The sequence below is a fragment of the uncultured Paenibacillus sp. genome, from assembly GCF_963515335.1.
Lineage (GTDB): Bacteria > Bacillota > Bacilli > Paenibacillales > Paenibacillaceae > Paenibacillus_I.
This window is the reverse complement of sequence record NZ_CAUPYC010000011.1, coordinates 1-81,064: the sequence shown is the minus strand read 5'-3', so window position 1 is coordinate 81,064 and position 81,064 is coordinate 1. Positions and strand designations below refer to the sequence as shown.

At 59.5% G+C, this 81,064-nt stretch carries 77 protein-coding genes, 1 other RNA gene and 1 other annotated feature; of the genes, 70 read left to right on the top strand and 8 right to left on the bottom strand.

The genetic code is table 11. The annotated features are described in order from the left end of the window. Window positions 1-63: 63 nt before the first annotated feature. Window positions 64-1,059 carry a flotillin-like protein FloA gene (gene floA / locus RWM61_RS06320; protein WP_313998615.1) on the top strand — a complete coding sequence of 332 codons (996 nt, stop codon included), beginning with the start codon at window positions 64-66 and terminating at the stop codon, window positions 1,057-1,059. Between the two features lie 39 nt (window positions 1,060-1,098). Continuing rightward, window positions 1,099-1,755 carry a hypothetical protein gene (locus RWM61_RS06315; protein WP_313998613.1) on the top strand — a complete coding sequence of 219 codons (657 nt, stop codon included), beginning with the start codon at window positions 1,099-1,101 and terminating at the stop codon, window positions 1,753-1,755. Window positions 1,756-1,936: 181 nt separating this feature from the next. Here RWM61_RS06315 and RWM61_RS06310 read toward each other — a convergent pair whose 3' ends face one another. Together RWM61_RS06310 and RWM61_RS06305 are read right to left on the bottom strand one after the other, a co-directional pair. Then, on the bottom strand, window positions 1,937-2,599 hold the full coding sequence (locus tag RWM61_RS06310) for a hypothetical protein (protein ID WP_313998611.1): 663 nt from the start codon (window positions 2,597-2,599) through the stop codon (window positions 1,937-1,939). Window positions 2,600-2,744: 145 nt separating this feature from the next. After that, entirely contained in the window at window positions 2,745-4,364 is a 1,620-nt protein-coding gene (locus RWM61_RS06305; protein ID WP_313998608.1) for a transposase, read from the bottom strand. 741 nt (window positions 4,365-5,105) lie between these two features. On the opposite strand from RWM61_RS06305, the gene yqfC reads away from it, so the two are divergent. The 20 genes from yqfC to rnpB all read left to right on the top strand — a co-directional run bounded on the left by yqfC (window position 5,106) and on the right by rnpB (window position 24,465). After that, window positions 5,106-5,384: a sporulation protein YqfC gene (gene yqfC, locus RWM61_RS06300; protein WP_313998606.1), complete on the top strand. Its 279-nt coding sequence runs from the start codon at window positions 5,106-5,108 to the stop codon at window positions 5,382-5,384. 14 nt (window positions 5,385-5,398) lie between these two features. Then, the gene (yqfD, locus tag RWM61_RS06295) at window positions 5,399-6,592 is read left to right on the top strand and encodes a sporulation protein YqfD (protein WP_313998604.1); all 1,194 of its coding nucleotides are present in this window, start codon (window positions 5,399-5,401) and stop codon (window positions 6,590-6,592) included. Between the two features lie 4 nt (window positions 6,593-6,596). Next, a complete protein-coding gene (locus RWM61_RS06290; protein ID WP_313998602.1) occupies window positions 6,597-7,664 on the top strand; it encodes a PhoH family protein in 1,068 nt (355 codons plus the stop codon). After that, window positions 7,651-9,900 (top strand): HDIG domain-containing metalloprotein, encoded by a 2,250-nt coding sequence (locus RWM61_RS06285; protein WP_313998599.1) that lies wholly within the window; start codon window positions 7,651-7,653, stop codon window positions 9,898-9,900. The genes RWM61_RS06290 and RWM61_RS06285 overlap by 14 nt, the downstream gene beginning before the upstream one ends. Beyond that, window positions 9,897-10,394, top strand: a complete 498-nt coding sequence (gene ybeY / locus RWM61_RS06280) for an rRNA maturation RNase YbeY (RefSeq protein ID WP_313998597.1) — start codon at window positions 9,897-9,899, stop codon at window positions 10,392-10,394. The genes RWM61_RS06285 and ybeY overlap by 4 nt, the downstream gene beginning before the upstream one ends. Next, window positions 10,394-10,765: a diacylglycerol kinase family protein gene (locus RWM61_RS06275; RefSeq protein ID WP_313998595.1), complete on the top strand. Its 372-nt coding sequence runs from the start codon at window positions 10,394-10,396 to the stop codon at window positions 10,763-10,765. Before ybeY ends, RWM61_RS06275 begins: the two co-directional genes overlap by 1 nt. A gap of 30 nt (window positions 10,766-10,795) precedes the next feature. Next, entirely contained in the window at window positions 10,796-11,254 is a 459-nt protein-coding gene (gene cdd / locus RWM61_RS06270; RefSeq protein ID WP_313998593.1) for a cytidine deaminase, read from the top strand. Then, window positions 11,251-12,177 carry a GTPase Era gene (era, locus tag RWM61_RS06265; protein ID WP_313998591.1) on the top strand — a complete coding sequence of 309 codons (927 nt, stop codon included), beginning with the start codon at window positions 11,251-11,253 and terminating at the stop codon, window positions 12,175-12,177. Before cdd ends, era begins: the two co-directional genes overlap by 4 nt. Before the next feature lie 77 nt (window positions 12,178-12,254). Beyond that, window positions 12,255-12,410 carry a YqzL family protein gene (locus tag RWM61_RS06260; protein ID WP_313998589.1) on the top strand — a complete coding sequence of 52 codons (156 nt, stop codon included), beginning with the start codon at window positions 12,255-12,257 and terminating at the stop codon, window positions 12,408-12,410. 34 nt (window positions 12,411-12,444) lie between these two features. Beyond that, on the top strand, window positions 12,445-13,218 hold the full coding sequence (gene recO / locus RWM61_RS06255) for a DNA repair protein RecO (protein WP_313998587.1): 774 nt from the start codon (window positions 12,445-12,447) through the stop codon (window positions 13,216-13,218). Window positions 13,219-13,564: 346 nt separating this feature from the next. Further along, window positions 13,565-14,452 carry a glycine--tRNA ligase subunit alpha gene (gene glyQ / locus RWM61_RS06250; protein WP_313998621.1) on the top strand — a complete coding sequence of 296 codons (888 nt, stop codon included), beginning with the start codon at window positions 13,565-13,567 and terminating at the stop codon, window positions 14,450-14,452. Further along, entirely contained in the window at window positions 14,445-16,529 is a 2,085-nt protein-coding gene (gene glyS, locus RWM61_RS06245; protein WP_313998585.1) for a glycine--tRNA ligase subunit beta, read from the top strand. Before glyQ ends, glyS begins: the two co-directional genes overlap by 8 nt. A 76-nt stretch (window positions 16,530-16,605) precedes the next feature. After that, window positions 16,606-17,457, top strand: coding sequence for a pyruvate, water dikinase regulatory protein (locus tag RWM61_RS06240; RefSeq protein WP_313998583.1), 852 nt, complete (start codon window positions 16,606-16,608; stop codon window positions 17,455-17,457). Between the two features lie 99 nt (window positions 17,458-17,556). After that, window positions 17,557-18,027 (top strand): YaiI/YqxD family protein, encoded by a 471-nt coding sequence (locus RWM61_RS06235; protein ID WP_313998582.1) that lies wholly within the window; start codon window positions 17,557-17,559, stop codon window positions 18,025-18,027. Window positions 18,028-18,066: 39 nt separating this feature from the next. Further along, complete coding sequence (gene dnaG / locus RWM61_RS06230) at window positions 18,067-19,902, top strand: DNA primase (RefSeq protein WP_313998580.1); 1,836 nt, start codon at window positions 18,067-18,069, stop codon at window positions 19,900-19,902. Between the two features lie 37 nt (window positions 19,903-19,939). After that, on the top strand, window positions 19,940-21,070 hold the full coding sequence (gene rpoD, locus RWM61_RS06225; RefSeq protein ID WP_313998577.1) for an RNA polymerase sigma factor RpoD: 1,131 nt from the start codon (window positions 19,940-19,942) through the stop codon (window positions 21,068-21,070). A gap of 100 nt (window positions 21,071-21,170) precedes the next feature. Next, window positions 21,171-21,998 carry a hypothetical protein gene (locus RWM61_RS06220; protein WP_313998575.1) on the top strand — a complete coding sequence of 276 codons (828 nt, stop codon included), beginning with the start codon at window positions 21,171-21,173 and terminating at the stop codon, window positions 21,996-21,998. A 1-nt stretch (window position 21,999) separates the two neighbouring features. Continuing rightward, entirely contained in the window at window positions 22,000-22,782 is a 783-nt protein-coding gene (locus RWM61_RS06215; protein WP_313998573.1) for a class I SAM-dependent methyltransferase, read from the top strand. Next, window positions 22,749-23,864 carry a Nif3-like dinuclear metal center hexameric protein gene (locus RWM61_RS06210; RefSeq protein ID WP_313998571.1) on the top strand — a complete coding sequence of 372 codons (1,116 nt, stop codon included), beginning with the start codon at window positions 22,749-22,751 and terminating at the stop codon, window positions 23,862-23,864. The genes RWM61_RS06215 and RWM61_RS06210 overlap by 34 nt, the downstream gene beginning before the upstream one ends. A 194-nt stretch (window positions 23,865-24,058) precedes the next feature. Then, window positions 24,059-24,465: RNase P RNA component class A (rnpB, locus tag RWM61_RS06205), an RNA gene on the top strand. A gap of 373 nt (window positions 24,466-24,838) precedes the next feature. Here the strand turns inward: rnpB and RWM61_RS06200 are convergent. After that, window positions 24,839-26,710 (bottom strand): S8 family peptidase, encoded by a 1,872-nt coding sequence (locus RWM61_RS06200; protein ID WP_313998568.1) that lies wholly within the window; start codon window positions 26,708-26,710, stop codon window positions 24,839-24,841. 181 nt (window positions 26,711-26,891) lie between these two features. Here RWM61_RS06200 and RWM61_RS06195 point away from each other — a divergent pair, with 181 nt between their 5' ends. From RWM61_RS06195 to thiI, 6 genes are all read left to right on the top strand, one after another. Further along, window positions 26,892-27,392, top strand: a complete 501-nt coding sequence (locus RWM61_RS06195) for a YpuI family protein (RefSeq protein ID WP_313998566.1) — start codon at window positions 26,892-26,894, stop codon at window positions 27,390-27,392. Window positions 27,393-27,446: 54 nt separating this feature from the next. Next, window positions 27,447-27,680: a DUF1540 domain-containing protein gene (locus tag RWM61_RS06190; RefSeq protein WP_313998563.1), complete on the top strand. Its 234-nt coding sequence runs from the start codon at window positions 27,447-27,449 to the stop codon at window positions 27,678-27,680. Further along, complete coding sequence (locus RWM61_RS06185) at window positions 27,664-28,113, top strand: hypothetical protein (protein ID WP_313998561.1); 450 nt, start codon at window positions 27,664-27,666, stop codon at window positions 28,111-28,113. Before RWM61_RS06190 ends, RWM61_RS06185 begins: the two co-directional genes overlap by 17 nt. A gap of 186 nt (window positions 28,114-28,299) precedes the next feature. After that, window positions 28,300-29,085 carry a lytic transglycosylase domain-containing protein gene (locus RWM61_RS06180; RefSeq protein ID WP_313998559.1) on the top strand — a complete coding sequence of 262 codons (786 nt, stop codon included), beginning with the start codon at window positions 28,300-28,302 and terminating at the stop codon, window positions 29,083-29,085. Window positions 29,086-29,226: 141 nt separating this feature from the next. Continuing rightward, entirely contained in the window at window positions 29,227-30,426 is a 1,200-nt protein-coding gene (locus RWM61_RS06175; RefSeq protein WP_313998557.1) for a cysteine desulfurase family protein, read from the top strand. Continuing rightward, window positions 30,419-31,639 carry a tRNA uracil 4-sulfurtransferase ThiI gene (gene thiI / locus RWM61_RS06170; RefSeq protein ID WP_313998619.1) on the top strand — a complete coding sequence of 407 codons (1,221 nt, stop codon included), beginning with the start codon at window positions 30,419-30,421 and terminating at the stop codon, window positions 31,637-31,639. Before RWM61_RS06175 ends, thiI begins: the two co-directional genes overlap by 8 nt. A gap of 38 nt (window positions 31,640-31,677) precedes the next feature. On the opposite strand, the gene RWM61_RS06165 is transcribed toward thiI, so the two are convergent. Continuing rightward, entirely contained in the window at window positions 31,678-32,376 is a 699-nt protein-coding gene (locus tag RWM61_RS06165; RefSeq protein ID WP_313998554.1) for a TerC family protein, read from the bottom strand. Window positions 32,377-32,526: 150 nt separating this feature from the next. Between RWM61_RS06165 and RWM61_RS06160 the strand changes: the two genes are divergently transcribed. From RWM61_RS06160 to RWM61_RS06130, 7 genes are all read left to right on the top strand, one after another. Then, window positions 32,527-33,180, top strand: coding sequence for a TerC family protein (locus RWM61_RS06160; RefSeq protein ID WP_313998552.1), 654 nt, complete (start codon window positions 32,527-32,529; stop codon window positions 33,178-33,180). A gap of 171 nt (window positions 33,181-33,351) precedes the next feature. Next, window positions 33,352-33,834, top strand: a complete 483-nt coding sequence (locus tag RWM61_RS06155; RefSeq protein ID WP_313998550.1) for a hypothetical protein — start codon at window positions 33,352-33,354, stop codon at window positions 33,832-33,834. A 93-nt stretch (window positions 33,835-33,927) separates the two neighbouring features. Beyond that, on the top strand, window positions 33,928-35,769 hold the full coding sequence (gene typA, locus RWM61_RS06150) for a translational GTPase TypA (protein WP_313998548.1): 1,842 nt from the start codon (window positions 33,928-33,930) through the stop codon (window positions 35,767-35,769). 18 nt (window positions 35,770-35,787) lie between these two features. After that, window positions 35,788-36,111 (top strand): YlaH-like family protein, encoded by a 324-nt coding sequence (locus tag RWM61_RS06145; protein WP_313998546.1) that lies wholly within the window; start codon window positions 35,788-35,790, stop codon window positions 36,109-36,111. Between the two features lie 11 nt (window positions 36,112-36,122). After that, window positions 36,123-36,401, top strand: a complete 279-nt coding sequence (locus tag RWM61_RS06140; RefSeq protein WP_313998543.1) for a hypothetical protein — start codon at window positions 36,123-36,125, stop codon at window positions 36,399-36,401. A 10-nt stretch (window positions 36,402-36,411) separates the two neighbouring features. Next, on the top strand, window positions 36,412-37,458 hold the full coding sequence (locus tag RWM61_RS06135) for an LCP family protein (protein WP_313998541.1): 1,047 nt from the start codon (window positions 36,412-36,414) through the stop codon (window positions 37,456-37,458). A 76-nt stretch (window positions 37,459-37,534) separates the two neighbouring features. Beyond that, window positions 37,535-37,987 carry a pyridoxamine 5'-phosphate oxidase family protein gene (locus RWM61_RS06130; RefSeq protein WP_313998539.1) on the top strand — a complete coding sequence of 151 codons (453 nt, stop codon included), beginning with the start codon at window positions 37,535-37,537 and terminating at the stop codon, window positions 37,985-37,987. 39 nt (window positions 37,988-38,026) lie between these two features. On the opposite strand, the gene RWM61_RS06125 is transcribed toward RWM61_RS06130, so the two are convergent. Continuing rightward, window positions 38,027-38,545: a YhcN/YlaJ family sporulation lipoprotein gene (locus tag RWM61_RS06125; RefSeq protein WP_313998537.1), complete on the bottom strand. Its 519-nt coding sequence runs from the start codon at window positions 38,543-38,545 to the stop codon at window positions 38,027-38,029. Between the two features lie 113 nt (window positions 38,546-38,658). Between RWM61_RS06125 and RWM61_RS06120 the strand changes: the two genes are divergently transcribed. Beyond that, window positions 38,659-39,990 carry a PhoH family protein gene (locus RWM61_RS06120; protein WP_313998535.1) on the top strand — a complete coding sequence of 444 codons (1,332 nt, stop codon included), beginning with the start codon at window positions 38,659-38,661 and terminating at the stop codon, window positions 39,988-39,990. 40 nt (window positions 39,991-40,030) lie between these two features. Here the strand turns inward: RWM61_RS06120 and RWM61_RS06115 are convergent, their stop codons facing one another. Further along, window positions 40,031-40,543, bottom strand: a complete 513-nt coding sequence (locus RWM61_RS06115; RefSeq protein WP_313998533.1) for a hypothetical protein — start codon at window positions 40,541-40,543, stop codon at window positions 40,031-40,033. A gap of 150 nt (window positions 40,544-40,693) precedes the next feature. Further along, window positions 40,694-41,794 carry a hypothetical protein gene (locus RWM61_RS06110; protein WP_313998531.1) on the bottom strand — a complete coding sequence of 367 codons (1,101 nt, stop codon included), beginning with the start codon at window positions 41,792-41,794 and terminating at the stop codon, window positions 40,694-40,696. A gap of 126 nt (window positions 41,795-41,920) precedes the next feature. Here RWM61_RS06110 and RWM61_RS06105 point away from each other — a divergent pair, with 126 nt between their 5' ends. Further along, entirely contained in the window at window positions 41,921-43,072 is a 1,152-nt protein-coding gene (locus tag RWM61_RS06105) for an SAM-dependent methyltransferase (protein ID WP_313998529.1), read from the top strand. Window positions 43,073-43,123: 51 nt separating this feature from the next. Here the strand turns inward: RWM61_RS06105 and RWM61_RS06100 are convergent, their stop codons facing one another. Then, window positions 43,124-43,360, bottom strand: coding sequence for a DUF2626 family protein (locus RWM61_RS06100; protein WP_313998527.1), 237 nt, complete (start codon window positions 43,358-43,360; stop codon window positions 43,124-43,126). Between the two features lie 272 nt (window positions 43,361-43,632). Between RWM61_RS06100 and RWM61_RS06095 the strand changes: the two genes are divergently transcribed. From RWM61_RS06095 to ileS, 33 genes are all read left to right on the top strand, one after another. Continuing rightward, window positions 43,633-44,271, top strand: a complete 639-nt coding sequence (locus tag RWM61_RS06095) for an RsfA family transcriptional regulator (protein WP_313998525.1) — start codon at window positions 43,633-43,635, stop codon at window positions 44,269-44,271. A 43-nt stretch (window positions 44,272-44,314) separates the two neighbouring features. Continuing rightward, window positions 44,315-45,364 (top strand): 2-dehydropantoate 2-reductase, encoded by a 1,050-nt coding sequence (locus tag RWM61_RS06090; protein ID WP_313998523.1) that lies wholly within the window; start codon window positions 44,315-44,317, stop codon window positions 45,362-45,364. Between the two features lie 19 nt (window positions 45,365-45,383). After that, window positions 45,384-45,779: a DUF3397 domain-containing protein gene (locus RWM61_RS06085; RefSeq protein WP_313998521.1), complete on the top strand. Its 396-nt coding sequence runs from the start codon at window positions 45,384-45,386 to the stop codon at window positions 45,777-45,779. Window positions 45,780-45,996: 217 nt separating this feature from the next. Then, complete coding sequence (gene bshC, locus RWM61_RS06080) at window positions 45,997-47,664, top strand: bacillithiol biosynthesis cysteine-adding enzyme BshC (protein ID WP_313998519.1); 1,668 nt, start codon at window positions 45,997-45,999, stop codon at window positions 47,662-47,664. Between the two features lie 18 nt (window positions 47,665-47,682). Beyond that, window positions 47,683-48,945: an adenosylhomocysteinase gene (locus tag RWM61_RS06075; RefSeq protein ID WP_313998517.1), complete on the top strand. Its 1,263-nt coding sequence runs from the start codon at window positions 47,683-47,685 to the stop codon at window positions 48,943-48,945. Window positions 48,946-49,260: 315 nt separating this feature from the next. Next, window positions 49,261-49,614 carry a DUF3243 domain-containing protein gene (locus RWM61_RS06070; RefSeq protein WP_313998514.1) on the top strand — a complete coding sequence of 118 codons (354 nt, stop codon included), beginning with the start codon at window positions 49,261-49,263 and terminating at the stop codon, window positions 49,612-49,614. 173 nt (window positions 49,615-49,787) lie between these two features. Further along, complete coding sequence (mraZ, locus tag RWM61_RS06065) at window positions 49,788-50,225, top strand: division/cell wall cluster transcriptional repressor MraZ (protein ID WP_313998512.1); 438 nt, start codon at window positions 49,788-49,790, stop codon at window positions 50,223-50,225. A 44-nt stretch (window positions 50,226-50,269) separates the two neighbouring features. Continuing rightward, window positions 50,270-51,220, top strand: coding sequence for a 16S rRNA (cytosine(1402)-N(4))-methyltransferase RsmH (rsmH, locus tag RWM61_RS06060; protein WP_313998510.1), 951 nt, complete (start codon window positions 50,270-50,272; stop codon window positions 51,218-51,220). A gap of 95 nt (window positions 51,221-51,315) precedes the next feature. Further along, window positions 51,316-51,717: a septum formation initiator family protein gene (locus RWM61_RS06055; RefSeq protein WP_313998508.1), complete on the top strand. Its 402-nt coding sequence runs from the start codon at window positions 51,316-51,318 to the stop codon at window positions 51,715-51,717. Window positions 51,718-51,726: 9 nt separating this feature from the next. Further along, on the top strand, window positions 51,727-53,946 hold the full coding sequence (locus RWM61_RS06050; RefSeq protein ID WP_313998506.1) for a penicillin-binding transpeptidase domain-containing protein: 2,220 nt from the start codon (window positions 51,727-51,729) through the stop codon (window positions 53,944-53,946). 161 nt (window positions 53,947-54,107) lie between these two features. After that, window positions 54,108-56,054, top strand: a complete 1,947-nt coding sequence (locus RWM61_RS06045) for a stage V sporulation protein D (protein ID WP_313998504.1) — start codon at window positions 54,108-54,110, stop codon at window positions 56,052-56,054. A 184-nt stretch (window positions 56,055-56,238) separates the two neighbouring features. After that, on the top strand, window positions 56,239-57,723 hold the full coding sequence (locus RWM61_RS06040) for a UDP-N-acetylmuramoyl-L-alanyl-D-glutamate--2,6-diaminopimelate ligase (protein WP_313998502.1): 1,485 nt from the start codon (window positions 56,239-56,241) through the stop codon (window positions 57,721-57,723). Beyond that, window positions 57,720-59,132, top strand: a complete 1,413-nt coding sequence (murF, locus tag RWM61_RS06035) for a UDP-N-acetylmuramoyl-tripeptide--D-alanyl-D-alanine ligase (RefSeq protein WP_313998500.1) — start codon at window positions 57,720-57,722, stop codon at window positions 59,130-59,132. Before RWM61_RS06040 ends, murF begins: the two co-directional genes overlap by 4 nt. Window positions 59,133-59,146: 14 nt before the next feature. After that, window positions 59,147-60,109, top strand: coding sequence for a phospho-N-acetylmuramoyl-pentapeptide-transferase (gene mraY, locus RWM61_RS06030; protein WP_313998498.1), 963 nt, complete (start codon window positions 59,147-59,149; stop codon window positions 60,107-60,109). A gap of 97 nt (window positions 60,110-60,206) precedes the next feature. After that, complete coding sequence (gene murD / locus RWM61_RS06025) at window positions 60,207-61,631, top strand: UDP-N-acetylmuramoyl-L-alanine--D-glutamate ligase (RefSeq protein ID WP_313998496.1); 1,425 nt, start codon at window positions 60,207-60,209, stop codon at window positions 61,629-61,631. Between the two features lie 45 nt (window positions 61,632-61,676). After that, a complete protein-coding gene (gene spoVE / locus RWM61_RS06020) occupies window positions 61,677-62,774 on the top strand; it encodes a stage V sporulation protein E (RefSeq protein ID WP_313998494.1) in 1,098 nt (365 codons plus the stop codon). Between the two features lie 4 nt (window positions 62,775-62,778). After that, window positions 62,779-63,885 (top strand): undecaprenyldiphospho-muramoylpentapeptide beta-N-acetylglucosaminyltransferase, encoded by a 1,107-nt coding sequence (murG, locus tag RWM61_RS06015; RefSeq protein ID WP_313998490.1) that lies wholly within the window; start codon window positions 62,779-62,781, stop codon window positions 63,883-63,885. Between the two features lie 166 nt (window positions 63,886-64,051). Next, complete coding sequence (murB, locus tag RWM61_RS06010; protein ID WP_313998488.1) at window positions 64,052-64,957, top strand: UDP-N-acetylmuramate dehydrogenase; 906 nt, start codon at window positions 64,052-64,054, stop codon at window positions 64,955-64,957. A 15-nt stretch (window positions 64,958-64,972) separates the two neighbouring features. Continuing rightward, window positions 64,973-66,256, top strand: a complete 1,284-nt coding sequence (gene murA / locus RWM61_RS06005; RefSeq protein ID WP_313998486.1) for a UDP-N-acetylglucosamine 1-carboxyvinyltransferase — start codon at window positions 64,973-64,975, stop codon at window positions 66,254-66,256. Window positions 66,257-66,331: 75 nt separating this feature from the next. Continuing rightward, a complete protein-coding gene (locus RWM61_RS06000; RefSeq protein WP_313998484.1) occupies window positions 66,332-67,078 on the top strand; it encodes an FtsQ-type POTRA domain-containing protein in 747 nt (248 codons plus the stop codon). 277 nt (window positions 67,079-67,355) lie between these two features. Beyond that, window positions 67,356-68,603, top strand: coding sequence for a cell division protein FtsA (ftsA, locus tag RWM61_RS05995; protein ID WP_313998482.1), 1,248 nt, complete (start codon window positions 67,356-67,358; stop codon window positions 68,601-68,603). A 16-nt stretch (window positions 68,604-68,619) separates the two neighbouring features. Further along, window positions 68,620-69,732 (top strand): cell division protein FtsZ, encoded by a 1,113-nt coding sequence (gene ftsZ / locus RWM61_RS05990; RefSeq protein ID WP_313998480.1) that lies wholly within the window; start codon window positions 68,620-68,622, stop codon window positions 69,730-69,732. 470 nt (window positions 69,733-70,202) lie between these two features. Continuing rightward, window positions 70,203-71,141, top strand: coding sequence for a sigma-E processing peptidase SpoIIGA (gene spoIIGA, locus RWM61_RS05985; RefSeq protein ID WP_313998477.1), 939 nt, complete (start codon window positions 70,203-70,205; stop codon window positions 71,139-71,141). A 35-nt stretch (window positions 71,142-71,176) separates the two neighbouring features. Next, window positions 71,177-71,899: an RNA polymerase sporulation sigma factor SigE gene (gene sigE, locus RWM61_RS05980; RefSeq protein ID WP_313998475.1), complete on the top strand. Its 723-nt coding sequence runs from the start codon at window positions 71,177-71,179 to the stop codon at window positions 71,897-71,899. A 207-nt stretch (window positions 71,900-72,106) separates the two neighbouring features. Continuing rightward, window positions 72,107-72,889 carry an RNA polymerase sporulation sigma factor SigG gene (gene sigG, locus RWM61_RS05975; protein ID WP_313998473.1) on the top strand — a complete coding sequence of 261 codons (783 nt, stop codon included), beginning with the start codon at window positions 72,107-72,109 and terminating at the stop codon, window positions 72,887-72,889. A gap of 126 nt (window positions 72,890-73,015) precedes the next feature. Further along, window positions 73,016-73,288 carry a YlmC/YmxH family sporulation protein gene (locus RWM61_RS05970; RefSeq protein ID WP_313998470.1) on the top strand — a complete coding sequence of 91 codons (273 nt, stop codon included), beginning with the start codon at window positions 73,016-73,018 and terminating at the stop codon, window positions 73,286-73,288. Window positions 73,289-73,347: 59 nt separating this feature from the next. Next, a complete protein-coding gene (gene pgeF / locus RWM61_RS05965) occupies window positions 73,348-74,208 on the top strand; it encodes a peptidoglycan editing factor PgeF (protein WP_313998468.1) in 861 nt (286 codons plus the stop codon). A gap of 8 nt (window positions 74,209-74,216) precedes the next feature. Then, window positions 74,217-74,939, top strand: a complete 723-nt coding sequence (locus tag RWM61_RS05960; RefSeq protein WP_313998466.1) for a YggS family pyridoxal phosphate-dependent enzyme — start codon at window positions 74,217-74,219, stop codon at window positions 74,937-74,939. Next, window positions 74,936-75,385, top strand: a complete 450-nt coding sequence (locus RWM61_RS05955; protein ID WP_313998464.1) for a cell division protein SepF — start codon at window positions 74,936-74,938, stop codon at window positions 75,383-75,385. The genes RWM61_RS05960 and RWM61_RS05955 overlap by 4 nt, the downstream gene beginning before the upstream one ends. A 1-nt stretch (window position 75,386) precedes the next feature. Continuing rightward, the gene (locus RWM61_RS05950; protein ID WP_313998617.1) at window positions 75,387-75,659 is read left to right on the top strand and encodes a YggT family protein; all 273 of its coding nucleotides are present in this window, start codon (window positions 75,387-75,389) and stop codon (window positions 75,657-75,659) included. An 11-nt stretch (window positions 75,660-75,670) separates the two neighbouring features. Continuing rightward, a complete protein-coding gene (locus tag RWM61_RS05945) occupies window positions 75,671-76,453 on the top strand; it encodes a YlmH/Sll1252 family protein (protein WP_313998462.1) in 783 nt (260 codons plus the stop codon). A 78-nt stretch (window positions 76,454-76,531) separates the two neighbouring features. Continuing rightward, the gene (locus RWM61_RS05940; RefSeq protein ID WP_313998459.1) at window positions 76,532-77,107 is read left to right on the top strand and encodes a DivIVA domain-containing protein; all 576 of its coding nucleotides are present in this window, start codon (window positions 76,532-76,534) and stop codon (window positions 77,105-77,107) included. A 62-nt stretch (window positions 77,108-77,169) separates the two neighbouring features. Further along, window positions 77,170-77,448: a binding site (T-box leader), on the top strand. 331 nt (window positions 77,449-77,779) lie between these two features. Further along, entirely contained in the window at window positions 77,780-80,899 is a 3,120-nt protein-coding gene (ileS, locus tag RWM61_RS05935; protein ID WP_313998457.1) for an isoleucine--tRNA ligase, read from the top strand. Window positions 80,900-81,064 lie beyond the last annotated feature (165 nt).

The window sequence follows — 81,064 nt, the reverse complement described above, 5'->3', positions numbered from 1 at the left end:
AATACTGAGAATGAGCGAGAAAACAGGAGAAAACATTACTTTATAGTGGGAGGTTTTCGTTACATGGAAGGTTTGGATCCGGCAATCGCTTATTTACTGATCGGCGTCGTCGCTTTTATCGTGTTAGTCGTATTTCTCAGCTTTTTCCCGGTCATGCTGTGGATTTCGGCGCTCGCTTCGGGCGTCCGGATCGGCATTATTACGCTGGTGGCCATGCGGCTCCGCCGCGTTGTGCCGAGCAGAATCGTCAACCCGATGATCAAGGCGACGAAAGCCGGTCTGGGCCTCACGATCAATCAGTTGGAAAGCCATTTCCTGGCGGGCGGCAACGTCGACCGGGTCGTCAATGCTCTGATCGCCGCGCAGCGGGCGAACATTCCGCTTGAATTTTCGCGGGCGGCCGCGATCGATCTGGCCGGACGCGACGTGCTGCAGGCGGTCCAGATGAGCGTCAACCCGCGTGTTATTGAGACGCCGATTGTCGCGGCGGTGGCCAAAGACGGCATTGAAGTGAAGGTAAAGGCGCGCGTCACGGTGAGGGCGAACATCGACCGTCTGGTCGGCGGCGCCGGGGAGGAAACGATTATTGCGCGCGTCGGCGAGGGGATCGTCACGACCGTCGGTTCATCGGCTTCGCATAAGGATGTATTGGAAAATCCGGATCTCATCTCCCGAACCGTTCTGGGCAAAGGGCTCGATGCGGGCACGGCTTTCGAGATTCTGTCGATCGATATCGCGGACGTGGATGTAGGCAAAAATATCGGCGCCCATTTGCAGACCGAGCAGGCCGAAGCCGACAAGCAGATCGCCCAAGCGAAAGCCGAGGAGCGCCGTGCGATGGCCGTCGCTCTCGAGCAGGAGATGAAAGCGCGGGTCGTCGAGATGCGGGCGCGCGTCGTCGAATCCGAGTCGCAGGTTCCGCTTGCCATGGCGGATGCGCTGAAGAGCGGCAAGCTGGGCGTCATGGATTATATGAATATGAAAAATATCGAGGCGGATACGCAGATGCGCGGTTCGATCGGCAAGCCGTCGGATTCCGGCCGCGGGGATAAGGAGTAAGGATGGAAGCATTCTTGCTTTTGCTTCGGAGGTGAGAGCATGGAGAGGCTGATCGCATTTTTGCTGGACAATTTCTTTATCGTCATCGTCATAATCGGCTTCCTGCTGTCGATGTTCGGCAAGTTGGGCAAGCCGGGAACGGGCCGCATGCCCGATTTCGGCGGAGGCGGGCAGCCGCCGACCCGCGGAGCGACGCGGCCAGCGAGACCGATCCCGGGGCCTGAGCAGCCGACGCGGCCGGCATCGGATCCGCAGCGGCAAGCGTCGCGGCCGGTGAGCCCGGTCCCGGGGGCTGCGCAGCCGGGGAGGCCCGTATCGGCGCCGCCGCAGCCGCAAGCGCGGGAGGCGCGGCCTTTGGGGGAGCGGCCGGCGTGGCCCGCACAATCGGAGGAGCCGGTGCGGCGAATGCGGCCGGCCGAAGCGGGTACAGCTTACGCAGCGATGACGGCGGAGGCACCCGGTGAAGGCGAATGGGGCGGAGAAGGCGGAGACTCGGGCCGGCATTCCAAGCTGACCCGCACGCCGTCGGTCAAGCCGCGTACTGCGTCCCTCCCGTCGGCCTCGCCGGCGCTTTCCTCCATTCACGATGCATTGGAGAACGCCGACGTGAACGAGCTGCGCAAAGGGTTGATCTGGGCCGAGGTTCTGGGCCCGCCGCGCGCCAAGCGGCCGTTCGTGCGCGGGAGAAACGGATAGCGATAGAGCGGTGGGCGGCGGCAAACGGCTATAGGCGCTATGTCGATGGCGTACTTCGAGGGGCGTATAGCAAGAGGCATATCGCAAAATAGATATCGCAACAGGCATAGCGCGGGCAGGCATACCGTGGGCAGGCATACCGCAGAACCGGCCGAACGGGCAGCGCCCGTCCGGCCGGTTCTCATTCTAAGTAGCCGCGCAGACGATAATGGCGCGTCCGGAGTTGTTCTTTTTGGCTTTCAAACACGCCCTCTTCCGATAGCCGCTTCATCCACATGGCAGCCGACCGGTTGCTGACCCCGAAATCGGCGGCCACCTCCGCAGGCTTGACCGTACCGTTCCGTTGTGCCGCGATTTGGACAATTCTCCGCGTGCGCAGGCTCCATTTTTCCCGTTCGTTCAGCGAGTGGTTGCCTTGCGTAAGCGACCACCAATGTCCCACGGCCTGTTTAAGCTGACGCTGGCAAATTTGCGGGCGTTTCTCGACCTGGCGCCCGGAGAACCGCAGAACAAGCCAGCCGGAAAGAATCATGTCGTTCTGCCTGGAAAGATGGTCGTCGAAGTCGCCGGGCGAGATCTCGCGCGCATGGGATGTGAAGTCGTCGATTTCAATCAACAAACGAATGCCGTTTCGAACATACACGAAATCGGCGAAACGCTGCCCGCCCTTCGCGTCCTTAAAAGGATACTCCGCCTTGAGTCCCTCGAAATTGTATTGGAAGGCGGGTCCCCATACCTTTTCCAGGAAGGAAATTTCCGCCTTTCCGAGTTTGCGCCTGTACGAGCCGTTTAACAGTGCCTCCCTCTCGAATTGTTCGATAAAAGCCTGCAATTGATGATGCATGTTTTGTGCCTCCTTTTAGAATAAAAAAACCCGATGACAGAAAAAGCCTGTCATCGGGTATGCTTTACGCCGAAACATTTCACCTTGATTATAGCCCATCGGCTTCCTTTTGGCAACCTTTACCTTCACATTCTGAAAAGATAACTTAAGGCGAACGGTGAAGTGTTCGTCGAAAAGACGGTGATTTTGTGGCGGATTGAACCTTCATTTGGCCACCCATTAGTTGTACAAAGTCCATGAGGTGGACAATGCCGTAGTAGATGCCGCAAAAGACAATGACCTGATCTTGGTTTTCTTGAACGAGCCGACGACGCCAATTTCGAATGCCTATTGTTGGTGAAAGAGAAGAAGGCCGGTCCTGCGCTTCGCCCTCGTCCTCTTCTTGGGAACGGTAAGCGGTCGTGAGCGCCATGGTTAAAAACGTCATGTACACATGTGAAATCACACCATTTTCCGTTCGCGTTGGTGCGTGCTGAAGATTCCAGCCTTGTTTGCCTTCGCGGAAAAGCAAGTTTTCAATCAGGCTGCGGTCATCGTAATCATCATACGCCTCAAAAGGATGCTCGACCGATCCATTGGTGAGGAAGACGGGCCATTGTTCCGGCTTGATGAACTCATTACGGTACTGCCTGACCACAACCGCGTTGATCTTGCTTCCGACATCGTTCTTTCGGTTTACCTTGACCGGTTTTTCCGGATCCCGGTAGGCGTTATAACTCGTCAAGTCAGTGACACCCGTGATTTGGGTGACTTGTAACGATTCCGTTTTGTGCTTACCTCGCCCGGTTGTCTTTGCCTCTTCGCGTATCTCGGTGATGCCCATATCAGCCAACGCTAAACGGCGGGCATCCTCCGTAATATCCATGTTCGATTTAGCAGGAACCACAAACGTGATCTTTTGCCCAGTCAGCCAGTATAACGTAGCGCCATCCAGAAAGCCTCGATCCATCAGGATTTTTGTCAACTGACTGTATGTTCCCAAATTGCGCTGAGCCTGCTCGATCAGCGTACGGGCATAGGAAGACTCGTGTTCGTGGATCGGAACAACTTTAACTGCAATTGGAATTTCCGTATGTCGATCAAACAACGCGATGGCTTTCCAACCATAAAGGATGCATTCAACTTCCTTGATTCCGGTCTTCTTCTGTTCCTTCTTTTTACGCCTTACCATCCCGGCACCTTTATAAGTCGGTGTCGTTTCGATGTCGGTACCATCCACGATGCCTGTCACTTTTTTGTGAAACACGCCGCTTGCGGCCAAGAGCGCGATATCGGTATTGAAGAGCTGTTCCATCTCTTGTGGTGTCGCCATCGTCATAAATTCGGCTAGTGTTTGATGGGTAAATGGGCTGGCGGGCTTTGTTCCTTCCTTGCGTTTGCCTGCGCCGCGGTCACAGTAGCCTTCTTCCAGGACAAACGCCGAGAAGCCCAGCGTTCGCATGATGCCCTGATCGCTGAAAAGCAGCGCGGGTAGGCTTCTCATTGATGTGACGGCCAATAAGGTTTTCGCCATGTAGGTCACCAGAAAGTAATAAAAGGGAATCATCACTCGCTGATATTGGCTCGCTCGGAAATCGGAAAACGACTTCAAGACGCCGATTTCGGACAAATACGCCATAAAGTGATCCAGAACCGCTTCATCTTCTAAGTTATGGATGCTATCCATGGTCTTGGTGGTTCTTACGATTTGAGCAACCTGCTCATCGTCTCGAATTGCCGGAGCAAATGTAAAACGATCTTTTAGTGCTTCTGTAAATGAGCTCATGGACATCCCTCATTCCAAAGTGTTTGGAATGAACACTTTCGCTCATCTTTGTTTGTTTCCTTTTTCCAAAGGCTTTTTCGACCAAAGTTCTCATCATTCTCCGGCAAGTTCGCTATGTTATCTTTTCAGTTTACATTTTCAGCAGCCTCCCTTCCGGGAGGCCCTTTTGATCGATTTGCCGCTTCGATAATGGAAGTCCACAAATCGGTATCATTGAACTATATGCGCTAATAAGGAAATATGTTCGCTATTTTAAAGCGCCTGCACCGGAAAGGGTAGCGTTAGTGAAATCTTTTCTCTATTAATGACTTTAAGTTCGTTATTAGGGAAGAAAGTTCACTATAATGTGCAGTCAGTGAAGATCTCTATTATTGAGAGAAGCAAGTTCACAAATAGCGAAGATATTTCCTTAAATTTGAGAGTGGGGGCGGATGTGAGCCAGAAGCCGGGAGTGTAATGCAACGCGGGCTGAGGTGAACCAGCAGCATGGAGTGATCCCGCTGGGCGGACAGAGGTGAGCCAGAAGCGGAGAGTGTAATGCAACGCGCCAGCAGCGGGGTGTTGCTTCCGCGCGGGCGGACGCGCCAGCAACGGGGAGGCTTCCGCGCGGGCGGAGACGCCAGCAGCGGGGAGGCTTCCGCTGCGCGGGCGCGCTGGCGACGAGGAGTTCTCCCCGCCCCTCATAAAAACGCACGGCCGCGCATATTTTGGTAAGGTACGGGGGGAGGGGTGGCATTCGCCATGCGTCGACTGAGCTTACGGATACGCAAATGGACCGCCGACATGCTCGATCTTCCCCAGGATGTCGTGTTTGACCTGCCCCGCCTGACGATGATCGGCGACAGGCAGCTGTATATCGAAAACCACCGCGGCGTTATTCATTTCTCACCGGATAGGCTGCGGCTCGCGCTGCCCAAAGGCGAGCTTGAGGTGTTCGGCTCCGGCCTCGTCATTCGGGGCATATGGACGGAGGAAGTGTTTGTGGAAGGCGTTATTACGCAAGTTCATATAAACGGGTAGGAGGCATGGAACGGATGAAGGTGACGTGGCTCGATTCAATGCGCGGCGCAGTGACGGTTCGGATCCGGGGGAAGGCGGTTGAGGGGTTCGTCAACCTGGCGGCCGCCGAAGGCGTGCGGCTGCTTTCGCTGCGCAGGACAAGCATGGGCGAGGCGGAATGCGAGGTGACGCTGCGCGACTTTTTCCGCCTCCGGCCGCTGCTTCGGCAGACCGGCTGCCGGCTGCGCGTACTCCGTCGCCATGGGCTGCCTTTTGCGCTGGCCAAGCTGGAGCGGAGAAAATTTTTCGCGCTGGGGCTGGCTTTTTTTATCGTCGGCATGTACATGCTCTCCTCGCTTGTCTGGTCGGTCGAGGTGCGGGGCAACGCCGCCATCCCGTCCGAGCGCGTGCTGGAAGCGGCCAAGCGGGAAGGGATATACCCTTTTCAGTGGTCGTTCCGGCTGAAGGAGGCGGATGTCGTCTCCAAGCGGCTGATGGCCGCCCTTCCCGGAACCGCCTGGATCGGCGTCGAGAAGCGCGGCACGAAAATTACGATCCGAGTCGTGGAATCGACCGTGCCCGACGCACGGCCGCTCATGAATCCCCGCCATCTCGTCTCGACCAACGATGCCGTTGTCACGCGCATTATGGCGGAACGGGGGCGACCGGTCGTCAAGGAGAACACCCGTGTGAAAAAAGGGGATGTGCTCATCTCCGGCATTCTCGGAGATGAGCAAAACACCGAAACGGTGGTCGCGGAAGGCGTCGTCAGAGGGCTTGTCTGGCACGAGTACGAAATCGTATCGCCGCTTATCCGCAAGGTTAAGACCTATACCGGGGCCCGCCAGGTGCAGTGGTACGGCGTGGCGTTCGGGCGGGCGCTGCAGGTGAGCGGATACGGCAAGACGCCGTTCGCCAAATATGAGACGTTGCGCAGGGAAGAGCGGATGACCTGGCGGGGCATCGAGCTGCCGCTGGGCAGGATGAAACAATCGCAGCTCGAAGTTCGTTATGAAGAAAGAGCGGTATCCGAAGCCGAAGCGAAGGCCGAGGGACTGCTGCAGGCGAGGGCCGATATTCTTGCGAAAGCAGGCCCGGATGCGGTCATCGTGGGCCAAAACCTTTTGCATGAAAAGGCCGACAATGGTAAAGTTTATATGAAAGTGCTTTTCGAAGTGGAGCAGTCCATCGTCGAAGAATGGCCTTTAGTCCATATACAAGGAGAATGAAGATTTGCAGGAAAAGACGGGAATCGTCAAAATTCCGCTGGGGAGCGCCGCGGAGGGGCTGGCGGTATTCGGCCCGCAGGACAAATATTTGCGTCTAGTAGAGAGCCGGACCGACGCGGAAATCCGCTCGCGTGAGGCGGAAATCGTAATATCGGGCACCGAGAGCGAGCTTGCCGTGCTGGAGCAGCTTTACACGGTGCTGCTGCAGCTTGCAAGAGGCGGCTACAATCTTTCGGAACGCGACATCATGTATGCGCTTGAGCTTGCCCGCGAGCTTCAGGCCGAAGAACTGCTCGATTTGTTCAAATCCGTCATTACGACGACCAGCAAAGGAAAGCCGATTCAGGTCAAAACGCTCGGCCAACGTCATTATGTATCCGAAATCCGCAAGAAGGACATCGTGTTCGGCATCGGCCCGGCGGGCACCGGCAAAACGTACCTCGCCGTCGTGCTGGCCGTCGTGGCCCTTAAGGAAAACAAAGTGAAACGGATCATTCTGACGCGGCCGGCGGTCGAAGCCGGCGAAAGCCTGGGCTTCCTGCCGGGCGACTTGCAGGAGAAGGTCGATCCTTATTTGCGCCCGCTCTACGACGCGCTGCACGACGTGCTCGGACCGGAGCAGTCGGCCAAGGCGTTCGAACGCGGCATTATCGAGGTCGCGCCGCTTGCCTACATGCGCGGGCGGACGCTTGACGATTCGTTCATCATTTTGGACGAAGCGCAGAACACGACCCCCGAGCAGATGAAAATGTTTCTGACGCGGCTCGGCTTCGGCTCCAAAATGGTCATTACCGGAGACGTCACCCAAATCGACCTGCCGCGCGGCAAAAATTCGGGATTGATCGAGGCCAAACGCATTTTGCAGGGTATCCAGGAAATCGGATTCATCTCCTTCTCGGAATCGGATGTCGTCCGCCATTCCCTGGTCCAGAAAATCATTACGGCCTACGAACGGGAAACGGAGCATCGGCCGCAACGAGCCCGAGCCCGTCCCGCGCCGGCCGCCGGCGGCCCGTACCCGGTTGACGGCGTTTCGTTTGGAGAGGGAGGAAAGCCGTATGAACCGCAATAGAATCTCCAATCGGGCGGCGGCGCTGTCGTCCAGAGCGGCGGGATGGAAGCAAGGCCCCGGCATTCGCTGGGTGCTGCTGTTTTTGTTCATGCTGCTCTTTTATTTCGTACTCGCGCCGCACCTGATTCCGAAAACTTACGACATTCAATTGAATACGGTGGCGAGCCGCGACATCGTAGCGCCCAAGCAATGGGAGGATATGTCCGCGACGCTCAAGGCGCAGGAGCAGGCGGCCGAGAACGTCGAACCCAAATATTCGATCGTCGCGCTGCGCAATGAAGGGCTGATCGACCAGATTTTTACGCGGATGGAGCAGCTCAACGCCGAGGACAAGGTGACGTTCCAGAACAAGGTGGATATTTACCGCCGGGAAATACCGGACCGCTATAACGCCTTCGTCGACAGCTTCGTCCGCGCCAACGCCGGCTCCGATGCGTATAATCCAACGCTGCTGCAGGAAATGGCGGCGCGCGTGAAGGAACAGGCTTATCCGATCACGGAGGAAACGTACTACAAGCTTCCGCTGCTCAGCGCGGCCCAGATTGCCGAGATGCGCACGGTCGCCTACGAGACGGTCCGCAAGCTGATGGCGGAGCAGCTGCCGGATGCCGAGACGGCCCGCACGAAGGTGGCCGAGCTCGTCAATACGAGTCCCTTGTCGGAGCGGACGACCCGCGAGATCGTCGCGGAGCTGTCCCGCTATGCGATCATGCCGAACCGCTTCTACGACAAGGTGGCGACGGAAGAGGCGAAGGTGAAGGCGAAGGAAGATACGCCGCCCGTCGTGATCAAGGAAGGCGATGTCGTCGTGCAAAGCGGCCAGCTGATCACGCCGGAAATATATGAGCGGCTGGACGCGCTGGGCTTGCTGAAGGACGAGAAAAATTACTGGCCGAACCTGGGCCTGCTGACGGTTTCGCTGCTCTCCGTGCTTGTCTTGTACGGTTATCTGGCCCAGTGGGGCATCATGAACGGCGGACCGAACCGGTCGTACCATAATGCGCAGCTGCTGATGCTGTGGCTGATTTTTGCCCTGAACCTGCTGACGATGGCGGTCATCGCGCTCATTCAAACGAATGACATGCCCTATATCGGGTTTCTCGCGCCGGCGGCCATGGGTACCATATTGATTGCGCTGCTGCTGGATACGCATCTCGCCATAATCAGCTCGTTCCTGTTTGCGGTGTTCGGGAGTGTCATGTTCAACCAGGACAATGACCACATTTTCGATTTCAACTTCGGGTTTGTGATCGCCGCCGCTTCGTTTGCCGCGATTTTTGCGGTCCACCGGGCGAGCCAGCGATCTACGCTGCTCAAAGCGGGCATTATGGCCAGCCTGTTCGGAGCCGTCGCGGTGCTGGCGCTCCTGACCTTCGGCGAATCGCCGGCGCGGACCGAAATTTTGCCGGCGGCCGGATTCGCTTTTGCCGGAGGACTGCTCACGGCCATTCTGGTGATCGGCTTGATGCCGTTTTTCGAGATCACGTTCGGCATTCTGTCGGCGCTCAAGCTGGTCGAGCTGTCCAATCCGAATCATCCGCTGCTGCGGAAGCTGCTGACCGAGACGCCGGGCACGTATCATCACAGCGTCATGGTGGGCAACCTGTCGGAAGCCGCGGCGGAGGCGGTCGGGGCGAACGGCCTGCTGTGCCGGGTCGGTTCGTTCTACCACGATATCGGCAAAACGAAGCGGCCGAGCTATTTTATCGAAAACCAGACGGCCATCGAGAATCCGCATGATTCCATCGACCCGAAGCTGAGCAAGTCGATCATCATCGCGCACGCGCGCGACGGGGTGGACATGCTGAAGGCGCACAACATTCCGAAGCCGCTCCGCGACATTGCCGAGCAGCATCACGGCACGACCTGCCTGAAGTATTTTTACCACAAGGCGGTTAAGCAAGCGGAGGCCGACGGTGTGGAACCGGATTTCAGCGAGGATGATTTCCGCTATCCGGGACCGAAAGCGCAGTCGAAGGAGGCGGCGATCGTCGGCATCGCCGATTGTGTCGAAGCGGCGGTGCGAAGCCTGCGCAATCCGACGATGGAGCATATCGAGACGATGATCCACAAAATCATCAAAAACCGGCTGGACGACAATCAGTTCAACGAGTGCGACCTGACGCTGAAGGAGCTCGACCGCATCGCCCAAACCCTGAAGGAAACGGTCGTCGGCATTTTTCACTCGCGCATCGAATACCCGGAAGAAGTCAAACCGAAGGAGCGGCTGGGATGAGCTTGCATTTGGAATGGAGCAACGAACAGGACAAGATCGACATACCGGACGCCTGGATCGCGCGGCTGAAGCAGCTGCTGCAATTGGCCGGCGAAGCCGAAAATGTGGCGGAAGGCGAGGTGGCGCTCACCTTCACGGACGACGAGGAAATTCACCGGCTGAACCGCGAGTACCGGGGCATCGACCGTCCGACGGACGTGCTGTCCTTTGCGATGCAGGAAGAGACGGTGGACGAGCCGGAAATCACGTTCGAGGTCGAGGATGAATCGGAGGAGGACCCGTTATCGGGTTTGCTCGGCGATATCGTCATCTCGGTGGAAAGGGCTAAGGCGCAGAGCGAGGATTACGGACATTCGCTGGAGCGGGAGGTGGGATTCCTGTTCGTCCACGGTTTTCTCCACCTGCTCGGCTACGACCATGAGAGCGAGGCGGAGGAAGCTGAAATGACGGCCAAGCAGGAAGCGGTCCTGCAGACAGCGGGGCTGACCCGCTGATGAACCGGTTTTTCGACAGCTTTCGTTACGCGGGGCAAGGAATCGCGCTTGCGCTGCGCACGGAGCGGAACCTGCGCTTTCACGTCTGCGCGGCGGCGGCCGTAAGTCTGATATCCGCGTTTCTGGGCTTGTCCCGCTTGGAATGGGCGGCGGTGCTGGGCGCGTGCGCTTTGGTCATCACCGCGGAGCTGGTGAATACGGCCGTCGAGCGGGCCGTCGATCTGGCGGCGCAGCAAATCCATCCGGTCGCCAAGGCGGCGAAGGATACGGCGGCCGGCGGGGTGCTCGCCGCCGCGTTCTTTGCCGTCCTGATCGGGCTGCTCGTAATCGGTCCGCATGTATGGCGGCTGCTTGCCGCGTGGGCGCAATAAACACTTGTCACTACATACGGAGGCGTAATCATGACGAATCGCTTATCGCCGGAGGAGCTCCGGCAGTTGATCGAGGCGGCGAAAGAAGCCCGCGGCCGCGCCTATATCCCCTATTCGGGCTTCGGTGTCGGCGCGGCGCTTCTCGACGCGGACGGGCATATTCATTACGGCTGCAACGTGGAGAATGCGGCTTTCGGCCCGACGAACTGCGCCGAGCGTACCGCCATGTTCCGCGCCGTGGCGGACGGCCATGCGCCGCGCTCGTTCCGCGGCATGGCCGTTGTCGCCGACACGCCGGGACCTGTGTCGCCCTGCGGCACATGCCGCCAGGTGATGGCCGAGCTTTGCGGGCCGGATATGCCGGTATGGCTGACCAGCATGAAGGGCGATGTCGTCGAAACGACCGTCTCGGCGCTGCTGCCCGGCGCGTTCCTGCTTGACGGGGACGGGGCGGCCGGCGCCTTCTCGAAGGGGGAGATGAACGGATGACCAACCGGAATAACGGCTCCGGCGGGGACAAGAAGGCGTTCCGGTCGGGTTTCGTGGCGATCGTCGGGCGTCCGAACGTCGGCAAGTCGACGCTGATGAACGGCCTGATCGGGCAGAAAATCGCCATCATGTCGGACAAGCCCCAGACGACGCGCAACAAAATTCACGGCGTCTATACGACGGACGATGCGCAGATCGTGTTTCTCGACACGCCGGGCATCCATAAACCGAATTCCAAGCTCGGCGATTTCATGAACCAATCGGCCGAAAGCGCGCTTTCCGAAGTGGAGGCGATTCTGTTCCTGACCGACGTGTCGGAAGAGCTTGGCGGCGGCGACCGCTTTATTATCGAGCGCCTCAAGAAATCGGGCACGCCGGTCATTCTCGTGCTGAACAAAATCGACAAGGTGCATCCGGAAGCGCTGCTGCCGGTCATTGCGAAATACCGGGAGCTGCACGATTTTGCCGAAATCGTCCCGATCTCCGCCCTGCAGGGCAGCAACGTCGAGACGCTGCTCGGGCAGGTTATCAAATATTTGCCGGAGGGTCCGCAATATTACCCGGCCGATCAGGTGACGGACCATCCCGAGCAATTTGTTGTGGCGGAGCTGATCCGGGAGAAAATATTGCATCTCACGCGTGAGGAGGTTCCGCACTCGATCGCGGTTACGATCGAGGATATGCGCGTTCAGGATAACGGCGTCGTGTATATCGGGGCGGTCATTTTCGTCGAGCGGGATTCGCAGAAGGGAATCGTCATCGGCAAGCAGGGCGCGCTGCTCAAGGAAGTAGGCAAGCTTGCGCGCCACGACATCGAAACGCTGCTGGGGTCGCGAACGTTTCTCGAGCTGTGGGTCAAGGTCAAGAAGGATTGGCGCAATCACGATCGCGTCCTGAAGGACCTCGGCTTCCGGCACGATTGATTGGTCGGAATATCCTCGGATAGTCTCGGTGCGGAAGTCGTATCCTAACTGCAGCACCGGAGAGAGGATGATCCCGCATGCGCGATTTTTCTTGGACGTACTTTACGTTGACCGGAGATGTGGACGCTTTTTTGCTGTATAGACAAATGGATCAATTGAAGGCGTCCGAAGGCGCGGACGGTCCCGACGACGCCTTCGACGCGTTTGACGAATGGGAGGATGCGGACGGTTGACGCCATCCTCCCGCCAAGGCGAGGGGAGACGCTGTTGCTGCACCGTGTGGAAGGCCTTATCATTCGCTCGATGGATTACGGGGAAGGCAACAAAATCGTGACGCTGCTCACCGATAGGAACGGCAAGGTCGGCGTGCTGATCCGGGGCGCGAAAAAACCGAAAAGCCGGCACGGCTCGCTTGCTCAGCCTTTTACGCACGGCGAGTTCGTGTTTTTTCGGACAAGCGGGCTCGGCACGCTCAATAGCGGCGAGATCATCGCCTCGCACCATAAGCTGCGCGAGGAGTTGGATTTGGCCGCGTACGCCTCGTATGCCGCCGAGATAACGGACCGCTCCCTGCAGGATGAGGAGGCGGGCAGCTTCCTGTTCGAGCAGCTTAACGCGCTGTTCGGCGGGCTTGAGGAGGGCAAGGACCCGTCGGTTCTGATCCATCTCTACGAGATGAAAATTTTGCAAGCGGCCGGTTATTCGCCCGTCCTTGACGCCTGCGCTTCATGCGGGCGCAAGGAAGGGCCTTTTGCGTTGAGCGCCCGGCTCGGCGGACTGCTCTGCCCGCAGTGCCGGCACGCCGATCCGCAGGCGATGAAGCCCGGAGACGGCGCTTTGAAGCTGATGCGCCTGTTCGCGGGCATGGATATGCGCCGGCTCGGCGCGGTTCAGGTGAAGCCGGAGACGAAGCGGGAGCTGAAAGCGTGCATGCGGGCCTTGCTGGACACGCACCTCGGCCTGCAGCTCAAAACGCGCGCGTTTCTCGATTCGTTGGACGCGCTGCGGCCGCCCGAAGACGACGGGAAGCCTCGTGTTTGACAACGTAAAACATTAGGGGTAAACTATCTTATTATGAATAACGGACGATGATGGAGAAAGTAGTCGGCGGCGGCGGCGCCAAGCGAGTCGGGGGAGGTGCGAGCCCGGTGGTCCCGCGCAGGCGAAACGGCGCTCCGGAGTGCGCATGAACAATCAAGGGGGCTTCGCCGCTCGGCGGCAGGCCAAGTAGGGTGGAACCGCGGGATCGCTCCCGTCCCTACGTCTGGAGACAGGCGTAGGGACGGGAGTTTTTTGCGCATCCGCGCGGACCGTCGGCCGCCGTCCTGCTCCGGCCGCCAGCCCCCGGCAAGAGGGCAATCCGATGAAAGAGGGAGTGTGCAAGTCCATGAATTTTCAGGGCATGATCCTGACGCTGCAGCAATTTTGGGCGGAGCAGAACTGCATCCTCGTGCAGCCGTACGATACGGAGAAGGGCGCCGGAACGATGAACCCGATGACGTTCCTCCGCTCGATCGGTCCGGAGCCTTGGAATGTCGCGTACGTCGAGCCTTCCCGCCGACCGGCGGACGGCCGCTACGGCGAGAACCCGAACCGGCTGTATCAGCACCACCAGTTCCAGGTTATTCTCAAGCCTTCGCCCGACAATATTCAGGAACTGTATCTCGAAAGCTTGAAGCGGCTGGGCATCGATTCCGCGCATCACGATATCCGGTTCGTTGAGGACAACTGGGAGTCGCCGACGCTCGGCGCATGGGGCCTCGGCTGGGAAGTGTGGCTGGACGGGATGGAAATTACGCAGTTTACGTACTTCCAGCAGGTCGGCGGCATCGACGCCAATCCGGTCGCGGTCGAGATCACGTACGGTATGGAAAGGCTCGCTTCCTATATTCAGGACAAGGAAAATGTGTTCGATCTCGAGTGGGTGGACGGCGTAACGTACGGTGACGTCTTTCTGCAGCCCGAATACGAGCACTCGAAATACACGTTTGAAATTTCCGACGCGGCCATGCTGTTCTCGCTGTTCAATCAGTATGAGGAGGAAGCGAAGAAAACGCTGGAGCACAACCTCGTTTTCCCGGCCTACGATTACGTGCTGAAATGCTCGCATACGTTCAACCTGCTTGATGCCCGCGGCGCGATCAGCGTGACGGAGCGGACGGGCTACATTATGCGCGTTCGCAATCTGGCGCGCCAGTGCGCGGCCGTATACCTGGAGGAGCGCGAGCGGCTCGGCTTCCCGCTGCTGAAGAAAGGGGTGGAACAGCGTGGCTAAGGATTTGCTGCTGGAGATCGGCCTGGAGGAAGTTCCGGCCCGTTTCGTACGAAACGCAATGAACCAACTGAAGGACAAAACCGAGAAGTGGCTGGGAGAAGCCCGCATCGCGCACGGCGCGGTCGAAGCCTACGCGACGCCGCGGCGGATCGCGGTGCTCGTGCGCGAGCTGGCTGAGAAGCAGTCGGACGTGAGCGAGGAAGTGAAGGGCCCTTCGCGTAAAATCGCTCAGGACGAGTCCGGCGCCTGGAGCAAAGCGGCGCTCGGCTTCGCCAAAAGCCAGGGCGTGGAGCCCGAAGCGTTGTTTTTCAAAGAGCTGGGCGGGGTCGAATACGTGTATGCCAACAAGAGCAGCGTAGGCGTGGAGACGGCCGGCGTGCTGGCGCAGGGCCTGAAGGAGCTCATCACGACGATGGTGTTCCCCAAAAACATGCGCTGGGGCGCGCACGAGCTGCGCTTCGTCCGTCCGATCCGCTGGCTGGTCGCGCTGTTCGGCGAGGAAGTGATTCCGCTCGAGATTACGGGAGTCGAGAGCGGCCGCACGACTCGCGGCCATCGTTTTCTCGGCGAGGAGGCGACGATCGAACGGCCTTCGGATTACTTGGCGAAGCTGCGGGAGCAGCATGTCATCGCCGACGTGAAGGAGCGCGAGCAGCTCATTCTGGACCAAATCCGCGGGCTGGCCGCCGAGCGCGGCTGGGACATCGCGGTGAAGGAGGACCTGCTGGAGGAAGTGCTGTTCCTCGTCGAATATCCGAACGTGCTGTTCGGCACCTTCGACCCGTCCTTCCTGCGCATTCCGCAGGAGGTGCTGATCACCTCGATGCGCGAGCATCAGCGCTACTTCCCGGTGCTCAATGCCGAAGGCGCTCTGCAGCCATATTTCGTCACCGTGCGCAACGGCGACCGGACGTCGATCGAGCAGGTGGCGAGGGGCAACGAGAAGGTGCTTCGCGCGCGTCTGTCCGACGCGAAGTTTTTCTATCAGGAGGATCAGAAGCTGGCGATTGCCGATGCGAACGCCAAGCTGGAGACAATCGTTTATCATGAGGAACTCGGCACGACGGCCGACAAGGTTCGCCGCATAAGCGCCCTCTCAGACCGGATTGCGCGCCGCGTAACGCAGGAGCAAACGACGCTTGCGGACATCAGCCGCGCGGCCGACATTTGCAAATTCGACCTCGTGACGCAGATGGTTTACGAATTCCCCGAGCTGCAGGGCATTATGGGCGAGGATTACGCGCGCAAGGCGGGCGAGCGGGAGGCGGTCTGCAAGGCCGTGTTCGAGCACTACCAGCCGCGGTTCGCCGGCGACCGTACGCCGGGAACGCTTGTCGGAGCGGTCGTAAGCCTCGCGGACAAAATGGACACGATCGCCGGCTGCTTCTCGATCGGCATCATTCCTACCGGCTCACAGGATCCTTACGCGCTGCGGCGGCAGGCCGCCGGTATCGTGCAGATTCTGCTGGCTCACAAGCTGGAGGTGACGCTCGGCGAGCTGTTCGATATGGCGCTTGACGTGCACGAAGCGCGCGGCCTGAAACGCGAGCGGGGTGGAATTCGTATGGATATGTACGAGTTTTTCGCGCTCCGCGTCAAAAACGTATTGAACGAGCAGGGTATTCGTTACGATGTTATCGACGCGGTCATGGCGACCGGCTTCGACCGGCTGACGCTGACGATCGATCGGGCTTCGGCGATTGTGGCCGCCGTTACGGGACACAGCCTCGACGATTTCAAGGCGACGGTCGACGCCTTCAACCGTACGGCCAACCTGGCGGCGAAGGCGACGACGCGCGAGGTCGATCCCGGGTTGTTCGCCGAGGAAGCGGAAATAAAGCTGTACGAAGCATGGCAAAGCACGCATGAGCTGGTTGTACGGGCGCTCGCCGAAGGCGACGCCGCGGAGGCGCTCGCAAGGCTGTCAAGTTTGAAAGAGCCGATCAACGGGTATTTCGACGGTGTTATGGTTATGGTTGAGGATGAAGCGGTGCGCGCCAACCGGCTGGCTGCGTTGGCCGCCGTGGCGGGCGATGTCCGGCTGATCGGGGATTTCTCCAAAATCGTCTGGACGTAAGCCATAAGCTATAGCCGTAAGCCGTAAGCCGTAAGCCGTCGTAACGAGCCGACGATCCGTGGAAGGGGAGAGCGGAATGAGCAGGTCATGGATTGCAGCCGGCTTGAATGCCGAGATCGTCATTTATGTGCTGTCCGATTCGGCCGGCGATACCGGCGAGGTCGTCGTCAGAGCCGCGGTGGCCCAGTTCCATCCGGCATACGCCGATATTCGCCGGGCGCCTTTCGTGCAGGACGAGGGGATGGTCGAGAAGGTGCTGGACAAGGCGAAAGCCGAAAAAGCGGTGATCCTTTATACGCTCGTCATCCCCGGCCTCCGCGAATATATGGCCAGAAGGGCTGCCGAGCAGGGCGTTCCCGCGATCGACGTGCTCGGGCCTCTTATCGGGAGCCTCGAAAGGCAGACGGGGATAAAAGCCAGGCAAGAGCCGGGCTTGAATCATGTGCTGGACGCGGACTACTTCCGCAAAGTCGACGCGGTGGAATTCGCCGTTAAATATGACGACGCGAAGGACACGACCGGCGTCATGAAGGCGGACATCGTGCTGGTCGGCGTGTCGCGCACGTCGAAGACGCCCTTGTCCATGTACCTGGCGCACAAAAAGTTCAAAGTCGCCAACGTGCCGCTCGTTCCCGAGCTGAAGCTGCCTCCGGAGCTGTTCAAGCTCCCGAAGCACAAAATTGTAGGACTGACGATCGGCACGCATTACCTGAACATCATCCGCAAGGAGCGGCTGAAGGCGCTCGGCTTGCCGGACAATGCGCCTTATGCCACAACCGAGCGGATCGAGCGCGAGCTGGCTTATGCGGACGATGTTATGAGAAGGCTCGGCTGCGTCGTTATCGATGTCTCGCATAAAGCGGTAGAAGAGACGGCAAGCCTGATCATGGAATGCGTGCGCGGAAACGGGCTGTCAAGGGGCGAATGACTCAGGTCGAAAAGCTCGCTTTCAGGCAGGATTTTTAGGTCCGCCAGCGTATATAATAATAGAGGCAGGTACCTTTTTCCAGAGTGCGGTGATTCATCTGTGACCAATAAAGCTGCCCGCATCGTCGTTGATGCGGACGCTTGCCCCGTCAAGCAAGAAATCGCCGATACGGCCCGCGCCTTTTCCGTCCCCGTGCTGCTTGTGGCCTCGTACGACCATCTTCTCGAGCCGGAGCCGGGGGTCGAGATCAAGCAGGTGGACAGAAGCAGCCAATCGGTCGACCTGTACATTTCGAACCTCGTGGGTCCCGGCGACATCGTCGTCACCCAGGATTTCGGCTTGGCGACGGTGGCGCTCGCCAAACGGGCGGTGGTGCTGTCGAACCGGGGGCAGCGGTACACCGACGGGACGATCGATTTTCTGATGGAGCGGCGGCACGAGCAGGCGAAGACGCGCAGAGGCGGCGGCAGGACGAAGGGCCCCAAGGCGATGACGGCCGAAGACCGGGCCCGTTTTCAACAAAAGCTGACAAAAGTTTTGGCCGGCATGCAGGAGAATAGTGAACCGTAGCGAATAGTATTACGTGTTATTAGGATGAAGGTGATAGGGATGACCGGCGGCAGAATTCCCGAGGAGGCGATCGAAGCCGTCCTCAAGCATCACGATATCGTCGGAACGGTCGGCAGGTACGTTCATCTGAGCAAAAGCGGGAAATATATGAAAGGGCTTTGCCCTTTTCACTCCGAGAAGACGCCTTCGTTCACCGTCACGCCGGAGAAAGGGATTTTCCATTGCTACGGCTGCGGGAAAGGCGGAAACGCCATTCATTTCACGATGGAGATCGAGGGCTACTCGTTTCCGGAAGCCGTCCGCGCGATGGCGGAGGAAGCGGGCGTGCCGGTCACATGGGGATTATCGCATCCTTCGGGAGAACATACGGCCGAGCAGAAGGACCGCAAGATTCTTCTTGAAGCGCATGACTATGCGGCCCGTTACTACCATTACCTGCTTCTCAATACCGAATTCGGCATAGCGGCCAAAGCTTACCTCCGCGAGAGAGGGATGACGGACAAGCTGATCGATCAATTCATGATCGGTTACGCGCCGGATCGTTGGGACGCGCTCGCCAAATTTCTGGAGAAGCGGGATTACAATCTTGCTCTTATGGAGCAGGGGGGGCTGCTCTCGGCCAAGAACGACGGCTCCGGTTATGTCGACCGGTTTCGGGACCGGATCATGTTTCCGATTCGGGACCGGGACGGGAAGGTGATCGCCTTTGCGGGTAGGGTGCTGGGCGACGGGCAGCCGAAATATTTGAACTCGTCCGATTCGATGCTGTTTCACAAAAGCCGCAGCCTGTACAATTTTCACCAGGCGCGGGCGTCGATCCGCAAAAGCCGCAAGATCGTATTATTCGAGGGTTATATGGATGTCATCAAGGCCTGGAACGCCGGCGTTCCTAACGGTGTCGCGACAATGGGCACGGCATTTACCGAGGAGCATGCGGAAATGATGCGCCGCAACGCCGACGAGGTCGTCATCTGCTATGATGGTGACGACGCCGGACAAGCAGCCGCCCTCAAGGCGATCCCGATGCTGGAGAAGACGGGGATGCGCGTATCGGTTGCGCTGCTGCCCGGACGGAAGGATCCCGACGAATACATCGCGGAATACGGACCCCAGTCTTTTCTTCGCGAGATTATGGACCAGCCGGTATCGGTTACGAAATTCAGATTAATATTTTTGCGAAAAAGCCATAAACTCCTAGAAGAAGAAGGACGCAAAAATTACGTCCTGGAGGCGGTCCGGATCGTGGCGGACTTGGACTCGCCCACCGAACGCGAATTTTACCTCAAGGAGCTTTCCAAGGAGTTCGGTCTCACGCTTGACGTATTGAAGCAGGAGTGCTTCCAGATCCGCGAAACGACGCAAAAAGTGCGTCCGCGAAGGGATAAAGACGAACAATCGTGGAATAATGGTATGAATGAAGTACGCCGTACGTCCGATCGTCCTCCCGTCATGCCTGCACACTATCAGGTCGAACGCAGGTTATTGTACTGGATGATGCAGGACGCCGAGGCCGCGGAGCTCGTTCACGACAGGCTCGGCGATGCGTTTAATGTGGAGGATCATGCGGCTTTGGCCGCTTACCTATATGCTTATTATTCCCAAGGAAACGACCCGGAGGTCAGCCGGTTCATCGCCTCGCTCCGGGATGAACGGCTTGAGAGGACCGCAACGTCCATCCTGAGCATGGATGCCGTCCCGCCTTACGACGGGAGCGTGCTGGAAGCCTATGTGGCGGACGTCCTGAAGCAGCCCAAGCTTCGAGAGCTGGAAGAACGGAAGGAAGAATGGGTGAGGGCGGAACGGTCGGGCGACGTAATCCGGGCCGCGCAAATTGCATTTGAGATTACAACCCTAGAGAGACAGTTGAGAAGCTGAACGGCATGAACGTGTCTAGGGAGGAGGGAGTCGGAGTATGGCGAACGATCAACATACGGAACTGGATGCGGAACAGAAATTGGAAATGGTGAAAGACCAACTGATCGAGCAGGGCAAGAAGCGTTCCTCCTTGACCTACAAGGAAATCATGGAGAAGCTGTCGCCCTTCGATCAAGACCCGGAGCAGATCGATGAGTTTTTCGAGCAGCTCGACGATGTGGGCATTGAGGTGGTGAACGAGAACGAAGACGATCATCACCCGCTCGGAGGCAGCAACGACGAGGAACGGGAGAACGACGAATTCAACTTCGACGACGATTTGGCGCTGCCGCCGGGCATCAAAATCAACGACCCTGTGCGGATGTATTTGAAGGAAATCGGCAGGGTGCCGCTTTTGTCGGCGGACGACGAGGTCGAGCTCGCGAAGCGGATCGAGAACGGCGACGAGGAAGCGAAGCGGCGGCTCGCCGAGGCGAATCTTCGGCTTGTCGTAAGCATCGCGAAGCGGTATGTAGGACGAGGCATGCTTTTCCTCGACTTGATTCAGGAGGGCAACATGGGCCTGATCAAGGCGGTCGAGAAATTCGACTACCAGAAGGGCTACAAATTCAGCACCTACGCCACATGGTGGATTCGCCAGGCCATTACGCGGGCGATCGCCGACCAGGCGCGGACGATCCGCATTCCGGTTCATATGGTGGAAACGATCAACAAGCTGATCCGGGTGTCCAGACAGCTGCTGCAGGAGCTCGGCCGCGAGCCTACGCCGGAGGAAATTGCCGCCGAAATGGATTTAAGCACGGATAAGGTGCGGGAGATCATGAAGATCGCGCAGGAGCCGGTGTCGCTGGAGACGCCGATCGGGGAAGAGGACGACTCGCATCTGGGCGATTTCATCGAGGATCAGGAGGCGCTTGCCCCCGCCGATGCGGCGGCCTATGAGCTGCTGAAGGAGCAGCTTGAGGATGTGCTCGATACGCTGACCGAGCGCGAGGAGAATGTGCTGCGGCTGCGTTTTGGCCTCGACGACGGACGGACGCGCACGCTGGAGGAAGTCGGCAAGGTGTTCGGCGTTACGCGCGAGAGGATTCGCCAGATCGAGGCGAAAGCGCTCCGCAAGCTGCGCCACCCGAGCCGGAGCAAGCGGCTTAAAGATTTTCTGGAGTAAAACGGAGACCATACGACCTTTCTGCGGCTGCAGTCAGGTCTTTTCTTTCATTTTCCGCGGGTATGGCTGAACGACACTTGGGCTGGGGGATACGAGACGGATGAATGATGAGCGCCGCAGAACCATCGTCAGGGAAATCGATTATTGGCGGCGGAGCAAGCTGCTGCCGGAGCAATATTGCGATTTTCTGCTTAACCTGTATGTAGACCAACAAACGGAGCGTGCGCCCGCAGGCTTCACAGGTAGAGCGGCGGCCGCGCTCGGCAAATCCAGCGGCAAGCAGTGGCTCCTTGCATTTGGGGCTTTTTCCTTGATCTCCCTAGTTGCTTTATATTTTAACGCTTTTCACCCTCTATTGCAAACCGGGTTGGCGCTGACGGCGGTGCTCGGGCTTCTGCTGTTCGGTCAACGCTGCCGCGCCAAGAACGAAGCGGCGGGGCTGGCCTATATCGGGCTCGGAATGTTCTTCCTGCTGGGAATCGGACTTTATATGCTCCGTCTGCACGGTGTGGACGGCTGGGGGGCGAGCAGCGCGTTTTTGACGTTGTGCGGCTTGTTCTGGATCGTCTTCGGAATCGGAGCCCGTATTCCCATCCTGCATTTTTCCGGATGGGCCGCGTTGATTCTCGTCTACGCGGTGCTGCTCGCGAAAAGCGCGGCGGGAACGGAGTGGTATCAGGTTCAGCTGTATTGGGTTCCGGGCGCGTTCGTGTTCGGCTGGCTCAGCTGGTTCGTCCGCAGGTGGTCGAAGCCCGCCTCGGCCGTGCTGTTCGTTACCGGGGCGCTGCTCTGGTTCATGCCGGAGGTGCATACCGCGTTTTTGCTCGATGAGCAGGGCTGGATTCAGCTTCAATTAATCGTTAAAATGGCTTTGGGCGGAGCGATTCTGTTCGCCATCAGAAAACAAGTGATTGCGTGGGTTGCCTGACATGTTGAAATTATCCAAACGGCTGCTGGCCATCGCCGATCTCGTGCCGCCGGGCGCGCGCGTCGCGGACATCGGATCGGATCATGCGCTGCTGCCCGTTTATTTGGTTCAGAGCGGCAAGGCGGCAGGGGCTATTGCGGGAGAGCTGAACGAAGGGCCGCTTCAGGCCGCGCGGAGCCAGATCGCCGCCGCCGGCTTGTCCGGCCGGATTGCGGCCCGGCAAGCGGACGGACTTGCGGCTATTGAAGCGGGAGAGGCGGACTGCGTGACCATCGCCGGTATGGGCGGCGCGCTGATGTCGGCCATTTTGGCGCATGGGGAGGCGGCGGGCAAGCTGCGGGGCGTAGGGACGCTTGTTCTGCAGCCGAACGTCGGTGAGGATGCGGTTCGCGAGTGGCTGCTGGACAGCGGCTGGTATTTGGCCGGCGAGCGGATTTTGGAGGAAGACGGCAAAATCTATGAGGTGCTGCATGCCGTCAAGGTCTCCGACGCCGGTCCGCTGAACCGGGCATTGTACGATGCGGCTTTCCTGCCGCTTGCGCGGCCGCAAGAGCAGAAACGTGAGTGGCTGATCCGCATGGGCCCTTGGCTGCTGCGGCAGCCGGATGGCGTTTTGGTGCGGAAGTGGGAAAGCGAGCGGGACAAGCTGCGGGCCATCTGCCGCAGCATCGAGCTTTCCGAACAGGCGGAAGCGCGCGGCAAAAGCGCCTTGCTGAGAGGGCGCATCGATACGATCGGGGAGGTGCTCGCATGTTTGCACACGGTCAAACCGTTGCACAATTGATGGAAACGCTGGCGCCGAAGCATTATGCGGTCGAGGGCGACAAGATCGGCCTGCAGGTCGGCACGCTGCAAAAGGAAATACGCAAGGTGCTGGTCGCTTTGGACGTGACGGACGCCGTCGCGGACGAGGCGATCGAAGCCGGCGCGGATCTGATTATTGCGCACCACGCGGTCATTTACCGCCCTCTGGCCAAGATCGACACGGCGACGCCGGCCGGCCGCCTGTATGAGAAGCTGATCAAGAACGATATCGCCGTCTATATCGCCCACACGAATCTGGATGTGGCGGAGGGCGGCATCAACGACTGGATGGCGGAGCTGCTCGGCTTGGAAGGGCGCGACGCCTTGGAGGAAATCCATACGGACAAGCTTTATAAGCTCGTCGTGTTTGTTCCGGAAGGGCATCACGAGAACGTGCTGGAGGCCGTCTGGAACGCCGGCGCGGGCGTAATCGGCCGCTACAGCAAGTGCAGCTTCAACATGGAAGGCATCGGCACTTTCCTTCCCGGGGACGACACGGATCCGTTCGCGGGCGAGCCGGGCAAGCTGGAGCGGGCCAAGGAAGTGCGCGTCGAGACCGTCGTTCCGGAGCAGGTCCGCCGCAAGGCGGTACAGGCGATGCTCAAAGCGCATCCTTACGAGGAAGTCGCTTACGATTTGTATCCGATGGATCTGAAAGGGCGTTCGTTCGGTCTCGGGCGCGTCGGGAAGCTGCCTGCGGCGGTTCCGCTGTCGAAGCTCGCGGACGACGTCAAACGCGCCTTCGGCGTGCCGTATGCCCGTGTCGTGGGCGATCCCGACAAGCCGGTTCGCAAGGTGGCGGTGCTCGGCGGCTCCGGATCGCGGTACGTGCGCCACGCCCTGTTCGCCGGCGCCGATGTGCTCGTTACCGGAGATATCGATTACCATACGGCGCACGATGCGCTTGCCGCCGGAATCGCGTTGATCGACCCCGGCCATAATGTGGAGAAGATCATGAAGGCGAAGGTCGCCGAATGGCTGACGGGTGCCTTGACCGAGCGCAAATACGTCACCGACGTCGTCGCATCGGCGGTGGACACCGAGCCGTTCCGGTTCGTATGAGAAGGCTGTGCGTCATGCTCCGCCCAACACCGCCCAACACCGCCCAACACCGCCCAACGCCGCCCGCCGCCGCAATCTGTTCTTGCTGCACGCGATGACGCCGGCCGTCGCGGAGGCGCAGATCGTTCCCAGCGCTGCCAAACGATCACGGTTGAGCTTTAGACGGATTCCTAGTATACTTACTAGTACGACGGAAAGTTTGACAGACAATCGCCGGCGGCTTCGCGCTGCGGGAGGAAAGTCCGGGCTCCATAGGGCAGGATGCTGGATAACGTCCAGTCAGCGCGAGCTGAAGGATAGTGCCACAGAAACGGACCGCCGATGGCCGGCATGCCGGCACAGGCAAGGGTGGAACCGTGGTGTAAGAGACCACGAGCGGCGTTGGTGACAACGCGGCTGGTAAACCCCATCCGGAGCAAGACCGAAGAGAACGCGGCGGCGCGCGAGCGCCGCAGTCTTGGCCCGAGACGCGTTCGGGTTGGTTGCTTGAGCCGCACAGCAATGGGCGGCCTAGATAGATGATTGTCGCTTCAATGGTGGGAGGGTCGTTCCCGTACAGACCACCGGAAGTACAGAACCCGGCTTACGGCAAACTTTCCGCAACGACGGCAGCACGACCTTCAAGGACTCCGGTCCGGGCGAGGTCTTTTTTATTTGTTGCAAAGACAAAACCTCCAAGATCACTTTACGAAGTGATTTTGGAGGTTTTTTTGTTGATGCGTTAACGGCATGCAGTGCCGTTAACGGGCATTTGCGAGCATTAGACCCTAGGTTAGCGGCACATCGTGCCGCTAACCAAACGAAACCGATGGATTGGGGTGACAATTGCGATATTAGCGGCACGCCGTGCCGTTAGCCGGACGTTTTCCGGCATTTGACCGCCGTTAGCGGCATGCTGTGCCGTTAGCCGGACAACAGCCGGTTAGCAGGACAACAGCCGGGCCGGCGGGAAGGCCGCCCGTCCTGCGCCTTCGTTATTCGGCGCGGACGCCGAATCCATATCGCGCTTTCAGGGAGGCGATGCGGCGCTCCATGCGCTGCGCTAGGCCGCCGAGAGAATCGGCCGATTGGTCGGCCGATTCCAGTGCGCGCGCGACGTCGATCTGTCCGTATCCGAAATAAACGTCCTTGCCTTTGTCGCCGAGATCGGTTGCGGAGGTTCTCAGCAGCTCCATAACCTCGACGTTCGTCAGCGCGGGATTGACCGAGCGGATCAATGCCGCAAGCGCCGTTACATGCGGACTGGCCATCGACGTTCCTGACAAGGCCGCGTATTGATTGCCCGGATAGGTGCTCGGAATATTGTCGCCGGGCGCCGCGACGTCGATATAATCCCCATAGTTGGAGAAGGCCGCCTTCCGGGCGCGGGCGTCCGTCGCGGCGACCGCTACAACCTCGGGATAAGCCGCAGGGTAGCCGGGACGGTCCGTGTCGTCGTTGCCGCTCGCAGCGATCAGCACGACGTCCCGGTCGTACGCGTAGCGGATCGCATCCTGCAGAAACATGGCTGAGGCGTAATTGCCGAGACTCATGTTAATTACTTTTGCGCCGTGGTCGGTCGCCCAAATGATACCCTCCGCCACCGAATAGGTCGTGCCTGCTCCGGTGGCGTCCAGTACTTTAACCGGCATGATTTTGTTATACCACGACATCCCGGCCACGCCCTCGCCGTTGTTGACCGAGGCGGCGATAATGCCCGCTACGTGGGTGCCGTGTCCGACATCGTCGTCCGGCGCGAGATTGTCGTCGATCATGTTGAGGCCTTCCGCCAGCTTGCCGACGAGGTCGGGATGGTCGGCCTGCACGCCGGTGTCCAGCACGGCTATCTTCACCTCTTCGCTGCCTTTGGACAGGTTCCAGCCTTTTTCCGTCTCAATCTGCGGAAGATTCCACTGATATTGCGCGTACAGAAGATCGTTCGGCACGATCGGCTTGCCGTCGCCGCCTGGCGATTCATCGGCCTCCTCGTTCGTTAAATACAAATAGTGCGGCTCCACATATACAGGCTTCCAACTTTCGGCAAAATAGCGCATCAACTTCTCAACGTCCATCGATTTGGACGTGAAAACATGCGTGTAGCCCAGCTTGCGCACGGCTTTGCCGTCGATCTGCCGCATGATGGCGTTCATCTGTTCGTCCGAGGGCGGCGTGCGAAAGCGGACGACCACCTCGTCGATATGATAATGGCTGGCGTTTCCGTTATCCTGGCCGCTCTTGACGGTGATATCCCTGGTCGTATTCGGCTCCGCCGATTCGGTGCGGTACCTGCCTTCCGAAGGATAGGGAACGAGACGCAGGTTGCGCTTCTGCTGGCGTTCCACTTGATCGACGATATCCTGCCGGACGACGCCGGCCACGCCTCCTCCCCGGTTGCCGGGAACCGCCAGCACGAGGTAGCGGTGGCCGCCGTGAAGCAGGGGAGCGGATTCGTATTGCGCGCCCCGCCGTGCCGCCCGCTCCGCCTGATCGAGCTCGCGGACGATGCTCCGATCCTGTCCAGGCGGAATTTTGCCGGCTTCGCTCCGCCTGCCCTCAGGCCCGGTCATCCGTGCATACTCCATATGCGGATGCGATCGGAGCATCCGCTTCATTTCGGCGTCGCCGCCGCCGTTCGCCAGCTTACGAAATTCACGGACGCATTCCAGCGTGCACAGGCGCGCCGTCGCCTGGGCGTCGCGCCGTACCGCCGCCGCTTTGAACCGCTGCTCGCTTGCAGCCGGACGGGGCTCGCCGCCGTTGTCGGGCCTGCGGCCCGTGTCGTCATCCTGCCAGGGGGTGAAGGTGGCGAGCAGCAGGGCGGCCGCCAACGCGAAACCGAAACCGATCCATTTACGTCTCCGCTTCATCTCAATCCCAACCTCCAAACTTATCGAACCGCATGCGTTTAGGTTTTGAAGCGTGACGGGAAAATATACGGACGCGCGGGGGGTGAATCCAAGCTACAATTTCCTTGTATTTTGTGGTACCATGTTGATGATGCGACAGACGAACCTGACTGTTTCGGAACTTGAAGGGGGAACACCGATAATGCCATCTGCCAATGTTAAACAGCTTAGCGAATCCGCGCACGACAAATTGAAACAGGCGATCAGCCAATTGGAGCCTTTTTTGAATGAAAACGCGCTGCCTCAACTGACAACGGCCGAGGACGGAGAACAAACGACGGCGTTCTACAAAGGACTGCTGTCCGACCTGCGTCATCTGCTCGTTTTCACGGAAGTGGCTTACGAGAAGCTGGGCGTTGCGCTGCGCAGGGCCAACTTCGATATCGAATTTGCCGAGAGGGCGCTGTATGAAACCTATCACAATTGTGTGAACGCTTATTTTTACCCGAAGAATGAAGGCTATTCCGAGGACGGGCGATACGCGTATACCGGACAAGACGCCATTCGCTTCCGGGCGAAGCCGGTCCGGGCGGCCCGAGACATCGTGCTCGGCGTCTCCAAGATTTATGAAGACCTTCGCGAGGAACTGGCGTATTACGAAAGCGAATATATGACCCACCGCAGAATGCAGGGGCAAAAATAAGGCAGGCATAGGTCACCTCCGTCAAGGGAAACTTGATAACGGAGGTGATTTTCTATGCCGGAAGGCGTAAAATGCAGCGTATCGAACTGCACCTATTGGGGCGAAGGAAACAAATGTGTAGCGAATTCGATCATGATCGATATCGACAAGCATGCGTCCGCCGATTACAGTTCGGAATTCGCCGAGGGGCTCGGCACGGATCATCGGGATACCGCCAAAAATGCGTCCGTCACTTGCTGTCACACCTTCGAGCAGAAGAAGGAGTATCGCGATGAGCGAAATCGATGAACGTACCGGACAAATATCGGCCGACGGCCGGCCTTCGGCTTCGATCCGCGAGCTCGGGATAAATGCGGATACCGACAACGAGGAGATGGCAGCCGAAATTTCCGTGCCGCCGACCGGACTGCGAACTCCTGGCGCGATTTCCCCGACCTATGGCCTTCCCAGCGCGAATGCGGAGCGGGAGGCGGGGCGGCCGCCGGTCGATGCGCGTTCGGAGCAGGCCGGCGCCGCGCGCATAGCGGGTTGGTTTGCGCTGGCTTTCGCGATCGCTTCATTGTTCGTATGGCCGCTTCTGCTCGGTTTGACCGCCGCGGCTATCGGATATTACGCATTCCGCCAAGGCAGCAAGGGGCTCGGCGTCTGGTCGATGACGATTGGTTTGTTGGCCGCCGCCGCGTACATCGTTTTTATTCCGATCACCTATTTGCTCTCATAGCACCGAGCACGGCGGGCGATCATTCGTCCGCCGTTGTTCTCCATGTCGCCCCCCGATTTAGGTCCAAGGCGCGCCGGCGCCGGCTCGGGCGATTATGGTCGAATTCAGGACTAGGCGCGGGCGTTGAAAACGTGTAAAATAAATGCATGCTTGTTTTTGCTTTTAAGGATTCATCGGGAGGCCGAAATGAACAGCGTAGATCCGCGTTTAATAAAAACGATGCTTCAGTACCGACTAACGCCGGGCGTCGATTTGTCGTCGCCAGGCGGTTCCGGCTTGTCTTCCGTCGCCGCGGGAGGAGGCACGCCGTTCGCTGCGGTGCTCCGGCTGATGCTCGCCGACGCCGATCCGGCCCCGGACGCGTTATTCGGCGGGAGCCTCGGCGACATTGCCGGCGCGTCGCTTCCGGTGGCTCTGGTCGGCTTGGGCGATGCCGCCGTTCAGCCTGCGGCGGGCGAACTGCCGATTGCCTACATCGGTCCCGGCACGGCGACACCGCCGGCGTTCGTCGGCTTTGGCGCGATCGATACAGCCGCCGGATCTTCCGCCGGCCGGCCGGCCGACTTCGAGGAGCTGATTGCGCAGGCTGCCGCCCGGCACGGCGTCAATCCTTCGCTCATCAAGGCCGTCATCGATACGGAATCCAATTTTAATCCGAATGCCGTTTCATCCGCCGGAGCCAAAGGGCTTATGCAGCTGATGGACGGCACCGCCCGTGGTCTGGGCGTAACCGACTCCTTCGACCCGATGCAGAACATCGAAGGGGGAACCCGTTTTCTGTCGTACCTGCTGGATAAATACGCCGGCAATACGAAAGCGGCGCTCGCCGCTTATAACGCGGGACCGGGCCGGGTAGACAGGCTCGGAATCCGAACGGATGCCGATGTGGAGAACAACCTGGCGAACCTGCCGGGGGAAACGCAGCGTTACGTCGGCAAGGTGTTGAAGGCAATGGATCGGTACGTCGTTTGATTCGGGCACTGCGTACCGCAGCGGCAGCGCCGCATGAACCATCATGATCGCCTCTAGGCGCGGTCGCTCGACGGGAGCGGCTGCGATAGAGGTTTTTCGTTTTGTCGATGGGATTACGACAGAGAGAGAGGGGGGATCGTTGTGCTGTACTTTGATCATTGCGCCTCGACGCCGCCGCACGAAGAGGTGATCCGGACGCTGGCGGACGTCATGAAGCTGCATTACGCCAATCCGTCTTCGATTCACAGGGCAGGCGCCGAGGCGGCCAAGCTGATGGAGAGATCGCGCGTGCTCGCGGCTGGGCTGTTCGGCACGAAGCCGAAGGAGTGGGTTTTCACATCCGGCGGAACCGAAAGCAACAATCTTGCGGTAAAAGGCGCCGCCCGCGCGTTCCGCTCCCGCGGCAATCATCTCGTCACCTCGCAAATCGAGCATCCGTCCGTTTACGAGGCGTTTCGTTCGCTCGAGCGCGAGGGCTTCCGGGTTACTTATATTCCGGTGTCCGAAACGGGGCATATTGATGTGCGCGACGTTCAGGCCGCATTGACCGACGACACGATACTGGTAAGCATAATGCACGTGAATAACGAGACAGGCGCGATTCAACCGGTCGAGGCGATCGGGCGGCTGCTGAAAGGCAGGCCGAAGACGCTGTTTCACGTGGATGGCGTGCAAAGCACGGGCAAGCTAGCGGTTGAACCGGTAGACTGGGGCATCGACCTGTTCACCGTATCGGCGCATAAGCTCAGGGGTCCGAAAGGCGCGGGCTGGCTGTATGTGCGCGACGGCGTCGGCCTGGAGGCGCTGCTGCACGGCGGAGACCAGGAGGGCGGTTTGCGCGCGGGAACCGAGAATGTGCCGGCGATTGTGGCGTCGGCCAAAGCGCTGCGTTTGGCCATCGAATCGCAGCCCGAGCGCGAAAGCCGGATGTATGCGTTGCGGGCGCGTTTGCTGCGGGGGATCGACGGCATTGCCGAGCTTGTGCCGAGCGGGCCGGCGGCGGAGGCGGACGAAGGCGGACGCGGCACCGTCGACGCGCCCATGGCTCCGCATATCGTTCATTTTTGTTATCCCGGCATGAAGCCGGAAGTCGCGATTCATTTGCTTGAAAAGCACGGCGTCGTCGCCTCCACGAAATCGGCCTGCTCCTCCAGGCAGGACAACCCGAGCCGCGTCCTGCTTGCGATGGGACGGGAGGGGGCCTGCGCAGCCGGCGGTATACGGCTCAGCCTGGGGGACGAGCACGACGATCGGGCTATTGACTTGTTGACGGAACGGCTGGCGACGGTCGTTCGGAAGCTCAAGCCGCTTGAAAAGAGAGGTGCGGAACGCGATGTTTGACAGGGTGCTGCTCCGGTTCGGCGAATATATGGTCAAGGGCAAAAACAGAGGGCGATTCGAGGCGCAGATGCTTCGCCACGTGCAGGCGTCGCTGCGGTCGTTCGGTCGGCTGACGGTTACGAAGACGTACGGCCGGATATACGTTGCTTTGAACGGCGAGTGTTACGAAGCCGTCGCAGAGCGGCTGAAGGATTTGTTCGGCATCTCGTCTTTCAGTCCGGTCAAGCGGGTCGAGTCGGAGCTGGAAGCGATCCGTGAAGGGGCGCTTCAAGTCATGCGGCTGTTCCCGGACGCCGAACGGACCTTCAAGGTGTCGGTGCGCAGGGTGTGGAAAGGTTTTCCGCACGATTCGCAGGAAATGAATCATCTGGTGGGCTCGCATGTGCTTCGCGCGACCCCGGGGCTTAAGGTGGACGTTCGGCGTCCCGACGTGGAGCTAAGGGTGGAGATCCATCCGAAGGACACGTACATTTACAGCGATGTCGTGCCGGGCGCCGGCGGATTCCCTTATGGAACGAACGGCAAGGCCGTGCTGCTGCTCTCGGGCGGCATCGACAGCCCCGTTGCCGGCTGGGCGGCGATGCGCAAGGGGCTGGAGATCGAGGCGGTCCATTTTTACAGCTATCCGTTTACGAGCGAGCAGGCGAAGGATAAGGTCGTCGAGCTTGCGAAGCGGCTTTCCCGGTTTGCGGGGAGACCGCTGAAGCTGCACCTGGTTCATTTTACCGATATTCAGACCTCGTTCGCCCAGGCCAAGCAAGACCGGCTGATCATTACGCTCATGCGCCGCTCCATGCTGCGGATCGCGGAACGCATCGCGCTGCGTGAAGGCGCGCTTGCGATCGTGACCGGCGACAGCTTGGGCCAAGTCGCGAGCCAGACGCTAGGCAGCATGAATGTGATCGGGCGAACCGTCGATCTGCCGCTGCTCAGGCCGCTGGTCATGATGGACAAGCAGGAAATTATAGCCTTGGCGGATCGGATCGGAACGTATGAAACGTCGATCCTGCCTTATGAGGATTGCTGTACGCTGTTCGTGCCGCAGTCGCCGACAACGAATCCGAACCTTCGGGTGATCGAGACGGTCGAGTCCCATATTCCGGGTCTCGGAGAGATGGTGGAGCGGGCGATCGCGGGGACGGAGACGTTAAAGCTGACGCCGGAGGATGCGGGCGCGGGTTTGACGGGCGCGGGCAAGGACGAGTGGTTCTGAATAGGCAACCCGGCAAGCAAAAAAAGCAGAGATCCCGATTAGTGGGATTCTCTGCTTTTTTGCGGTGCGGGCCGATTGGCGCGCGCTTTGTTGCTCCAATAGCCGGCCAGCAAAATGACGACGATCATGACGGCCTCAAAGGAATATTTCACGGCGCCGCTGTCGAATACAAACGCCATCTTCTTCTCGTTCGTTATCATTTTGGCGGCCGTATAGGCGAGAACAGCGGAACCGAGGTATACGATCCATGGAAACCTGTTGATCAGCTTGATGAACAGCGTGCTTCCCCAGACGACAACCGGAATGCTGATCAGCAAGCCGAGAATGACAAGCGTCAGTTCCCCTTCCGCCGCGCCCGCCACCGCAATGACGTTATCGATGCCCATGGCCGCGTCGGCGATGATGATCGTCTGCACTGACTGCCAGAGTGTATTGCCCGCCTTGATGTCGTGCCCGCCTTCCTGTTGCACCAGCAGCTTGTAGGCGATCCACAGAAGTAGAAGACCGCCGACGAGCATAAGCCAAGGCACGTTCAGGAGATAAACGACGAGCACCGTAGCGATGATGCGGATACCGACCGCGCCCGCGGTCCCCCAAAGAATCGCCGATTTCTGCTGCTGTTTCGGCAGGTTGCGCGCCGCCAATCCGATGACGATCGCATTGTCACCCGCCAAGACAAGGTCGATAAAGATGATGGTCACCAAAGCCGTCCAAAATTCGGGTGAAAAAAAATCCATGCTTGTCCTCCCTCTCCGTTGTGTTCTGCGCATACCTCTTCTTATACGCAGACGATTATAATAGGATTCAACAATCTTTGGCAAGGTTGCCGGCCAAGCATATCCCCGTCCCGTCGGACATACATTTGTCTAACGAGGAGGGAGAGCGCGTTGGAAAGTCTCGTCACCTTTGTGGAAATCATGCTGATTAATGTGCTGCTCAGCGGCGATAACGCGGTCGTGATCGCCATGGCAAGCCAGAATTTGCCCGCCCATCAGCGCCGGCGGGCGATTTGGTGGGGCGCTTTTGCCGCTATCGCTCTCCGCTGCGCGCTGACGCTCGCGGCCGTTGCGCTGCTCCGGGTTCCGTATCTGCAGGCGGCCGGTTCGGTCATGCTGTATGCCATAGCGGTCCAGCTGCTGCTTGATTCGAGCACGCACGCGGAAGGGCCGAAAATCCGAAAATCCGCCACGCTCGCTTCCGCCGTCCGGACGATCGTCGCCGCCGATTTCGTGATGAGCCTGGACAACGTGCTGGCGATCGCGGCGGTTGCGGACGGCGAGCCTGTTCTTATCGTGCTCGGAATCGTGCTTAGCATTCCCTTAATTATTTGGGGCAGCAAGCTGGTCGGCTCGCTTCTTCATCGTCTGCCTCAGCTTGTATTCGCCGGAGCCGGCTTGCTCGGCTTCGCGGCGGGCAAAATGCTCGTGCACGACCCCGGCCTGCGCCCTTTGTTCGCCGGCTTGCCGGCCGCGTCGGAGGCCATACCCGTGCTGTCCATTCCGCTCGTAATCGTTATTTACCTGTTATGGCGCCGGGCGTAACGCCTTCAGGCGCTCTTTTTTTCGATATGACTGGTTTTTTAGATGCAGTTCCTTTAAACTAGAGAAAGAAAAACATGTCGTCTTTCGTCTGAGATCATCGCCTTGGGACGTGCGACGGCGTTTGTTGACGTTCGTCTGTCAGCGAGCGGACGGTGTGAGCGGGGGAGACAGATGTCAAGAAACCAATATTCCGTCGGCATCCTCATATTGGCGGCCGGCGTCGTTATTTTGCTCGGAAAGCTCGGTGTTTTCAGCTTTATCGGCAATCTGTTCTGGCCGCTCTTGATCCTGATTCCGGGCGTGCTGCTGCATGTGTTCTTCTTCGGCCGCATGCTGCCTTCCGCCGTATTGGTGCCGGCCGGCATCCTGTCGACGTATGGGCTGCTGTTCCTTTTCGGCAACATCGCGGGCTGGGGCAGCATGCGCTATCTGTGGCCGGTTTTCATTCTGGGGGTGGCCATCGGGCTGTATGAATATTTTTTGTTCGACATGTCGAAACCGCGCGGCGCGCAGGTCGCCGCTATGGTACTGGCCGTCGTTGCGCTGGCGTTCTTCGGGATGATGCTGCTCTGGAATGGAGGCGTGTATTTTATCGCAGTCGCGCTGATCGCGCTCGGCGCCTGGCTCGCGTTCGGCCGCCGCCACCGCTGGTGACGAACCGAATGCCTCCCGTTCGTTTCAAGTCTCAAGGTCCTTAACGTTTTTCGATAACAGAAAACCCATTAGAGAAAGGAAATACCTTTTACCATGCTGGCAAGAGAAAACATCCGCAACATCGCGATTATCGCGCACGTCGACCACGGCAAAACGACGCTCGTGGACAAGCTGCTTCAACAATCCGGCACGTACCGCGACAATGAACTCGTGCAAGAGCGCGCCATGGACTCCAACGATCTGGAGCGGGAGCGCGGCATCACCATACTCGCGAAGAATACGGCCATAACGTATAAAGACTATTTGATCAATATCGTCGATACCCCTGGCCATGCCGATTTCGGCGGCGAAGTCGAACGGATCATGAAAATGGTGGACGGCGTGCTGCTGGTCGTCGACGCGTTCGAGGGCTGTATGCCCCAGACGAAATTCGTTCTCCGCAAGGCGCTCGAGCATAACCTTACGCCGATCGTCGTCCTGAACAAGATCGACCGTCCCAACGCCCGTCCGGCGGAAGTCGTCGACGAGGTGCTGGACCTGTTCATCGAACTGGGCGCGAACGACGAGCAGCTGGAGTTCCCCGTCGTGTACGCATCGGCGCTTATGGGAACGTCCAGCCTGGACGCCGACAAGCAGGATGAGAACATGCAGGCGCTGTATGAAACGATCGTCAGCCATATCCCGTCCCCTACGGAAAATGTCGACGCGCCTCTGCAGTTCCTCGTCACGCTGATGGATTACAACGAATATTTGGGCCGGATCGCGATCGGCCGGGTTAATCGCGGCGTCATCAGGCAGGGCCAGTCGGTCGCCGTCATGACGCGCGAAGGCGGCACGAAGCAGGCGCGCATCGAGAAGCTGTTCGGCTTTCAGGGCCTGAAGCGGATTGAGGTGGCCGAAGCGGGCGCGGGCGATATCGTCGCGATCGCAGGCATTAAAGAGATCAACATCGGCGAGACGATCGCCGATCCGGCGAACCCGGAAGCATTGCCGGTGCTGAAGATCGACGAGCCGACGCTGCAGATGACGTTCCTCGTCAACAACAGCCCGTTCGCAGGCCGTGAAGGCAAGTGGGTTACGTCCCGCAAGCTGCGGGAGCGTCTGATGTCGGAGCTGGAGACGGACGTGGCGCTGCGCGTCGACGAGACGGACAGCCCGGACGCGTTCGTCGTATCCGGCCGGGGCGAGCTGCATCTCGGCATCCTGATCGAGAACATGCGCCGCGAAGGCTATGAGCTTCAGGTTTCCAAGCCGGAGGTCATCATCAAGGAAGAGAACGGCAGCAAGGTAGAGCCGTACGAGAGACTGGTCATCGACGTGCCTGAGGAAAGCATGGGCGCGGTTATGGAGAGCCTCGGCACGCGCAAGGCCGAGATGGTCAACATGGTCAACAACGGCACCGGCCAGGTGCGTCTGGAGTTCATCATCCCGGCGCGCGGACTGATCGGCTACCGCACGCATTTCCTGACGCTGACCCGCGGCTACGGCGTGATGAACCATGCGTTCGACAGCTACGGTCCGCTCGCGGGGAGCGGCGTCGGCGGACGCCGTCAAGGCGTGCTGGTCTCCAGCGAAACGGGCAAATCGACCTTCTACGGCATGATGTCCGTCGAGGACCGCGGCGTCCTGTTCCTGGAGCCCGGCACGGAAATTTACGAAGGCATGATCGTCGGCGAACACAACCGCGACAACGACATCATCGTCAATATATGCAAGGAGAAGGCGCTGACCAACGTTCGTTCCGCAACGAAGGAAGACACCGTCAAGATGAAGACGCCGATCATTTTCACGCTGGAAGCGGCGCTCGAATATTTGAACGACGACGAGTACTGCGAAATTACGCCGAAGTCGATCCGCCTGCGCAAGAAGATCCTCAACAAGAGCGAGCGCGAACGCGCGGAGAAGCACCGCAAAATGGCGCAAGCCGGCGTATAGACGGGGAGGCGGGTTCCGGTGCAGCAATGGCTGAGCGAACAGCCGGTCGTTTCCTATTTTCTGATACTGGGGTTCACCATTTACATTTTCAATAAAGTATTTCGCGCCCGGCAGCGTCTGCCGATCTTGAAAGAAGTGCTGGTGCACGTTCTGATGGCGGTCGGCAGCCTGGTGCTGCTCGTGCTGCAGATCGACAAGCTGCCGATCATCCAAAGTATGGCGGTGGCCGTCGCGATGATGCTCATGCTGCGCGGCCGCCAGCTTTACGACAAGTGGAAGGGCAAATCCGCCGGCAAGGCCGGCCGCGAAAGCGACGCCGGCCATGACGCGGGCGGCAATTAAGGAGGAGCGGCATGCGGTTCGAGGACGCGCTGTTCAACTGGCTGCAAATTCAAATTGTCGTGGACGGCAGGCCGGACGATAACGCGGCGGTGGAGACGCGTGATTTTTTCCTGCAGATTCTAACGGAGGACCACGGTGTGACGTCGGTCGCCATCGCGAAGGTTGACGCTACGATGATTCATGTGAAATACGAGCGGGAAGGCCGCACGAAGACGCAATTCATTCCGAGGGAAGCCGGCGAACAGCTGCTGGCCGATATCGCGTCCAACCCGAAATACAACGGACAGTGAAGGTGGAATCATGAACTCTGGTACGAATTTGCCTCCGCGGGGGGCTTCCAGGCAGGCGTACACCGCGCCTGCCAATGGACGCCGTTTCCGGTGGGGGCGGTTTTTCTTTATTTTATTTTTTCTCGTCTTGCTTGCGGCTGCCGGGTTTCTTGCGTATTTGTTTTTTGAGACGAAGGGCGCCATTACGGATATGAGCACGGATAACAACAACGGCGAGGTAACCGTTGTGCCGCAGGATCAGTCCGTCAAGGTGAAACCGACCGCGATGCTGCTGCTCGGGCTGGATAACCGCAAAGAAACCGGCAGCATGAATACGGACGTCCTGATGGTGGCGGCGTTCAATCCCGAGACGAAATCGGCGGTCGTCGTGTCGATTCCGCGCGATACGCGGATCGAGCTGGACGGCTTCAGCTCCCGCAAGGCCAATCAATATTACAGCCGGTTCCTGAGCGCCGCCCGAGAGAAAGACGGACTTGAAGGGATCGCGGCGGAGACCGAAGCCCGCAACGAAATGAAGGAAATGTTCGGGCAGTACTTCGACATTCCGATCCAATACTCGGCGGTCATCAACTTCAAAGGGTTCTCCGACGTTGTTGACGCGCTCGGCGGCGTCGAGGTTAACGTCGATATGGATATGCGTTACCGGGACACCGCGGACGGAACCGATATTGACTTGAAGGCCGGCTTTCAGGAGCTAGACGGCAATCAGGCGCTCGATTTCGTCCGTTACCGCAAATCGAACAACGGTACCGGGGAATCGAGCGACTTCGAGCGGAACCAGCGACAGAGCCAGGTGCTCGGAGCGCTCACGGACAAGATGAAATCGCTCGGTGGCGTGGCCAAGCTCGGTTCGGTCATCGAAGCGGTCGGGAACAATATGACGATGGATATGCCTTCCAAGGAAATCGAAGCTTTAATGACGACCTATTTCGGGATCGGCAAGGAGAATATCCAGTTCATTCCGTTGGAAGGCACCTGGCGCAGCCCGTACGTCTATCCGGACGAGACGAAGCTTTCCGAAGCCAAAGCGGCGCTCAGGGCCAAACTGGCCGAGTGACGGTGGAACATCCCGGCGCGTTGTGCTATAATGGAAACCATAACCACCCAGTCCTGCTTGCGAGGAGGTCATGCGGATGACCGAACCGAATACCGCACTATCCGAAGCCTTGTTCAACCAGCTGCAAAGCGAATCGTTCGTCCTTCTGCACACCATCGACGCCGAGAGCGGCAGCCCGACGTCGAACGCGATCTCGTGGGTTTATGCCGTCGACCCGGGCCGTATCCGCTTTGCGGTTGACGGACGCTCCAGACTGGTTGCGAATTTGGCGGCCAATCCCGCCGTCTGCGCAACGCTGTTCGGCTCCGGTACGGTGCACGCGGTCTACGGCCGCGCGGCGATCGTGGCGGAATCGCTGGAGGGCGTGCCGTTCAAGCTCGTATGCTTCGACATCGCGGTTTCCGCGGTTCGGGACGCCATGTTTTACGGCGCTCGCGTAACGGTTGCTCCCGAATATGAGAAAACGTATGACAAACGCGCCGCAGACAAGCTTGACGGACAAGTGTTTGCGGCGATGAAAAAAGCCTAGTGATGCCATCACTAGGCTTTTTGTCTGTTTAAGGGGCATTCAGGATTGTCCGGTTTCGCCGTCATCGCCGGGGGAGGCGTCACGCGGCAATTGCGGAATGATGCGGCCGATAATGTCCGACATCTCCTCCGCGAAGCCCGCGGCCGGCCGTCCCTTGTCGATGTCGGCGCGCATTTCGCGGATGCGGGCCGCCAAATCCATATCGGCGGTTACAAAAGCGTTGACGCCGTACGGATCGTGGCGCAACGCTTCGGCCACGGAATATTTGATCGTTCCGACACGGCCGCGATCCAATCGTTCGTCCACGTCGATCCCCACGACGGCGGTATTGCCGATGACAACGCAGCGCGCGTCCTTGACGCCGGCAATGCCGGTCGCGAGCGATTCCAGATGAGCGGCAACGGCGTTTGGGTCGCCGATTTTCTTTTTCTGCGGCGCGGTTTGTTGGGCGGTAACGCCCGGATTATTTTGCGGAGAGGGTGATGTCTCGTTACGGGCGCCGGCCCCGCAGCCTGCGAGCAGGCAAACGGCCAGCATCCAGACGGCCCATTTCATCATATCGCCACCTTCCTTTCAGTCACAAATCAAGTATCGTCCTTAGCTTGACCGTAATGAAACGGTGTTATGTACACAAAAAAACCTGAATATTCCGACGCCGGGAGGTTTCCACGATGAAAAAAATATTCGTGCTCGACACCAATGTGCTGCTCCACGATCCGCAGGCGATCTTCGCATTCGAGGACAATGAGGTCATCATACCTGCCGTGGTGTTGGAAGAGATCGACTCGAAGAAGAGGCTCGCCGACGAGCTCGGCCGCAATGCGCGGCACATCTCCCGCTTGCTGGACGGATTAAGAGACGAAGGTCATCTTCATGAGGGGATAACGCTCCAAGGCGGAGGCTTGCTGAAGGTGGAGATCAACCACCGCAGCTTCCTGCGCGTTCAGGAAATGTTCGGCGAAATGTCGAACGATAACCGGATTCTCGCCGTGGCGCTGAATTATTTGCTGGAGGAGGCGGAGAAGGAGACGCCGAAACGGGTTATTCTGGTCAGCAAGGACGTTCTCGTGCGGGTAAAGGCGGACGTGTTCGGGCTGCCCGCCCAGGACTATCTTTCGGACAGAACCGTTGCGCCGTCGGACATTTACGCGGGTTATATCCATATGCACGTCCATCCTTCGGTAATCGACGAATTTTATACGTACCGGTTCCTGGCGGTGAAATTGCTGCCCGCAGCGTCATCGCTGCTGCCGAACGAGTTCGTTATCCTGCGCGATGAGATGGGCACCTCCAAGTCGGCCCTGCTCAAGGTATCGGCGGACGGCATGAAGCTGGAGCCGCTCTATATGAGCAACGATCCGGTGTGGGGGATAACGGCGCGCAACGCACAGCAGCGGATGGCGCTGGAGCTGCTGCTAAACGACGACATTCCGCTTGTCACGCTTTCCGGCAAGGCGGGCACGGGCAAAACGCTGCTTGCGCTTGCCGCCGCCCTTATGAAGGTGGAGGATGAGCATAAATATAAGAAGCTGCTGATTGCAAGGCCGGTCGTGCCGATGGGCAAGGACATCGGGTATTTGCCAGGGGAAAAGGACGAGAAGCTGCGGCCGTGGATGCAGCCGATCTATGATAACCTCGAGTTTCTGTTCGACACGAAAAAAGCCGGCGACATCGACAAAATCCTGATGGGACTCGGCAGCATCCAGGTCGAGGCGCTGACTTACATTCGCGGGCGTTCGATCCCCGGCCAGTTCATCATCATCGACGAAGCGCAGAACTTATCCAAGCATGAGGTGAAAACGATCGTATCGCGCGTCGGCGAGGGCAGCAAAATCGTCCTGCTCGGCGATCCGGAGCAAATCGACCATCCGTATCTGGACTCGGTCAGCAACGGGCTGACGTATATCGTCGAGCGGTTCAAGCGCGAAAGCTTGAGCGGCCACATCACTCTCGAGAAAGGCGAGCGCTCCAAGCTTGCGCAGCTCGCGGCCGATCTGTTGTAGCTTTTTACCGACACCGGCATCATGAGAGTCAGATACAATCTTATTGGGGCTTATCGCGGTCGACGGCGACGCAGCGGTAAGCCTTCGCTATGCGCCCGGCGAGCTCGTCCAGTTGGCGGTCGACGGCGAACAGCGTCCCGGAGCCGCCGCCCGCCGGCTTAAAGGCAGCGGTGTGCTCTTTGAGCTGCCGGGCAGCCTGGGCGGGCTCCGCATCATCGCGGGCGCCCGTTTCAAGAGAGATCAGCTTGGCGAGCGACAGATCGAGAAACAGATTGCCCGATCGGGTTTCCACGCCATAGTCGGTCCAGGAGCGCGCAAGCTCCCAGCCTTCCTCTTTGGCGCCGAGCAGCAGCCATGGGCCCGTATCCGCCGGCACCTTGTAGTGGTCGAGCAGTTGTTCAACCGCTTCGCGGCCTTCTTCATAGACAAAAAGCAGCGACCGGTCGCGGTCGGCCAGCGCGTTCGTCTCCGCCAGTTTCTTCACGATTTGCGCATAAAAGCCGGGCAGCTTGCCTTCCGGCAGCCGCAGCTCCATCCCATGCACTTTTTTCATCTTTCCCCGCCTCCGATCGGATAGATTAACTTTCCCTTTGGTTAGACTGAGTGTCCTCAGTTGACTTGGATTTCCTTCTGTTAGTTTGGACTTCCTTCTGTTAGTTTTGCTTGCATAATGAGAGTATTTGCGCACTCAGCTGCTGCGGCTCTACTTTAAATTAACCTTCAACTTCACCGTCATGGCCCCGTCCTCGATTTCCACGGAAGTCGCCTTGACGAAGGGGACCAGCTTTTGCGGATAAAAGTTAAGATCGAATTCGCGCTCCAGTTGCCTGCGCGTCGTATCGGGAAGGGCCAACCCGTTGAATTTCAGCAGATCCGTGCGGAAGCGGATGGCGTTTACCGGCTCATCCTCCAGCGTGTATTGGCCCGACAAGTCGACCTCAATTCCGTCGCGCCGGCCTTGGGCAATAATGCTTCCTTCTTTGAACCGGAATTCGAAATCCTCGAAGATCGCATTCTGTTCCCGGAGGAACCGGTTCAGCTCTTCCTGGGGCAAGCGGAGCGTATAGTTAAAGCCGTCGACTTCGAGCAGGCCCTTATTGGCATTCAACCATGCCGGCAGCTCGCGCATCGCGTCGCCTAGCGCCCGGAAATAACGCCTGACCTCCTCCAGACCCGTTGCCTCCCAATAGGCGACGAGCTCCTGAATCAGGACGCGCAGCCGTTCTTCGTCGCCGCTAGCGGCAATCGTGCCGTCGATTTCGCTCTGCAGCCGGATCAGCCTCTCCCGCTGGGAGAGCAGGCTGCGTTCAATGTCGGCCAAACGTCGCTCTTCGCCCTCCAGACCGGTGCGCTCTGCCTGCAAATCGCGGTATTGCTTCCGATAGCGGTCCAAGGTATGCTTGTCGTTGGACAGGATGACATCCAAATAATCGAGCATGGCGAAAAGGTCGGGCAGGCTGTCGAACGACCATACGGCGGCCAGGAGCATGTCCCTTTCACCGGTATAATAAGCGCGCAGCACGGCTCCGGCTTTCTCCTGCTGCCGCTCCAGAGCGGCTTCGCTGCGGGCGATTGCGGCGTTAAGCCCGGCAATGCCTTCGGCGGCCTTCGCCTTTTGGGCGGCAATACGGCCGATTTCCTTGTCAATCTCGGTGACGGACAGGCTTTTCTCCAGCAGCTCGCGCAACGCTTCGCCATTGATCGGCGCCGCCGCTTCGGCGGATAGAGGCGCCGGCTTCTGCAGCTGGAACGCCAGCAGGACGATACATATCCAGAAGACTGCCTTGCGGCATCGTTTCGGCATGCGATCGGCTCCTTTCGCTGCATTTGCGGACTATGGATAAATGTATGCTCGGACAGCTCTCATTATAATCGCAAAGGGGACGTTTTGTCCCTCTCCGGCGGATCGAAAAAGGCGGGAGGCACAGGAATGCAAGAGGGAAATGAATTGGAGCTTAGGCTGACCGGGCGGATTGCGGCCGAGGGCCGGGACGCATGGGTGCCGGAAGCGGGCACCCGCAAGAAGGTTCGCGGCATCCCGTTCCGGGATTTCATGGCGGCTTGCCTGTACGACGAGCGGCTGGGCTATTACCGGAGCGGTCGGGTGCGGATCGGCAAGGAAGGCGACTTCTACACAAGCTCGGGCATCGGGACGGTTATGGGAGATGTACTCGCGGCCTATATGGCGCGGGACGCATTTGCCGCCGGCGTTCCGCGGCTGGTGTATGAATGGGGGGCGGGAACCGGCAGGCTCGGCTTGCAGATGCTGGCGAAATGGTCGGCGATGCCGGAGATGGAACGGGCGGAACCGGTCCGTTACCGGATGGTGGACGCGAATCCGGGCCATCGGCAAGCGGCGCGGCGCGCAGCCGCCGAGGCGGGGTTCGGGGAACAGGTTCGGTTCCTTGCGCCGGAGCTTGCGGAGGAAGAGCTTTCGGCCGCCGGCCCTTGCGTCGTTGTCGCGAACGAGCTGCTCGATGCTTTCCCCGTGCGCCGCTTCAAACGCCTGAACGGCGTGCTCCGCGAAATCGGTACGTTCTACGATGAAGCGGAAGGGCGGTTCCGCGACTGTTTGCTGGAGCATTCCGAATACGCGGACGGTTTCGCTTCGAGGGCGCACGGCGTCAGGCTGGCGGAAGGGCAGGAGGCGGAATGGAGCCCGGATGCGGAAGCGTGGCTGGACGAGCTCTGCCGCATGCTGCCGGGCGGGCGGATCATTCTCATCGACTATGGGGATTGCGCGGGTGAGCTGTACGCGCCTCACAGGATGCGCGGAACGCTGCTCTGCTACCGCAACCATACGGCCCACGACGATCCCTACGTCCATATCGGGGAGCAGGATATGACGGCCCACGTCAATTTCAGTTCCGTTCGGAAGACGGCGGAGGCGGCGGGCTGGCGGGTCGCCTCGTACTCGACGCAAAAGCGGTTTCTGGTCGATAACGGCGTGCTGCAGGAGCTCCGGGACCATCGGGACCCGAACCCTTTCGGAGAGGCCGCGCGGCGCAACCGCGCGATTCGCCAGCTGCTGCTGAGCGACGGAATGAGCGAGAGCTTCAAGGTGATGGTGCTTGCCAAATGAAAAAACCCAGCCCTCGGGAAAAGAGAGGCTGGGTTTTGTTGTGCCGCGGTGTTAGAACGGAAGGCCCATCTTGAAGACGGACCAGTAGGTGAAGCCAAGAAACGACAGGATCATATAGCCCCAGAACATCAATATGTATGTGCGTTCCGAGAAATTCAAGTAACCCAACAGGAAGAACACGGCGGTTTGGAAAAAGAACAATAGCGACATCTCGGTCAGCTCGCGCGCAAAAGCCATCAGCGCGATGACCAAGGTCCAAAACCCGAGTACCCGATACATCCGTGCCATGCTTCCATCCCCCTCTCTCGTACATCACGTTCATTTTTTTGACAGTAACATTATACCCTCGCGGGTTGTCCGGTGTAAACCTTAAAGCGTGCGAAACGGCGATTTTTTTGGCGGCCCCGCGGTCTCCCCGATTGATTATTCCCTTTTTGCCCGATCCGATGTATGAGCCCTCCGGAAAATGGACATACATTTTAGTATCCGATAGATTCTATGAACTCTACCACGGGCATAGTGATAAAGTAAGCGCCTTTACGTTAGGAGGTTATCAGTGCATGACAGCAGTCAGACAAGATGCGTGGAGCCCGGATGACGATCTCATGCTGGCCGAAGTGACGCTTCGGCATATCCGGGAAGGAAGCACGCAGCTGGCGGCATTCGAGGAGGTCGGCGAGCGGATCGGACGCACGTCCGCCGCTTGCGGCTTTCGGTGGAACAGCTGCGTCCGCAAACGTTACGAGGAAGCGATCATGCTGGCGAAACAGCAGCGCCAGAAGCGCAATTATATGAAGAAGTCGGCGGCGGCGCCCCAGGTTTCTTCAATGACCCACGACGCCGAGGAGAGAGCCTATCACCCCGAGATCGCGGGCGAGGAAACGCTCACCATGGACGCCGTGATCCGGTTTCTCCGGCAATGGCGGAACGCCTACCAGGACATCAGCCGCCAGATCAAAGCATTGGAGAAGGAATTGAAAGAAAAGGACGAAGAAATGTTCGACCTGCGCGTGGAGAACGAGCGGCTTTCCCGGGAGGTCAACAGCGCCCAGACGGACTACCGGACTGTCAACGACGATTACAAGACGCTCATTCAGATTATGGACCGGGCCAGACGGCTTGCCGTGCTGGATGAGGAAGAGGAAGCGAAAACGCGCTTCAAAATGGATGCCAACGGCAATCTGGAACGGATCGAATAGCCGACTGTTCCGGGCGGACCAGGCATATCCAGGGAGACACGCCATGCGCATGGAGCTGCGCGGTGAGCGTGTCTTTTTCCGTTTGAAAAGGTTTGCTACAATGGAAGCGACAAGTTGGGGAACGGAGGTCGCGGGCATGAAGGTGAACATCGTCGGCGGGGGAGCGATCGGCCTGTCCATGGCGGCGCGGCTGGCCCGCAGCGGAGCGGACGTCCGGCTCTGGACGCGCACGGAAAGACAGGCGCGGCTGATCGCGAGCCAAGGCATTTCGTTTCGGGACAAGGACGGGGCTTCGGTTGTGCGCGGCGTGCAGGCAGCCTGCGCGGAGCTGCCGCTGCGGCAGCCGGAGCGAATCGGATCGGAGCCGGGCGACTGGGTTATCCTCACCGTCAAGCAAACCCACCTGGCGGACGGCCATACGGTCAGGCTGATCGGCGAACTGGCGGGAGCGGGCGGCCGGGCTCCTCTTGCCGTCCTGTGCCTGCAGAACGGGATCGGCCATATGGAGAGGCTGCGGGAGGAGCTGCCTGACGTTCCGCTCGTGCAAGGGGTCACGAACGAAGGCGGGCTGCGCATCGACGAGCGGACGGCGGCGCATACGGGGGACGGCGAGCTTCATATGGGACCTGCGGCCGATGGGGAAGAGCAAAAAATGTTAGTGGAAGCCCTGCGAAAAGCAGGAATAAAGGCGTTTGTGTCGAAAGACATCTTAACTCGCGTCTACAGGAAATTGCTGGTCAATGCGGTGATCAACCCGCTTACCGCCTTGTTCGGCGTCCGGAACGGAGAGCTTCCGGACGATCCGGCCCGGCTTGCGCTCATGCGGGCGGTACACGCGGAAACGCTGACGGTGATGATTCGCGCCGGCATGCGGGAGAGCGGCGGCGAATGGCTTCAGCTGCTGGACGTATGCCGCCGAACGGCGGACAACCTTTCCTCCATGCGAAAGGACGTTGAGGACGGCCGCAGGACGGAGATCGCGGCCATCAACGGCGGGGTTGCGGCATTGGCGGAACGTTTGGGAGTATCCGCGCCTCTCAATGCGGCGCTTGTGGAGTTGATCGGCGCGTTGGATGTGTCGGATATGAAGTGACGGGACGGAGGGGTCGGACGTGGCAGCGCTTTGGAATAGCGTAACCCAGTTGTATGCTTACATGGCGGTCGTGCCGATCGTGCCGTTCGTACTTGTTTATGTCGGCTATTCGGCTTACGCCAAGGACAAGAAGCGAGCCTTCCGACTGGCCATGGATGTGACGACCCCGCTGCTGATCGGCTCCGTGGCGGTATTGTTCAACCGGATTTTCGGCAGCTCTTTCGGCTTTTATGGGATATTGCTCGTGCTGCTGCTCGGCGCGGGGCTGCTCGGCAATCTGCAATACCGGAAGCGGGGCGGCGTTAACGTCGCGCGCATCGTGCGCGCGGTTTGGCGGCTCGGCTTTTTCGTGATGGGCCTGTTCTATGTGCTGTTTATGGCGATTGCGGTCGGCCAGTCGCTTTGGCAAGCCTGATACCCGGCTGCCGGGCCCGGTGCATACATAAGCCCAAAGCCCGACACAGGCGGCAACGCCTGCAAAAAACCTCCTGCCGGAGGTTTTTTTTGACCATTTCAGAAAGGATAAGTTATGATGATTGAAGTGAAGTTTGCGCTTCAGCAATCACGATTGGCGATTTGACTCAGGCGCGAAAATTTTTGGTTTAGCGTTAACAGGAGGGGCAGGCCGCACCATGAATGTAGAACACGTCGATATGCCGAGCGGCTACCCGGTTACGGACGCTTATGTCAAGCGTTCCGACGGCCGGCTTGCCGGGCTGTTCGGCAGCCACCCGGAAGCGGCCGGGGACTGGCGAGCGCGGGCCGATTGGCTGCGCCGCAGCGAATCGCTCCGGGCGGAACGCCGGCAGGTTGCGGAAGCGCTGGCTGCCTTCAACCGCAAAGCCGGCGCTTCCGCGGCGACGAAGGCCAATGTCGAGGCGCTCGGCACGGGGGCGTTCGCTGTCGTCGGGGGTCAGCAGGCGGGGCTGTTGACCGGTCCGGTTATGGTAATCCATAAAGCGGTGTCCGTTGTCAACGCGGCGAAATGGGCCGAGAAGGAAGTCGGCTGCAAGGTCGTGCCGGTGTTCTGGATCGCCGGTGAGGATCACGATTGGGACGAGGCGAACCATGCCTGCCTCGTGACGGCAGGCAGCGTCCTCAAGAAGCTAGCCGTGGGCCGCGAAGGCCGGCCGAAAACTTCGGTAAGCCGCACGAAGCTGGATCCGGGCACATGGAGCGCCGTGCTTGACGAGCTGGCGGACAGCCTGCCGGACACCGAATTCAAGCCGGAACTGCTGGAAAGCCTTAAGCTTGCCGCGTCTGCATCCGATACATTGACAGAGCTGTTCGCGCGCATCATGGCTTCCCTGTTCGCGAAGGAAGGGCTTGTGCTGATGGATGCGGACGATCCGGCGCTCCGCCGGCTGGAAGCGCCGATGTTCATCCGCATGCTGGAGAAAGGGGAAGAGCTTGAACGGGCGTATGCTTCAGGCTCTTCCGGCTTGTCGGAGCTCGGCTATGCGCTGCAGGTGGAGCCGCAGCCGGGCTGCGCGAATCTGTTCGTTTATCGCGACCCGGCGATCGACCCGAACGCGGGCCGGCTCGAGGGCGAGCGCGTTTTGTTGTATCGTAAGGACGGCGGCATGTTCACCGACCGGAAAGAGACGTTCGCCGTTTCGCAGCCTGCGTTATTGGCGTTGGCCGCGGAAACGCCCGAGCTGTTCAGCAACAATGTGCTGACGCGTCCCTTGATGCAGGATTATGTGCTGCCCGTTCTGGCGACCGTGGTAGGCCCGGCGGAAATCGCGTATTGGGCCCAGCTCGGGGAAGCTTTCAGATCGCTGGGCATGGCGATGCCGATCGTGCTGCCGCGCACCTCCTATACGGTGACGGACGACGGGATCCGGAAGTATATGGACGTTTACGGGCTTTCGTTCGACGACGTCCGGAACCGTTTCGACGAGCGCAAGCAGGCATGGCTGGATGAGCGGGATACGCTGTCGCTCGACGAGCTTTTCGAGGAGACGGAGCGCCGGATCGCGGACCTGTACGAGCCGCTGCTGCAGGCGCTGCCGGCGATCGAGGCGGGGCTTGCGGACATCGGCGAGAAGAACAGGCGGAAAATCGTGGAACAGGTCCGGTTTCTGCGCGCGAAGGCCAAGGATGCGCACCGTTTGCGCTTCGAGGCCGAGCTGAGACGCTTCGACCGGGTTGCGGTATGGCTGAGGCCCGACGGCAAGCCGCAGGAGCGCGTCATCAATTACGCATCGATGTGGAACCGGTACGGGAGCCATTGGCTTGACAGCCTGCTCGCGGTACCGTGCAGCCGGTCCGGCGGACACTATATCATTCACTTATAGTAGAGGAGGAGTTATACGATGAGCGTTAAAGATAAAAGCATCGTTGCCGATATGAGCCTGGCGCCCGAAGGACATTTGAAAATCGACTGGGTGCAGGCCCACATGCCGGTTCTGAACCGGATTCGCGCCCAGTTCGAGAAGGAGCAGCCTTTTAAAGGGCTGAAGGTTGCAATCTCGCTCCATCTGGAGGCCAAGACGGCGTATTTGGCGAAGGTCGTGGCGGCCGGCGGGGCGGAAGTGACGATTACCGGCAGCAACCCCCTCTCCACGCAGGATGATGTGTGCGCGGCGCTTGTGGAGGACGGGATTACCGTGTTCGCGAAATACAATCCGTCCCCGCAGGAATACAAGGAGCTGCTGGTGAAAGCTTTGGAAACGAAGCCGGATCTGATTATCGACGACGGCGGCGACCTGGTGACGATTCTGCACAGCGAGCGCCGGGATTTGCTGGCCAATGTGCGCGGCGGCGCCGAGGAGACGACAACCGGCATTTTGCGCCTGAAGGCGATGGAGAAGGACGGCACCCTCAAGTTCCCGATGGTGGCGGTCAACGATGCGTTCTGCAAATACCTGTTCGACAACCGTTACGGCACGGGTCAATCGGTATGGGACGGCATCAACCGGACGACCAATTTGGTCGTTGCCGGCAAAACCGTCGTCGTCGTCGGCTACGGCTGGTGCGGCAAAGGCGTGGCGATGCGGGCAAAAGGGCTCGGGGCGAACGTCATCGTCACCGAGATCGATGCGATCAAAGCGGTCGAGGCGTACATGGACGGCTTTGCCGTCATGCCGATGCTGGAAGCGGCGAAGCTGGGCGATTTCTTCGTGACGGTGACGGGCAACCGGGATGTCATCCGCAGCGAGCATTACGCCGTGATGAAGGACGGCGCGATTCTGTCCAACGCCGGCCATTTCGATGTCGAGGTCAACAAGCCGGAGCTTGAGGCGATGTCGGCCGGAAAGCGTACGGTTCGCCGCAACATTGAGGAGTACAAGCTGAAGGACGGCCGCAGCATTTACCTGCTGGCGGAGGGACGTCTGGTGAACCTTGCCGCGGGCGACGGACACCCGGCGGAAATTATGGACATGACGTTCGCCCTGCAGGCGATGTCGCTTAAATTTGTGAATGAGCAACACCGGGCGATCGGCAACCGCGTCGTCAACGTGCCATACGAGCTGGATGAGCAGGTGGCGCGCTTCAAGCTGGAGTCGCTCGGCACCGGCATCGACCGGCTGTCCGACGAGCAGAAGTCGTACCTGGACAGCTGGCAAGAGCATTAATATCGAAAGTATGTTGTATGCCGCAGCGGCGTCGATTTCGACGCCGCTGCGTTTTTTGTGTGCGGGCGGCGCATTGGGCGAAATCCCCCACGGTCCTCGCCTCGGTTTGGTTAGCGGCACGCGATGCCGCTAATCGGTGCCGAATGCGCGGAAACGTTCCGCTAGCGGCACGGCATGCCGCTAGCGCGCGCGAACGCCTCCACCAACCCCCACTTCCGCCGGATGAGCGGCAAGCCCTCCCCGCCTCCTGATTGAAAACGGCCCTGACCGGTTAAAAATGGTTGTCGCATCTAACACTTGAAGGAGGCGTTCCGAATGAACGAGCAAAACCATGTGGTGGAGAAGGACGGGGCCGTGAATACGGGCAATGTGGAGCAGGCGATGGATAAAATCGGCGAAGATAGAAAAGAAGAAATTTTGAGCAGCTTCGAGGGCTTCAAGCGGTATCTGGCAAAGCGGATCGAGCTGGCCGAGAAGCTCGGGATGAGCGAGGAGCAAATGGCGATGACGGCCGAAAAGGTGGCGGACTACCTGTCGGCCAACGAAGAGCCGCGCAACCGCGAGGAAAAGCTGCTGCAGGAGCTTTGGAAAGCAGGCCAGAAGGAAGAGCGCCATATGCTGGCGCATATTCTTGTCCGCATGGCACAACAGCAACAGCAGCGGCAGTAGTGGTACCAGTAGCAGTACCACTAGCAGTAATATCCACTCGTTAACCTCATAAAATATTTTCAAAAATTCCTGCTCATCGAGCAGGAATTTTATTTTAGGTGGCGAATTAATCAAGCTAAGTGGTGAAAAGTGGGGCGAAGTGGGTAATTTGGGGGGAGAGGTGGAGCGGCCGGATGTTCATGGGTGAGTATCAACATAGCATCGACGAAAAAGGCCGTTTGATCGTTCCCGCCAAGTTCCGCGAAAACCTTGGCCCGCAGTTCATCGTCACCCGAGGTTTGGACAACTGCCTGTTCGTCTACCCGATGAGCGAGTGGAGCGTTTTGGAGCAAAAGCTTAAATCGCTGCCGCTGATGAAATCGGACGCCCGCGCGTTTTCGCGCTTCTTTTTCTCGGGGGCGACGGAATGCGAGCTGGATAAACAGGGAAGGGTAAATTTGCCGAACAACCTGTGCGAATATGCGAAGTTGGACAAGGAATGCGTCGTGATCGGCGTATCCAACCGGGTGGAAGTATGGAGCAAGGCGATTTGGGAGGGCTATAACCGGCAGTCTGAGGAAGCCTTCAATGAAATTGCCGAGAAGCTCGTCGATTTCGATTTCAACTTCTGAGAGCAGGCCCGTATCGGACCAGAAAAAACCGGGAGGGCTGACGATTGTTTCAACATGTGACGGTGCTGAAGGAGGAAGCGGTGGACGGCTTGTCGGTCAAGCCTGACGGCATTTACGTCGACTGCACGCTCGGCGGGGCGGGGCATAGCGAGCTTATCGCGTCGCGGCTCGGGGATAACGGAAGGCTGATTGCGCTCGATCAGGACGACTGGGCGCACGACAATGCGCGCATCCGGCTGGCCCCCTACATACATAAAGTAACGTTGATCAAAAGCAATTTCAGGCACTTGGAGGAAGCGCTGCGCGAAGCGGGCGTACCCGAGCGGGACGGCATCCCGCAGGTGGACGGCATCCTGTTCGATCTGGGGGTCTCCAGCCCGCAGCTCGACGAGGCCGAACGCGGCTTCAGCTACCAGCACGATGCGCCGCTCGACATGCGGATGGACCGGACGGGCTCGCTGACCGCTGACGAAATCGTCAATGAATGGGAGGAACGGGAGATTTCCCGCATTCTCGACCGCTACGGCGAAGAGAAGTTCGCGCGCAGGATCGCCAAGGAAATCGTCAAAGCCCGCGCGCGCAAGCCGATCGAGACGACCGGCGAGCTCGCGGAGCTGGTCAAGGCCGGCATTCCCGCGGCCGCAAGGCGGACGGGCGGCCATCCCGCGAAGCGGTCGTTCCAGGCGCTGCGCATTGCGGTGAACGATGAGCTCGGCGCGGAGGAGGAAGCGCTGCTGCAGGCAGTCAGGTGTCTCGCCCCTGGCGGCAGGGTGTCGGTCATCACGTTCCATTCCCTGGAGGACAGGATTTGCAAGCAGCTTTTTGCGAAATTTGTTGAAAAATGCAGTTGTCCGCCGGATTTTCCACTGTGCGTATGCGGCGCGAAAGGCGTTCTGAAGCTCGTCAACCGCAAGCCGATCGAGCCGGGCCCCGAGGAATTGGCGGCCAACCCGCGTTCCCGCTCGGCCAAGCTGCGAATCGCCGAAAAATTGTGAGCCAGCCGGACCGATAAGGCAAACGAAACGAATGCCCGGCCATGCCGGGCGATCACCTCAATACAGACACGCAAATGAAAGGGGAATCTTGATCCATGGCTTATATGCACGGCAATTTGGCTGTTCAACCGCAAAAACGGCAGCAGCGGCAAGCGTCCGCCCAAACGAAGACAAGAGTCGTCGTCCGCCGCAAATCGCTTCCCGTTCAAGAGAAGCTGCTTTATTTGTTCACGGTCGTCATGTGTGTGGTGGTGGCGGGCGTCATCATTTTCCGATATGCGCAAATCTATCAGATGAATCTTCAAATCAAGCAGCTGACCGAGAAATACGAGACGCTTTCCGTGCAGCAGAAAGAGCTGCAGCGAAAATACGAAACGCTCAGCGATCCGGGCATGATCAAGCGCAAAGCGGAGGAGCTCGGCATGATCCCGAACGATCAGGAGGTTATTTCGGTCGAGCTCGGGGGCCGTTCCAGCCAGACTGCCATGAAGGAATAGGGTGATACCGTGAATAAACGAATAAAGCTTCGCACGCTGTTTATAGGGGGGCTCGTCACCCTCCTATTTCTTGTTTTGGTCGGCCGCGTTTATTTCGTGCAGGTTGCCAACGCCGATTTCTGGTATGAGAAGGCGAAGGAGGCTTGGACCGCGTCCGAAGCCATTCCGGCGGCCCGCGGTACGATTACGGACCGTGAGGGCAATATACTGGCGATGGACATAGCGGGCTACACGGTCGCCGTCAATCCGAAGGTCATCAATGAGCTGGGGCTTGCCGACCAGATCGTGGGCAAATTCAACTTGCTGCTGAATAAGCCGAAAGCGGAACTGCGGGAGATTGTGACCAAGAAAACCAAGGAAGGCGAGTTCTACCGGCAGCGCGAGGTTCGCAGCGAAGGCTGGAAAATCGACAAGGAGCTCGCCGACCGGGTTGAAGCATTCAAACAGCAGCTGCAGAAGCAGACGGGTGAAAAAGATGTAGGCATTTACTTGATCGAGGATCAGAAACGCTATTATCCGAAAAATACGTTGGCGTCTCATGTGATCGGTTATTTGAATAAAGCGGGCGAAGCCGTCAACGGCCTGGAGCTGTCGCTGGACAAATATTTGCGCGGCACCGACGGCAAAATCAAGTATGAGCGGGACGGAAACCGCGTGCAGCTGGCCGACGGCGAGGTCGAGTACGTTCCCGCCCAAGACGGCAAAAATGTGGCGCTTACGATCGATACGGAGATCCAGTATTACATTGAGAAGGCGATTAAGGACGCCTACGGTAAATCTGAGCCGAAGAGCATTACGGCGATCGCCGCAGACCCGAACACGATGGAAATTCTGGGAATGGCGACGCTGCCGAATTTTAATCCGAACGTGTATTGGGAGACGCCGCAGGGCGCGGATTTCAACTATGCGATCAAGGGCCTTATTGAGCCAGGCTCCACTTTCAAGATCGCGACCCTTGCGGCCGCTGTGGAGGAGGGAATATTCAACCCGAACGATACGTACAAGTCGGGGAGCATCACGGTCGCCGGCTCGCCGCTGCGGGATTACAATCGGATCGGCTGGGGAGAGATCAGCTATCTCGAAGGGCTGAAACGGTCGAGCAACGTGGCCTTCATCAAACTGGGCTATGAGCAAATGCAGAATGAAACGTTCATGAGCTATATCCGGAATTTCGGATTTGGGCAACCGACCGGGATTGAGCTGAACGGCGAATTGTCCGGCTCCGTGGCGGCAACCTACGAGACGGAAAAAGCGACGCTGACGTTCGGCCAAGGCCGTGTGCAGGTTACGCCGATCCAGCAGGTTGCCGCGGTGGCAGCCGTGGCCAACGGCGGCAAGCTGATGGAGCCGCATCTGGTGAAGGAAATGACCGATCCCGCTACGAAAAAGGTCGAGAAGGTGGAGCCGAAGGTCGTGCGGCAGGTCATTTCGCCGGAATCGGCTCGCAAGGTTGGCGAGTATTTGGAGACGGTCGTCTCCGATCAAGAGATCGGCACCGGCAAAAACGCTTATATCGAAGGCTACCGCGTCGCGGGCAAAACCGGAACCGCGCAGAAGGTCATAGACGGCAAATACGACGACGAAAAATATGTCGTCTCCTTTATCGGCTTTGCGCCGGTCGAAGATCCGAAAATTGTCGTCTACGTGGTCGTCGACGAGCCCAAGGATAGATTCGCGGGAGGCGGTTCGGTTGCGGCCCCCGTGTTCAAGGAAATTGTACTCCAAAGCTTGCGCCATATGGGCGTCTCGCCGAGCAACGCCCTCAAGCCGGAGGCACGCAAAAAAGAGCTTTCGGTGGCCGCGCCCGACATGACGGAGCTGAAGGTTGCGCAGGCGGCGGAAGAACTGCGGTCCCGCGCGCTCGGTTACGAGGTCGTCGGCAAAGGGGATACCGTGCTGCAGCAAATCCCGAAGGCGGGCACGAATATCGCGACCTCCCAGCGCATTTATCTGGTAACCGAACAGCGGGACAAGCTGCAGGTGCCTAACCTGCGCGGCCTGTCGCTGCGCGATGCGCTGGAGGTCAGCTCCTTGCTGGGGTTGCGGAGCGTAACGGAAGGCGAAGGATTCGTGAAGGAGCAAATACTGGCCACGGCCAAGGGCGAGCGGTACCTGAAGCTGGTGCTCGAGCCTCCGGGCCAGCCCGCGGCGCCTGCGGCGGAAGGGACGGAAGGCGCTGTCCCCGATGATGCCGCGCGGCAGCCGGAAGCGGTGGAGACGAACGGATGACCCGGCGCTTGCATCCGGATCCGCGATGCGGTGCTGGACGCTGCGTCAGACCGGTCCCGCTGCCGCCCCGCAGGGCTTGTTCTAACCCCAATCTCGTCCGAATAGGCTGAGTTAGAAGCGGCATCATCCGCATACTCGGCCGTTTCGGAGGAGGAACGCGATTGAAAATCTCGGGAGTTACGGTCAGGCGGCGCCTGTTCTTCATCCTGCTTGGGGCGATCGTCGCCTTTCTGGCCCTGGCAGTCCGCCTCGGTTATGTGCAGCTGTGGACCGGGAAAGAGCTTGCGGAGAAGGCGGAGAACTCGTGGAGAAGAGACATTCCGTTCACCGCCAAGCGCGGGGAAATTTTGGACCGCAACGGCATCAGGCTGGTTTACAATATCAGCTCGCCGACGGTCATGGCGATCCCGGTTCAGGTGAAGGATCCAGCCGGGACGGCCGCCAAGCTGGCGAAGGCGCTCGACATGAAGCAGGAAACCGTATACGGGCTGATCACCAAACGGGAGAGGATCGTCCGCATCCAGCCCGGAGGCCGAAAAATCTCAACGGAGAAAGCGCAAGAAATCCGGGGATTGGGTCTTCCGGGCATTGTTGTGGCGGAGGATAATAAACGATATAATCCGTTCGGTTCCCTCGCCGCGCATGTGCTCGGCTTCACCGGCATCGACAATCAGGGACTGACCGGCGTGGAATTGACCTATGACAAGCTGTTAAGCGGCCTGCCCGGCAGCGTGTCGTATCTGTCGGATGCCGCGGGAAGGCCGATGCCCGGCTCCTCGGATACATACAGCAAGCCGAAAGACGGCCTCAATCTGCAGCTTACGATCGACAAGCAGATCCAGTCGATCATGGAGCGCGAGCTCGATCAGGCGATGGTGAAGCATCAGGCCGACAGCATTTTCGCGATTGCGATGGATCCGAACAACGGGGAAATACTCGGCATGGCGAGCCGGCCGACGTTCGAGCCGGCCAAATTCCGCGAAGTGCCCGCCGAAATCTACAACCGGAACCTGCCGATCTGGATGACGTATGAGCCGGGATCGACGTTCAAGATCATAACGCTGTCGGCCGCTCTGGAAGAGAAGAAGGTGGATCTGAAGAACGAGCGGTTTTTCGATCCGGGAGCGATCGAGGTGGGCGGGGCGCGGCTGCGCTGCTGGAAAAAGGGCGGCCACGGCAGCCAGACTTTTCTGGAAGTCGTAGAAAACTCATGCAATCCGGGCTTTGTTACACTCGGTCAGCGTTTGGGTAAAGAGAAGCTGTTCGAGTACATACGGAACTTCGGGTTCGGCGCGAAAACCGGCATCGACCTACGGGGCGAGGAGAACGGCATTCTGTTCAAGCTGAACCGGGTCGGGCCGGTCGAGCTGGCCACGACGGCGTTCGGCCAAGGGGTATCGGTGACGCCGATCCAGCAGATTGCGGCCGTGTCGGCGGCGATCAACGGCGGGACCCTTTATAAGCCGCATGTGGCGAAGGCCTGGTATGATCCGGAGACCGGAAAGGTCGTCGACACGATCGAACCGGAGAAGGTGCGGCAGGTGATATCGCCCGAAACGTCGAAGCAGGTCCGCGAGGCGCTCGAAAGCGTCGTGGCCAAAGGAACCGGGCGGAATGCGTTCATCGACGGCTACCGGGTAGGCGGCAAAACCGGCACCGCGCAGAAGGTCGTAGGCGGCCGGTACTCGCCGAACGAGCATATCGTATCGTTCGTCGGCTTCGCGCCCGCGGACGATCCGAAGATCGTCATCTACGTCGCCGTCGACAATCCGCAAGGCATTCAGTTCGGGGGGCTGGTCGCCGCGCCGATCGTCCGCAACATAATGGCGGACGCCCTCGTTTCGCTCGGCGTGGAGCCGAGGAACAACCAGCTTCCCCGCGATTACAAATACGGCGAGACGCCGGTCGTGACCGTTCCGAATCTCGTCGGCAAGACGGTGTCGGATCTGTACGAAGACTTGAACATGAATTTTAATCTTGCCTCGGCCGGCACGGGAAATACCGTGATCCGGCAGGCTCCGGCCGCCGGCGCGCGGGTGGAGCGGGGCTCGACGATACGCATCTATTTGGGCAAGGACCCTATTGAAAATCGCAAAGATGGTTCATAATGGAACTAGAAGAATTTGCACGTTTACCGGGGCCCCCGAAAAGGAATAAGATTAAACTTCGAAACTCCGCTTCCTTTGCCCGTGCGCGAAGCAAACCGCTTCGGAAGCATCGGCGTTGAAGTTTGCGAAGCAAACGGCATCGGAAGCAGAAGCTCGGGGAGTTTGCAAAGGCGGAGGAAATCGTATGCGGCTGAGTGAATTGGCGGAAATGCTGTTGACCGCAAGACCGGAAGGCGGAGAAGTGCGGATCGAGGGCATCGAAACGGACTCCCGGAAAGTAAAGCCGGGCGACCTGTTTATCTGTTTGCCGGGCCATACGGTGGACGGCCACGATTATGCGCAGGCCGCGGTGGACGGCGGCGCTGTCGCGCTCGTTGTCCAGCGCAGGCTCGACATCGCCGTGCCGCAAATCGTCGTGAAGGACAGCAGGCTGGCGATGGCGGTCATGGCAGGGCGGTACTACGGCAGCCCGAGCGAGCGGATGAAGCTGATCGGCGTGACCGGTACGAACGGCAAGACGACGGTCACCTACCTGGTCGAAAAAATTATGCAGGACGCCGGTTACGCGGCCGGCGTCATCGGCACGATCGAACGGCGGTTCGGCGGGCGCGCGTTCCCGATGTCCGGCACGACGCCGGAGGCGCTGGAACTGCAGCGGTATTTGCATGAAATGGCGGAGGCGGGAACCGCCTATTGCGCGATGGAGGTGTCGTCGCATGCGCTGGAGCAGGGCCGGGTGAAAGGCTGCCGCTTCCGCACGGCCGTGTTCACGAACCTGACGCAGGACCATCTGGATTACCACGGCACGATGGAACGGTATGCCGGAGCCAAGCAGCTGTTGTTCTCGCGGCTCGGGAACACGTATGCCGCGGAAGCGGACCGGCGCTCCTACGCCGTCCTGAACGCGGATGACGAAGCATCCGCCTCGTTCGCCCGGGCGACCTCGGCCGAAGTGATCACTTACGGCGTGGACCGGGACGCGGACGTCCGCGCGTCGGATATCCGCATAGCCGCGAGAGGAACCTCGTTCCGCGCCGCCACCTTCCGGGGCGAAACCGACATTACGCTGCGGATGGTAGGCAAGTTCAATGTTTACAACGCACTGGCGGCGCTAAGCTGCGCGCTGATTGAAGGCATACCGCTCGAAGCCGCCAAGGCGAGCCTTGAGGCGGTGCCCGGCGTGCCGGGCAGGGTGGAGTCGGTCGACGCGGGACAGCCGTTCACGGTCGTCGTCGATTACGCGCACACGCCCGACGGACTCGAGAACGTGCTCAAGGCCGTTCGTGAATTCGCGACCCGCAAGGTGCTCTGCGTATTCGGCTGCGGCGGCGACCGGGACCGGACGAAGCGGCCGATTATGGGACGCATTGCGGCGTCCTACGCGGATTACGTCATCGTGACCTCCGACAATCCGCGCACGGAGGAGCCGCATGCCATTCTGGCCGATATCGAGGCCGGGCTTCGCGCGGACGGGGTAGCTGCCGAGCGCTACGAGCTGCTCGTCGACCGCCGCGCCGCAATTGAAAAAGCGGTTGAAATGGCAAGCCCCGGCGATGTAGTATTGATTGCGGGGAAAGGCCATGAAACGTACCAGATCATCGGTAATAAAACGTTGGACTTCGACGACAGGCTCGTTGCCGAACAAGCGATAAGGAGAATACATCCGTGATTAGACGAACGATTGCCGAATTGGCCATGATGTGCGGGGGGGAGCCGAACGCGGCGGCGGAGGCCGCAGGGCAGCGGACCGTGAGCGGCGTCGCAACCGACTCCCGCGGACTGACGGAGGGACGGCTGTTCGTGCCCTTGACGGGAGAGCGGTTCGACGGGCATGAATATGTCGAATCCTGCTTCGAACGCGGCGCCGCGCTGGCGCTGTGGACCCGGGACCGGCCGGTTCCGGAGCCGCTGGCGCAGCGGCCGCTGCTGTTCGTGCGCGACACGCTGGAGGCGCTGCAGAAGCTGGCCCGGGCATACCGGCTGGAGCTGCAGGTCAAGGTCGTCGGCATCACCGGCAGCAACGGCAAGACGACGACGAAGGATTTGACGGCGGCGGTGCTGGCCGCCGCCTATCGCGTACATAAAACCGAAGGCAACCTGAACAATCATATCGGGTTGCCTCTGACCATTTTGCGCATGGACGAGGATACGGAGTGCGCCGTTCTGGAGATGGGCATGAGCGGCTTCGGCGAAATCGAGCTGCTGGCGGGCATTGCGCTGCCCGACATCGCCGTCATTACGAACATCGGCGACGCCCATCTGCTTCAGCTCGGCTCCCGGGAGGGCATTGCCAGGGCCAAGCTGGAGATCGCTTCCGGTCTGCGGCCCGGCGGGACGATGCTCATCAACGGCGATGAGCCGCTGCTGACGGCAGGCATCCGGGATGCCGAGCTTGCGGAGGGCGCGGGCGTTCAGACGTTCGGGCTCGAAGAAGGCCATGATTGGTCGGCCGGCTCGGTGGCGGTAGGGGCTAAAGAATCGGCGTTTACCGTCCAAACGGGCGGCACGTCCGCCAGGCTCGGCGGCGCGTTCAAAATCCCGGTGCCCGGGCGTCACAACGTGTCGAACGCGCTCGCGGCCGTTGCGGTCGGCGCGCTGCTGGGGCTGACCGACGACGAGATCCGACGGGGATTGTCGGGCGCCAGGCTGACCGGCATGCGGATCGAGACGGCGGCCGCGCATAACGGAGCGACGATTCTTAACGATGCTTACAATGCGAACCCGACGGCGATGCGCGCCGCGATCGCGCTGGTCGGCGAGCTGACCGGCTTCGGCCGCAAATGGCTGGTGCTGGCCGATATGCTGGAGCTCGGTCCGGAAGAGGAGAGGCTTCACTACGATACCGGCGCCGCCATTGCGCCCGAAACGGCCGACCGCGTGCTTACCCACGGCACGCTTGCCCGGCACATCGCCGAAGGAGCGTCCGCGCGTCTCGGCGCGGAGCGCGTCGCCCATTTCGACGACAAGGCCGAGCTCGCAGCTTATCTGCGGGAGCAGGTGGCTCCGGACGACCTCGTGCTCGTCAAAGGCTCGCGGGGCATGAGAATGGAAGAGATCGTCCAATTCTTGGCGCGATGACGGGAGGAAGCGTGTTGGATATCAAAGTCATATTATTTGCCCTCGGCGTTTCCTTTCTGCTGTCCGTGCTGCTCGGGCCTTTATTCATTCCGCTGCTCCGCCGCATGAAATTCGGTCAGGAGGTGCGGACGGACGGTCCGCAGAGCCATCTGAAGAAGAAGGGGACCCCGACGATGGGCGGCATTATCATCATGCTCGCCTTTCTGATTTCGTTTCTGAAATTTTCCGACCGGACGATGGAGTTCTGGGTGCTGCTTACCGCGTCGCTCGGCTTCGGGCTGGTCGGCTTCCTGGATGATTACATCAAAATCGCCTTCAAGCGCTCGCTCGGCTTGACGGCCAGGCAGAAGCTGGCGGGGCAGCTGTTTTTCTCCATACTGGTCTGCGTCATGCTATACCTCATGAAGCACAGCACCGCGCTTGCGCTGCCGGGTACGGATTGGAGCTTCGACCTGGGCTGGTTCTATTATCCGTTCGTCGTCCTGATGCTGTTCGCGATCAGCAACGCGGTCAACTTCACGGACGGCGTGGACGGCCTGCTGTCGGGCACCAGCGCCGTGGCGTTCGCGGCGTTCACGCTCGTTGCGCTGCAGGCGACCGAGAATGAATCGGCCGTATTCTCGGCAGCCATGATCGGCGCCGTGCTCGGCTTCCTCGTGTATAACGCACACCCCGCGAAAGTGTTCATGGGCGACACCGGCTCGCTCGGCATCGGGGGAGGCATCGCGGCCGTGGCGATCCTGACGAAGACGGAGCTGTTGTTTGTGATCATCGGCGGCGTTTTCGTCATCGAAATGGTTTCCGTTATCCTGCAGGTGGGTTCGTTCAAGCTGAGGGGCAAACGCATTTTCAAAATGAGTCCGATTCATCATCACTTCGAGCTGTCGGGCTGGTCCGAATGGAAGGTCGTCACGGTGTTCTGGACGGCCGGAATCGCGTTCGCCGCGATCGGACTGGCGCTGCAGCACGCTTTTTAGCAGGCCGGAGCGAGCTGCGGGGCTATGGCGCAGGCTGAGCCGGCTACCGACGGATTCGTCAACCGTCCCTCGAATATTGTAAGGGAGCGATCACATCATGAACCATCCGGAATCGTACAAGGGTCAGCGGGTCGTCGTGCTCGGCTTGGCAAGAAGCGGCGTCAGCGTGGCGAAGGTATTCCACGCGATCGGCGCGAAGGTCGTCGTGAACGACAGGAAAGACCGCGACTCGTCGCCCGAAGCATCCGAACTGGAGACGCTCGGCATAACCGTCGTCTGCGGCGGCCATCCCGAGGGGCTCGTCACGGCGGATACGGCGCTGCTGGTGAAAAACCCGGGCATCCCGTATACGGTGGAGCCTATCGTGCGCGCCTCCGAGCTCGGCGTCGAGATCGTCACGGAGGTGGAGGTCGCATCCTGGCTGTCGCCGGCTCCGATCATCGGCATCACCGGCTCGAACGGCAAGACGACGACGACGACGCTGACGGGCGAACTGCTGCGCGCGGCCGGTCTGCATCCGATCGTGGCCGGCAATATCGGAACCCCTTTGTGCGAAGCCGCGATTGCGGCGGAACCGGACAATTGGCTCGTAGCCGAGCTCAGCAGCTTTCAATTGAAGGGAACCGCGGCCTTCCGTCCGCGCGTCGCCGTCTTGCTGAACCTCGCCGAAACGCATCTGGATTATCACGGCGGCATGGACGATTACATCGCTTCCAAAGCCAAAATATTCGCGAACCAGACGGCCGGCGACACCGCGGTGCTGAATTGGGACGACCCCGTTTGCCGGCAGTTGGCGGGGTCGGTCAAGGCCAAGCCGATGCCGTTCTCCTTGAAGGAAAAGCTTGCCAAAGGCGTATGCGTGGAGCCGCCGTTCCGGGACGGAGAGGCGGAGGAGGAAGCGCCGGCGAGAACGATCGTCTGGCGGCGTCCGGAAGGCGAAACGGCGATCGTGGGCGTGGCTGAGCTCGGCATACCCGGCAGGCATAACACGGCCAATGCGCTTGCGGCCATAGCCGCCTGCCTGGCGGCAGGCGCCGATCCGGCGGCGCTGGCCGCGCCGCTGCGGGATTTTCGCGGCGTGGAGCATCGGCTGGAGTTTGTAGCCGTCAAGCATGATGTGCGCTATTACAATGACTCGAAGGCGACGAATCCGACCGCTACCACGATGTCGGTCCGTTCGCTCAAGGGGCGAATCGTGCTGCTTGCGGGCGGCCTGGACCGCGGGTCGGATTACATGGAGCTGCTGCCGCTGTTCAAGGAACGCGTGGCGGCGGTCGTCGCGATCGGCGAGACGCGCGGCAAGATCGCGAAGGTGGCTGAGCTTGCGGGTTTACGGGCGGTGAAAACGGTCGATCCTTTGGAGGACGCCGAAGCGACGCTCCGACAGGCGGTGCGCGAGGCGGCTTCGCTTGCGCGGCCCGGGGATGTCGTGCTGCTGTCGCCCGCCTGCGCGAGCTGGGACATGTTTGAGTCGTACGAGCAGCGGGGACGCATTTTTAAGCAATCGGCGCATACCTTGTAAGTAGGGGGCCCGTCCCTACTTTTCGATGTAAGAGGTGTCGCTCTCATGACGAAAGCCCGAACTGCTCCCGACGTGTGGATGATCGGGTCGATCGCGCTCATTCTGGCCATCGGCCTGGTGATGGTGTACAGCGCAAGCGCCGTTCTGGCATTCCGCGAATTCGGCGATGCGTTCTATTATTTGAAGCGTCAGCTGCTGTTCGCCGCGCTTGGAATCGGCGCGATGACGTTTGCCGCAAACACCGGCTATTGGGTGTGGCGCAAAACGGCGATGGCCGGGCTGCTCATCTGTTTCGGCCTGCTGCTCATCGTGCTCATTCCCGGCATCGGCGTCGTGCGCGGAGGCGCGCGCAGCTGGCTCGGCATCAGCTCGTTCGGCATTCAGCCGTCCGAGTTCATGAAGCTCGCGATGATCATTTTTCTCGCCAAATATTTATCCGACAAGCAGCAGGCGATCGTGTCCTTCACGAAGGGCCTGCTGCCGCCGCTCGCCATCATGGGAACGGCTTTCGGACTGATCATGCTCCAGCCCGACCTCGGTACGGGCGCGGTCATGGTCGGCGCGTCGCTGCTCGTCATTTATACGGCAGGCGCACGCATGGCCCACCTCGGATCGCTGGCGCTGGTCGGGGTTGCCGGCCTGGTCGGCCTCATCCTCGCGGCGCCTTACCGGCTGCAGCGCATCACCGCTTTTCTCGATCCGTGGCAGGATCCGCTCGGCGCCGGCTATCAGGCCATTCAATCGCTGTACGCGATCGGGCCCGGCGGCCTGATCGGCCTGGGACTCGGCATGAGCCGCCAGAAATACAGCTACCTGCCGGAGCCGCAGACCGATTTTATTTTCTCGATCGTATCCGAGGAACTGGGCTTCATCGGCGGCGCGACCCTCATTCTGCTGTTTCTTGTACTCGTCTGGCGCGGCCTGCGGACGGCCATTACGGCGCCCGATACGTTCGGCAGCCTGCTGGCGGTCGGCATTATCGGCATCGTCGCCGTGCAGGTTTTCATCAACATCGGCGTCGTCATCGGCATGCTGCCGGTTACCGGCATCACGCTGCCGCTCGTCAGCTACGGCGGGTCGTCCCTGACGCTGCTGCTGACCGCGCTGGGCATATTGCTTAATATATCCCGTTATTCGAGGTGACGTTATGAGAGTCGTATTGACCGGAGGCGGTACGGGGGGACACATTTACCCGGCCGTTGCCGTCGGCAGGCAATTGGAACGGGAGGAGCCAGGCACGGAGCTGCTTTACATCGGAACGGGGCGCGGCCTCGAAAGCCGGATCGTTCCCGAGCTGGGCATTCCGTTCGAAGCGGTCGATATAACCGGCTTTCGCCGGAAGCTCTCGCTTGAAAATGTCAAAACCGTGGTCCGCTTCGTGCGGGGCGTCTCCCGCGCCAAACAATTGCTGCGCCGGTTCAAGCCCGACGCCGTCGTCGGGACCGGCGGCTATGTGTGCGGCCCTGTCGTCTACGCGGCCGCCAAGCTCGGCATCCCGACGCTTATCCATGAGCAGAACGTCGACCCCGGGCTTACGAACCGGTTCTTAAGCCGTTACGCGGACGTGATAGCCGTCAGCTTTCGCGAATCGCTCGAACGTTTCGGCAGGCATGGCCGCGTGCTGCATACGGGCAACCCTTGCGCGACGAACGTGCTGCAAGCGGACAAGACGAGGGGGTACGCCTCCGTCGGCGTTCCGGCCGACGCGCCGATCGTCCTGATCGTCGGCGGCAGCCGCGGCGCCCGGGCGATCAACGATGCCGTGGTTGACATGGCCGGGAAATTGCACTCGATGCCCGACATCCATTTCGTTTTCGTAACCGGCGATGCCGATTACGACCGCACCGACACACGTCTCAGAGAAAGAGGAAATATTCCTCCCAACCTGCATGTTATCCGTTACCTGAACAATATGCCGGAGGTGCTGGCAGCCTCGTCTCTGGTCGTCAGCAGGTCGGGAGCGTCTTTCCTCGCTGAATTTACGGCACTCGGCATCCCGACGATTCTGATCCCCTCGCCCAATGTAACCGGCAACCATCAGGAGCCCAACGCGCGCAGCCTGGCGGACGAAGGGGCGGCCGTTATGATGCTCGAACGGGATTTGTCGGGTGACGCTTTATACAGGGAAATATCGGCCATCATCGAAGACCCGGGCAAGCTTCGCAGGATGGGCGAAGCCGCGCGGACGCTCAGCATGCCGCAATCGGCAGAGGTAATCGCAGCGGAGCTCCGGAAGCTGGCGGGCAAGCGATGAAGGGCGGTGGGCGATTGTCACACTCCCTGTTCGCAAGGCATAAACTATCCCATAATCGTGACTGCCGCCCCACGGCGGTACGGTTTCCGCGCCTGATCGGCCGGACGGAAGCGAGAGGCTTGACGGACGACGGGACCGGTGCGAACCGGCAGAAGGAGGAAGGGCCATGCAGCAATTGATCGAACAATTGAAAAAAGCCGGCGTCGGCCGCGTTCTGCCCGGTGAGCCGCTGGCCGACTACACGACCTGGAAAATCGGCGGGCCGGCCGATGTGCTGATCGTCCCGGGCGGCAAGGAAGAGCTGCTGAACGCCGTGCGCTTGTTGAAGGCGAACGGGGTGCCGTGGACGAATCTGGGCCGCGGATCCAATATGCTGGTGAGCGACAAGGGCATCCGGGGCGTCGTGATCAAGCCGGGAGAGGGGCTTGATTACGCGCGGTTCGAGGGCGGCCGGGTTACGGCCGGAGCCGCTTTCTCGTTCATCAAGCTGTCCGTGCTGGCCGGCAAAGAAGGATTGACCGGGCTCGAATTCGCGGGGGGAATTCCGGGTTCGGTCGGCGGAGCCGTATACATGAACGCCGGAGCGCACGGGTCGGATGTGTCACGTATATTCCATTCAGCCGACATTGTTCTGGAAACGGGGGAATTGGCACGTTTCTACCGCGACGACATGGCATTTTCCTACCGCCGCTCGGTTTTGCACGAGAAGCTTGGCGTCGTCGTCGAAGCGACCTTCGAACTGGCGCCGGGAGACCGCAAGGAAATCGCGGCCGCCATGGCATCCTACAAAGACCGCAGGCTGCGCACACAGCCGCTGCAAATGGCTTGCGCGGGCAGCGTTTTTCGCAATCCGGCAGGCGATTATGCGGCCAGACTCATTCAGGAGGCAGGGTTGAAAGGCTACCGCGCAGGCGGCGCGGAAATCTCCGAGCAGCATGCCAATTTCATCGTCAATACCGGGCAAGCGACGGCAAACGACGTCCTCACCCTAATGGCCCATATTCAACGCACCGTCAAGGCGACGTTCGGCGTTGAACTGGTGCCGGAAGTATTGGTGGTGGGTGAGCGTTAAATCGGAGGTGAACCATTGGACAAATTGGTAATCGAAGGCGGCAAGCCGCTCTCCGGAACGGTCGCCATCCAAGGTGCGAAAAATGCCGCTTTACCGATTTTGGCCGCAAGCATGCTGGTTAACGGCACCGTCATCATCGATCACGTGCCGGATTTGCTCGACATCGACGTCATGCTCGACATTTTGCGCGACCTGGGCTGCCGGGCGGAGCGCATCGGACCGTCCGTCGTGCTCGACACCGGTCCCGCCGATTCCTGCCACATCCCCGAGTCGCTGATGGGCCAAATGCGCTCTTCGATTTTCCTCATGGGCCCGCTCCTTGCGCGGTTCGGCAAAGTTGAGATTTATCAGCCCGGCGGATGCGCGATCGGCGAACGAAAGATCGACATCCACCTCCGCGGACTGCAGTCGCTCGGCGCCGAAATCGAGGAGGACGGCAACCGAATCGTCTGCCGCGCCGCGCAGCTTAAGGGAGCCGACATTCACCTGGAATTCCCCAGCGTCGGCGCCACGGAGAACATCATGATGGCCGCCGTGCTGGCGGACGGGATCACCGTCATCAGCAACGCGGCGCGCGAGCCTGAGATCCAGGATCTGCAGCACTTTCTCAACCGGATGGGCGCCAAAATCATTGGGGCCGGAACGGATACGATCACGGTTGAGGGGGTAAGCTCGCTCGTTCCGTGCCGCTACCGCATCATTCCCGACCGCATCGTGACCGGCACGCTTATGGTCGCCGCGGCTGCCACCCGAGGCAGCGTGACGCTGCAGAACACCAATCCCTCCCATCTGACCTCGCTTATTCATGTTTTGCGCCGCGCAGGTGTTCAAGTGACCGTCGACGGTGATATAATGAAGGTCGGCGGCACCTCCAGACCGAAGGCGGTCGAGCGGGTCGTCACGTCGCCGTACCCCGCTTTTCCGACCGACCTGCAATCCCAGGTGATGGTTCTGCTTGCTCTGGCGGACGGCGTAAGCGTGATGAAAGAAACAATATTCGAAGGCCGTTTCAAGCATGTCGACGAATTGACCCGCATGGGGGCCGACATCCGCGTCGATATGAATTCGGCGATCATTCGCGGCGTGCCTCGGCTGTACGGCGCAACGGTCGAGGCGACAGACCTGAGGGCGGGAGCGGCGCTTGTCATCGCCGGCCTGGCCGCGCAGGGGAAGACGGTCGTCGAGCAGGTTCACCGGATCGACAGAGGCTACGACCGGATCGAGACGATGCTCGGCCGACTGGGCGCCCGCATCTCGCGCTATTCCGCCGTTTCCAGCAACCGGGTCGCGCCGGGCTGACAACCAATGCATACATCCCGGCTTCCTTCACCGAAGGACCGGATGTTTTTTCGTGAGAGAAGGGACAAGTGTTCTATGGCTGAATCGATGCCGGTGCTGCGGCAGCCGAAGCAAGGACGAAAGAACAGCCGCAAGCTGCTTCTCATCCTTTTGCTGCTGTTCGTCGCGCTGCTGGGCGTGTTGTTTTTTCGGTCGCCGATCAGTGAAATTTCCGCAATCTCCGTTTCCGGACAACAATATATCGCCGCCAATGACATCCGGGACGCTTCGGGCATCGCCGAAGGGGATCCTTTCTTCTTTCCCGGCAAGGGCGAGATTGAGCGGCGAATCGCGAAGCTCAAGCCGGTCGAAGCCGTAACCGTCGACAAGTCGTTTCCCGGCAAAATCGCGATTACGGTCAAGGAATATTCCGCGGTCGCGTTCGAACTGACGGAAGACGGCCTGATCACCGCGATTTTGTCGAACGGCGCGACGGTCGGCAGCGGCAGCAATTTCGTTGTCGACAAGCCCGTGCTGAGCGGATGGAAGAAGGACGACCCGAACAAAGCGGAGCTGACGCGGGTGCTGTCTTCCGTTCCGGATGAACTGCTCTCCGATTTCTCGGAAATTATCCCGTACCCGTCCAAGTCCTACAAGGACAGGATCAAGATTTATACCAGAACGAAGTTTGAAATCGTGACCGCGGTCTCCCTGCTGCAAGAGAAGGCGGAAACGATTCAAGCGGTCATCGAGACGCAGGAGCCCGGAAGCGTGACGACGCTGCTTTCCGACTATTATGTGCCTTATGCGGCGGACGACGCGGCGCCGGAAAGCGCGGAATAACGCGGGGCAAAAAGAGACTACTCAATGAACTGAAACAATGATACAATTTCGTTTATGGAGTTTTTCGGGCTCCGATGCCCGGGAGTTCCCTCGCCGCCGAGCTTATGTGAAATAATTGGCAGCCTGCGAACGATAAAAAACTTGTAGAAAAAAGAGGGAAAATATAAGCTGCGTTGAATAAGTAGAACAGTGTCTGCAAACTCGCAGTTATGTTAGTATTATATGATGTACTCCAAATATTTAGATTACATTTCTTTTGAAACGGAGGTGCCTTGGGTTGAGCAGCAACGACATCATCGTCAGTTTGGACATCGGTACATCCAAAGTTCGTGCTATTATTGGGGAAGTTCAGAACGGAACCATTAATATTATTGGGGTTGGATCTGCCGACTCGGAGGGCATTCGCAAAGGAGCCATCGTGGACATCGACCAAACCGTGCAGTCGATCCGCAACGCCGTGGATCACGCCGAACGCATGGTTGGCATTCAAATATCCGACGTATATGTAGGCATTCAAGGCAATCATATCGCGCTTCAGACGAACCACGGAGTAGTAGCCGTTTCCAATGAGGACCGGGAAATCGGCGAAGAGGATATCGAGCGGGTGCTGCAGGCGGCGAAGGTCGTCGCGCTGCCGCCGGAGCGAGAAATTATCGGGCTTGTGCCCAAGCAGTTTCTGGTGGACGGACTGGACGGCATTTCCGATCCCCGCGGTATGATCGGGGTGAGGCTGGAGGTGGAAGCGACCGTCATTACGGGGGCCAAGACCGCGATACATAACCTCATGCGATGCGTGGAGAAAGCGGATCTGCACATTGCCGGTGTCATCCTCATGTCGCTGGCCTCCGGCCAAATGGCATTGACCAAAGACGAGAAGAACATGGGGACCGTGCTGGCGGATATCGGCGCGGGATCCTGTACGATAGCCGTATTCGATCAAGGCAGCCTTGTCGCCACGTCGACGCTTCCGGTCGGCGGGGAATACGTCACGAACGACATCTCGTACGGACTGCGGACACAGACGGAGCAGGCCGAGAAGATCAAGCTGAAGTTCGGCTGCTCGGTCGTCGACGACGCGGCGGAGGACCAGAAGTTTAAAGTGATGCGCATGGGCAGCAACGTGGAAAAGGAATTCTCCCAGGTGGATTTGGCTAACATTATCGAACCGCGGATGCAAGAGATTTTCCATTTGATTCGCCAGGAGGTTCGCCGTCTCGGTTACGGAGACAAGGTGAACGGGTACGTGCTGACCGGAGGGGCGGTGTCGATTCCCGGCGCTCTCGCGCTTGCGCAGAGCGAGCTGGAATCGACCGTCCGCATCGCGGTTCCAGATTACATCGGTGTTCGCGATCCCGCCTACACGAGCGGCGTCGGCATGATTCAATACGTCTCCCGGTACATGCGGAACCGTTCGGCCGGACCGGCCAAGAAAGCGGCCGTGCGCAAGCAGGGCACGACTCCTTCCGCGCCGTCCAAGCCCGGACTGTTCGAGCGGCTGAAAAATATGTTTAGCGAATTCATTTGATCGGGGGAACCAAGAAATGCTGGAATTCGATTTCGATATGGAACAACTGGCGCAAATCAAGGTGATCGGCGTCGGCGGGGGCGGCAGCAACGCCGTTAACCGGATGATCGAGAATGGCGTCAAGGGCGTCGAGTTCATCACGGTGAACACGGATGCGCAGGCGCTGCACTTGGCCAAGTCCGAACATAAGCTTCAGATCGGGGACAAGCTTACCCGGGGCCTCGGCGCCGGCGCCAACCCCGAAGTCGGCAAGAAAGCGGCCGAGGAGACGCGCGATCTGATCGCGAGCACGCTGAAGGGCGCCGATATGGTGTTCGTCACGGCCGGCATGGGCGGCGGAACCGGTACGGGCGCCGCTCCGGTCATTGCCGAAATCGCCAAGGAGTGCGGGGCGCTGACGGTAGGCGTCGTGACGCGCCCGTTCACCTTCGAGGGCCGCAAGCGGTCCGGACAAGCCGATCTCGGCATCGAGGCGCTCAAGGAGAAGGTCGACACGCTGATCGTTATTCCGAACGACCGGCTGCTTGAGATTGTCGACAAGAAAACGCCGATGCTCGAAGCGTTCCGCGAGGCGGATAACGTTCTGCGCCAAGCCGTCCAGGGTATTTCCGACCTGATCGCGGTTCCGGGCCTGATCAACCTCGACTTCGCCGACGTGAAGACGATCATGACCGAGCGCGGCTCCGCGCTGATGGGGATCGGCACGGCGGCAGGCGAGAATCGCGCGGCCGAGGCGGCGCGCAAGGCGATCATGAGCCCGCTGCTCGAGACGTCGATCGACGGCGCGCGCGGCATTATCATGAACATTACCGGCGGCGCCAATCTGTCGCTGTACGAAGTGAACGAAGCGGCCGAGATCGTGATCGCGGCGTCCGATCCGGACGTGAACATGATTTTCGGAGCAAGCATCGACGAGGATATGAAGGACGACATCAAGGTGACGGTCATCGCGACCGGCTTCGAGCTCAAAGGCGGCGCGATGCGCCGCGGCATGCCGGGTCAGGCGTCCTCCGACGGTTCCGAAGCGCGTCCGGCGTCAACGCACAATTTGAAGCCTTTCAACTCCAATCAGTCCGCCGACCAATTGGACATTCCGGCATTTCTGCGCAAAAGTCCGCGCGACCGTTAATCGCAGCCGATGAATCCCGTACCACGATCCGATCGTGGTACGGGATTTTTTTGTATATAAAGATTTTATATCCTTAATGGGGTCCCCGAAAAGTAATCGGATTAAGCTACAGAGCATCACGTCACTTTTTGGGGATTATTTTGCGTGGTCGGAAGGGAACTGCGGTCAGGGCGTCTCCCGCGGCGCATATCGCTATCGTTAGAGCGGCTCCGACAGGTTTACCTGTCGAGAGACGCGCGGCGGCGAGGGCGGCCCAGGCCGAGGAGGCCCTCTATAGCGCTGCAGGCTCGTACCAATCTACTCCAGCTCCAGCTTCGGCGGGAGGTTCGCTCCTTCGTCAAGCTCGACAAAAAAAGATCGGCCGTGACGGCATGTTTAGACAGACATTGAAATAAGATTAACCTATACTGATTTCATCCCGTTAACCGGCGCATACCAAGCAGGCCGCGCTTGCCCCTGCAGACAGGAGGGTGAGGCTTATCGTCGTTTATGCGGATCTGGTATTTGCCGTCAATTTCGTCATTGACGGCACGGTATTGTTCACGACCGCGTGGGTGCGCGGGCTGCGGCCCCGGTGGCCGCGTCTAGCGGGGGCGGCGGCAATCGGCGCCTGCTATGTCGTCTTTATGTTGGCGCCGGCATTGTCGTTTCTGTACACGTTTCTCGTCAAAATCGCACTGTCGCTGCTCATGCTCTGGGCGGCATTCGGCTTCGGAAGCCTTCAGCATTTCACGCGCAACATCGCCGCGTTTTACGGCGTCAACTTTGCGGCTGCCGGCGGCGTGCTGGGCATTTATTATTTGCTGCAAAGCTCGGGAGAGCTGTGGGACGGGATCTGGTTCGCTCGGACAGGCAAGCTCGGGATTGAGTTCAACGCGGGGATCTGGTTCGTGCTTGCGGCTGCGGCCGCGGCCTTGTATGTTTACCGGGCCGTATGGAACGGGCGGCGAAAGCTGGAAAGGACGGAGTCGCACCTCGCCGGGGTTACCGTTACGATCGACGGCCGGGAATGGCGGTGTACGGGCTTGATCGATACGGGCAACCAGCTTTACGATCCGCTGACGAGAACGCCGGTCATGGTGATGGAAGCGGCCGTATGGCAGTCGGAGCTTCCCGCCGCATGGATGGAGCGCATCCGCGATACGCACGTCGACCGGCTGCTCGCGGGTCTTGACGCGGACAACAGTCCGTGGCGCGACCGGCTGCGGCTGGTGCCCTACCGCGGCATTAACCGGGGCACGCAATTCATGCTGGCGCTGAAGCCCGATGGGGTATGTATCGAACAGAACGGCCGGATGTACGAATCGCACAAGGTGCTGATCGGCCTGGACGGCGGCAAGCTGGTGTCGGACGGCACGTATCAGGCGATCGTCCATCCATCATTGCTCGAGAGCCGGGACGCCGGCTGACTTCGGAATATGGCAGACGGGGAGGACTGGCGCAAATGAGAGTCAAGTGGAAATTGATCCTGCAGTTATATTATTACCGGATTTTGTTTTTATTCGGATTAAAAAGCGAAGAAATCTACTACATAGGCGGAAGCGAGGCTTTGCCCCCGCCGCTCACGAGGGAAGAGGAAGAGTATTTGCTGGAAAAGCTTTCTTCCGGCGACTCGGCGATTCGCGCGATGCTGATCGAGCGGAATCTGCGGCTTGTCGTCTATATCGCCCGTAAATTCGAGAACACGGGCATCCACATCGAGGACCTCGTCTCGATCGGCGCCATCGGCCTGATCAAGGCGGTCAACACGTTCGATCCGGAGAAAAAGATCAAGCTCGCCACCTATGCGTCCCGCTGCATCGAGAATGAGATCCTCATGTATTTGCGCCGCAACAGTAAAACCCGTACCGAGGTTTCGTTCGATGAACCGCTGAACATCGATTGGGACGGCAACGAGCTGCTGCTCTCCGACGTGCTGGGCACGGAGAACGATACGATCTACCGCAACATCGAGGAGCAGGTGGACCGGAAGCTGCTCCACAAAGCGCTCGACAAGCTGTCGGAGCGGGAGCGGACGATCATGGAGCTCCGGTTCGGCCTGAGCGACGGCGAGGAAAAAACGCAGAAGGATGTCGCCGACCAGCTCGGCATTTCACAATCCTATATATCGCGGCTCGAGAAACGGATCATCAAACGGCTGCGCAAGGAATTCAACAAAATGGTATAGTCGCAGCCTCCGCTCGCGGGGGCTGTTTCGCTTTTGCGCAAAGCGGCGGATCCGAAGGTCGGAGAACGTAAAAAACGTTGGTAAATCAACGTTTTTTCTATTTTTTCAGCAAGGCTTCGGGCATGTCGGCAAGACCGGCAGGCTGGAATAAAAAAGAAGCCCGCGGGGATAATGTACAGTAATGTTTCTCCTTGGGAGGTAATCACATTGACCCGAAACAAAGTTGAGATCTGTGGAGTGGATACCGCAAAACTGCCCGTCCTGACGAACGCCGAGATGCGCGAATTATTCACGGCGCTGCAAACGCGCAACGAACTGGCAGCCAGAGAGAAATTGGTTAACGGCAACCTGCGCTTGGTGCTGAGCGTGATTCAACGATTCAATAACCGTGGGGAATTTGTGGACGACCTGTTCCAGGTCGGCTGCATCGGCCTGATGAAGGCGATCGACAACTTCGACCTCGGCCAAAATGTGAAGTTTTCGACCTACGCCGTGCCGATGATCATCGGCGAAATCCGGCGCTACCTTCGCGACAATAATCCGATCCGGGTGTCCCGCAGCCTTCGGGATATCGCTTATAAAGCCTTGCAGGTCCGGGACAGCCTGACGAACAAAAATTCGCGCGAGCCGACCATATTTGAAATTTCCGAGGCGCTCAACGTGCCCAAGGAGGATGTCGTATTCGCCCTCGATGCGATCCAGGACCCGGTCTCCCTGTTCGAGCCGATCTATCACGACGGCGGCGACCCGATCTATGTGATGGATCAAATCAGCGACGACAAGAACAAGGACGTATCCTGGATCGAGGAGATCGCGCTCCGGGAAGCGATGCACAAGCTCGGCGAGCGGGAGAAAATGATTTTATCGATGCGTTTTTTCGAAGGGAAAACCCAGATGGAGGTGGCGGACGAGATCGGCATTTCGCAGGCCCAGGTATCGCGGCTCGAAAAATCGGCCATCCAGCAAATGCAGAAGCACGTCAAAAGCTGAGCCTTCTGCTGTACGGCGGCCCGAGTCGGCCGCTTCTTCATTTTCAAGGACATTTATGGGCGCGCGCACATATAGTGTAATAAGAGGACTTCCGGTCCGATCCCAGTAAAGCGTGGTGCGCATGCGATGAAAATTTCCGACTTCCAAACGAAAGACGTCATCAACATCGTCGACGGCAAACGGCTCGGGCAGGTGAGCGATCTGGAGCTCGATCTGCGCCAGGGCCGGATCGATTCGATCGTCGTGCCCACCGACAGCCGGTTTTTCGGACTGTTCGGAAGCGGAACGGAAGTCGTCATTCCGTGGCGGAACATTGTAAAAATCGGAGCGGACGTCGTGCTTGTCCGCCTTGACGAGACGAAGCCCTACAAGCAGGACGAGGAGCTCCATTCCCGATAGGATGCCGACTCGCCCGCCGACGCCGAGGTGTGGTAAACTGGGCTGGAGGTGATGGCCGGATGGAGCCGTTTATGGTCAGGGAACGCAGCGACGCGAAGGAGCCTTCGCTTTTTTTATTGCGGGTGTGGATGGACCGCATGCCGGGGCTGACGGCCGGGATTACGGGGCGGGAAGGGGGCGTCAGCGGCGAGCCGTGGAAGTCGCTGAATTGCGGCCTGCATGTCGGCGATGACGACGAAGCCGTTATCCGCAACCGGCGCGCCGTCGCCGAAGCGGCCGGATGGCCGTTCGAGGCGTGGACGTGCGCCGAGCAGGTGCATGGCGACGCCGTGTACCGGGTGGAGCGCGCGGACAGAGGCCGGGGGCGGCGTGCGCGGTCGGACGCGATTCAGGATACGGACGCTTTGATGACGGACGTGCCCGGCGTGCTGCTGACGTCGTTTTATGCCGATTGCGTGCCGTTGTACTTTGTCGATCCCGTCCGCCGGGCAGCCGCGCTTGCGCATGCCGGCTGGAAAGGCACGGTGGCGGAAATTGCGTGCAAGACGGTGGAGGCGATGGCGGAGGCATACGGATCGGAGCCGGCCGATCTGCTCGGCGCGATCGGCCCGTCGATCGGGGCGTGCTGCTACGAGGTCGACGGGCCGGTTATCGCGAAGGTGTCGCCGCTCGCCGAGTCGCTTGCCGAGGCGGCCGGAACGTCGGCCGGGAAGATGATTGCGCCGCTGCCGGACGGCAAGGCGATGCTGAACTTGAAAGAAATAAACCGACAGATTATGATAAAAGCAGGAATATTGCCGACGAACATCGAATTAACGGAAATATGTACCGGCTGCGGACGGGATTCGTTTTTCTCGCACCGGATGGAGAACGGGGCCGCCGGACGGATGGCGAGCTTCATCGGATTTCAAGAGAGGTGAACGTTCCCTTGACGGTAACGGAAAGGCGCAGCGAGGTCGACCGCCGGATTCGCGAAGCTTGCGCAAGATGCGGGAGGTCGCCCGAAGAGATCGGCATCATTGCCGTTACGAAATATGTATCGGCCGCCGCCGCGCTCGAAGCGCTCCGGTGCGGACTCCCGAATCTCGGGGAGAACCGCTGGCAGGACGCCGAAGCGAAGTGGCGGGCGATCACGGAACAAACCGCAGCCTGGCCCGAACCGGAACGTCCGATCTGGCATTTCATCGGGTCGCTCCAGACGAACAAGGTGAAGGAGGTCGTAGGCCGGTTTGCTTATATTCATTCGCTGGACAGGCTGTCGCTCGCGCAAGCGATCGACCGCAAGGCCGGTCAGCTCGGCATCAAGGTTCCCTGTTTCATCCAAGTGAACGTGTCCGGCGAGCATTCCAAGCACGGACTTGCTCCGGAGGAGCTGATCGATTTCGCGCGAACGGTGGCCCCGCTGCCGAACGTGGAGATCGCAGGCCTCATGACGATGGCGCCGTACGAGTCGGAGCCCGAGGAGACGCGGCCGGTATTCCGCGGTCTTCGCCTGCTGAGGGACGAGCTCAATCAACGCGCCGTGCTGCCGTCGGAGGCTAAGGGCTTATCGATGGGCATGTCCAACGACTTTGAAATTGCGGTGGAGGAAGGAGCCACATGGCTCCGGCTTGGAACGATACTGGTGGGGAAAGAGGAGGCTGCGCAATGAGCGTCATGAACCGGTTTATGAATTTTCTCGGACTGCAGGAGGAAGAAGAGGTCGTCGAGCGGGAACGTCAGCCGCAGGATGCCGAGCAGGATTTTGAAACGCCGGCGTTCGATTCGCGTAAAAGTATGAAAGGAAACAACGTCGTCAGCATCCATTCCCAAAAACACGTGCGCGTCGTCCTGAACGAGCCGCGCTCCTATGACGAAGCGCAGGAGATTGCGGACCATCTTCGGTCGAGGCGCTCCGTCGTCGTGAACCTGCAGCGGGTGCGCAGCGATCACGCGATGCGCATCATCGATTTTTTGAGCGGTACGGTTTATGCCTTGAGCGGCTCGATTTCCAAGCTCGGCCCGAATGTTTTTCTGTGCACACCGGACTCGGTCGAAATCCAGGGATCCATAACGGATATGCTGACGGAGGAGAACGACTATAACAAAATGAGGTGACATCGTGCCCCAAGAGGTAAAAAACTTCATCTACATCGTCCAACAAATATACACATTCATTATCATCGCTTACATTCTTCTATCCTGGCTGCCGAATGCGCGCGAGAGCTTCATAGGCGAGATGCTCGGCAAGCTCGTCGAGCCTTACCTTTCGCCGTTTCGGCGTCTCATTCCGCCGATCGGCGGCATGCTTGACATCTCGCCGATCGTCGCCATTTTCGCGCTCCAATTCATCGCGGCCGGCTTGATCGCGGTCATCGATTTCTTCGTGTAGGGTCCGGGTTTATGCGAAACGATCTCTATGTGCATTTTCATCCGGATGAGCGGGCTTTCGTCGACCGCGCGGCGGAGTGGCTCGACCGTGCGGCGAACCGGCACGAGGTGCGCCGGACCGATTTTCTCGATCCGCGCCAGTCGTTTATCCTGACTGCCTTGGCGAACCGCGAGCCGGACGCGCTGGTCAGGCTGGACGGCGGATACCCGGACGCCGAGCGGCGCCGCGCGATCATTGCGCCGGCCTACCGGGACGTCGAGGACGAGCCGGCGGGTATCGCCGTGCTGTCCGCAAGAAGCGCCGACCAGTCGCTTTCGCGGCTTGACCACGGCGATTACCTGGGCGCTATGCTCGGGCTGGGCATCAAGCGCGACCGGATCGGCGATATTCACGTTCATCCGGACGGGGCGCATTTTCTGGTTGCCGAAGAAATCGCCGATTATTTAAATATCAATCTCAGACAAGTGCACCGGGTTCATGTTCTCACGGACATTCTTCCGATCGGGCAGCTGCGGACGGTCAAGCCTGAATTGGAGGAAATGAGCTTTACGGTGGCTTCTTTGCGTCTGGACGGCATCTGCAGCGACGTCTACCGGATCAGCCGAACGAAGATCGTCGGGCCGATCCGAGCCGGGCGCTGCCGCGTCAACTGGAAGGCGGAGGAGGATCCGTCCACCCCGTTGAAGGAAGGCGACGTCGTTTCCATCCAGGGGCTCGGCCGCTTCAAGATGCTTGCCGTCGAAGGCGTGACGAAGAAGGGCAGAATTCGGGTGCGGGTAGGTAAATTTATTTAGCGGCATGCAGGAATTTGGGCGGTTCTGTCGAATCTTATGATACCATCATGCAATCGCCATTCATTAGGAGGTGCGCCAATGCCGCTTACGCCATTGGACATACATAACAAGGAATTCGGCCGCCGTCTGCGCGGGTACGATGAGGATGAGGTCAATGAATTCCTCGACCAGGTCATAAAAGATTACGAGGCGTTGATCCGCGAGAACAAGGAGCTGCAGAACCAAGTTCTCGGCCTTCAGGAGAAGCTGAATCATTTTGCGAACATCGAGGAAACGTTAAGCAAGACGATCATCGTCGCCCAGGAAGCGGCCGACGAGGTGAAGAACAACTCCAAGAAGGAAGCGCAGCTGATCATCAAGGAAGCGGAGAAGAACGCCGACCGGATCATCAACGAGGCGCTCTCCAAGTCGCGCAAGGTGGCGCTCGAGGTGGAGGAGCTCAAGAAGCAGGCGTCGATCTACCGCATGCGTTTTCGCACGCTTGTGGAAGCGCAGCTCGAACTGCTCAGTCAGGACGGCTGGGAGTCGCTTGAAGGCGGCAGCCTTCTGCAGCGCGAAAGCCGCGAAGGACGCGAGCAGCGGGAGGGCGGGGATAGCAGGCTGAGCCGCGAGCGCGAAAGCCGTGAAGTGCGCGAGGCGTTGGATCGGGAGTAGGCGAACGGATTTGACAATCGGCATCGTTCGGTGTATAACGATAATGAATGAATGCAATTGACTTAACTTCGTCGACGAGAACGAGTAAGCTGCGGGAATCGTTCCCCAGAGAGCCGGCATCCGCTGCAAGCCGGCGTTCGACCCCAGCCGAATATCCTCTCCGAGAAGCGCCGCCGAACGGTAGCTGTAAGCGGCGCCGGGTGTCCGCCGTTATAAGGAACGCAGACGATCTCGTTTGCGGCGAAGGTGCCGGAGCGCCTCCGCGCCGTCTTTTTATAAGGCAGCGTTGAGCCCGTTATCCGGAACAAGGGTGGTATCGCGAGTGAAGACTCGTCCCTATCGGGACGGGTTTTTTGTTGTTAGCCCGGCAAACCCCCGAAGCGGCTGCAACGCGCCTGCCGCGAGGAATAACGTTGGAATCCGGCATTAACGATGACTTCATGCGCCTGCTGTGCGGAATAACGCTGGAATCCGGCATTAACAGTTGCAATTTTCCGTGCTACATCGACGAAAGTCAGTACAAGATCGGCTGTAAGACGCATTTTGTGTACTACAGCGGCGGAAGCGCGTGCGAGGCGAGCAGTAAGCCGGTTTTTGCGTGTTGGGGTGTGAGAGCGAAGGTGTGGACGATTGCGAATTAAACCAATTTCATTATAGAAGGAGCGGAACCGGATGCAACGCGTGGATGTGAAGGAGCGGGCAAGAGCCCGCGAGCTGCGCATTTTGAACAGATGGAACGAGGAGGAAACGTTTAAGAAGTCGATTGAAAACCGGGCCGGCAAGCCGAATTTCGTCTTTTACGAGGGACCGCCGACGGCAAACGGCGCGCCGCATATCGGCCATGTGCTCGGACGGGTGATCAAGGATTTTGTCGGCCGCTACAAAACGATGGCCGGCTACCGGGTCGTCCGCAAGGCGGGCTGGGATACCCACGGCCTTCCCGTCGAGCTCGGCGTCGAGAAGCAGCTCGGCATCTCGGGCAAGCAGGAAATCGAGAACTACGGCGTCGAGGCGTTCGTCAAAAAATGCAAGGCCAGCGTTTTCGAATACGAGCGGCAATGGCGGGAGCTGACGGAAGCGATCGCTTACTGGACCGACATGGACGATCCGTACATCACACTGAACAACGGTTATATCGAGAGCGTCTGGCACATCCTGTCGACGATTCACAAGAAAGGGCTGCTCTATCGCGGCCACCGCGTCAGCCCGTATTGCCCGGACTGCCAGACGACGCTGAGCTCGCATGAGGTGGCGCAAGGCTACGAGGACGTAAAGGACCTGAGCGCCACGGTCAAGTTCAAGCTGGCGTCGGGCGAGTCGATTCTGGCGTGGACGACGACGCCGTGGACGCTGCCGGCCAATGTGGCGCTGGCCGTCAACCCTAACCTTACTTATGCCCGCGTTGCGCAGGCGGGCGAAACGTATATCGTGGCGGAAGCGCTGGTCGAAAGCGTCTTTAAGGGTGAACACGAGGTGCTCTCCAAGCTGAAGGGCGCAGAGCTGGTCGGCAGAAGCTACGAGCCGCCGTTCCGTTATGTACGGGCGGACAAAGGCTTTGTCGTGCTCGGCGACGATTTCGTCAGCGACACGAGCGGTACGGGCATCGTGCATATGGCGCCTGCGCACGGGGAAGACGACTACCGCGTCACCCGGCAGCACGGCGTCGATTTCGTCAGCGTCGTCAACAACGCCGGCCGCTATACCGACGAGGTGACGGATCTGGCGGGCCGGTTCGTCAAGGATTGCGATGTGGACATCGTGAAAATGCTCAGCGAGCGCGGGCTGCTGTTCTCGAAGGAAAGGTACGAGCACAGCTATCCGTTCTGCTGGCGCTGCAAAACGCCGCTGCTGTACTATGCGACGGAAAGCTGGTTCATCAAGACGACCGCCGTCAAGGACCAATTGATCGCCAACAACGCCACCGTCGACTGGTATCCCGGCCATATCCGCGAAGGCCGCTTCGGCAAATTCCTCGAGGAGCTCGTCGATTGGAACATCAGCCGGAACCGCTATTGGGGGACGCCGCTTAACGTTTGGGTATGCGCCGATTGCAAGGGCGAATATGCCCCGGAAAGCCATGCCGACCTGCGCGCCCGCTCGGTCAAGCCGATCGCCGAGGATCTCGAACTGCATAAGCCCTACGTCGATGAGGTGCATCTGAATTGCCCGCATTGCGCGGGGGGGGTCATGACGCGCACGTCCGAGGTGATCGACGTCTGGTTCGACAGCGGCTCGATGCCGTTCGCGCAGCAGCATTATCCGTTCGAGAATGAGAAACGGTTCGAGGAACAGTATCCGGCCGACTTCATCTGCGAAGGGATCGACCAGACGCGCGGCTGGTTTTTCAGCCTGCTGGCCGTCTCGACGCTCTATAACGGCAGGGCGCCGTACAAAGCGGTGATTTCCACCGGCCACATCCTCGACGAGAACGGGCAAAAAATGTCCAAGTCGAAAGGGAATGTCATCGACCCTTGGGAAATCATCAACGAATACGGTACCGACGCGTTCCGCTGGGCGCTGCTGTCGGACAGCGCGCCCTGGAACAGCAAGCGGTTCTCCCGCGGCATCGTGGGCGAGGCCAAATCGAAGGTGATCGACACGATCGTCAACACGCACGCGTTCTTCGCGCTGTATGCGACCATCGACGGCTACAAGCCGGCGAAAAGCGCGGAGCTGCAAGCTGCCGTAGTTCAACGTTTCAACGGCGCGGATGCGAGCAAGCTGGACCGCTGGATCGTGTCCCGCTTGAACACATTGGTCGGGCAGGTGTCGGCCGGGCTCGAGGCGAACGATTTCTTAAATCCGGCCAGAGCGATCGAGTCGTTCGTCGACGAGCTCAGCAACTGGTATATCCGCCGCTCCCGCGACCGGTTCTGGGGCGAAGGGCTGACGGCGGACAAGACGAATGCGTACGTTACGCTGCAGTATGCGCTTGTCACGCTTGCCAAGCTGATCGCGCCTTATGCCCCGCTGCTTGCTGAGGACGTATACGGCAACCTGGGCGGTGAAGGCAGCGTGCATCTTGCCGATTATCCGCAGCCGGCGGACGGATTGTCCGATCCCGCGCTGGAGCGGGATATGGAAGCGACCCGGCAAATCGTCGAGCTGGCGCGCAACGTGCGCAATGAGACCGGCATCAAGACGCGCCAGCCGCTTTCGACGCTCATCGTGTCGCTCGACCGGGAATTCGACCTTGCCGGCTACGAGGACATTATCAAGGACGAGATCAACGTCAAGTCAATCGTCGTGGAGAACAGCGACAGCGGCTTCGTCGACTTCACCTTGAAGCTGAACCTGAAGGCGGCGGGCAAAAAGTTCGGCAAGCATGTCGGCCCGATCCAGGCTCATCTGAAGGCGCTCGGCCCGGACGAAGCGAGAGCGGCCGTGCAGAACGGAGGGATTGCCCTCACCACTGCAGAAGGCGAGACGCTGGACATCGCGCTTGACGAGCTGCTCGTCGAGAAGCAGGCGAAGCCCGGCTACGCTTCGGCTTCGGGCAACGGTGTGAATGTGGCCCTGAACACGGACATTACCCCGGAGCTTGAGCAGGAGGGCTGGGTCCGAGAGGTGATCCGCGCCGTCCAGGACCTCCGCAAAAAGCTCGATCTGCCGATCGAGAAGCGGATCATGCTGACGCTCGATGTCGACGATGAGCTGCGCGCCGCGCTAACGGCGTTCGAGAGCGTCCTGTTCGAGAACGTGCTGCTTACGGGCGTCGACTACAAGGCCGAAGACGGCATGGGGACGGTGCAGCTTGGCGACAAGCGGGTCGGAATCCGGATCGGCGGATAAGGGCATAATGGAATAAGAGGCAATGAAATAACCCCCAAAAAGTGACGTGATGCTCTGTAGCTTAATCCGGTTACTTTTCGGGGACCCCATTAAGGATAAAAAACTTATATCCCAAGTTTGGCGACATAATTTTCCAGCACCAGGCGTAGCAAGGCTTTCCGGGTT

Excerpts from the sequence above, each read along its gene's own strand:
- floA (WP_313998615.1), top strand. The coding sequence starts at position 64 with ATGGAAGGTTTGGATCCGGCAATCGCTTATTTACTGATCGGCGTCGTC.
- RWM61_RS06315 (WP_313998613.1), top strand. The coding sequence starts at position 1,099 with ATGGAGAGGCTGATCGCATTTTTGCTGGACAATTTCTTTATCGTCATC.
- RWM61_RS06310 (WP_313998611.1), bottom strand. The coding sequence starts at position 2,599 with ATGCATCATCAATTGCAGGCTTTTATCGAACAATTCGAGAGGGAGGCA.
- RWM61_RS06305 (WP_313998608.1), bottom strand. The coding sequence starts at position 4,364 with ATGAGCTCATTTACAGAAGCACTAAAAGATCGTTTTACATTTGCTCCG.
- yqfC (WP_313998606.1), top strand. The coding sequence starts at position 5,106 with ATGCGTCGACTGAGCTTACGGATACGCAAATGGACCGCCGACATGCTC.
- yqfD (WP_313998604.1), top strand. The coding sequence starts at position 5,399 with ATGAAGGTGACGTGGCTCGATTCAATGCGCGGCGCAGTGACGGTTCGG.
- RWM61_RS06285 (WP_313998599.1), top strand. The coding sequence starts at position 7,651 with ATGAACCGCAATAGAATCTCCAATCGGGCGGCGGCGCTGTCGTCCAGA.
- ybeY (WP_313998597.1), top strand. The coding sequence starts at position 9,897 with ATGAGCTTGCATTTGGAATGGAGCAACGAACAGGACAAGATCGACATA.
- RWM61_RS06275 (WP_313998595.1), top strand. The coding sequence starts at position 10,394 with ATGAACCGGTTTTTCGACAGCTTTCGTTACGCGGGGCAAGGAATCGCG.
- cdd (WP_313998593.1), top strand. The coding sequence starts at position 10,796 with ATGACGAATCGCTTATCGCCGGAGGAGCTCCGGCAGTTGATCGAGGCG.
- era (WP_313998591.1), top strand. The coding sequence starts at position 11,251 with ATGACCAACCGGAATAACGGCTCCGGCGGGGACAAGAAGGCGTTCCGG.
- RWM61_RS06260 (WP_313998589.1), top strand. The coding sequence starts at position 12,255 with ATGCGCGATTTTTCTTGGACGTACTTTACGTTGACCGGAGATGTGGAC.
- glyQ (WP_313998621.1), top strand. The coding sequence starts at position 13,565 with ATGAATTTTCAGGGCATGATCCTGACGCTGCAGCAATTTTGGGCGGAG.
- RWM61_RS06240 (WP_313998583.1), top strand. The coding sequence starts at position 16,606 with ATGAGCAGGTCATGGATTGCAGCCGGCTTGAATGCCGAGATCGTCATT.
- dnaG (WP_313998580.1), top strand. The coding sequence starts at position 18,067 with ATGACCGGCGGCAGAATTCCCGAGGAGGCGATCGAAGCCGTCCTCAAG.
- rpoD (WP_313998577.1), top strand. The coding sequence starts at position 19,940 with ATGGCGAACGATCAACATACGGAACTGGATGCGGAACAGAAATTGGAA.
- RWM61_RS06220 (WP_313998575.1), top strand. The coding sequence starts at position 21,171 with ATGAATGATGAGCGCCGCAGAACCATCGTCAGGGAAATCGATTATTGG.
- RWM61_RS06215 (WP_313998573.1), top strand. The coding sequence starts at position 22,000 with ATGTTGAAATTATCCAAACGGCTGCTGGCCATCGCCGATCTCGTGCCG.
- RWM61_RS06210 (WP_313998571.1), top strand. The coding sequence starts at position 22,749 with ATGTTTGCACACGGTCAAACCGTTGCACAATTGATGGAAACGCTGGCG.
- RWM61_RS06200 (WP_313998568.1), bottom strand. The coding sequence starts at position 26,710 with ATGAAGCGGAGACGTAAATGGATCGGTTTCGGTTTCGCGTTGGCGGCC.
- RWM61_RS06195 (WP_313998566.1), top strand. The coding sequence starts at position 26,892 with ATGCCATCTGCCAATGTTAAACAGCTTAGCGAATCCGCGCACGACAAA.
- RWM61_RS06190 (WP_313998563.1), top strand. The coding sequence starts at position 27,447 with ATGCCGGAAGGCGTAAAATGCAGCGTATCGAACTGCACCTATTGGGGC.
- RWM61_RS06185 (WP_313998561.1), top strand. The coding sequence starts at position 27,664 with ATGAGCGAAATCGATGAACGTACCGGACAAATATCGGCCGACGGCCGG.
- RWM61_RS06180 (WP_313998559.1), top strand. The coding sequence starts at position 28,300 with ATGAACAGCGTAGATCCGCGTTTAATAAAAACGATGCTTCAGTACCGA.
- thiI (WP_313998619.1), top strand. The coding sequence starts at position 30,419 with ATGTTTGACAGGGTGCTGCTCCGGTTCGGCGAATATATGGTCAAGGGC.
- RWM61_RS06165 (WP_313998554.1), bottom strand. The coding sequence starts at position 32,376 with ATGGATTTTTTTTCACCCGAATTTTGGACGGCTTTGGTGACCATCATC.
- RWM61_RS06155 (WP_313998550.1), top strand. The coding sequence starts at position 33,352 with ATGTCAAGAAACCAATATTCCGTCGGCATCCTCATATTGGCGGCCGGC.
- typA (WP_313998548.1), top strand. The coding sequence starts at position 33,928 with ATGCTGGCAAGAGAAAACATCCGCAACATCGCGATTATCGCGCACGTC.
- RWM61_RS06140 (WP_313998543.1), top strand. The coding sequence starts at position 36,123 with ATGCGGTTCGAGGACGCGCTGTTCAACTGGCTGCAAATTCAAATTGTC.
- RWM61_RS06135 (WP_313998541.1), top strand. The coding sequence starts at position 36,412 with ATGAACTCTGGTACGAATTTGCCTCCGCGGGGGGCTTCCAGGCAGGCG.
- RWM61_RS06130 (WP_313998539.1), top strand. The coding sequence starts at position 37,535 with ATGACCGAACCGAATACCGCACTATCCGAAGCCTTGTTCAACCAGCTG.
- RWM61_RS06125 (WP_313998537.1), bottom strand. The coding sequence starts at position 38,545 with ATGATGAAATGGGCCGTCTGGATGCTGGCCGTTTGCCTGCTCGCAGGC.
- RWM61_RS06120 (WP_313998535.1), top strand. The coding sequence starts at position 38,659 with ATGAAAAAAATATTCGTGCTCGACACCAATGTGCTGCTCCACGATCCG.
- RWM61_RS06115 (WP_313998533.1), bottom strand. The coding sequence starts at position 40,543 with ATGAAAAAAGTGCATGGGATGGAGCTGCGGCTGCCGGAAGGCAAGCTG.
- RWM61_RS06110 (WP_313998531.1), bottom strand. The coding sequence starts at position 41,794 with ATGCCGAAACGATGCCGCAAGGCAGTCTTCTGGATATGTATCGTCCTG.
- RWM61_RS06105 (WP_313998529.1), top strand. The coding sequence starts at position 41,921 with ATGCAAGAGGGAAATGAATTGGAGCTTAGGCTGACCGGGCGGATTGCG.
- RWM61_RS06100 (WP_313998527.1), bottom strand. The coding sequence starts at position 43,360 with ATGGCACGGATGTATCGGGTACTCGGGTTTTGGACCTTGGTCATCGCG.
- RWM61_RS06095 (WP_313998525.1), top strand. The coding sequence starts at position 43,633 with ATGACAGCAGTCAGACAAGATGCGTGGAGCCCGGATGACGATCTCATG.
- RWM61_RS06090 (WP_313998523.1), top strand. The coding sequence starts at position 44,315 with ATGCGCATGGAGCTGCGCGGTGAGCGTGTCTTTTTCCGTTTGAAAAGG.
- bshC (WP_313998519.1), top strand. The coding sequence starts at position 45,997 with ATGAATGTAGAACACGTCGATATGCCGAGCGGCTACCCGGTTACGGAC.
- RWM61_RS06075 (WP_313998517.1), top strand. The coding sequence starts at position 47,683 with ATGAGCGTTAAAGATAAAAGCATCGTTGCCGATATGAGCCTGGCGCCC.
- RWM61_RS06070 (WP_313998514.1), top strand. The coding sequence starts at position 49,261 with ATGAACGAGCAAAACCATGTGGTGGAGAAGGACGGGGCCGTGAATACG.
- mraZ (WP_313998512.1), top strand. The coding sequence starts at position 49,788 with ATGTTCATGGGTGAGTATCAACATAGCATCGACGAAAAAGGCCGTTTG.
- RWM61_RS06055 (WP_313998508.1), top strand. The coding sequence starts at position 51,316 with ATGGCTTATATGCACGGCAATTTGGCTGTTCAACCGCAAAAACGGCAG.
- RWM61_RS06040 (WP_313998502.1), top strand. The coding sequence starts at position 56,239 with ATGCGGCTGAGTGAATTGGCGGAAATGCTGTTGACCGCAAGACCGGAA.
- murD (WP_313998496.1), top strand. The coding sequence starts at position 60,207 with ATGAACCATCCGGAATCGTACAAGGGTCAGCGGGTCGTCGTGCTCGGC.
- spoVE (WP_313998494.1), top strand. The coding sequence starts at position 61,677 with ATGACGAAAGCCCGAACTGCTCCCGACGTGTGGATGATCGGGTCGATC.
- murG (WP_313998490.1), top strand. The coding sequence starts at position 62,779 with ATGAGAGTCGTATTGACCGGAGGCGGTACGGGGGGACACATTTACCCG.
- murB (WP_313998488.1), top strand. The coding sequence starts at position 64,052 with ATGCAGCAATTGATCGAACAATTGAAAAAAGCCGGCGTCGGCCGCGTT.
- RWM61_RS06000 (WP_313998484.1), top strand. The coding sequence starts at position 66,332 with ATGGCTGAATCGATGCCGGTGCTGCGGCAGCCGAAGCAAGGACGAAAG.
- ftsZ (WP_313998480.1), top strand. The coding sequence starts at position 68,620 with ATGCTGGAATTCGATTTCGATATGGAACAACTGGCGCAAATCAAGGTG.
- sigE (WP_313998475.1), top strand. The coding sequence starts at position 71,177 with ATGAGAGTCAAGTGGAAATTGATCCTGCAGTTATATTATTACCGGATT.
- RWM61_RS05970 (WP_313998470.1), top strand. The coding sequence starts at position 73,016 with ATGAAAATTTCCGACTTCCAAACGAAAGACGTCATCAACATCGTCGAC.
- pgeF (WP_313998468.1), top strand. The coding sequence starts at position 73,348 with ATGGAGCCGTTTATGGTCAGGGAACGCAGCGACGCGAAGGAGCCTTCG.
- RWM61_RS05955 (WP_313998464.1), top strand. The coding sequence starts at position 74,936 with ATGAGCGTCATGAACCGGTTTATGAATTTTCTCGGACTGCAGGAGGAA.
- RWM61_RS05945 (WP_313998462.1), top strand. The coding sequence starts at position 75,671 with ATGCGAAACGATCTCTATGTGCATTTTCATCCGGATGAGCGGGCTTTC.
- RWM61_RS05940 (WP_313998459.1), top strand. The coding sequence starts at position 76,532 with ATGCCGCTTACGCCATTGGACATACATAACAAGGAATTCGGCCGCCGT.
- ileS (WP_313998457.1), top strand. The coding sequence starts at position 77,780 with ATGCAACGCGTGGATGTGAAGGAGCGGGCAAGAGCCCGCGAGCTGCGC.